This is a genomic window from Variovorax sp. BGA-UO-ETr-C22 (assembly GCF_059567965.1).
Genome location: NZ_JCAQPA010000010.1, coordinates 793,983 through 905,782 on the forward strand (window position 1 = coordinate 793,983; position 111,800 = coordinate 905,782).

A 111,800-nucleotide genomic window follows, 5' to 3' on the forward strand; every position below is an offset into this window, starting at 1 on the left:
TGCTGGCTCGCGAGCACGCTGCCGGCCGCCGTGAGCGCGCGCGCGGCCGCCGGCAGCAGCTCGGCGAGCTTGCGGTACTGGCGCGCCGAGTTGGACACCGCCGCCTGCAGCAGTTCGGCCACGCCGAGCTGGTAGTGGCTGCCGCTGCCGCGCTTGCGGCGCGCGGGCGGCACCTCGCGCATCTGCGCCGTGGTGTCGTAGAGCACCTTGGCCAGCTCGGTGCCGGCCTTGCCGTCGACGCCGCTGTGGTGGGCCTTGGTGTAGAAGGCCACCTGGCCGTTCTCCAGGCCTTCGATGACGTACATCTCCCACAGCGGGCGGCTGCGGTCGAGCAGGCTGGAATGCAGGCGCGCGACCAGGTGGTGCAGCTGCTCCATGGTGCCGGGGCGGCGCAGCGTGAGGCTGCGCACGTGGTAGTCCAGGTCGATGTCGTCGTCGTCGATCCACACCGGCTCGGCCAGCTCGAAGGGCATCTGCGCGAGCTTGCGCGTGAGCACCGACGCCAGGTGCAGCCGCTTGCCCAGCATGCCCTTCACGTCTTCGTAGTAGTCGCCCCGGTAGCCCTCGGGCAGGTCCAGGAGCATGAGGCTGCCGACGTGCATCGGCGTCTCGGGGGTTTCAAGGTGCAGGAACGACGCGTCCATGCTGCTCAGGTGGTCCATGGCGTGGCCTCTTTCGTCGGTGGGATCGGTGGGAATTCGGGAATGCGCGCGCTCAGGCGGTGGCCGCGGCGACGGCCTGCTTGCGCAGCTCTTCGTCCACGAGGTCTTTCTTGGAGAGCTTGCCCACCGCCGTCTTGGGCAGCGCGGCGCGGATCTCCAGGGCCTGCACCATCTCGTGCTTGCCCACGCGCTCCTTGAGAAAAGTTTGCAGGGCCTTGATGTCGAAGGCCTCGGCGCCGGGTTTGAGCGTGACGAAGGCCTTGGGCGACTGGCCGCGGTATTCGTCGGGTACGCCGATCACCGCCACCTCATGCACCGCCGGGTGCTGGTAGATGGCCTCTTCGAGCACGCGCGGATAGACGTTGTAGCCGCTGCACAGCAGCATGTCCTTGCAGCGGTCGACGATGAAGACGAAGCCGTCCTCGTCCATGTAGCCCACGTCGCCGGTGCGAAAGAGGCCGTCGAAGGTGGTGCTGTCGGCCGTGGCCTCGGGCTTGTTCCAGTAGCCCTTCATCACGTTGGGGCCCTGGATGCACATCTCGCCCTTCTCGCCCAGCGGCACGTAGCGCGTGGGGTCTTCGAGGTCGAGCATCTTGATGACCACGCCCGGGTGCGGAATGCCGCACGAGCCCGCCTTGCGCTGGCCGTGCGCGGGCGAGAAGGTGCCGGTGGGCGAGGTCTCGGTCATGCCCCAGCCTTCGGCCAGCCAGGTGCCGGTGATGGCGCGGAAGCGCTCGCCGACCTCCATCGGCAGCGGCGCGCCGCCCGAGTTGCACAGCTTGAGCGAGTGCAGGTCGTACTGCGGCGTGTCGGGGTCGCCGATCACCGCGGTGAACATGGTGGGCACGCCGCAGAAGGTGGTGAGCTTCTTCTCGGCGATGTCGCGCAGCGCGGCCTTGGGGTCGAAGCGCAGGTGCTGCACGATCTCGGCCGCCAGGCGCACGCCCAGCAGCAGGTTGACCGTGAGCGCGTAGATGTGAAACGGCGGCAGCACCGCGAGCAGCCGCTCGGTGCCCATCTGCAGCACGGGCGGCGTGCCCGACTGCGTGATCACCACCTGCTCGCAGGCCGAGGACAGGTTGGCGTGCGTGAGCATCGCGCCCTTGGGCAGGCCGGTGGTGCCGCCCGTGTACTGCAGGATGGCCAGCGCCTCGCGCGGATCGCCGATGGGGTGCGGCGTGTAGCGGCCGTCGTTGTCGAGCAGTTCGGAAAAACGCAGGTGGTGCTCGTCGCCGGAGATCTCGACCGTCTCGTTCTTCGCCTTCATCTGCGCGGCCACCTGCTCGGGCGCGCCCGTCATCTCGGCGAGGTTGCCGACGATGAGCTTCTTGAGCCGCGTCTTGCCGAGCATGGCGGCCATCTGCGGGTACAGCGCGGCCAGGTCGAGCGTGATGAGGACATCGGTCTGGCTGTCCTCGATCTTGTGCTCGAGCACCTTCGCCGCATCGAGCGGCGAGTAGTTGACCACCGTGCCGCCCGCCTGCAGCACGCCGAACAGTGCGACCAGGTAGTGCGGCGTGTTGGGCAGGAACAGGCCCACGTGCACGCCGGGTCGCACGCCCAGAGCCTGCAGCCCCTTGGCGGCGCGGTCGACCAGTGCGCCGAGCTCGCGGTAGTTCAGCCGCTTGCCCATGAAGTCGATGGCCGGCCGGTCGGGAAAACCGGCCACGGCGTCGGCCAGGATCTGCTGGACCGAGGTGGGCGTGATCGCGTGGTCCCACGCCACGCCTTCGGGGTAGGAAGCCAGCCAGGGCTTGCTGTTCATGTGCGTCTCCAGGAAGTGAACGGGTGGGTGATGCGGCGCATCAGGCGGCCTTGCGCACGTCGCGGTGCGGATCGAGGTACAGCAGGCGGCGCAGGCCTTCGCGGCGGAACGGCTTCCACTGGCCCTCCGGCTGCGCGAGCCGGTCGGCGATGGCGTAGAGCACCACCGGGTTGTGGCCGAGGCCGCAGTGGCTGCCCTCGACCTCGATGTTTTCCGAGGTCGCGGTCTCGCGTTCGCGGCAGCCCTGCCAGGCCACGATGCCGTCGCTGCGGCTGTAGATGGCGCTGGCCGGCACGGGTGGCGGCGTGCGCATGCGTTCGCGCTCGGGCCAGTCCTCGACCTTGCGCTCGCTCACCATCTCGTACAGCCGCCACGCGTTGCTCGCGCGCGGCTCGCCGGCGAACGGGCTGCCCAGCGTGATGACGCTGCGCACCTGCGAAGGCGCCCGCCGTGCCAGCTCGCGTGCGAACACGCCGCCCAGGCTCCAGCCGACGATGCTCACCTTGCGTTGATAGCGTTCGTGCAGCTCGGCCAGGCGCTCCTGCATCTGGTCTTCCACGCCAGGGCGCGGGCCGAAGTTGGGGCCGAGCTTCCATCCGTGCGCGCGGTAGCCGCGGTCGCGCAGGAAGGCGCGCAGCGGTTGCGTCGAGGCATCGCTTGCCGAGAGGCCGGGCAGCACGAGCACCGGGTGCCCGTCGCCCGCGGGCGCCATGCGCAGCATCGGGGCCATGGTGAAGAACGCGGACAGCTCCGCCACGGCGCGCCACTCGAGCATCAGCAGGCGGCGGGACGGCGGGGCCATCGAAGAAGATTCGGTCATGGTCATCTCGGGAGTGGAGGGAAAGGGAAAAAAGAGAGGCGAAGAAAAAGCCCGACGTGCAGACGCGATGCACACGGCTACCCGGTCGGGCGGTCGTTCGAGAGAGGATCGAGATCGGGGAAAAGGGAGGAAGGCACCGCGCAACGGCGGCGTCCGGCCTGTGCGGCGGCACGCATGCATGGTGTGAACCCGCCGCGTACGTCCAGTCCGTGCCGGGCATGCCGACACGCGCGAGGTGCATCCATGTGTTGTCTCCTGTCGGCCTCGTCCGGGCCTTCAGCGAGGCTCGGATCGGGCACTTTGTTGTCGTTACTCTGGGCGCCATCTTTTCGCGGCGACGTCGACAAGAAAAGGTGCGATGCGACCACTTCGCGGTGATTTCGGGACGCGCATTTGAACGACGCGCAGGCTCGACTCACAACTGCGAACAGATGTGTGGATCGACGGCCACGCGAACGCCGCACGAGGGCGCGCGCATGCGAATCAGCGGTGGTTCACGATGCCCGTTGCGGCATCGCGCAGGCGTGGCTCAGGCCTTCGCGGCGCGGTAGTCCTGCGGGCTGCGGCCGGTCCAGCGCACGAAGGCGTGGCGGAAGTTCGAGGCGTCGCTGTAGCCCAGCCGCTCGGCGATTTCCTCGGTCGTCATGCGCGTGGTGCGCAGGTACTCGATGGCCAGCACGCGGCGCACATCGGCCAGGATGCCGCGGTAGGTCGTGCCTTCGGTCTCGAGGCGTCGGCGCAAGGTGCGTGGATGGATCGACAGCTCCGAGGCCATCGGCTCGATGGTCGGAAAGCGCCACGGCATGTGGTCGATCAGCGTGCGGCGCACCACCGACGAGACACCGCCCGAGCGCGGCAGGTCGGCCAGCACCTGCTGGCACATCTCGCTCACCATCGCATGCGTGACCGAGTCGGGCAGCCGCGAGGGATGGCCCACCCACGGCGAGCCCACATGCAGTTCGTCGCGCGGCTGGCCGAACGCCACGGGGCAGCCGAACAGCGTGCGGTAGGCGCTCAAATCTTCGGGCTCGGCAAAGCGCACGTGCAGTGCGGAAAGACCGAACGACGGACCGAAGAGATCGCGGCCCAGCCGCAGGTGCACCGCAAAGGCGAACTCGAGCGCGAAGCGGTACAGCGGGTCTTGCGGGTCGGACGACAGCAACACCTCGTAGGGCAGCACCGCGGTGCCACCGCTGCAGGTGTAAGACACCGGCCCAGCCACGGGGCCCATGACGCGGTTGTACTTGATGGTGAAGTCCATCAGGTCGGCATGCGTGGGGCTGCTCAGCAGCCCGTAGCCGTACATGCCGTAGGCCGTGAGGTGCATGCGGATGCCCGCGCGAAAGGCGATGCTGGGACCGGGCGCGAGGCGCACCGCGTTGCGGAAGACCACGGCCGCCTGCTCGTAGGAAATCCGCGTCGCCGGTGCGCGCAGCTGGTCTTCCGTCAGGCCACTTCCGCTCAGGGTTTGTTCCGGTGCGATGCCTTCTTCGACCAGGGTGGCGACGATGGCTGCGACGCGCTGGGGTCCGTAGACGCGTGACGCGAAGTCGGGTGGCGAACGATGCACGACGATTCAATCCCTTCAGAACACATGCCTTCGATGGCGGGCCGCCACTGGCCTCGCACTCCAAGGTCGTCGCAGGATATCGAAGCGTTCTGCACGCGCAGACTCGGAGTTTCCCGATAGCGCCAAATTGTCCCGAAGTCACTCCCGGTTGGTCTGAACGAACCTTTCTCGCTCCGGGGCCCCACGGAAAGATCGTCCACGAAACACCGTCCCGGCCGCAGGGCACAAAGCGCAACGCGCGACGGTTGCCTTTCGCTTCTCTTCCTTTCTCTCCCCTTCCTTTTCACCGCCACGCCCCATGCAACGCGACCCCTCTTCCCCTTCGTTCGCTTCGTCCAACGGCATCGAGCTGGCCTATGACTGCTTCGGCGATCCGGCAGCATCACCGCTGCTGCTCATCATGGGCCTGGGCACGCAGATGATTGCGTGGGACGAAGCCTTCTGCGAGCGCCTGGCCGGTCGCGGCTACCGCGTCATCCGCTTCGACAACCGCGACATCGGACAGTCCACGCGCCTGAGCGCCGCGGGTATTCCCGACGTGGCCAAGCTGCTCGGGCAGGCGCTGGCCGGCGTGCCGGTGAGCGCGAGCCAGGTGCCGTACACGCTGGCCCACATGGCCGACGATGCGGTCGGCCTGCTCGACGCGCTGAGCATCGATCGTGCCCACATCGTCGGCGCCTCGATGGGCGGCGCCATCGGCCAGGAGATCGCGCTGCGCCATCCGACGCGCGTGCGCACGCTGGTGTCGATCATGGCCACCAGCGGCGCCCCCGACCTGCCGCCGCCTCAACCGCAGGCGCTGCAGGTGCTGCTCACGCCCACGCCGCTGGACCGCGACGGCTACATCGCGCGCCAGCAGCAGGTGATGAAGGTGCTGCGCGCCGGTTCGCATCCGGACGAAGAGGCGCTCGACGCCGCGCGCGCGGAACGCAGCTTCGAACGCGGCCTGCACCCGGCCGGCTACGCGCGCCAGCTCGCGGCCATCATCGCGTCAGGCAGTCGCAGGGAGCGGCTGGCGTCGCTGAAGGCGCCGACGCTGGTGATCCACGGCGATGTCGATCCGCTGGTGCCGATCGAATGCGGGAAGGACGTGGCGCGCCACGTGCCCGGCGCGCGGATGGTGACCATCGAGGGCATGGGGCACGCGCTGCCGAAGGTGACGTGGGCGCCGGTGATCGATGCGATTGCGGGGCACGCGGTCGTGGGCCGCTGATTTCTTTCGGGCCTCTGGCGGCCCGGCCCGTCAGCGCATGCGCGCCCGATGCGCCGCGCCGGCGCGCTCGACGAGGTCGAGGTCGAACGCCGTCAGCTCGGCGATGCGCACGTCGGCCAGAGCGAGCACGTCGGGACCGAGCGGGAACTCCGGCCCGGGCGCCGCGATGATGCCCATGCCGGCCGCGCGCAGCGAGCGGATGCCGTTGCCGGAATCCTCGACGCCGACGGCATGCTCGGGCTTCACGCCGATCTTCTGCAGCACGTCGAGGTAGATGTCGGGCGCGGGTTTGCCGTGCGCGACATCGTCGCCGTACGTGGTGGCCAGAAAGACCTTGTCGAGGCCCGTCACCTTCATCACATGCGCCGCCAGTTCGTTCGGCGAGCCGGAGGCCAGCGCGACCTTGTAGCGGGTCGCCGCCAGGCGCACCGCGGCGATGGCACCTTCGCGCTCGGGCAGGTGCACCTCGTACTTCGCCAGCAGGCGCGCCTTGATCTCGCGGGCGATCGCGGCCTCGTCCATGCCGAGCCTGGCGCGCAGGTCGAGCCGCTCGACCATGAGACGCGACCACATGCGGGTGTTGCAGCCCATGGTGGATTCCTGGTCCTCGGCGCTCCAGGTCATGCCGTGGTCTGCGGCGAACTCCTCCCGGGCCTGGCGCCAGAGCACTTCGGAGTCGATGAGGATGCCGTCCATGTCGAAGACGACGGCTTGGATGGTGGTCATGAAAAGGCTTTCCTTGCGTGTGACAGTCGAATTCAGGGGGCCAGCCGGCGCTGCAGCGAAGCCGCCAGCGTCTGCAGGATCAGGCAGCACGAGGTGGCGCCGGCGTCGAGCACGCCGATCGAGCGCGGACCCAGCCGCGCCGAACGGCCGATGCGGGCCTGCAGGGCCTTGGTGGCGTCGCGCCCCTGCTGTGCAGCAGCACCCATGGCCTGCAGGCAGGCAGCGAAACCTGCGCCGTTGGCGTGTGCAGCGGCGTAGGCATCGCGCGCCGGCACGAGCGCGTCGATCAGTGTCTTGTCGCCGACCTGGGCATTGCCCATCGCCTGCACGTTGGCGACGGCCACGGCCAGCGCCTCGCCGAACAGCGCCGCATCGAGTTGTTCATGCGGCGCCAGGGTGTCGACAAAGCCGAGGAAGAAGCGGCCATAGAGCGGCCCCATCGAGCCGCCGATGTCGTCCATCAGCGCCTGCGACAGCTGCTCGAGCGCACCGGGCAGCGACGCGGCGCGCGGGCCGAGCGCGTCCAGGCGCGTGCCGCAGCCGGTGAAGCCCTTGGCCATGTTGATGCCGTGGTCGCCGTCGCCGATCAGGCCGTCGATCTCGCTCAGGTGCTGCCGGTTCGCGACGATGGTGTCGATGAGGTCGCGCACCACGGGCCCCGCCTCCGCGAGGGCCAGCGTGGCCCCGCTTACCGTGCGTGCGTGCACGCCGGCGCCCGAAGACATCGTCGCCGTGGCCACGGCAGGGTGCATGCGGGCGCTCCCGCTGTAGGTGCGGCCCTGCGCGGCGTCGCCGGGCACGCTCAGCCCGACGCTGCGGCAGGGGTGCTTGAGGCAGGTCTCGAGTTCATCGTCGAGCTTCATGAGGGTCAGCGTCACGCCCATCATCTCGAGCGAGGTGAAGAGGTTGCCGACCTGGTTGAACGCCACCGTGATGCCTTTGGCCAGCAGACGCTGCGCGATCTCTCCGTAGAGGATGTACTGCTCCATCACCGGCGTGGCGCCGAGCCCCGAGATCAGCACCGCGACCCGGTCGCCGGCGCCGAACGGCAGGTCGGGCAGCACGACGTCGAGCATGAGCTGCGCCATCTCGGCGGCGCTCGCCGTCGCCCGCACGTCGATGCCGGGTTCGCCGTGGTGTCCGATGCCGACCTCCATCGTGCCGGGCTCGATGTGGAAGTTGGCCTTGCCGACCGCGGGGATCACGCAGGCAGACAGGCCCACGCCGATGCTGCGCGTGTTCGCAATGGCCTTCTGCGCCGCGGCGATCACCTCGTCGAGCGAGGCGCCGAGCGCGGCCTTGGCGGCACCGACCTTCCACATGAAGATTTCTCCCGCGACACCGCGGCGCCGTGCCTCGTCGCCCTTCGCGGCCGAGGGCACGTCGTCGTTGGCGACCACGGTCCTGACCACGATGCCCTCGCGCTCGGCCATCTGGCGGGCCATGCCGACGTTCATGTTGTCGCCGGCGTAGTTGCCGTAGAGGCAGGCCACGCCCGCGCCGCCGTCGGCGGTGCGGATCGCGTCCAGGAAGCTCTTGGCCGTGGGCGAGGAAAAAATCTCTCCGACAGCGACGGCATCGACCATGCCGTCTCCCACGTAGCCGAGGAACGCCGGCTCGTGCCCCGACCCACCGCCGGTCACGACACCGACCTTGCCGCGCTCGGGCGCCCGGGCGCGCTTGACGACACGCGGGTTGGCCGGCAGTGCCTCGACGCTGTCGCCGTGGGCCAGCAACCAGCCTCCGAGCATGTCCTCGACGACGCGATCGGGGTGGTTGACGACACGGTTCATGGACATAAGGCAGGTCTCCTGGGTAAGGGCGGGGCCGGACGCGGCCCGCGGGGGGTGTGTGCGCGAAGGGATGGCTCTACAGGGCCGCGGCGAGCGTGGCAGGGGCCGCGGCAGGCGACGCGGCCGACGGCACGGCGGCGCCGGGGCCCAGCGCCGCACGCTCCGCCGCGATGAGTTCGCGGTAGGCCGCAAGCTGCCGGCGGGTGTCGTCGCTCGACCAGCCCAGGTACGGCGCGATGCACCCGGCCACGAACGGGGCCAGGGCCAGCCCGCCATCGGCGAGTTCGATCGACAGGTGGGTGCGGCGCGTCATCACGTCGGTCAGCGTGTGCGCACCCTCGGCGACGACGGCATGCACGAGTTCGGCGACCAGGTAGTGCGGTGCGCCAGGCAGCGTCGCGCGCAGTGCGGGCCTGGCCCGCGCGAGCGCCCGCAGGTCGCGCACCCGGTCGCCGTGCCGCTGCAGCAGGCGGCCCGCATCGCCGATGCCCATGCCGAAGTGCCGCGCCAGGTCGCCGGCGCTGTCGCGCACCGCGGCCCAGTCGCCGGCCCCGACCAGCGGCAGCGAGGCCGTGGACGATGGCGTGCCCACCCCCAAGGGCCGCACCGCGGCATCGACCGCGTCGGCCGCCATGCGGCGGTAGGTCGTGTACTTGCCGCCGACGACGGTGGTGAGGCCGGGCGGCCCGTCGATCACTGCGTGGTCGCGCAGCAGGGCCGATGTCGAATCGGTGGTGCCGACCGACTTCAGCAGCGGGCGCAGGCCGGCGAAGGTACCGAGCACATCGGCGCGGCCGACCTTGCGCTCGAGGTAGGCGTTGAGGTTGTCGAGCAGGTAGTCGACATCGGCCGCTTCGGCGACGGGCTGCGACTTGTCGCCGTGCCACGGCGTGTCGGTGGTGCCGACGAGCCAGTAGCCGTACCAGCGGCGCGCGATGATGACGGAATCGGTGGCGCGGGCGAGGATGCCGGTGTCGGATTGCAATGCCTCCGGCCGCAGCAGGATGTGCACGCCCTTCGCGGGTTGCACCCGGAAGCTGTTGGCGCCCGCGCGCTGCTGGATGTCGTCGGCCCAGATGCCGGTGGCGCTGATCACCGCGCGGGCGGCCAGGCGATGCCGTTCGCCGGTCAGGGTGTCTTGCACCACGACGCCCGCGACGCGCTCACCGTCCTTGATGAACTCGACCATGGGCGCCCGCGTGATGACCCGGGCGCCGCGACCGGCCGCCGTGCGCACGACCGCGAGCGTGTGGCGCGCATCGTCCATCAGCGCGTCGTGGAACTGGACACCGCCGACCACGCGCCGCGCATCGATCGAGGGGACGTGCCGCTTGAGCGCCGCCCGGCCGAAGTGGCGCTGGCGCGGGACGGCACCGCCCTTGAGGCCGAAGAGGTCGTAGAGCAGCACGCCGGCCGCGACATAGGGCCGCTCCCACCAGGCGCGGGTGAGCGGATAGAGAAAGGACTCCGGGCGGGCAATGTGCGGGCACAGGACCTTGACCATCAGGTCGCGCTCCTCGATCGCGTGCGCCACCAGCTTGAAGTTGAGCTGCTCGAGGTAGCGCAGGCCGCCGTGAAAGGTCTTGCCCGAACGCGACGAGGTGCCGGTGGCGATGTCACCCGCCTCGACCAGCACCACCGAGAGTCCGCGCGCGACGGCATCGAGCGCGGCGCCCGCGCCGGTCACGCCCGCGCCGATCACGAGCACGTCGGCCACGCTGCGCGAGGCTTCGGCCAGGTCGCGCCGCCGCTGCGCGGGATGGAGCCAGGTCGCGTCGGCGGGCTCGAAGGCCCGCGCCAGGACGGCGGGCGGGACGAAGTCGTTCATCGAATCTCCTGCGCGGCGGCATCGAGGTGGGCACGCCGGATGTCGGCCAGGGCCTGCCAGGGCGCCCTCGCCCGCTGTGCACCCTCGCGGTACTGCCCGTAGATCTGGTCGTAGAGCGCGGTCTGGCCCGGGTCCGGCAAGGTGACCGCCTCGTCGAGGTAGGCATCGACCCACTGGGGCAGCATCTGGTGAAGGCTGGCGTGGCTGTCGATCGACAGCGCGGCGGTGATGGCCGCGCCTGCGGCGCCGCACTCCTCGCGGTTCGACACGCGCACCGGGCGCCCGGTGACCGAGGCGATCATCTGCCGCAGCGCCAGGCTGCGTGCGGCGCCGCCGGACAGGCGGATCTCCTCGGGCAGCGTGCCGAGCGCGGTGTAGCAGTCGCGCGTGGCCATCGCGATGCCTTCGAAGACCGCCCGCGACAGGCCCGCCACGCCCAGCGTCGCGCTGAAGCCGCTGAGCTGCGCACGGGCGCTCGCATCGACAAAGGGGCCGCGCTCGCCACTTTGCGCGATGTAGGGGTGGTAGACCGCCTGTGCGGGTGCGGTGGACAGCACCAGCGCATCGAGCCGCTCCAGCATCTGCGCGTGCGGCAACGCCACGCCGCCGGCCAGTTCGGCCGCGCTGCCGAGCAGCCGGAGCAACCAGTCGATGTTCAGCGTCGCCGCCATGTGCGAGACCAGGCGGACCCGCAAACCCGGCGCAGGCATCGCGATGGTGTAGCCGGCTTCGGCGCTGGGTTCGATGGCCGCCGTGTTGTCGGTGACCCAGCCGTGCATGCCGGTGCTGCCGAGCACCGAGCAGCCGACGTGCCGCAGCCCGCCCTGCGCATCGAACGCCATGCCGCCGGCGCCGAGCACGCACAGCGGCACGTCCATGAGCGGCAGCACCACCGGCAGGCCTTCGGGCAACCCGGTTTCGGCGGCGGCGCTGCGGGACAGCGACGCATGGCTGCGGGTGCCGTCGACGATCGGCGGCAGGAGGTGCTTGATGGCGCCCAGGCCGAGCAGCGCCAGGGTCTCGTCGTCGTAAGCCAGGCTCCTGAAGTTGCCGAAGGTGTAGACGCCTTCGCAGGGGCTGGTCGCACGCACGCCCGTGGCCTTGAAGAAGAGCCAGTCCTTGCAATGCATGGCCGATGCGGCCCGTGCCAGTCGCTCGGGCTGGTGCGCCTGCAGCCACAGCAGCTGGCCGCTTTGCATCGACGGGTTGAGCGCGTTGCCGGTGCGCGCGGCGACGAGCCGCGAGGCCGGCGTCTCGCGCAGCGCCTGCACGTGACGGCCCGCGCGCGCGTCGAGCCACAGCATCGCGGGTCCGACCGGGCGGCCATCGGCATCGACGAGCCACGTTCCGTCGCCCTGGCCGGTGGCCGCCAGGGCCACCACGCGCGCCGCCAGGCCGGGGACGCGCGCGGCCAGCGCGCGCAGCGTGGCTGCGGTGTCGGTCCAGGTTCCGTCGAGGTCCTGCTCGGCCGCGCCGTCGGGGCCGAGCAGCACGCGGTTCGGCGTGCTGGCCACCGCCACCTGCCGGCCCTGCAGGTCGAAGGCCACGGCCTTGATGACCGAGGTTCCGGCGTCCACGCCGATGATGAGGTCGCGTGCCATGCGCGTCAGTGCCGGCCGCCGAACGAACGGGTTGCGTTCATGGGTGTTTCGCGTGGTACTTCTCGTCCAGCGCATCGATGGCGCGGACGTTGCGCGCCGACGTGCCGTGGGGGTCGAAGTGCGAGGACAGGTAGGCCTGCGCCACCGCCTTGGCCAGTTCGGCCCCGATCACCCGCGCCCCCATGGTGATGACCTGCGCGTTGTTGGAGAGCGCGGCGCGCTCTGCCGAGTAGGTGTCGTGCGTCTGCGCCGCGCGGATGCCGGGCACCTTGTTGGCCGAGAGGCAGACACCGATGCCGGTTCCGCAGACCAGGATCGCGCGGTCGTAGAGGCCGCTGAGGATGCCCTGGCAAACCCGGTCGGAGAGGTCGGCATAGAAGAAGTCCGCGTCCTCCTCGGGCAGGCCGATGTGGGTCACCTCGAGGCCCTCCCGGCCAGTGAAGTGCTTGGCAAGAACCTCGGCAAGGGGCGCGCCCGCGGTGTCCGCGGCAATGGCGATCTTCATGTGCTTTCCATTTCTTCGAACCGGCTGTGCAACCGGCGGCGTCGCGTGGCGAGCGCCGCCGGGACCTTGCGGTGCCGGGGTGTCGTGACGTTGCGTGGGCTTACTTGTCCAGGACGAACGGCGAGGAGTACTTGGCGGCATTGCCCTTGGTGATCAGCAGGCAGTCGAACAGCTGCTTCTCGGTCTTGGCGCCGGTCTTGCCGGTCCGGATGAAGGTGTCGGCCTGCTGCACGGCAGCGGCGGCGAACACCGCGACGGGCTGGAGCACCGTGTAGGCCAGCTCGCCGGCCTTGACCGAGGCCACCGAGTCCGGCGAACCGTCGAACCCGCCGACGACGACCCCGTTGAACTTGCCCGCCTTCTTGAGCGCGGCGATCGCGCCGAGGGCCATCTCGTCGTTGCCGCTGATGACGCCCTTGATGTCGGGGTGCGCCTGCATCAGCGACTGCATTTTGTTGTGCCCTTGCGTCCGGTTCCAGTTGGCGACTTCCGAGCCGGCCTTGGCCAGGTCCGGGTACTGGCTCAGCACGGTCTTGAAGCCGTTCGACCGGGTCGCGGCGTTGTTGTCGGAAGGGGCGCCGACGAGCTCGACGTACTTGCCCTTGCTGCCCATCAGCTCGGCCCAGTGCTGGGCCCCGAGCGCGGCGCCCTGGGCGTTGTTCGACACGAGCTGCGCCTGCGCCAGGCCCTCCTTGTTGATCTCGGCGTTGACGAGGATCACGGGAATCTTCGCGGCCACCGCCTTCTGCACGGCGCCCACCGAGCCGCTCGCGTTCGCCGGGTCGAGGATGATGGCGACCGACTTGTTGGTGATGGCCGTGTCGATCAGCCGGCTCTCGGTGTTGGTGTCGCCGGTGTGCGCGGCGACGACCGCGGTGTAGCCCAGTTTCTGCGCCGTGGCCTTGGCCACTTCGCCTTCGGTGAACCAGTAGGGGTTGGCGGGATCGTTCACGATGATCGTGATCAGCCCCTTGCCCTTGCCTTGGGCCCATGCCGGGCTGGCCATCAGGGGCGTGAGCGAGAGTGCAGCAAGCAGCGTGCGGCGGGTGGTGTTCAACATGACTTCGTCTCCTTGGTGGTTTCTTCTGGACAGATGCCGCGGCTGCGGCGGACGGGAATCTTTCAGGCCGTGGGCCGTGGCTGGGCGGGCACGGCCGGGGTCGCGGCACGCGCAGGCCGACGGCCGTACCGGATGGCGTTCAACAGCACCGCGAGCACGATCACGGCGCCCGTGAAGACGGTCTGCCAGTAGGAGGACACGCCGATGATCACGAGCCCATCGGACAGGAAGCCGATGACGAAGGCGCCGAGCAGCGTGCCGCGCACGTTGCCGCGCCCCCCGGTGAGCGCCGCGCCGCCCACCACGACGGCGGCGATCGCGGTGAGCTCGTAGGTGCCGCCCGCCGTCGGGCCGGCCGAAGTCAGTTGCGACGACAGGACCAGCCCCGCAATGGCCGCGCAGACACCGGACAGCACGTAGACGGTGACGGTCGTGAATCGCACGGGCACGCCCGACAGCTCGGCCGCCCGCGCGTTGCCGCCGCTCGCATACACCCAGCGCCCGAAGACCGTGCGGTTCAGCAGCACGGCCGCCACCACCGCGACCATGGCCAGGACCAGCACGCCGACCGGCATGCCCAGGACCTGGTCGAAGCCGAGCCAGTTGAAGCCCGTGTTGCCCAACTCGGGCCGGCCGCCGAGGTTGTTGAAGGTCAGCCCGTTGGTGATCAGCAGCGCCACGCCGCGCGCGACGTACAGCACGCCCAGCGTGGCCACGAAGGCGGGCACCTTGAAGAAGGCGATCAGCACGCCGTTGACGGCCCCGACGAAGGCCCCCAGCGCGCAGGTCAGCAGGACCACGACCCAGACCGGTGGGTAGAGCACCAGGCCGAGCGCGTCGATCGTGACGCCCTGCATCAGATAGCCCGCGACGACCCCGCACAGGCCGAGGGTCGACCCGACCGACAGGTCGATGCCACCGGTGAGGATCACGATCAGCATGCCGATGGCCAGCAGCCCGAAGATGGCGACGTGCGACGACATGATGAGGAAGTTGCCGGTCGAGAAGTACACGGGCGACAGCAACGAGAACACGGCCACGATAGCGATGAGCGCGAAGAAGGCGCGCCCTTCGAGCAGGAGGCGGACGATGTCGATGCCGCCGCCTCCCCCGTTGGCAGGACCGGAAGGCAGGGCTGGAGATGGGGCTTCGCTCATGGTGATGTCCGCTCGAAGGGCTTCATTCAGGCAACCATGGCTTCGCCCGAGGCGGCCATGATCATTTCTTTGGTGGCGTCGGCGCCGAACTGGGCCGAGATCCGCCCCCGTCGCATGACGACGATCCGGTGCGCGACGCCCAGGCATTCGCTCACCTCCGAGGTCGAGAACACGACCGCGAGGCCCTGCCGCGCGCGCTCGGCGAGCAGGCGGAACACCTCGGCCTTGGCGCCGACGTCGATGCCCCGACTCGGTTCGTCGAGCAGCAGGACCTTCGGGTGCGTGGCGAGCATCTTTCCGATGACCACCTTCTGCTGGTTGCCGCCCGACAGCGATCCGATGGCCGCCTGGCCGCCGCTGGTCTTGACGGTGACGCGCCGGATCGATTCGTCGACGCATGCACGTTCCCGGGCCGGCGATGTGAAGCACCCGCGAACGAAGGCGCCGATGCTGGCCAGCGAGAGGTTCTGGCCCACGCTCATCGTCTGCACGAGGCCGTCGCGCTGGCGGTCTTCGGGCACCAGCGCGAGGCCCTTGGCGATGCGCTGCGCGATGCTCAGCCTCGACACGTCCTGTCCTTCGAGCAGCACGCGCCCGCCGTCGAGTGCGCACCGACCGGCCACGGCCTCCAGCAGTTCGGTGCGCCCCGCGCCCATCAACCCGTAGATGCAGACGATTTCGCCCGCCCGCACGTCGAGCGACACGTGGTCGACGACGTCGGCGCCGGAGCTTTCGGTGAGGACGGCGTCCTCGATGGCCAGCGCGACTTCGCCGAAGTCGTAGCCGCCGGGCGGGCTGCCGAGATCGAAGTTCTCGCCGACCATGTGGCGCACGATCCATTCGAGATCGATCTCGGCGCGCGGCGCCCTGGCGGTCATGGCACCGTCGCGCAGCACCACCGCATGGTCGGTGATCTGCAGCGCCTCCTCCAGGTGGTGCGAGATGTAGACGATCGACACCCCTCGCGCCGTGAGGTCGCGGATCACCTTGAACAGCGCCTCCACCTCCGTCGCCGAGAGCGCCGACGTGGGCTCGTCCATGATCAGGATGCGGCTGTTGACCGACAGCGCACGCGCGATCTCGACGATCTGCTGCTGCCCGAGGCGCAGGTCTTCGACCAAGGTCAACGGATCGATCGCTTCCTCGAGCTCTGCCATCAGCGCCCGCGTGCGCCTCGCCTCTTCGGCAAAGTCGACGCCGGTGGCGCCGCGCAATTCGCGGCCCATGAAGACGTTGTCGCGCACCGAGAGGTTCGGTGCCAGGCTCAGCTCCTGGTGGATGATCGAGATGCCGCGTTCGCGTGCATCCGCGGCCGACGCCAGGACCACCGGCACGCCGTCGAGCACGATGTCGCCCGACGTGGGCGTGACCACGCCCGAGAGGATCTTCATCAGCGTGGACTTGCCGGCGCCGTTTTCACCGAACAGCGTCGTGACCTGTCCGCGGTGGATGTCGAAGTTCACGCCCTTGAGCGCCTGCACGCTGCCGTACGACTTGGCGATGTTCCGCGCCGACAGCACGATCGCGCTGTCGGGATGACGGGCGATGCCAGCGGCGCTCATTGCACGCCCAGCCGCACGGGCGTGACGAGCCAGCTCGACGGATTGATGAGCTGGAACACACCGACGACGTCGACCTTCTTGCCGCTGAGCGTGTCGCGGTCGAGCGTGCCGAGCACCTGCGCCTTGACCTCGTTGTTCAGTGCCGAGCCCGCGTCCTGGTAGTCGATCTGGTTGGTGAACTGGCCGAAGGCCACGGTGCCCGTCGCGTCCCGCACCTCGGTGCCGTTGAGGGCCGGCCCCGTTTGTACGCGAAGCTGCAGCCCCTGCGGCAGGCCGTCGACCGCCACCGTGAAGATGCCCGCCCGGCCCTCGCCGATGATCCCGGTGAACCGGACCGGGAAGATCGGTCCGACGCTCCCGGGCTTGCCGTACGTCTCGCCCGCGGCCGCCTTGTCCGCCGCGAGGGCCTGCGCCAGCACCGGGGCGTCGACGGCCGCCTTTTCGATCAGGGCCCGAATGGGTGCGAATGCCTTCTTGCCGTAGGCCTCGGCCGAGAACGCGTCGACCCGCGCGTCTTCGCTGGAGCCGATGCGGACCGCCTTGGTGTCCAGCGCCATCGCCACGAACAGCAGCAGGAGCACCGCGGTCCACACGCAGGCCGACGTCCGCAGACGGAACGGTCTGCGCGCGGAAATTTCGAGCTGGGCGCCCATGCGAACCTCCTCCCTGTTGATCTTCTTGAACCTGTCTGCTCCGGTCGACGTTGGCGCTCTACGGGCACCGATTCCGACGGCCGGAAGATGGCGGCCCGGTCAGCGGCGCTGACCGGCCTGGTGGCGCAGGCACAGCTGCGCGGTCGCCTCGTCGACGATCAGCTCGGTGATCAGGCCGGTGTTGAGCACCGCGCAGATCGCCTCGGCCTTGTACGTGCCGCCGGCCACCGCGAGCACGTCGCGCCCGCGCAGGTCGTCCAGCGACGCACCGACCGCGCGTTCGTTCATCTCGCACTTCACCGGTTCGCCGTTCGACGCCACGAAACAGCCGGCGAGTTCGCCGACCGCCCCCGCCTTGCGCAGCGCCGCCAGCTCCTTGGCCGTGACCGACTGGGTGCGCAGCAGATGGGTGTCCGGCCCCAGGTCGCCGACACCGACGACGCAGAGCTGGCACTCGCGCACGAGCTCGAGCACGTGCTGCACTCCACGCTGGGCGCGCAGCACCTGCGCGTCGGCCCGGCTGTCGGCCAGGAACGGCACCGGCATGAAGTAGCACTCGCCGCCCGTGCGCTCGGCCAGCTTGGCAATCAGGTCGAACGGGTTGGCGGCGGAGCGGCGCGTGAGGCTGCCCAGGAGCGAGATGAAGCGCGTGTCCTTGCGATTCGCCGCGGGCATCCGCTCGACCATCGCGGCCAGCGTGCGACCGTGGCCCACGCCGATGGTGCGCACCTCGCCGGCGTCGAGCACACGGGTCAGCTGGCGTGCGGCAGCCACCGCCAGCGCGGGGATCGCATCGGTCGCATCGTCCAGGTCGGCCTGGGTGGTCGGGACGACCACGCAGCGCTTCAGGCCGAAGGCTTCCACCAGCTTGTCTTCGAGCGCCATGCACTCGGCAGGCACACCTTCCACGAAGAACTTGATCAACCCGCTCTGCATGGCCGAGGCGATCAGCCGCTGCACCTTGACGCGCGACACGCCGAGCCGCTCGGCGATCTGCTCCTGGGTATGGCCGCCCACATAGGCCAGCCATGCGGCGCGGATGGAAAGACTCAGTTCGGGGTCCATGTCGTGTATTTTGTGAACATTTGATCTTCATCTGCTCAATTGATCAGATGGATGAACTTTAGGGATTGCGACTGCCCCAGTCAACGAACGCGCCCTCGGTGTTTTCCCGCGCCATCACACACGCGGCGCCCTGACCAGGCGGGGCAATGGACGGGGAGGATGAGACCCGGCGCGAAGCGAGTCGCCCGGGGCTTTCAGCTACTCGCTCGAGACGCCAGTCCGCCTCCAGGCCTGCGCATGGCCCAGGAAAGCGCGAAGCTGCGAGGGCCGCACCGGCTTGACGAGCACCGGCAGGCCGGCCTCGCGTGCCGCCGCCAGCGAGTCGCCGCCGACGTCGCCGGTCACGATCAACGCGGGCAGGTCGGCTTCGTTCAACGCAAGGCGCAGGTCGGCGATGGCCTGGAGGCCGCTCGCCTGCAGGCCGAGCCGCAGGTCCACCACCAGCGCATCGGGCCGGAAGCCCGCCTGCAGGCCAGCCAGCGCGCCCGCCATGTCGCTCGCAGCGCGGACCTCCGCGCCCCAGGAGGCCAGCAGCCCTTGCAGCGCCTGCAACGAACTCTGGTCGTCGTCGAGCACGAGCACGCGCGCGGCCAACGCGGCAGTCGATGACGCGGCGAGCCGTTCGGCATCGTCTGCCCGGTCGCTCTCGGCCGCATCGGCCAACGGCACCCGCACGTCGAACACGCTGCCCTGCCCCGGCTGCGAGCGCACGGTCATGCGCAGGTCGAGCAGCTCGCTCAATCGCTTGACCGTCGCAAGGCCCAGGCCGTAGCCAAGGCGGCGGTCGCGCGCAGGGTTATCGATTTGATAGAACTCGTCGAAGACGTGCGGCAGGTGCTCGGGCGCGATGCCGATGCCCGTGTCTTCGATGGCGAGCCGCAGTCGGCCGTTGTCGACCCGGCCGCCGATCCGCACCGTGCCCTTGTGCGTGTAGCGGATGGCGTTCGCCAGCAGGTTGGTGACGACGCGCGTGAGCAAGGCGCGGTCGCTGCGGACGGTGGCGGGGTCGATGGCCAGCTCGAACGTCAGCCCCTTGGCCGCGGCCACGGCCTGGTGCGGCCGGCAGCAGTCGCGCAGCAGCTCGTCGATGGCGAAGAGCGACAACTCGGGGCTGATCGATCCGGCATCGGCGCGCGTGATGTCCAGCAGGTCGTCCACCACGTCGGTCATGCCGTCGGCGCAGGCCACCAGCTGCTCGGAGAGCGCCTGCACCTGCGGCTGCGTGCTGACCGTGTGCAGGGTCTGCGCCAGCAGCGCCATCGCGTTGAGCGGCTGGCGCAGGTCGTGGTTGGCCGAGGCAAAGAAACGCATGCGCGCCGCCACGGCTTCCTCGGCGGTCTGTCGGGCCGAGCGGCTGCGCTCGTTCTCGGCGCTCAGCGCGGTCACCAGTTCGGCATTGCGCCGGCGCTGCGCCTGGATCTCGTGCAGCGCACGAGAGAGCTCGCGGGAACTCAGCAGCGTGTAGACGCCGATGAGCGTCACGATCAGCGCCATGGCCAGGTGGTAGCTGCCGCCAAACCAGATGTCGCGCAGCACCAGCGGGCCGAGGATGAGCACCACATAGGCCATGGCCGCCCGCCCGATCGTCGAGAGGCGGATCGCGCCACCGAGCGACACCGTCACCATCGCGATGTGAAGAATGGCCTCGGCCTGCGCCGGCCCCTCGTGCCACAGCAGCGCACTGAGCACGCCCCAGAGCAAGGCCAGCAACTGGTTGCTGGCCATGACGGGCCACACCATCGCCGCCAGGTTCGCGCGCAGCCCGGGGCGCACCGCCCAGGCCAGCCAGAGGCCCATCCGCGCAGCGATGACCAGGCCATAGACGACGACCCACGCCCGCACCCGCGGGCCATCGGGCCCCGCTGCGTATTCGAGGTAGCAGAGCAAGCCGCCGACCGCGGCCAGCATCCACGACCACGGCGTGGAGCGGATCATCTGCGTCAGCTGCTCGAGTTGCAGGTCCGACAGGGTCGACCACGCGCGGAGGCGTGCGTGCGGGGCGGGCGCCACGGCCTCGTCCACCACCACGTCGGCGTTGGACGGCGCCTGCACCGGGGACGACGCGCTCATCTCATTCCTGCGCCAGCCACAGCCCCGCGCGCCGCGCCTGGACCAGCAGGTGGGTGCGGTTGCGCGCGTCCATCGTGTCGAGCAGCGCCGTGATGTGGAGCTTGACCGTGCGCTCCGCGATCGCCAGCTCGGCAGCGATCTGCTTGTTCTGGCGGCCTTGCGCCACCAGCAGCAGCACTTCGAGTTGGCGCGGCGTGAGGCTCGCGACCGGCAGGCCGGTGCGCGAGATCAGCACGTCGAAAGACTCGCCACCCGCGGCCACCTCGTCCAGCGCCGCCGCGATGTGTGCCACCGAGCGCGACTTGCCGATGAAGCCGGCCGCTCCCGCAGCGCGTGCGCGGGCGGCGAGTGCGGGTTCTTCGTCGCCCGAGATCATCAGGCGCGACACGAGGGGATGCCGGGCACCGAAGAGGCGCAGGCCCTCGAGGCCGTCTTCACCGCCCAGGCGGTAGTCGATCAGCACGATGTCGGGCGCGCATTGCGAGGCCCGCGCCACGCCCTCGGCCAGCGAGAGCGCGGTCTGCACTTCGAAGTCGGGGCGGGCGTGCGTCAGCGCATGCGCAAAGCCGACACCGAACAGCGGGTGATCGTCGACAAGCAGGAGTTTCATGGTGCCGTGATCCTCGGGCGCGGGCCCGGCCCGCGCCCTCTCCTCGTAGGGCGCCATTGTTGTCTACACCGGCGCATCGGTGCCGCGCCGGCCTTCGCGAAGCCTCAGTTGCAACGGCCGGCCGCGCGCAGCAGCGCATTGCAGGCCGGTGCGGGGGCGGTCGTCGGCCGCGTGGCGGAGCGGCGCGCGGACGCGGGGGCGTCGCTCTGGCGCATCTCCTGGCAGATGGCATCGCTGACCACCCGACCCACCACCGACACCGAACCCTCCACGTAGCAGCTGTAGACCCGTCCACCGTTGGTGCGGGCCTGGAAGGTCGTCTGCACGCCGCTGTCGGCCCGGTTCGAGATCGTGAACGCCTGCGGCGGCAGGCCCAGCGCCCGCGAGGTGTTTGTGACGATGGCGTCGTCGGTCACGGCATGCGAAGCGCAGCCACCCGCCAAAACAGCAGCGATGAGAAGCCAGGGCAGGCCGAAGAGCGTGCGTGAAGAGGTCATGCAGCGAGCCTAGCGGGACACCTTGCAGCGGCCCATAGCACCTTCGGGCAGGTGCCCGAAGGTGCTATGGGCCGCACGCGCAGCCGTCCCTACGATCCGCCCCTCTTGAACGAACAAGCAAACACAGAAGGCGCCGGGCCCCGGCGCCAGCGAACGAGGAGGAACACGGACATGACGAAGACGAGCAGCTACGGACGGTGGATGGTGTGCGCAGGGGTGCTGGCCCTGCTGGCGGCCTGCGGAGGTAGTGGCGGGGGATCGGGCGGCGGCACGTTGCCGCCCCTGGGCATCTTCCCGCCCGCGCCCCCGCCGGCGGCAGTGACGCATCGCCTGGAGGTCGGCATCACCGGCAACGGCCGCGTCGGATCGCAGCCCGCGGGCATCGACTGCACCGATCGCTGCAGTGCGGATTTCAGCGCGGGCACCGAGGTCGTCCTCGCGGCCACGCCGGCCGCAGGACAGGTGCTCGGCAACTGGGGCGGCGCATGCAGCGGCAACGCCAGCACCTGCACCGTGCGGATGGACGCAGCGCTCGACGTGACGGCCACCTTCGTGGCCGCACCGCCCGTGATCGGCTGGGGCGATGCGTCGGCGCTGTCGGCCGGCGGCGCCAGCCTGCCGAAGACCGCGATCGATGCGCAAGGGCGCGCGCTGGTCGTGTGGCGCCAGATCGAAGGCAACCCGCAGGTGGACCGCCTGTGGGGCAGCCGCTACCTGCCCGGCAGCGGCTGGACCGCGCCGCAGCGCCTCGAGGCCAACGCCGGCGGCGTGCGTGACATCCGCGTCGCCATCGACAAGCCCAGCGGCCGCGCCGTCGTGCTGTGGACCCAGCTCAGTTCCGTGACCGGCTACGACCTGTGGGCGCTGCCCGTCGACCCTGCGGGCGGCTGGGGCAGCCCCGCGCTGCTGGAAACCGGCACCGGCATCGTCGGCAACGCCAGCGTGGGCATCGACGCGAATGGCAACGCCGTCGCCGTGTGGTCGCAGATCGGCCCGGCCACGCGCTTCAGCATCTACGCCAACCGCTACACCCCGGCCGGCGGCTGGGGCACCGCCGCGCTCATCGAGACCAACGAGGTCGTGGGCAGCGTCGACGGCGACCCGGCCGTCGTGGTCGCGGGGTCTGGCGAATCCGTCGCCGTGTGGAAGCGCTCCGACGGCAGCAGCGCCTCGCTCTGGACCAACCGCGCCAACGCAAGCGGCACCTGGTCCACGGCCACCGAACTCGTGCCCGACACCGGCACCGGCCACTCCATCGGCGCCCACGACCTGGCGATCGACGCCGCTGGCAACGCCCTGCTCGCCTGGGGCCAGGCCGACCTGCCCGGCGGCAGCAACCAGTGGGAGAGCGCCGTGTGGTTCAAGCGCTTCTCGGCGGGGGCATGGCAGAGCAGCACCGCGCGCGCGGGCGCACCGTTCGTCGCCACGCAGGCGTTGCTGAGCACGCCCGTGCTGCGCATGAATGCAGCGGGTGCGGCGGTCGTGAGCTGGGGGCGGCTGGACAACGCGCTCATGGCGGCGACGGCGGCACCGGGGGCTGCGTTCGGCGCGGACCGTGTGGTGAGGGCGGCGGCTTCACAGGCGTTGGCGAGCTTGCCTGCATTGGGTGTGGACGATGCGACCAATGCGTTGGTGGCGTGGGCGCAGGGCAATGGGGTGGGGACGAGCGATCTCTATGCGACTCGGCACACGCCGGCCGGTGGTTGGGAGACGCCGGTGGCTCAGGAGGGCACTGACGAGATTGCGGCTTCGCCGGATCTGGCGATGAATGAAGTGGGGAATGCGGTGCTGGCTTGGCAGCAGTTTGAGGCGGCGAGTGGGACGCGGATTCTGGTGCGGCAGTACGGGTCGGAGAGGTAGGGGGCGTGCGCAAGCAATACGCCGCCCGTGATCGGGAACAGGCCGCAAGCGACCCCTTTGCCTGCCAGCGTGTTGCAAGTCGATTCGCGATCCTCGCAGCCATGGCTGCACGAAGTCGAGAGCTGCTTGAACGAGGCCGGCTCATTGTTGGGGGACGAGACGACGAAGTGCGGCTTCTGCTCAGCACCATGAAGAACAACCGCGCGCTGCTTCAGACGCGTGGTGTACACGACGCGATGCAAGGGCTCAGCGTCCTCGAACACGAATGGGGCGTCATCTCCGGCCGAATCCGGCAGCAGGCGCCGACGCCAACGGCCGCGGGCGGAAGAACTCAGCCTGGTTCATGGTTTGCTTTCTTGGCTTTCTCGAAAGGTTGCATCGAAAGGGACAGGGGCAGGTCCGGCGTCTCGCGGTACCAGATCTGGTCGCCCCATCGCGAAGAAGAGCTGAGCTTCGCGATCCTGATGTTGAACGCGGACGCCCCCATGTTCAGCCCAATGCACAAGCCGGATCGGCTGAGGCTGCCAGACCAGCAGGACAAGCGTATGGTCGTGCTCCTGCCGTCGGGCTGTACGAGGAATGGCTGGACGCTCCATTCGAGTCCTCGATGAACTTCATGAGGCAGTACCCCGCCGACAAGCTGCGCATGGTGGGCGAGCCGATCCCGAAGGTGCAGATGCGCCTCTTCTGAGCGGTCGCGACGAGTTCAGCCAACTCTAGGTTCGCAGGCTTAGAAGTCGGACGGTTCGAACTCCAAGTTCTTTAACCTGGGCTTTAACTTAAGGCCGCTTCCATAAGCGTTTCCTCAGCAGGTGGTGGCGTGCTAATTTTTTCAATCGCAACACGCCTTGCGATGGCCCGATCTCACAGCGCTAGAACTCAGTGGGTGAGATTGAAAGAGCCAGTATTCATGCGGGCTTCAGGCCCAAATCGAGCCGCAAGGCGCACCCCGTCTGGGGTTTCGGCCCATGAACCAACGCCGGCGCGCCTTAACTGGCGAAGGCCGTGTTTCCTGGCGAAGTTCCTAGGGGTTGTTTTCGTAGGAAAACACTACCGGTAGTGGCTTGTCCACCCTCCACACCCTAGATACAGTGTTGCCTTGGGAATAGCAAAAGCCCAGGCACCCTTTGGCGAGGGAACCTGGGCCTATGCACCCAAACGGTGTAACGGTTCGGGGTAGCGAATCGTGTGAACAATCCGACTTCGACAATCGTATGTTCGCATGATCCGCATCTAAAGCCGTTGCGTTTTCGCTATCGACTTAACTGGCGTTAATAACGAAAGTTAAAGACGCGGATTTTGATGAACATACTTATCTCCCATATTTCTGCACACGAAAACCAGCTCACTGAAGTGGGGGCCATGTCGAATGGCCACGTAGTTTGGCGCTCTTCGATCGCCGAAGCTGTCGCCCGTATCCGTACTGGCGTTCGCTTTTTCATTGAGCACGAAGGCAAGAACGTCCAAGTTGAGGTGGTTTCGGCCACCGCACTGCGCGACGCTTCTTTGCGTACTGAGGCTGACAAGGTCACATTCGAACTGCTGAAGGCATTGCCCCAGCTGCCGAAGGTGAGCAAGTCCGCCTGGTGATCTAACCGCGGCCAAGTCGGCCGCTCTACAACCTGCACCCCGGACGCAAGCTCGGGGTGCAGCCTCACGTCTACAGCTACATCGCGCGCGCAAGCATGCGCGCATTCATGTTCAGCGCTCATAGCCGAACGTCGACCCGTCGCGTCCGAAGCATCAGCGGGAAAGTCGATGCATCGGTTGGCGCAGTGCTTACTGATGCGAAGTGAAGAGTTCACGCAGCCAAGCAGGGCGGCACTCCAGCCAACACGCCGGGGGGTTCAAATCCCCCGTCCTGAGCACTGCATTTGGTAAGGGATTTTGAGTCCCCCACTCACTTCGTGCGACACGAGCCTTGGAGAGGACCTTCTGTCGTTGGCGGGCATAGGAATGCCGGTCATCCCCAAGGGGAAAAAGTCCCGTCGCGGGGACCGCACGGGACTTTCAAGAACTGCCAAAAACTGATTCTGGCGGAGAGTGTGACCACTCGGCGAATACCAGCAGAGAGTGTCACGTCAGATCACAGCGCGACGCCCGTAGATGGTCCGCAAAGCAGTCCAACTATCACAGCGTCTCAGGCCGCCCCAAAAGGTCGCACGGCAGCAGATGGGGCGAGGGATGGGGAGGACCGCAACGGGCCTACTGTCTCAGCAAAGGTGGACGCACACGATGGCTACGCGCTCTTGAACTCCTCCGCTCGATGGTGCGCCATGTATTTCTCGTGCTCGGGCTTTAGCGAAATCTTCATCGAAGGTGTGATCCCAAGTTTGGCAGCCTCGGTGAAGAGGGGAGAGAGGCGAATAGACCCGCCAGTCTCGAACGTGATAAAGCCCTTGTCGAACGCCTTGTCCAGGTTTGGCGAAAGCAGGAGCCCGTTCCACTGGTCCAGTCGCTCACTGTTCGTCGACTTCTTCCATGGCTTGATATGAGACGCAACAAGGAGGCTGGTGTCGCTGAACCCCGTAACAGCACAGCCGGTCCAGTGCAGCAGCACCTTGTCTCGGAACGTGCCCTGACCGATCCTGGACTTGATCAGTGCCGTCTTCTCAGTCGTCGTCGTAGTCGGATCGCCAATGATCTGTTCGAGGTCGGCTTGCACGTCGTCGCTACCGTTACCCGCAAGGTATGCGGCAAACTGCGCCAACGTGGCGCTGTACATGTGATGCCCACGCGCGTTTCGCTCTTTGAAGACGGGCAGTTCCTGGATGCTAGGGAAAAGGGCGCCAAAGGCCGAAGAACTGGTCAATGCGATCAACGGACCTGAGATCAGCCCGTTATCCATTGCCCATTCGGACAGTGAGCCGCGGAGCGCTCCGTCGTAGCTCCTCGCTGAGGACTTCGACAGCCCTTTGTGAATCATCCAGTCGTAGAAGTTCATGCAGTAAAAATCGCGCCAAGTCCGGCTATTCTCGCGCAGCGCTGGGCTGACAAGCGTTTTCAGAGCTACGACCGCCAACCGGCTGACACGCGAGGGGCAGCTTGTGGCCGGCTATCTGCTTATCGAGGCACAGCCCTGACAGGAGTCATGCGAGCCGCCACTGGGCGAACGTCGGGGTCCGGATGTACCGGTCGCTCGGAGCGCTGCCGGCGAATGACTCTGACCAGTCTGAAGCGCGCAGTTGGATAGCGAGGCATTCGCCCGCTTTGGGCCGACATCTTTCATCTGGCCAACGAGGCCATGGCGCCAACTTGGCCGACGGCGTCTAGGGCAAAGTGTCGCGCTTGGCGACGATGCCTGCCACTTCCGCCCTGTGCTCGGCTTGCCACGTGCACAGCGGGACGATCGCGTCAGCCAAGCTGCGACCGAGCGGGGTCAGCGCGTAGTCCACGCGCGGCGGCACTTCCTTGTAGTCGGTGCGCGTCAGCACGTGATTGGCCTCCAGATCCTTCAATTGCTGGATCAGCACCTTGTCGCTGACGCCCCGGACCAAGCGCTTGAGCTCGCTGTAGCGCTTCGGGCCGTCGCGCAGGAAAAACAGGACCAGCGGCTTCCACTTGCCCGAGATGATGCGGAGCGCGGTGTCGGACCCGTAGGAGAAGTCGGTACCGAGAGTTTGAGAAGGCGTCGTCATTTTTTATACTTACCAAAAGGTGCATACTTGTCTTCAGGTTATCAGAACTACATACTTGTCCGCAAGTAAGCAATTCCTGCTTCCTTGCAACCCAAACCAAGGATCCTGACATGACCAGACTGAATGGAAAGACCGCCGTGATCACCGGTGGCGCTACCGGCATCGGCCGCGCCGCAGCAAAGCGCTTCATCGAGGAGGGCGCCTTCGTCTTCATCTTCGGCCGCCGGCAAGAAGCGCTCGACACCGCTGTGGCCGACCTCGGGCCCAATGCTCGCGCGGTGAAGGGCTCGGTCTCCGATCTGGCCGACCTCGACCGACTCTACGCGGCGGTGAAGGCCGAGCGCGGAACCCTCGACATCGTCTTCGCCAATGCAGGGGTGGGAAGCCAGCTTCCGCTCGGCAAGATCACCGCCGAGCACATTGACGAAGTCTTCGACACCAATGTGAGGGGTTCGATCTTCACGGTCCAGAAGGCGCTGCCGCTGATGGGCGCGGGCGGTTCGATAATCCTGACCGCATCGAGCGCCGCTACCACGGGCGCTCCGGCGTACAGCGCCTACAGTGCAAGCAAGGCGGCAGTGCGCAACCTCGCGCGGTCCTGGGCAGAGGACCTGAAGGGCACCGGCATCCGAGTAAACGTGCTGTCGCCCGGGCTGACGGCGACCGAACACGCGGTGGAAGTGTTAGACGAGGAAGGCATGCAGGCCATCAAGGCCTTCGCCTCGATGACTCCGCTCCAGCGCATGGGCGATCCGGCGGAGCTCGGGGCGGCAGCAGCCTTTCTCGCATCGCAAGACAGCAGCTTCATGACCGGCAGCGAGGTATCCGTCGACGGCGGCCTAGCGCAAATCTGACGCGCTACGCCCGGCCGGTCGCTCCATTCGATATTTGGAGCCCGTAGGGCGTGGTAAACCGTCCGGGAAACTGGGGGAGCCAGTTTGCCTGTTTCCTAGTGGTCCGAGATCGTGCGCGACCGCTGGGTCGCGTGATCAACGCCGATGTGCTTGTGCGGCCGCTCGAGCAGTTCTTCTGATGAAGACTGAATGGGGAATCCGCTCAGGCCCTAGACCTGCTCCGCGCCGGAGATCAAATCTGAAGACATGCCATGAACGTCTACAACTCTGAGCCGCATGCCGTTGCGAGCGTCTCGTCCGAGTTCCTGCTCAGCATGACCTGGATGAAGGCGCTGCCTCCGTCGGTCAGCGATCGCATTCTTGCGGACGCCTACGCCACCCTCCACGACGCGCATGCGGTGGTGGCCCGCCGAGGCCAGCCCGTCGACTCATGGATCGGTGTCGCGAGCGGCTTGTTGAAGGTGGTCGTCGACTTCGAAAGCGGCAAGTCAGTGCTGTTCACCGGCATCCCGGAAGGGAGCTGGGTTGGCGAGGGCTCCGTGCTCAAACGCGAGATTCGGCATTACGACCTCGTCGCGATGCGGCCGAGCCGTGTGGTGCACATCCCACGCGCCACCTTTCATTGGCTGTTGACGGTCAGCTTCGACTTCAACCGCTTCATCATCGACCACCTCAATGAGCGCCTCGCCCAATTCATGGCCACGGTGCAGACGGACCGGATGATCGACCCAGTCTCGCGTCTGTGTCGTTCCATAGTCGGTCTGTACAACCCAGTGCTGTATCCGACCCGGACTCCCGTGCTGAACATGTCGCAAGAGGAACTCGGTGAACTGGCCGGGCTCACGCGACAGCGCACCAACTACGCCATCCAATCGCTCGCCGCGGAAGGTCTGGTTCAAACGCAATATGGCGCGCTGCTGGTCCGCGACCTGGAAGGCCTTCGCCGCCGCAGCGCGAACGGGGTGTGAGGGGCTCGGAGCTACAGGGCAAGAACAGAAAGCCCGCGAAGGCCGGCCTTCGTGAGCAAGACGCACCCGCCCGTGATCATGCGGGCGCGGTCCAAGGCCACACGCCCCCGAACAATGCGCTACTTCGGTCGCGAGATCGGCGCCACCGGCAATTCAATGAACGACAACTGCGTCGGTCCGTGCAGCAATGTCTGGTTCGCCACGACGAAGTCACTGGTGGTGTTGTTGTCCGCACCGGTGTTCAGGTTCTTGCCGTAGAGCGGGAAGTTCGACGACGAGACCTGCACCCGGATGCGGTGCCCTTTGGGCAGGACCATGGCCGTGTTCCCCACTTCAAGATCGAACTGGTAAGGCACGTTCGGATCAATCAGCGAAGGCTTCAACTTCGATCCAGCCCGATAGCGCGAGCGGACGATCCGATCGACGATGTTGTGGGTCTGCCCGTCGGGGCGCACATCGACCAGCTTGACCGTGAAGTCGGTGTCTTTCGCCGAGGTCATCGCCCAGAAAGAGGCTTTCACCATGCCCACCACCGGCAGGTCGGCATCCAGCGGCGCGCTGGTGTAGACCAGGACGTCCTGCCGCGCCTCGACCGTGGCTTGTTCACGCGCGCCGCCGGGGTCCGCCTCCGGGTTGCAGCACAGGTTTCCACCGACAGTCGGAACAGGATTCGCGGGATCGTAGACAAAACGGTCGCGGTCTGCCATTCCGAGCTTGGATGCATCGGTTGTCAGAAAGCCGTTCCCCGATCGGGTGTTGGCGCTTCCGTTGCTCGACATGAAGTACTTCACCTGTTGGCTGCCGGGCAGCGGGAAATCGTCTCCGCTGACCCAGAAGCCACTTCCAGTCGCACCGCTGTCGGGTGGCACCATCACGTAGATTCGAGCGTTGGGCTCCTTGTCTGCCCCGCTGTCGAGCCCCTTGAGGTGGAGGTCGAAGAAGCGCTTCTCGATCAACGCATCAGGCTGTGCGTCCGATCCGAACGATGGCGTCTTCGTGTCGGGTGAGTGCCCATAGGCCATCCAGACGAACTTGGAGCCGTTTCTGGCCGCGGTCGTGCCGGCGCCTGCACGCATGCCCTGGTAGTTCCGAACCGAACCTACGTTGAAAAGATCGTACGAGGCCCCCGTCACCAAGGCCGGAACCTTGACGTTCGCATAGTTGGCCTCGACGTCCATCTTTTCCCAGTAGTCGTCGTAGTCGGGATGCGCCAACCAATCGTAGAAGTAGGGGTGGCGTGCCCTGAACTGCGGGATGTCGGTCAGGGGAAGTGTCGCCGCCGAAAGTGCGGTGCTGTCCAGCGTTGAAGTCCACGCCGACACCTGCGCATCGATCTCTGCTTGTGGCGTTCCTGCTGCCTGGCCGGCGCGAATGATCTGGTCCGGTCCAAATGACACGGTAAGCCAGCTGATGTTGAACCAAGGGCTGAAGACCCCGTTCACATACGTCCAGTTGTCGTGATAGTCGGACCCCGTGATCGTGGGAGCTATCGCCGCGAGGTGGGGTGGGCTCTTGATTGCTGTCTGCCATTGCGTGAGCCCCAGGTAGGAAGCGCCGGTCATGCCGACCTTGCCTGTAGACCACGGCTGCGTCCCCGCCCACTCCACGGCGTCGTACCCATCGTCCGATTCCTGCGTCATCAGGCCGAACTTCCCCTCCGAGGTGAAGGTGCCTCGCACGGATTGTGAGACCACTGCGTACCCATACGGCACCAGGCTCAAACTGCCAAGAGCCACCCCCGCGAAACAGCGACCGCCGTCCAAAAGGCGTTCATAGGGGTTGCGCGTCAGGACCACCGGCAGCTTGCCGATCTCGCCTTGCGGTCTGTAGATCTGCGTCGTGAGTTTGACGCCATCGCGCATCGGGACCATCACCTCTTCGCAGGTGATATCCGGATACTGTTCCGACGTGAGCAGTGTGGGAGGCAGGTCGGAAGACGGAGTGGAAGGTGGAGGGAGAAGCAGGGTAGCAGGCGCGGTGGAGCCGCTGTCCCCACCACACCCCCAGAGGACCAGGGAAGCGCATGCCGCGAGAAGGCCGCGTGTCGTGCGCGATCTGATGCATTTCATCATGTCTCCTAAGTTTTTTCTGAACGATCCATCTGAAACTCAACATCCCCCGCTCCAGGCGTGAACACACGATGGAGGCAGCGCAAAGACGCTGTAACGGCGCTTTGCGAAGGGCTCGGAGAAGCGTAATCAGGGTCCGCAAATGCAACTATCCGCATGAGGACAATGTGCGGTTTGCCTTCGCGGCGTTTTTCCTAAGGATGGTGTCCAAAACCAGCGTGGCAAGGTAACGCCCACCGCGGTTCCACGGAGCGCGCCCCATCTCATGCCTGCTCCCCGATGAGCCGGCCCTCCTGAACTCCCTTGTCGATTGCCTGCAACAGTTAGAGTTCGACGGATAGTCGAACGTCGACTCATGCCAAGTCACGCGCGTGACTGCTCCTGTACTTAGCCCGGAAACCTGGTGAAACTCGCTGGATCTAAGGCAGTTTTCATTGATGGGGGCGTAGATGGGTAAGGCTAAAGAGATGGGTGCGCTGGAGGTATCTCGGATCACCCGGCGCGGGATGAACTTCGTGGGCGGCGTGGCCGGCCTCGGCATGAACGTGAACGCTGGCGGCTCGCGCAGTTGGGTCCTGCGGGCCCGGGTCGGAGGTATCCGGCGGGACATGGGGCTAGGCGGCTACCCCGACGTGCCGCTGGCACAGGCGCGCGAACTTGCCCGCGAGGCCCGAGCGCAGATGCGGCTGGGGCTGGACCCCATCGAGGAGGGCAAGAAGCTGCGCAGCGCGCTCATCGCGTCGCGCGCCGCGGCCATCACCTTCTCCAAGGCCGCAACCCTCTACATCGAGGCGCACGAGGCCTCCTGGAAGAACGCGAAGCACCGCCAGCAATGGGAGAACACCCTGAACACCTACGCGAAGCCGGAGATCGGCTCGCTGCTGGTGCGCGACGTGGAGCTACCGCAGGTGCTGAAGGTGTTGGAGCCGATCTGGAAGGAGAAAACGGAGACGGCATCGCGGCTGCGCGGGCGGGTCGAGTCGGTGCTGGACTGGGCGACGGCGCGGGGCTACCGCACGGGGCCGAACCCGGCGCGCTGGAAGGGGCACCTCGACAAGCTGTTGCCGGCACCGGGGAAGATCGCGAAGACGGATCACCACCGCGCCCTGCCCTACCGGCAGATCGGCGAGTTCATGACTCGGCTGCGGCAGGCGGAGGGTGTCGGGGCCCGGGCGCTGGAGTTCACGATCCTGACCGCGGCGCGCTCGGGCGAGGTGCGCGGAGCGACGTGGAGCGAGTTCGACCTGGACGGCGCGCTGTGGGTCGTGCCGGCCGAGCGGATGAAGGCGAAGAAGGAACACCGCGTGCCGCTGTCGGATCGAGCGGTGGAACTGCTGCAGGCCCAACTGAAGATCAGCCACAGCGACTTCGCATTCCCGGCGCCCAAGGGTGGGATGCTCAGCGACATGACGTTGACGGCGGTGCTGCGCCGAATGGAGGTGGACGCCGTGCCGCACGGGTTCCGCTCGACCTTCCGGGACTGGTGCGCCGAGCAGACGGAGTACCCGAACGAGGTCGCGGAAATGGCACTCGCCCACGCAGTAGGGAACAAGGTTGAGGCCGCCTACCGGCGCGGTGACCTGCTGGAGAAGCGCGTGCAGTTAATGAGGGACTGGGCTGCTAACTTGGAGGCTGCAGTCTGAACTCAACGGGGTAGTTGGCCAACCTCAACCCTCCAGAAGCCACGCAGAGATTCCACGCACCGGGTGTATCTATCTCAAATCGGAGCGCATGAACAACAATCACTCGCGGGGTTAAGTCTCCCGCCTTTGGTACCGCGACATCGTAGAAGTCGTCAGCCACGATGACATCGCTTGGATTCAGAACCTGAAGTTGAAGTCGGATCAGCGACTCAGGAGCGAGAGCGCCGAGTTCTACGACACAGACCAAATGAACGACACAGCTTGTCGGTACGCTAGGCACCGGACAAAACGACCATCCGCCGCCAAGAACGTTGAATAGTCCGGAGAGCGAAACCGCATTCGCCGCGAAGATGCTGGAGACGCGAAGGCCAACCAATGCGTCTTCCGGTGTTGCGGGCCTCCCAACGTACTGAATCACGCCCGCGCCACCTCCCCCAGCGCCGTAGCTTCGCCCATCTTCGCCATTCGGGTCGACAGAGGCCCCCTCTGGCGGCCGTGTCCAACCCACTATGGTGATAACACCACCATGTCCGCCTCCGCCCCCAAAGCCTCCACCTTCGCCACCAGCTCGGAACACCGAATGGCGGAAATCCATGTGCACAGCGTTGCTCTCGTACACCGTGCTTCGTTCCCTGAGTTCACGTAGAAGACTCGGTGTTAGCGTTGGAAGCGAAGTCGTAGATTGCCGTGCAGCCCGCTCGTGATCGGCCTTCAGCTTCATGAGGTAGCTTGGCGTATAGGTCGCACTGTTCTCAGGAGCGTCTATCACTTTGTGATGACCACCGCACATGAGAATCAAGTTCTCTAGGCCGTGGCGCTGCTCTGCACTTTGCGAACGCTCGAAACGCGGGCCACCCGAATTCTGAGCATGGATATGGCAGACCTCGGCAAGGATCGTGTTTGTGCTGACGTCGACAACAGGCGTAGAGCACCCGGGAAACGCGCACCGATTCATCGACACCGCGAATAGCTTGCGGATCGTCGTGTCTTTTGGCCGAGACGAGCGACCCGAAGAAGTACCCACAGGGAGGGCGACTACCAGAACAGCTCTGTCTTACGCGGCTGCACCACTGGCAAATCCTGCAACCACCCCATGACATATCTGATCACGGGTTCGCTGAACTCGCGGCTATCCGTGGTCATCGTGGCCACGCTAAGTAGCGACCAGCCCGCCTTGATGTAGGCGTTGACTTGGTCCTTGTTCCGCGCCTCGGCGACTTCCTTGGTCTTGCTGTATTCCATGCTGCCCTCCTATTGGAAGGCGAAGTCTAGCGGCATCAGTCAATCCGCGCCCCTCCAGTCGAGCCACTCGCATGCCGTAGGCCCTACCCGCGCTGCACATGCCAAACGGGGCTACGAGCAGGTGTTTTCCCGAGTTTTCGCGAAATTCCGCGAGTTCCGATGTGGGGATCCCCCTCGCCGTGCGTTCTTACGACCAGCCCGGAAAACACCGTCACATTCATCTTCAACCGACTGGGCTGGTTGAAAGGTACGAATGAAAAGCGAGAAGCGCGAGCCGAGTACGGCCCAAGCACGACCCAATGGCTACATGCGCCAGCGAGAACTGCTGACGATCCTTCCCTTCAGTGCTGCGACCCTGTGGCGCAAGGTCCGTGCGGGGACCTTCGTGCGCCCGGTGCGGTTGTCCGCTAGGGTAACGGCGTGGAGCAGGGCCGGAGTCCAGGAGTGGCTGGACGCGCAGGAGGGGGTGTGACCATGGACACGAGCGACGAACTGCGTGAAGCCAGCACCCCGGAGATTAACGAGCGCGAGCCCCTTCACACCCCCGGCCTCGACCTGCAGGACGTTCTGCCCGCGGGCTCTCCGCCCGGACAGCTACACCGCTACTACCCCTACTCGACCACCGAGTTCGGCCTTCTGCCGTATCAGGACTGGCTCGTAGAGGGCGTGGTGCCGGCGCAGGGTCTGGGCGTCTTCTACGGTGGCCCGGGGACCGGCAAGTCCGCGCTCGTCATCGACATGGTCCGCTGCATCTCCGACGGCCTGCCGTGGTTCGGTCGCGAAGTCTCGCAGCAGCGGGTCTGGTACATCGCCTTGGAAGGCGCCGCCGGCGTGCGGATGCGCGTCTTGGCGGCAGAGACGCGCTACGGCCGGCGCGTCCAAGCGAAGTTCGTCTTCGACAACTTCAGCTTCCTGAGGGAGGATGACCTGAAGGAACTGCTCAGTCTCATCGACGCGTACGACGGCGTCGGTCTGATCGTCATCGACACGCTGGCCTGCGCTATGCCCGGAGGCGACGAGAACAGCTCGCGTGACCTCGGGACGGTGGTGGCCGGCGCCAAAGCCCTGCAGGAGAAGACGGGCGGCGCCGTGCTGATGGTGCACCACACCGGCAAGGACCCCAAGCGGGGCATGCGCGGGCACTCCCTGTTGCACGGTGCTATCGACACCGCGATCGAAGTGACCCGCCACGACGACGACCACCGCGAGTGGCGCGTCGCGAAGCAGCGTGACGCGGAGGACGGCATCCGCGGCGGCTTCGCGCTAGTGCGCGTGGAACTGCCGGACGACCACCGCGGCCGTGCGGTGCACTCCGTGGCCATCGAGGAAATCGAACTGCCCGAGCGCGATGACGACGCGCCGGCGCGGGCCCCGATGGGCAAGAACCAGCGCCTGGCCCTCGACGTGCTGACCGACCACCTCGCAGAACGACAGGAGGCCGGCGAGGAGTCCCCGGGCATCACGACGGACGCTGCCATCAAGCTGGTCATGGAGCAGATCGAGGCGGGCCCGAAGCATAAGAAGCTGCGGGCGAAGGAAGCCGTCGAGGGTCTCGTCGCCATGGGGGCCATCGTGGAGCAGGACGCCCGCCTCATGAGGCTCGAAGACGCCGACGCAGTCGGCGACTGACGACCGCAGGAACTCCCTCCCGCTCCATCCCCCCAGGGGTTCCGGGCGGGACGGGAGTAGCCATCCATTCCCTCCCGGTTCCGCCTCCTATGCCGCGAAGCGGGAACGGGAGTCGGGAATCTCATCCGAGTCATCCAGAGCACCGGGGCAATGCACGCCCCGCGCCTCAACCCAACAAAGAGATAGCCATGAACACCGCCAACAGATCCTTCCAGCGTCTGGCATGCAGCCAGCGGCGCTACGCCACCGAAACCGCCCTGCCGGACGGGCGGATCGAGGTCAACAGTGCCCGCTCGCGCCGCAAGGTGCTGATCGAACCTGGCTCGACCTACTCCCCGCAAGGGCCTCTGCTGCGCGTCAGCGGGCACTCCCGCGCGATGAACACGACCATCAGCAAGAGGTTCGCCGGCCGGTGGGACCCGGTCACGCGCGTGTGGACCGTACCGGCATCCAACGGGCTCGCGCTGCGCGCCTATCTGGCCGAACACTTCTGACGCCGCAGGTCGGTGGTGATGCCATCCGGCACGCCGCGGTGCAACCTGCCACACCGGCGTGCCGGCGGCGCGAAGCCCGACCTTCCGAATCGATAACACAGCATCAACATCAAGGAACGCAACATGACTAAGGTGACCCAAGGCGTTATCTCGCGCAGCTTCAACCGCAACGTGGGCAAGCCCCCCTTCCCGCTGCAACTCTACGTCTCGGCAGAGTACAGACGGGCCCGCAACCTCAATCACATCCTCGTCTCGGACCGGTACTGGAATGCCGTAATCTTTTGGTACGTAGACATCATCGAACTGGCCGCGACCGAGCAGTTGGCGGAACAGGCGCCGAAGTAGACATACCGGAGGCGCGGCCGACGGGCTGCGCCCTCAAAGACCCTGACACCTGACCAGCCGCCTCGCAGCGCACGACGCCTAAGGGCGTGACAACGCAAGCGAGGAACGGCTGGCGCCAGTCCGTGATCCTTGACGGTGCAGCAAGTCGGTAAGGTCAACTACGCCGACGAAACCCGACGCCCCGTCGAAGTAAGGGAGAGGGGTACCCCTCCCGGTTCCCGCTCCCGGTCGTCAACCTAGGGGAGCGGTCTGGGTGGGAAGCCATGCATCAGCAACGGAATCGCCTGCAGGCCGATCCGCCGGCCGTACCCGCCACGGGCGCCACCTTCCTCCGCGCAGCCTCGCCAGCACAAGACGCCGATACGCAGCGGGGTCGGGAGCCACAGCGCGCCGCGCGTGTCGGCGGTGATTACACAGAGCACAGGCCGCCGCGATGTTCTGCCGGCCGTCGCGTCCACCATCGCAGCGAGCGTGCAAGTGCTCCGCGGTGCAGCGGTGGGCCGCTGCCTGCCGTCGCGTGAGGCCATACCGTGCCGCGAAGGTGGCAGGCTCGGCGAGCCACATGGGCTCGTCGCAGTAGCAGCAAAGGCCACCCTGACGGATGAAGGCCGAAGTACGAGAAGAGATGAGAGTGCTGGGCACGCGGGACTCCAAGGTGAAAGTTGGATCCCCGATGGCCTTGGGCTCAGAGCGGGCGCCGGCGGCTCGACCTTCCGGCGGTGCGCAGCGTAGCGCTGGCGCGGTCGGGCGAAGGTGCCCGAGCGAGCGCCACTCTAGGTAAGAATCGGGCAAAGCACAAGCCCCCTTCCCCATGCGCCTCCTGCTCACCCTCCCCCTACTGCTGACCGCCTTCTCCGCATCGGCGACCCCACCTGTGTACCGATGCGAGACCGCCGGCAAGGTCAGCTACTCGGACTCGCCGTGCGTGGGCGCGAAGGTGATCGACGCCACGCCGAACCAAGGCGTCGACCAAATGTCGGGCAAGTCGCGGAAGGGCCGCGACGTGCAGCGCACGGAGCTTAACCACGCATTCGACGACGCGCTGCGCCCGCTGACCGGAAAGTCTCGCGATGAAATGGACGTGATGCGCCGGAGGGTCAGGCTGCCAGCGCGCGATCAAGGGGAGTGCCGGCAACTGGATGCCCGCTTGCCCGAACTGGAGACGGCGACGCGACGTGACACAGGTGCGTCGAAGGCGAGGACGGACGTAGACCTGTACCAAGCGCGCAAGCGCTACTTCGACCTCAAGTGCTAACGGCTTGCCGGGCAGACAGTCGCCCAACTCCCGGTTCCCGCTCCCGGTGCGGTGCCTAGGACGGTCCACGGGGACGGGAATCACGCAGCAGGATCAATCCTCGAAGTCGTAAGGGGCGAAGGTCCAGCCGTAGTCCAGGCGGCTCGCGTGTCGCGGGTGCCCCGTCGCCGTCAGTTCGCCGAATCGCAGCCACCGCGGCTCGAATCGGGCGAGGCGCCGATACAGCTCATCGCGCGCCCGTAGGAAGTAGGCGTGGTGCACGACCGGCGCACCCCACGCAGCCCAGATCACGGGCTCGGCCTGCGCCGCCACCACCTCCTCGATGGCGGCGAGGTTCCGGTCGAAGGCCACCCTGTTCACCTTGGCCGGCAGGGTGCGGTAGTCCGTCGCCCTGACCGGGTAGAGGTTCGTCATCGCGAATCCGTCGAAGCCGTTCCGCCGCGCGACCTCGTCCACGCGCGCCACCGTCGGGTCGCTACGCTCCTGAGTGGCGGTCGAAGGGTTCAGGCCGACCGTCACCAGCGTGCGCCGGCCAGCGCGGCCCAGCAGGTAGCGCCACTGGTCGTTCTCGTCATTCGAATAGAGGTCATACAGCATCGGGCAACTCCTGTCAGCCCTTGGCCACAAGCTGCTTCGCGCGGGCCTCTGTGAGCTTCGCCTTGCAACTGGCGACTTCGAGCACCATGGCGGAACCGCCGGCCACGTCGCCCCCGCTCTCGGCGGCGATCTTGGCCTCGCTGCAACTCGTGTCGCGGGTCTTGATCCACGCGCGCTGCTCGTCGCGCAGGGCCGTCTTGCCTGCGTCGTCCAGTCGGACGCGCACGGCAGCGTAGGCAGCGTTCAGCGCCTTGTCAGCCGCGGCGTATCGGTCCTCGGTGCCGGCCTGCTGCTCGGCGGCCGTCGTACCTGCCGGCGCGCCAGTGTCGGACAGTGCTGGGACGGCGATAGGCTCCGCCACGCCGCTCGCCTTCGCCGCCTTCTCGGCCTCGCGTCGGGCGTATAGCTCGCTGTTGCTGAACCCGACGCTGAAGCCGGCGAGCGCGAGGGCGAAGGGGTCGATGCCAGCGACCGACACGCGGACGCTCTGCCCATCGTCCGAGGGCTGCACGGTGTACTGCAGGCTGCCCTGCAGGTTCGGCCCTTGCACCCTGACGCTCGCGTCCGTCCGGGCCGCGCTCTGCAGCCATCCGTCGTTCGGGTCGAGGTCGTGCGCATCGGTGGCCACGATGGTCGCCTCGCAGGTCGGGCGGGCGCCGTTCTGGCCGGGGATGGCGGCAACACCCTGCAGGGTGATCCTGAAATGAGCCTTGCCCGCGGCGGTCACGTCGGGCACGCGGTCTGGGAAGACCTTCCAAGCGACGGTCTTTCCAACCCCCTCCCACACGAGCTGTTCGATGAGTTCCTTCGCGTCGGGGGAGGAACAGCTGGAGCGGTCGCTCGGAGAGGCTGATGCTGCCGATATCGGGGCCGGGGGAGAACCGGATGCAGCCCCTCCGGTGAACAGGCGCCGAGCGCCAAAACTGCGACGGCGCCGAGGCACCCTGCCATTGCTCGAATCATCTTTTCCCCGCTCCACTCGTCGCCGCCGCATAACCTCGGCGATCAAAATATACGAATTAGTGTTTATGCGAAATAAAGCATAACACCGAGAGTCAGCCGGGTGAAAACCTTGGCTCAGAAGTTCGGTGAGTGCGTGCGCGAGATGCGGCTAGAGATGGGCCTGAGCCAAGTCGAGTTCGGCGAGCGCTGCGGGTTCTATCAGACCTACCTGAGCCGAATCGAGAATGGTCAAGCGAACCCCACGCTGAACGCCGTTGAAGTGATCGCGAACGCGTTGGGCCTAACTGTGTTCGAACTTTTCGATAGGATTCGGCAAACGTCACGAAGCCGACCACGCGCATCCAAGAGTGAATAGCGTGATCCGAAATGCCTAGCTAGGAGTACGAATGAAGGTTCATGAAGTTTTCGGAATCAAGCCAGAAGTCAGCGAACATTCATACATAGACCGCGGCTCACTTGATCGCGAGTTCAAGAAGCTCCTCGCACGGCAACAGACGCATATCGCCATTCGCGGCGCGTCGAAATCCGGGAAGTCCTGGCTCCGTCAGAAGGTGCTCGTCGAGCCTCTCATCGTCCAGTGCCGACTTTCATACTCCACTTTGGACATCTACCGCGACGCCCTGGCGCGGCTAGAAATTCGGCTAGAAGTTGACAAGACGATCACGAATTCCTTTGGTGGAAAGATCTCAGCTGCAGGTGAAGCCGGCTTCAAGCTGCTTGCAAAAGTGGAGGGATCCGTAGAGGGGACGTACGATCGTGAATCGGCGGTCACAGATCGACCAGTCGGGAAAGATATTACCGACTTAGAGTTCATCGCCGCCCTCATCCGCGAGTCGGGCAGAACACTGGTAATCGAGGACTTCCACTACCTACCCGTCGAGGAACAGCGCAAGTTTTCCTTCGATCTCAAGACACTCTGGGACTACAAGACCTTTGTTGTGGTGGTGGGTGTTTGGATCAGCGAGAACATGTTGATCACATTGAATCCTGACCTGTCAGATCGCATCGAAGAGCTATCGGTGACATGGACCTCCGTTGAACTGAAACAGGTCTTCAACAAGGGATGCCAAAAACTCAATCTTCGCCCTACTGACGCCGTCGCTACCGAACTGGCCTCCATCTCGTACGAAAGCGTTGGCCTTCTGCAAAAACTAGCGCTGCGATTCCTCGATGATGAACTAGGGATTGAGGAGTCGCCTCCAGACGGATCAGAGCTAGTCGTCGATTCAACGGCGCAGATATCTGACGCGGCAATGCATGTCGCGGAACAGTTAAACCAGCTATATCAAACCTTTGGCAAACGCGTGTCTGAGGGGATTCGGACTAGGAGAAATTCGACCGGCATCTACGCGCATGCCATGGCGTCAATCATGGCCACGCCCGACGCACAACTCTCGACCGGCGTTGATGCGAAGGTGATCTTCGCAGATGCTCACAAGCGCGAGCCCCGCATATTGCTAAACAACCTCAAACTGGTCTTGAGCAAGTTTGCCGATCTCCAGGTGGATGCGGAGGGGCGAGGACTCGTTCTTGCCTACGACTCCCAAGGCGAGGTCGTCAGCGTTGTAGATCGCCAACTGCTGCTGTACAGGCGCTTCGCGACGATCAAATGGCCTTGGGAAGACTTGATCGCTGAAGTCTCGCAGGCTCAGGGCGCGTTCGATTAGCTGCGCTTGGGATCGCCGCAGCCCGCCTCACCCAGTCGCACTGTCGACAGATGGGTGAACGGATGGGTAAGGATATCGAACTGGCCGAGCGTCGATGAGAGACATCGATGGCTGGCGGAGAGTGTGTCCCTAGAATTCTTGTCCAATGGAATCCCATAGAACATCTAACCCATTGAATTTAAAAGACTTTATTAATCCAACACTCCGATCAGGTTGAACTGATTCCGATGACAGCCGATGCTTTATGTGGGCACAATGTGGGACAAGATAGTTCAACGGAACCACCCCCTTGCCCAAGATCGCTCCAGAGCTCTCAGCTCGTGCCGTAGCCGCCATCAAGACCGAAGGTCGCCATGCCGTTGGTGGCGCAGCGGGTCTCCATCTTCGCGTCACCGCCGGGCATCGTGGCTGGGTGCTACGCATCATGGTCGGCGAACAGCGCCGCGATATCGGCCTGGGGCCCTTCCCTGAGATCGGCCTGGCTGAGGCACGCGAAAAAGCCAGGGGGATGCACAAGCTCGTACGCCAGGGTACCGATCCGTTGACCTCCAAGCGTGCGCAGCGAAGCGCCTTGCTTGCTCGGCATGCAGCAGAGAAAAATTTCGACTGGTGCGTTACGGAGTTCATCAAGTCCAAAGCGGACGAATGGAAAAACCCCAAGCATCGACAACAGTGGGAGAACACCCTCAAGACCTATGCGTCGCCACACGTCGGAAACATGTTGGTGCAGGACATTGACCTGCAGCACGTTCTGCTTTGTCTGGAGCCCATCTGGAGAACCAAAAACGAGACGGCCTCGCGTCTCCGCGGTCGTATCGAGTCGGTACTTGACTGGGCCACAGTGCGCAAGTACCGCAGCGGTGAGAATCCGGCCCGCTGGAAAGGGCACTTGGACAAGGTGCTGGCCGCACCGATGAAGATCCAGAAGGTGCAACATCACCGGGCGATGCCGATCGACGAGATGTCCGCCTTCATGAGCAACTTGAAGCAACGTGCCGGAGTGGCGGCTCGGGCATTGGAGCTCGCCATCCTGACGGCAGCGCGGTCAGGCGAGGTGCGTGGAGCAACCTGGAGCGAGTTGGACATGGACGCGAAGATCTGGACGATCCCCGCAGGACGAATGAAGGCCGGTCGTGAGCATCGAGTACCTCTGGGTGAGGCAGCGATGAAGTTGCTCAAGGAACTGCCCAAGGGAGGGCCAACGGCTCTTGTGTTTCTCGGCACCAAGGACAAGGCGCTGTCGGACATGAGCTTGACCGCGGTAATGCGGCGCATGGGCGTCGACGCCGTGCCCCACGGATTCCGGTCCACGTTCCGGGACTGGGCAGGAGATCGAACCACTTTTCCTCGGGATCTGGCCGAAATGGCCCTGGCTCACGTCATCGAAAACAAGACCGGGGAAGCCTATCGTCGCCTTGATGCCCTGGAGCGCCGCCGCGAAATGATGGATGCATGGGCGCGATTCATCGAGGGCCCGATCGCTTGAAATGAATACGGTGAGCACGGTAGCTGTGGTCGCGAACTTCTCGCCGTGGACCAAATAGCACCGGCAGGCGGAAAGGCTCGCTCCTCAACCAACCCGGTTTCTCTGACAGCACGAAACCGTCCGTCAGAGCCAACGACCAATTGAGTGCGCACACCACCTCGATGACCTTCAAGCGTTGATCGCTCGCGAGAGATCTCGACCTTCGCCGCGTGGTGGAACAGGGGGCTTTTATTGCTTCAGCGCGGACGACCGGCGACGCCAAGGGCATTTGAAGTACGAAGAAGCCGGCAGAATACCTTTCGCACCTTGAGGCAGTTTCCCCACCTTTATAGATTCATGCACTCACCTAGCCCGCCGCCGGATCTCGTCGAGTACAACACGCTCCTGCATGCCATTGCCAGGTACCTTCACCCGGATCCGGTCGACCTCCCTGATCTGCCGGGTGTCGTGGGCAAGCGCTTGGTCGAACGCAAGACGAAAGTCTGGCAGAACACGACAGCACTCACCGAGAGCGATCAAGAGTGCCTGCGAGAACTGGTGATCAAGCATGCGGGCGCCTTGCCTCCACTGCGGGCCGTGATGAGCCGCAGGGAGATGCTCACGTTCCGCCGCGCATTTCGGAGAATCGAAGTTCGTCCTGAATGGGAGCCAGTCCTTCGCATCGAATGGGATATCGAACAGATTCGCAACAGCCGCAGAGAAGCACGACGGCTGCACGACGCGGCCTTGAAGAACGAGATCGCCCAAGGGCGTATTCGACACTTCGATCGAGACAGAGTGCCGGTGGCGCCGCACTTTGAGCGCATCACGTACTTGCCGTGGGAAGACGCCCAAACCTATCTCAAGCCGAGCAAGCTGGATCTGCAACGCCTGATGTACGGTCCGCCCGAGACCCCCATCCCCACCGTCCTCCCGCGAGAAGCTCCCGTGCTGGTCTCTCCTAGCGACGGCGATGTACTCCGGGCCGAAAAGCGTAAATACCGCGACTGGTCTCCTGAGGTTCGACGTCGACTTACCGAGTTGGTGAGATCGGGTCAAACGGAGATCGCCGCCACTGAGTTCAACATCTCGGAGACGTATGCCAAGCAACAGGCAACTCGCTTTGAGCGCGAGGCGGCAATCGAGGGACTCCCCGCCACGGCGAGGGCCTCGTCCAGCCCCTACGATGCCCGCGACTCCACCCCCGGCGATTTCTCCGCTGCGTCGTACGTAAGCCCCGACAACAAGAGCCAGTCACGAGGCGCACAGAACCCTGCGCTGCCACCAGAGAAAAAAGTGCTTCGCATGCAGGAGCTTGAGCAACTCCTCAGCATAAGCAGATCGATGATCTATGAGTACCTGAATCCCAAGAGCAAGTACTACGACTCCACTTTCCCGAAGCGGGTAGCACTCAATGGCCAACCTGTTTCAAGCGAAAAAAAAGGAAGCTCTGGGGGCGCCGTCCGATTCTATACCTCAGAGATTTTGGAATGGCTTGAGAAACGCCCGAGGCGTTGACATCCAGGAACGTAGAGCTAACTCATTCCCAATCCAGACTCACGTTCTGCCTTGCCCCAATTAAGTATTCTGGCGCACCGAACCTTCGATTTTGAAAGACAGACCCCGTCCTGATCGGACACCGAATGGTCGCTTTCCTTGAATACTGGCGAAGTACGAATCGGATTTCACTGCCTCGTACGCATAGGCCAGTGCTTTTGCTTCTTCATTATCGCGACGAGTGCAGGAGCAGCCGTTCTGGACACAACCCAAGGACTCCGGTTGGGTCAATGTCTTCTGCTCGCTCGGACCAGCGGAGTGGTCTTTCGAGCCTTCGCCTCACAGGCGCCTCCTTGTTCTGGTCGGGCATGCCGGAACCCTCACTGTCACCTGCACGATGCGGTGCTCGACCAGCGACAGCGTTTCAGCCCTTCATGAGTGCCGATTTTTCATGTACAGCAATTGAAGAATTCCTTTCAAATCAATAGCTTGCTGAAAATCACTCTTAGCCTTGACGGATCATGAATAGCCTGGTGCTGCGCTCCCGCCGATCCGCTCATCGGCTCCGCCGACAGGCACTTCTGATGACGCCCGTACCCCGAGGGCCTGGATCCCTCTGCCCAGAGGCCACATGGCGACACGCGACCTTGATCGGACTAATCGTTGAGCCAAAAGCAAGGGCTTCCAACACCGTTGGACATGAATCGGAGGTCGTCAGACAGTTACTTTTAATATCCTGCATTCATCTATTTGATGAGGCGGCAGGAACTCTCAACTAGCCTAGACTTCGCTCTTCCTCTGCCATTTTTCGGAAGGACTTTGCAAATAACCATCTCTGCCAGACCTGCTGGCAGAGATGATTTTCTGCTGGCCCAAGAGCATTAAATCTGTACAAGAGAAAAATTGAAAAAGCCAACGATCCCTCGTGTCGGTTGGCATCTTTTCCCGTATTGATCGGGAGTATTTTTCCTGCTGAATTTAGGTTATTAATACAATAAATAGAGTACGAGCACCCAAGATCTGAACTGCACCCCGCCCATCTCAAATACCTTTCAACTCCAAGACCCTCTGTAATAGAAAAGTCTGGAGCCCGCCCGGCACGCAACGGAAATCGACTCATCACCCACAAGTTTGTCCATGAAAAGAATATCAACCCATCCACTGGGCCCCCTGAGCTGTCTGCACGGCGCGACCGGCACCGGTGGCTATCTCGCCATTGGCGACCCACGCGAGGTACCGAAACGCGCCAGTGACGACAAGCATTCGCACGTGGCTGCCAGCACGAAGCGCACGGTTGCCGATGCCCGTGAGAAACGCACGCACGGGTTGCGCCGCCAGAAGGCGGTGCGCAGTCTCTATCTGGAGCGCTTCTCGGCCCTCAGGCACAGCGAGATCGTCGATGGCGAGACCCCGGAGTTCAAGGTCCTGATCCAAGAACCTGCCTTCGACTGGCAAGTCGCCCACGGCCACGAATTCGTCACGGAAGTGCTCGCGACCGATGAGCCGGGCTTTGATCTCAGCAAGGGCTCGGCGTCCCCCAAGAAGACTTCGCTGTCCAAGTGGTTGCGGACTTTCAGCAAATGGGTGAAATCGCTCGACCAAGAGGACTGGATCTTCTCGCCCGAGATCGAACTCCTGCGCGCAGTCTGGTCTCGTCGAGGGTGGCCCCACAACCTCTTCATTGGCGATCCTCGCGCGATTTCGACGCTGATCGGTATGGCCACCGAGGCCGAGCTCTTCAACGACCTCATCGAGTCCATCCGCGCCGAGGCGCGCACCGAGAACTACCGCGCCTTCTGGAAGACCCGTGAGCAAACCGCCAACCGTCACCGCAGGCGCATCAAGCGCGTCACGGACACTTTGTTCGCCCGACACTGCAAGCTGTGCGTCGTGCGCATCGACCTGAGCTACCGCAAGGATGTCGCTGTTTCCGTGACGCTTGCTCAGGCTAAGAAGGACATGCAGCACATGCACAACAACCGCCGTCACAACGCGCTGTTCGAGCACTTGGTGGGCTACGCCTGGCGCCTGGAATATACCCAGGAGAAGGGCTATCACTACCACGTGGTCCTGTTCTTTGATGGTTCCAAGGTCGGCAAGGAAGCTTTCTATGCCCAGAAGGCGATCGATTACTGGGCAACCACGGTTACCCGCGGTGCCGGAATCGGCCATAACTGCCATATCGACAAGGCAGGCTACCCTTACATCGGCATCGGACTGATCCGCCACGATGACCGACAGATGCGTGCCAACCTGATCAAGGCGCTGGACTACCTTGCCGAAGAGGGCCAGTTCCTCGTGGCAAAGCGTCTTGCCAAGGAACGCATCTTCCTGGCCAGGGTGCTGTCCAAGCCCAAGACGAACGCCGGTCGCCCGCGCAGCACGCGCATCGATCAAGACAGGAGCGGCGATGCATGAGCGCCGGAACTGCGACTTCACGATCCCCTTCGCGCCGGACGAGAACCACCACGTGACCCTCATGTGAGGAGCAACCACCATGCTGAATATCACCCTCCAGCAGATCGATCAGTACTTGGCCGGCACCGCCCACAAAGGCAGCCACCACGCGCCCAAGGCATACACCTACCGCTCTCCCACCAAAGCCCAGCAGTTGGCACTGGCCATGGAGGAGCGAATGGTGTTCATCAATGCCGAAGTGCGCCCCTCGCCGCGCTCGCGCGACGTGGTCCCGGTCTACGGGGAGCCACCCGATACCTTGCCCACGATCTTGACGAGTCTCGATTTCAGCGACGCCGATCGTGGCATCCAGTTGCGGAAAGTTCGCGCCTTCGCGGGCCTCACACGCTCGTCGCGCGGTCAAGGCATGCGAGCATTTCTTCCCCAACAAGGGCATTGGAAGCCCACCAAAGTGGGCAAGGCGTTGTTACCGCTGATCGGCACGCTCTACGGGCTCGCCTGCCGCGTGTCTGCAAGCCTCCACGTGGACCCCTACGTGAAACTGGCCATCGATGCGTACCGGAGCTGCGGGCTGCATCAACTGGTGCAGCATCGCGTGCAAATGGCCCCGAAACCCAAAATGTGGATGGGCAACCACGTTGATTCGATCACGGCGAACCTCTGCAACAACTTCGTGCAGGTATTGAGCCAGAGCGCCAACCACAACAGCGCGGGCAAGTCGGAGCTGATGCACCAGGCCATGCACGACAAGCGCGGCTGCGAATTGCGCGAGTACCTGGCGGGCGTGCCCAAACATCACCCCGGCGCCCGCGTCTTGCGCGTCGAGTTGTCCCACTTGAAGGTGTCGTGGGCAACAGGACACGAGGACTTCGAGTCGATGATCGCCGCAAGCACACAGGTGCTGCGGGAGTTGAAGCAGCGCTATGGCGATGCCATCGTGGCGGACGTTCGCAAGCTTGACTTCGGCCCCACCGGCAGCCCCATCGTCCACCTGTTGCTGGCGATCGATGGGCCGACGGACTCGGAGCTGAAGGGATTGATCCGGACGCTCCTGGAGCTGTGGGACGGCCTGTTTCCCAATCAGGGCGCGGTGGTGAACTGCAACGACTTCGATCATTTCGCGTACCGTGGCTGCGGCTCGCTGATTCGCCAGCATGAATCGCTTGCCGATCAGTTGGACAAAGCGGTGATCTACTTGGCCGAAACTGACCGCCTGATCCGCTACGGCTTCGGCACGGGCACCGACAACCTGTTGATCGGCACGGTATCGGAGCATCCGCAGCCGTAGCGAAGCCCTGGGCAACGTGCATCGAGGCGCACCAAGCGATCCACGGCGCACAAGCTCGGGCACACGACCAACTTCCATTTCGGCGCGGACAATCGGCAGGCACGGACAAAAAAAAAGAGGACCCTGAGGTCCCCGTTCTTTTATTTCGCCTTGACCGCGCAACCGGTGGACGGGTCGGACCAGCGGTAGTAGCACTTGATCGGGAAGATCTCCTGGTACCTGTCCTGGGACTTGAATGACGCCTTATCCTTGAAGATATCCCGAAGCGAAGCTTCCATCGTCTTCGGGTCATAGAGAAACGACGGCATCAGGATGCTGGCGGCAACGGGCCGATCGTCCAGAAGCCACTCGATCGCCGACGGTGTGATGGCCGACTTGTTCGTGACGGCAAACTGGATCCTCAACTTGAACGGGTGAGCCCGGCCGTAGTGGTCGCTGATCTCCTTCTCGACGCTGTCCCTGGTCGTCTTCACGGCGTCGGCGTACTTCTTTTCCCAGGAGACGGCGTTATCCAGTTCCTGTTGGGCTTTCGCGATCGCGCCTTCGGCCTCCAGCTTGTTGGCTGGTGCTTCTTTGTCGATCTGGACTTTCAGGTCCTCGTACCGCTGCTGCATTTGCGCCAGTTGCTGCTGCGCCATTCGTTTCCATTCCGGGTTGTTGATGGGGCTTTTCATCACCGCATCGACCTCCGCCTGGTAGCCCTGCAAGGCCTTGGCCGCCGCCTCAAGCTTTTGCTTCTGCTCCAGACTCACGCCATCGCCCGAAGCCTTGGCGGCACTCAGCTTTTGCTGAAGTGCATTGATCATTTCCGGGTACGCGCTTGCCTTTTCCCTGGTAACGATCTCCAGGTCGGCCAAGCTCTTCTTCCTGGCTTCCTGCGCGATGTCGTCGAAGGCTTGCGCCGTGCAGATGTAGGTCACCACGGGGCGGCCATTCCCGTCGTCGTGGCGCTCCCACGCGGTGTCCTTGCAGCCCTTTGCATTGTCCAGCGCTTCACCGAAAGTGAAGTCGCTGCGCCCCAGTGAGGCCTTCTTGACTGCCGTGATACTGGAGTCGGTGCAAGCCGACAGTGCAGCGCAAAGGCCGCCGAGAAGGACGAGCGTTGTTGCTCTGGTCGATTTCATGTGAGTTAAAAAAGATGTGGGTGTCGTTGATATGAGTCCAGGCGCTCGTGGGGCTGCGGCTCCTCGGTGCGCCTAGCAGCGGTGCTTCGGATTCCGAGGCCGGCGGGGATCGGTGCCGAGCACGGCACCCTCCTTGGTCATGCACACGCCGTCGGCGCAGGCGTAGCCAGGCGTCTTCAGCACGGCTCGATCGGCATCACCGATCTCGCAGCGCAGTTCGTCGAAGTCGAACTCCTTGTAGGACTTCACGCGTTCGGTGGTCGTGTAGTACACGCCGTTGCCACCAGCCTGCACCTGGATCGGGTAGACCGGGTACTTGAGGTCACGGCTCCAGCCCTGCAGCTGGATCTCCATGGCCGAACGGTCGATCTGATGCTTCACGGCATCGGGGTTGATGAGCGGGTCGATGCCCTTGGCCAGAGCCAAGGGGGTCAAGACGATCGCGGTGAGCACCGCGAAAACGGCGCCGAGCATGCTTTTCATGAGTGACCTCGAAGGAGATGGGACGCTCAGCCGAGCTTTGTGTCGGCCGCCTTGGGCGCGATCAACTGCGGCACGTTCCAGTCGGCCGGAAAGGTGTCGACCGGCACCCAGCCGTCCTTCACGTAACTGCGCGCGGAAAACCGGTTGCCGAAGTAGCCCACCAGGCTGCACGCAGCGGCGATGCCAAGGAAGCGCGCCGGCTCCACGTCGAGGTCGAAGACCATGATCGTGATGAAGCCGGTGGCCAGGAAGGCGGCATACATCGCCCCCGCGCAGGCGGCGGCCAGCAGGAACTGGCTGCGCATGGCGAAGGCGATCGGCCCGAAAAAGAAGATCTGCCACGAGAAGCCGTGCTTGACGAAGCGGGTCTGGTTGTTCTTGGAGAAGTGGACGTTCATGGTTTGGGTTCCGGAAAGACAAAGGGCACCTTGCCCCTGTACGTTGTGGGATGACGCTGTGCCTGCTCGGGCCAGGCCGGGCGGCTCTGCCGGTCGTTCAGGACGCGATTTCTCTTGTCCTGCGTCTTCGAGATAAAGATGTATTTGAGCCTCCTTTGAAGTTAAAAAAATGCACCCCATGCGTGCCTGATGGCGTGACTGCGGGGCGCGAATAGATCGTCGTTGTCGTTGGGTCCGGATGTTAAAGGGTTCCAAACACCGTGGTTTCAAACACCTCATTTACGGAGCATCAATCACATGCCCAGAGGTGTTCCAGCCCTTTCCCTTCGCGAAGTTTTCGCGCGCAATGTCCGTCTGGTGCGCGTGAACGCGGGCGTGTCCCAGGAGCGCCTGGCGAACGATGCGGGTGTGGACAGGGCCTTTGTAGGTTCCGTGGAGCGAGGCCTACGCAACATTTCCATCGACTACGTCGAGATGCTTGCCCAAGCTATCGGTGCACCAGCTCATGAATTGATGAACCCGGACATGCCGCAACAGCGCGGTTTGGACGTTACGTTGAGGCGAGCGCCCCGCACTGCCAGGCCCTACCCGACCCAGAAGCGAAGTACCCGGCGCTAGGGTCCGGCCGGTGCGCTGCGCCTGAGGATGATCAGGCCACGCAAGCGAACGGCACAGGCGCCTCCCCAGAGGTCGCGGCAATTGAGCGTGAACCCGGCGCTTGCGCGGACCGACTTGCCCGCCACCGCCTGCAATTCGATGCGCACGTTGTGTGCGCAGGCCCAAGGCTCACTCGCACCCGAATCCAGCAGGAGCAGCGCCTGGGCGTCGCCGCTCCTGCTGTCCCGTTCCACGCCAATGACCGTGGCCCAGCGGCAAAATTGTTTGGACTCGAACTGCAGCACGCACAGATGACCAGCACGCAGCGCGTCCAGAGCCGCGTTGCCGATCTCCTGTACTTCGGTCGAGGGGAACCGTTCGGCGGTGACCGCTGCATCGAACGCCCGGATGCCGAGCAATAGGCTGTCGCTGTCAATAGCCTCCCCTGCGGTGGGGGTCACACGTCTGAGTCGTTGGGCCGCTGGCTTGAGCGGCATCTGAAGCAGGATGGCGACACACTGCAACGTGCTGCTCAGCGTGCAAGCCCGCGCCGAGGACAACTGGCGCACGGGCAGCTTCTCGTACTTCCTCCGGCCGGCGTTCTGTACGAGATACTGGACCTCTGTGTCGAAGCGCACGCCAGCGGCGAATAGGTGCTCAAGATGGACCATGGCCGTTGACATCTCCATGCGGCCTCCTTTCCATTGCCCGAGATTCCGCCGTACTGCCGTGCCCGCCGGCTGCTGTGGTCAGCCTCGCCAGCTTGCCGGCGAGATCGATCCTGTTGCCCGTGTTGTCGGAAGTGGACGCATCGCTGCGCTCGTCGTGGGGCTCGGACGGGTAAAACTCCTCCACGACCGCGGCCCCTTCTTCCTCGGATTCCTCGAAGGCCCCCTGTGCAAAGCCCTGCCGTGCAGCTTCGTCCAGAGCTGCCTGGTCGAAGCCCAATGCCTTCCGGGCGTCGTGCTCCGTCCGCGCAGCATTCACGGCTTCTGCCAGCGACATTCCCTCGCGCACGGTGAGATCCACGTAGTAGATCGGCGCGCGATGCGACTGCGTCGTCGACTTCCCGCGCAGCCGAAGCTCCAGCGGCAGGGTCGACAGCAGCCCCGCGGATACCGCATGAAAGTAGTTGAGTCGGGCCGACAGCGTCCGGATGCTGTTGAAGCCTGTCGTGCGGAACAGGAAGCTGCCGAGTTCGTCGCCCGCTCCCACGCCTGTTCCGGCCGCCTCGATCCGCACGTTCAGGCGGCCACACGGCTTGCACAGCCCACCTCGGGCCAGCTCGCACCCCTCCGGGGCGGGACAGGGCAGCGTCTGCATGCCCGAAGGCGTTGAGCGTCGGCATGTTTCGCCATTGCCCACGCACAGCGGCCGGCCGGTTTTGCGGTCGAACAGGCTGTAGTTGGCCCTGAGGCTCAGAGCGGGCGCGTCGAAGAGCAACCGCACAGGGATGTTGCGCAGCTTGGCGCCGGGTGCCTTGCGCAGTGTTTCGTCCAGCGGATGGGTGATCCAGCCGTCGCGCCCCTGCACTTGGCTGGTGACGGTGAACCCGTCGTCCTTCTCCGGAAGGCGCCGGCCGTCCTTGACGACGACCTTGCCGATGGCGATGCGGCCGATGACGGGTGGCGTCAGGGCCAGTCCTTTGAGCATGTGGCTCTCCTGTAAAAATGAATGAATGAACAGATGCATGCGCGGGCGTCAGCCGAGCCTTTGCGCGAGCTTGTGCCGGACCTCGACGGCACAGCCGTGCCACGCATGGCCGCTGACAAGGCCGGTGTCCAGGTCTTCCGGCAGGGCAGCTGCGACCCTCCGGGCGTACTGGTCGATGGCGTGGATCACGAAGGCCTGAATCAACGCGCCGTGGCGCGAGTGCTCCATCAGGTCCGTGATGAACTCGACGTTGGTCTGATGGCCGCTCTTGGCGTCTGCCCTGGAACGATCGGTGAAATCTCCGCGCCATAGGCCAGTGCCGCGTTCTCCGCGCTTGCGGGGCCGTTTTGACGAACCCACCATGCGGGCGGGCTATGCGGCACGCACATCACGCCCAGGTAGCCGCCGTGCGTGGCGTAGCCAACGACCTTGGCGCGGCCGATGCCGTTGAGCCGGATCACGATCTCGTCGCCGATGGCAGGGACCTCGAAATCCGCAGACCACTTGAACTGGTCCTTGGACGTGAGATCACGGGTGTAGGGCGGCACGATGGCGTGCCGTTGGAAATGAAGGTCCATGAAAAAGTGGTTTCTGAGAAATCTGTGATCAGTGATCAGCCCGCCCCTTCAATCCGCATGGGGCGGGCCGCTGTGAAACCTCTGCGGAATGAGGTGGGCCATCGAGCTGGCCGACGCGATGGCGATGTGGGGACCTGGCGGCGTCGAGGTCGACCGGCCTCAGTAGCGCTCGCGCAGGGGGTGCGCGCGGAAGTGGCCGCAGAAATGCCACCCCAGCCCGAAGCCGAAGAGGATTCCCGTGGCGAGCACCATCGCGAAGGCCGTCAGGTACTCGATGGGGCCGAAGAAGATGTTCATGGCATCCCCTTTCATTCATCGGCCGCTGGCGACGGAGCCGCCAGAGTCAGCGACTCGTGCACCTTGACGGTGAACCGCCGCGATCCAGGTCGTGGCACGCTGTACGTGCTCGCGAGCTCGGGCTGATCCACCAGCAGGCGATCGACATCCACGGCCGTCGAATCCTTGCTGCGCTTCCAGCGCACTTCGCCCGCGTCGAAACATGCCGTGGTGGCCTCGCCCATGCGCTGCTGGATGCGTTGTTTGACCTGCGCCTCTCGGGCGATGGCGTCAGCCAGGACCTGGCGCAGCGCGAGCAGATCGGAAAATGCCGACGACATCTCCATGTCGCCCGTCAAATCCACCGTCTTCCCATTGTCCCGGGGCCAGAGCGCTCGCAAGGCCACGTCTGCCGACTCCGAGCCATCGGCAGGCGGTGCGGTGTCCGTCTCCACGAAGTGCCAGAACCGCCTTTCCAACGCGATGAGCTGGGCGATCATGGTCTCGTCGCGCTCGATGCGATGGATGCGCAGTTCCTGCCCGCAGATCAGCACGGCCACGTCGGCCGCCGGCTTGCCGGTCACGGCGAGCTGGTGCAGTACCTGCAGCTGGACGTACTCGGGCACACCGTCTTCCCACAGCCGGGCACCGTGGTAGCCCGCCGTCTTGCACTCCAGGATCTGCACGTCCGACGCGCCGATGACCTCGCGGTCGATGTTCGCCAGCATCCAGGGATGCACGGGATGCTGGAGCACCGCATTGATCCGGCGCACCCGCAGCCCGGTGCGCCGGGTGTAGTGCGCCGCCACGATGGGTTCTAGCAGCGTGCCCCAATACATCGGGCTGGTGGCGTCGTCGGGATCGACCTTGGGCAGCAAGGCATCCCGTCCGGTCTTTTCCATCCAGAGTTGCAGGGGCGATTTGTAGGGATGGAGACCGACGGCTGCGGCAGCGTCGGAGCTGCCGATGCCGCCCTTGCGGACGTCGAGCCATTGGTCGCGGCTCAGCGCCTGTGTGTTGACCAGCTTCAGGGCTGGCCGGCGTTTGGCGGGCGAGGTGCCCGCCACTTGAAGTTCCGCCATGGCGGTGTCCTTTCTTCGTGGTTGATCAGTCATGTCCTTGGCGCACCCCAAAAGCACAAAGCCCCGGCCCCTTGAAGGGAGCCGGGGCTTGTGCCGTCGGGGTTCGGAGGAGTCGGTGGTGCTGGAGGAGATGTCACGACGCCAGTTGGAGGGCCGCATCCAATGCACGTTGCTTGAGGCCCGCGCCCTGCCCGAACCACGCGCTGTCCAGGCGGTATTCCTGGCTGCGAGCACGGCGCTCGTGATCGACGAATTCGGTCACGGCGCACAGCAGGCCCCAGGCCGTGCCCTTGGCCGCGCTGAGTTCCGCGCCGCGGCCGCGCCCCTCGTAGAGCTCCTGCACCTTCTTCAGGGCGCGCTCGTTGGTGAGGGTCTGGCTGTCGGCATGGCCGTCCGTCTGGCACATCACACGCAGGAAGTAGTTCAAGGACTCGTGCGTCTTGACCTTCCGTTCCGACAAAGTTCGCATCCTGTACATGAAGGTGTCCCAGCCGGAGACGGCGATGCCGAGCTGCCGCTTGACTGCCTGCGCATCGAACGTCGTGCTGTGCGGCACACGCACGGCACTGCTCGCGCCGTTCAGTGCGATCGACAGGGTGTTGTTGCACACGACCCGCACCGTCGTCGGCGTGGCGGTGGTGGCCAAGGTGCCGTCGCAGGAGGTCGCGAGCAGGATGTAGCCCTTGACGGTGTCGTTGCCCTTGAGCGCCGCTTCCTTGCCGGTGCGTGCCAGGGCCCAGAACTTGCGCCCGGCCTTGAGCACCCCGGCGGTCTCCAGCTCGAAGCCGGAGACCTCGGTCAAGTCGCGGTAGAACTCCAGCACGTCCCGGGGCTGCACGATCTGGTAGCGACCGCCGACGACCGACAGCGGCGCCTTGGTGTCGCTGCGATAGAGCACCTTCTGGTCCTCGAAGGTCATGATGGAACCGAGCGCCCCGGCCTGCTCGGCCATGTAGCGCACGGGCGTTTCGCAGATGCGCCAGTCCATGCCTGCCTGTCGGGCCCAGACCTCGAGGGGTTGCTTGGGAGGCAACTGATTGCCCAGTTCGTGCCACGGGGTTTGGCCGACGTAGGCCATTTGCTGGAGGAGGTGTGCCATGGGAATGGTCCTTGTGGAAATGGAGAGATGAAGGAACGCGGGAGCGGAAAAGACGAAGCCCGCACGAGGCGGGCTTCAGGAGGAGTTGCCGGTGTGCGGCGGGAGGGCGAGGTCGGTGGGGTCAACTGACGATGCGTCCGGCAGACCGGGCCAGTCGCAAGTAGGCGCTCAGGGGTTTGTCGGCGCGCCAGTGCAAGTCGCGTTCGATGCCCAGCGCACCGCGCATCAGGCGGATGGAGGACAGTTCGCGCACAGACACGTGACCCGTCTCGGGGCTGCCCAAGCCCAGGTCCGCGAGGCCATAGGCGAGGTCTTCGTCGTCGGGATCGAGTTCGGTGATCAACCAGGTAGCCGAGCCGCACGGGTTGAACCACTTGAGCACGGGCCAGGGGTCGAAGTGCGGGTTGTCGCGCGAAGTGTGGCCGTTGGCCAGCAGCAGGATGCGCAGCTCGGGAGTGATGAGGTTCAAGACGATTCCTAGAAGAAAGGAATTGGGGGAGAAGAAGCGACGCCAAGACGATCAGCGGCGCGAGACGGCGAAGGTGTGGCCGCAGCCCAGGCAACGACGGTTGCGCAGAATCGCGTCGTCGACGGCCTCACCCAGCGCAGCGCCGACGGCGCAGCCGGCAATGCCTCCGCTTAAGGCCCCGAGGATCGCGCCGGCCACGATGCCCAACGGCGTCGTGACTGGAGCGGCAGAAGCAGCCATGGCCATGCCGATCTCGGCGCCCGTGATGGCACCGGACAGCGCACCGGAGATGCCACCGGCCGCGCCAGCGACAGTGCCGATCGCTGCACCGGCCTTCTTGCCGGTGTCGCGCGGAACGGTTCGGCGTGACTGGCAAGCCGGGCAAGTGAGGTTTGGTGACCGTGAGAGCGGCTCGTGGTCAGGAACGGGTTCATCGTCGAAAGTAGTGGATGTGAAGTCGTGGTCCATGAGGTGCGGGGATGCGAAGCACCCCCTGGATGAAGGAGAGAAACACGTCTGGCAAAGCCAGACGGCACAAAGCCCAGCACGGCGGTGAGGCCGGACTGGGCTTTGTTGGGCGAGGATGGACGTTCTACCGTCTATCCAATGCGGTCATATGTGGCTGAGAATTTCTGGACTCACCGCGGTCGTTAGCTCTTGCGATCCGTGAGCGCAGAGGCGAATCAAAAAGGAATGCACACACGCCCACCAGCAACCTCGCGTGCGGCTACGTCCGGGCGATAGGAGGTTTGGAAATGTCGCTTTCGGGCGCTAACCGGCATTCGAGCGGAGCCAACGATTGAGCAAGCCTGCAGTTATCGCTACGCCGCCGAGTAGAAGCACCATCCCTGACAGTCGAATGGTGCTGAAGCTTTCGCCATAGACCAGCGAGGACATGCTCAGGCCCACGGCGGGTGCCAGCAGTGCAAAAGGGGCGACGGTACCGGCGGGATAGCGCTGCAGCAGATTTCCCCAGATCGCGTACGCCAGCACGGTTGCCAGTAGCCCGAGGTAGACCGGTGCCAAGAGGCCCCACATCGATGCGTGCGTCACTGCCCACAGGAGCGCCCCCGGTCCATCCTGCACGAACGAGAGCGCCAATGCGGGAACAGGGGGAACCAGACTGGCCCACACCATCAGGTGCAGCATGTTGACTTTGGACAGCCGCTTGATCACCAGGTTGCCAGTGGCCCAGCTCAGCGCCGATGCGAGCGTCAACGCGAAGGCCAATACAGGCACGTTGCCGTTGAGCGTCAGACCGATCACGAACAAGCCGGCCAGAGCAACAGCCATGCCGATGGCCTGCTGGGTGCTGGGCCGCTCTCCAAACATCAGGGCCGCGAAGACGACCGTGAAGAGCGCTTGGGTCTGCACCACGAAGGCGGTGAGTCCGGCGGGCATTCCAAATGCGATCCCGAAAAACTGCAGGAGGAATTGCCCGGTGAAGACGGTGAGGCCAATAAACACCACCGCCTTCCACGAAATCGAGGGCCGCGGCAGCCAAAGCACCCCCACGGCTGCCACCAGAAACCGCAGCGCGGTCAATTGCGGCGGTGTGAAGCTCTCCAGGCCGATCTTGCTGACGACAAACGCCACCCCCCAGATCACGGCGACCAGGACGGCGAGAAGCATGTGGAACGGTCGCATTTGTGGATCTCCTGTTGCCGGCCCCGCTTGGGACTCGTGCACTTGCATAGATTCAATGATTCGACGATACTTGAATTATGGAAGAAAATACTGTTGTCCGTTCTTTGATGGCACTTGCGCAGTCGGTTCGCCTTCGGGTGTTTCGTGCCTTGGTCGTTGCAGGTCCTGAGGGCATGACCCCAGGCGCGTTGACAGAAGCCCTGGCGGTTCCAGCGACCAGTCTCTCGTTCCACCTCAAGGAATTGACGAATGCCGGTCTCGTCTCGCAAGAGCGGCAGGGTCGGCACCTGATCTACCGGGCGTCGTTCGACCAGATGAATGACTTGCTGGCCTACCTCACCGAGAACTGCTGCCAAGGGCAGGCATGTCTCGTAGAGGCCGACACGTCGTGTGCTTGCTGACATTCGCGCCCACCGCCGAGCCATGAACCCCGAACTGGCCAGCACAGCTGACTTTGCGCAAGTGCGCGCGCTGCTGCTCACGTGCGGATTGCCCGAGAGCGATCTGAGCCCGGGTCACCTGGACAATTTCCTGGTGCTTCGATCCGTCGACGGTTTGGCGGGCTGCGTCGGGCTTGAGCGTGCGGGAAACGCAGGCCTGTTGCGCTCCTTGGCAATAGCCCCAGAGAGTCGGAGCGTGGGCCTTGGCGATGTGCTCCTGCGCGCGATTGAAGCCAGGGCTGCAACTGCGGGCATTCAGCGGCTCTTCTTGCTCACGACAACCGCTTCCGACTTCTTCGCGGTGCGCGGCTACCTTCCCTGCCCGAGATCCGACGCGCCCGAGACGATCCGGTCCACCACTGAATTCGCCAGCATCTGCCCCGCCTCGGCAACCTGCATGACCCGTCCGCTCGGATCGACGACTTCGAGCTAAGCGGATCACCGGAACAACACGACCACTTCCCAACGCCCATCTAGGAGAACCTGTCATGAAGCGTTTCCACGTTCACCTGCACGTCGATGACCTGAGCAAGAGCATCGCCTTCTACTCCCATCTCTTTGCGGCAGAGCCTGCGCGCGTCGAGCGCGACTACGCGAAATGGATGCTGGACGACCCGCGGGTCAATTTCGCAATTTCCACGGTGGGTCACGGCGTCGGCATCGATCACCTCGGCATCCAGGCCGATGACGAAAGCGAGCTTGCTGAACTGAAGGTTCGCGCCCAGGCCGCAGACCGGACGCTGCTCGATGAAGGCGAAACCGTGTGCTGCTATGCCAAGAGCGAAAAGCACTGGGTCACGGATCCGCAGGGCATCGCCTGGGAACACTACCGGACGCTCGAGGCGGCCGTTGTGTATGGCCAGAGCCGCGCCACGGACGCCCCAGCGGATGCTGCCAGCGCCTGCTGCGCCGGACCCGTCGGCTTGAAAGCCATCCCAGTGGTGGCCGCCCCCAGCAAAGCCTGCTGCTGAAAGCACCCCATGACCGAACGCAAACACAACGTCCTCTTCATCTGCACGGGAAACTCTGCCCGCTCCATCCTGGCCGAGGGGATCCTCGACCACCTGGGTTCGGACCGCTTCACCGCCTTCTCGGCGGGAAGTCACCCCAAAGGAGCTGTGCATCCGCTCGCGCTGGCCACATTGCGCAACCTGCACTTCAGGGACTCCGGCTACCGAAGCAAGAGTTGGGGTGAGTACGCGAAGGACGGCGCACCGCACATGGACTTCGTGATCACCGTGTGTGACCAGGCCGCCGGCGAGGTGTGCCCAATCTGGCCAGGCCAACCTATCACCGCGCACTGGGGCCTCACCGATCCGGCGGCCGCCGAAGGATCGGACGACGCTCGGCAACGTGCATTCACCGACGCGGCTGTCACGCTCAAGCGCCGCATCGAATTCTTGCTCTCGCTCCCACTCGCCAAGCTCGAAACCTTGGCCATTCAACGCGAAGTTCGCGACATCGGAATCCGCTGACATGACGACCAACATCCTGATCCTCTGCACCCACAACTCGGCGCGCAGCGTACTGGCAGAGGGCATGTTCAACCATTGGGCACAAGAACTCGGCGTCGACGCGCGCGCGTACAGCGCCGGTAGCGCACCCAGCGGTCGTATCAATCCGGTGGCAATCGAAGTACTCGAGAAAGCCGGCATCGACACTTCCAGTTATCGCAGCAAGAGCTGGGATGAATTCACGGCGCCTGACGCGCCCACCATGCGCGTGGTGATCACCGTTTGCGACAGCGCGGCCCAGGAAACCTGTCCCTACTGGCCCGGCTCGCCCGTGAAGATCCACTGGGGTTACCCGGATCCGTCGAATGTCGGGGCGAATGCGGATGAAAAGCGGGAGGCCTTCGAGTCCACCCGCCAAGTTATCGGCGAGCGCATGCGCAAGCTGGCTCAAATTCCCTTCGATGCCCTGAACGACGCGCAGTTGCGCGCGACCCTCGAAAGCATCTGATCCGGGTCTGGGGGAGATTCCCGACCCCACGCAGCGGGCCGGGATCGCCCGTTTGCACATCTCAACTACCAACCAAGAAAAAATCTCAAATGCTCGCGGCCATCCTGATCTTCGTCTTCACGCTCGTGCTAGTCATCTGGCAGCCACGCGGCCTGGGCATCGGCTGGAGCGCTTCGCTCGGCGCCATCATCGCGTTGCTCTTCGGCGTGGTCCATCTCGCCGACATCCCGGTCGTCTGGGGCATCGTGTGGAACGCGACCGCGACCTTCGTTGCCGTCATCATCATCAGTCTGCTGCTCGACGAAGCCGGTTTCTTCGAATGGGCCGCACTGCACGTGGCGCGCTGGGGTAACGGGCGTGGCCGGCTTCTCTTCGCATTCATCGTGCTGCTGGGCGCAGCGGTCTCGGCACTCTTTGCGAACGACGGCGCCGCACTGATCCTCACGCCCATCGTGATGGCGATGCTTGTCGCGCTGGGCTTCACGCCAGCCGCCACCCTGGCCTTCGTGATGGCGGCTGGGTTCATCGCGGACACGGCCAGCCTGCCGCTGATCGTTTCGAACTTGGTGAACATCGTCTCTGCCGACTTCTTCAAGATCGGCTTCAACACGTATGCGTCGGTCATGATCCCGGTGAACATCGCGGCCGTGCTCGCGAGCCTGCTGGTGCTGATGCTCTACTTTCGCCGCGGCATCCCGACGAGCTACGACGTGACCCAGCTCAAGGCGCCGGTCGCCGCGATCCGCGATCCGGCAACATTCCGGGCAGGCTGGATCGTGCTGATCCTTTTGCTCGTCGGCTTCTTCGGCCTGGAGCCGCTGGGCGTTCCGGTCAGCGCGGTGGCGGCCGTGGGCGCCGCTATCCTGCTCGCCGTGGCGGCGCGCGGACATGTCATCAGCACGCGCAAGGTGCTGCATGGTGCACCTTGGCAGATCGTGATCTTCTCGCTGGGCATGTACCTGGTGGTCTACGGCCTGCGCAACGCGGGTTTGACCGGCCAGATTGCCTCGCTGCTGAACGTCTTCGCGGAAAACGGTGTCTGGGGCGCGGCCATGGGCACGGGCTTTCTCACCGCCGCGCTTTCATCGGTCATGAACAACATGCCGACCGTGCTGATCGGCGCGCTTTCCATCGACGCGTCGAGCGCGAGCGGCATCGTCAAGGAAGCAATGATCTATGCCAACGTGATCGGCTGCGACCTCGGCCCCAAGATCACGCCCATCGGCAGCTTGGCCACACTGCTCTGGCTGCACGTGCTCGAGAAGAAGGGTACGACCATCGCCTGGGGCTACTACTTCAAGGTTGGCATCGTGATGACCATCCCTGTGCTCGCGGTCACGCTGGCCGCGCTCGCGCTGCGCTTGAGCCTCGGCTGAAACCTCTCCACACCTACTGCTTCAAATCTCATGAGCGACGTCACCATCTATCACAACCCCGACTGCGGCACGTCCAGGAACGTGCTCGCATTGATCCGCAACACGGGCGAGGAGCCCACTGTCATCGAGTACCTGAAGACCCCACCCGACCGCGCCACGCTGAAGCAGCTAATCGCAGCCATGGGCGTGCCGGTGCGCGATGTGCTGCGCCGCAGGGGAACGCCTTACGACGAACTCGGCCTCGACGATCCGAAGTGGACCGACGAACAGCTGATCGACTTCATGGGACAGCATCCGATCCTCATCAACCGGCCGATCGTGGTGACGCCGCTCGCCACGCGGCTGTGCCGGCCTTCCGAGGCCGTGCTCGACATCTTGCCGCGTCCGCAGCTGGGTGCGTTCACCAAGGAAGACGGCGAAGCTGTGATCGACGCGAAAGGCCAGCGTGTCGCAAAGCCTTGATCTCCCCAACGTCGATCCGGACGTCTTTCGCCGCCCTGATCTACAGAACCTCCTACCGGCAACGCGCGCTGCACATGCACCGCGCATCCTGCTGCTCTATGGATCGGTGCGCGAGCGCTCCTACAGCCGGCTGCTGACCGAAGAGGCCGCGCGCCTGCTTCGCGCCATGGGTGCGGAGACTCGCATCTACGATCCTCGCGGCCTTCCGCTGCCGGACGGCGCGCCCGAAGATCACCCGAAGGTGCAGGAGCTGCGCGACTTGGCGCAGTGGGCCGAAGGCATGGTGTGGTGCTCACCTGAGCGCCATGGCGCGATGACCGGCATCATGAAAGCGCAGATCGACTGGATTCCGCTGGCCGTCGGCTCGGTGCGGCCCACGCAGGGCAAGACGCTCGCGGTGATGGAGGTGTCGGGCGGCTCGCAGTCCTTCAACGCTGTGAATCAGCTGCGCGTGCTCGGCCGCTGGATGCGCATGATCACGATCCCCAACCAGTCGTCGGTGGCCAAGGCCTTCCTCGAGTTCGAAGAGAACGGTCGCATGAAGCCTTCGCCGTACTACGAACGCGTGGTCGACGTGATGGAAGAGCTGGTGAAGTTCACGCTTCTCACGCGCGACTGCGCTGACTATCTGGTCGACCGCTACAGCGAGCGGCGCGAGAGCGCCGAGGCGCTGTCGAAGCGGGTCAATCTACGCAGCATCTGAGCGAGGCGAATCCAACGTGCAAAGCAGGACCACGACGACTGTGATGCTAGGAGTGGCTCAGACCCTGGCGTGGGCCTCGTCGTACTACCTCCCCGCGGTGCTGGCCGGCGCCATTAGCAGAGACATCGGCATCTCCACATCCACGGTCTTCGGTGCTTTCTCGGTGGCGCTGCTCGTTGCCGCCGGCATTGGGCCCGTCGCCGGCCGGCTCATCGACCGTCTGGGCGGACGCCCGGTGCTCATCGCCAGCAACGTGGTGTTTGCCGCAGGGCTCGCCGCACTGAGTCAGGCCACGCACGCCAGCCATGTGTTTGCCGCCTGGGCGCTGATGGGCCTGGCCATGGGCAGCGGCCTCTACGAAGCGGCGTTTGCCACTGTCGTGCGACTGCACGGCCAAGAAGCGAGAAGAGCCATCACCGGGATCACACTGTTCGCAGGTTTTGCAAGCACCGCGGGGTGGCCGCTGTCGGCCTACCTGGAGAGCACGGTTGGCTGGCGCGGGGCGTGCCTTGCGTGGGCGGCGTTGCACCTGGTGATCGGTCTCCCACTCAATGTGCTGCTGCCACGGGCATCTCGTACCGATCAGGCGTCGAAGGATGCAGCCGTCTTCGAACAAGAGGTTGGCCCTGGACTTGCGCCAGCGCAGCAGCGCCGCGCCGTCGTCCTGATGGCCTACGTCTTTGCCGTGACATGGTTCATCAGTACGGCGATGGCTGCTCACCTACCGGAATTGCTGCTGGCCAGCGGCGCCACGCTGGCCGCTGCGGTGGGCATCGCCGCCTTGGTCGGACCGGCCCAGGTGGTGGGGCGAGTGATCGAGTTCACCTTTCTCAAGCGCGCGCACCCGCTGCTGTCGGCCCGGTTGGCCACACTGGCTCACCCGCTGGGCGCGCTCTGCCTTGGCCTGCTCGGTACTTCGGCTGCTGCAGCCTTCGCAGTGCTGCACGGCCTGGGAAACGGCATCCTGACCATCGCCATCGGGACGCTTCCTTTGATGATCTTCGGTGCCAAGGGCTACGGGCAGCGCCAGGGCTTCCTCATGGTGCCGGCGCGCATCGTGCAAGCCGGCGCGCCCTTCCTGTTCGGCATGGCCGTGGAACGATGGGGGGATGGTGCGTTATGGTTCTCTACCATGCTGGGACTGTCCGCATGCCTTGCGCTGGTGGTCATGACGGCCGACATGAGGAAGGCACCACTTGTTGCTGCGGCGCATTGAAATCAGAACTCTGATCGTCGTATGACCTACGACGTGATCATCGTCGGTGGTGGCCAGGCGGCGCTTTCGGTGGCGTACTTCCTGCGGCGGACACAGCGCTCATTCCTGATGCTTGATGCCGAAGAGGCCGGCGGAGGTGCCTGGCAGCATGGTTGGGATTCGTTGAGGCTTTTCTCGCCGGCCGCGTGGAGTTCAATCGCTGGCTGGCCGATGCCGAGCGCCGGTACAACCTATCCCGGCCGCGATCATGTGGTGAGCTATCTGCGGGACTACGAAAAGCGCTACGCGCTCCCGATTGAGCGACCCGTCTTCGTGTCCTCTGTCACACGAGATGCGCAAGGCTTCCAGGTGCGGGCCGGCGACAGGACCTGGACGGCGCGAACGGTCGTCAGCGCAACCGGCACGTGGCGCAAGCCTTTCACGCCCGACTACCCGGGGATGCAGGATTTCGCCGGCCGCCAGCTCCACTCGGCGCACTACCGGAGTCCGGACGAATTCAGGGGTCAGCGGGTGATGATCGTGGGCGGCGGAAACTCCGGCGCACAGATCCTGGCCGAAGTGTCGCTCTCGGCAGACGAGACCGTGTGGGTCACGGAAGGCGAGCCCACCTTTCTGCCGGACGACGTGGACGGCCGTGTGCTGTTCGAGCGTGCGACGGCGCGGTGGCGTGCGCTGCAGGAAGGGCGAAGCATCGATGCGCTTCCTGGCGGATTCGGCGACATCGTCATGGTGCCGCCGGTGATGGACGCCCGTGCCCGAGCGGTGCTGTCGTCGGTCAGACCTTTCCGTCGGATGACGCCCGAGGGCGCACTCTGGGACGACGGCACCGTTCGCGAATTCGACGCGGTGATCTGGTGCACAGGCTTTCGCGCGGCCCTGGACCATCTCATATCGCTCCACGCTGTCGAGGACGGAAAGGTCCGAGTCGCAGGAACTCGCTCGCGCGACGTGCCCGGCCTCTGGCTGGTGGGCTATGGAGAATGGACGGGTCCTGCATCGGCAACGCTCATCGGGGTGATGCGCACGGCAAGAAGTGCCGCTGGCGAGATCGATGCGTTTCTGGATCATGCGTGAGGCCTGGGCGACACCTGCAGGTTCTCACTTCAAGCAGGTGCCTTTCCAGTCACGAACTGCATCGTGGCCAGACTCTGCTCGCCACCCAGAACAACAACCGGTTCACCGGTGACTATCGACAGGTGCGCCATCCGCGCATCCTGAAGCTAGGTCAAGAATGCCAACGATACCGACGGCTTGTCCCTGATCGACCACGGCATCCAGAATCGCGCGTCGCCAAAAGGATGATTCACCGTCACAGACTTCACGCTCATGTAGAGCACGGTGTGAATTGCCGAATAGGAGCCGCTGTTGAGGATCGGCATCATGAGGTGAGCCGTCATCTCCGGGGCCAGCGCATGATTGCCGTCGTTGACCAGAATCAGCAATCCCTTCGCAGTCGGTTGTTTCAGGTCCAGGCGGGTCTGCGGCGCTGGAACGCTGCCGAACAGGCCGGGCTGGACGGTCAGTCGGTGCGGATTGCTTCGCTTCATCGACGCCTCCGGGCGATGTAGAACACGAAAGCGAAGATAAGACGACGTCGAGTTCGCGCCGCAAAAGCGATGCCACGCATCGGAATGCGCGGCAGTGGCGGCTCAGCAGGCAGTTTGCCATACGTCGAGGTTGTTCGAGCCAAGATGATCCTGATGACCGCCGACGGCTTGGACAACGGCGAGATCGCCGCGCGACTGGACACTCGGCGCTAGGTGGTCAGTCAGTGGCGCCAGCGCTTCTTCAAGGATCGATTAGTGGGCCTCGAAGAGCGAGCCCGCCCGGGACGCCCTTGGGTCTTTCCCCCCAGAGCTCACGGTCGAGATCAAGGCGCTCGCCTGCGAGTTGCCGGCCACCTTGGGCTTGCCACTGTCGCGCTTGAGCGTTGCGGATGTGGCGCGACACGCGCAGCGCTCGGGCCTGGTGGCGCGCATCAGCGACAGCACGGTCTGGCGTTGGTTGGACGAGGACGCGATTCGCCCGTGGCAGCACAGTTGCTGGATCGTCCCGCGCGATCCACATTTCCAGGCCAAGGCCGGGCGCATCCTGGATCTTTACGAGCGGCGCTGGCAAGGGCAGTCGCTGCGCAAGGACGAGTTCGTCATCTCGACCGATGAGAGGACCAGTATCCAGGCGCGGCTTCGCACGCATCCGGGCCTGCCCACGGAACCGGGCAAGCTAATGCGCGTGGAGCACGAGTACGAGCGCGGTGGCGCCTGGGCGTATATGGCGGCGTTGGCGGTCCATGCCAGCTGGCTCAACCAGATCGAAGACGCGGTGACCGTGAACATCCGCGGCAACTCCTACCGCCTCAAAGAGCAGCTCAAGGCCGGATTGATCCGGTCAGACAACGACGATAATTCTCAACCGAGTGGGGAAATTTCAGTTACCCCACCGGCGGAATTCGGTTGCCCTTGACACGCCTTTTCAGGGGCGCGAATATCGGACCGATGGCACGCTGGCCGAAGAAGGCCGCTACGAGAACGGCAAGCTGTCGGTGGGCACGACAAGCTTCGACTAATCTAGGTCAGAAGACGGTTTTGAGACCGACGTCAAATCCCCGGGATGTTGTGGGCCGGACTGTGCCCGTTCTGATGAAATTCGGAGAACCGCCGATACCTAGGTCGTAGCCATTCTTGTTGTTGATCTGAGCAAAGGTGCTATACAGGGCGGTGCGTTTCGACAGGTTGTAGACATATCCAATAGCCCATTTGTGGGCCTTTGGATCACCAATACTGGGGAACGAGGACTTTTTCTTGTCTACGTCCACTTGGGAATAGGATAAACGAATGAGTGACGCGTCGATTGGAACTGTCAGCCCGATAAGAAATCCCGACGCCTCGGGCGACGGATAGAACACGCCTGCCGGAACGATGCCACTGCTTTGTGTTTTTAGATCAACTTTTGAATACTCTCCAAACAATTTTGCGACATCGAAATCGTAAGAGCTACCGATGTTAAAAGTCCTCAGCTTGCTCGTCAGGCCGGCAAAAAACGCATCGCCGACGGTAGTTTCGCCGGATGCAACGGCGACATTCAAAGGACCGTTTGCGTACCCGAATCGACCTCCAACATACCTGCCGGTGCGCGAATTGTCCGGTGCCTTCGGCGTCAGCGCTCCGGGGGCGTACTTTTCCTTCTCATTGAAGGTATACATCACTTGACCATAAAAGCCGCCGAGGTTTGGCGGCAAAAAATAGCCGACCGAGTTACTGGCGCGAGCATACATATTGTTGACCTGGAAACCATTGACCGCCGCGCTGCTGTTACTGAAACCATTGGCCGTTGAGATCAAGTTGGTGCCAATTCCAGATGTAGCGAACGGATCGAAGATTGAGTCGCTCCAGAATGTAGGAGTGTAGTCACGGCCAAGGCGTACTTCACCGAAAGCTCCGCTCAGGCTCAATGTTGAGCGACGGTTGAAGAACCCGCTGACGCTCGACCCTGAATTCGCCACATTACCTCCTGTCGTACCATCATCGACTAGCAATGCGCTTTCGAGCCAGAAGCTTGCCGCCAGGCCCCCGCCAAGGTCTTCTTGGCCCCTGAAACCAATACGGGACGTGGTATGACCACCACTTGTCACTGCGGACTTACTGGTCTTGGTGGTATTGCCGAAGATATCTTTCGACTTGCTCTCAAACTGGCTAACGCCGACGTCAATTACGCCAAAGAGCGTGACTGACGACTGGGCAGACGCAACGCCGGCGACGGCCAAGGTGGACAGCACGAAAAGGTTTTTTTTCATTACATTTATCTCCATTTACAACACAAAACACCGATACAAACAAAACACCGGCGCGGACGCTCTTCATGCCCGCGCGCCACTGAGTGCATGAATGAAGCGACAACGACCTTGACGTGCGCCACAAGAGCCGGCAATGCATTGGTCGAATATTTCAGACGAGCTTCAGTACATCTTCTAGACTGGATTCTTGTTACTAGCATATTCAATGCACGCTTCACGAAATTTGTCGAAAATGGCATGACTGTCAGGGTTGGAAACGCAGTCCCATTCTGGGTGCCATTGAACGCCAAAGGCGAAGGTCGAGGCGTTCCTTACCCTGACTGCTTCAATAGTTCCGTCAGGCGCGTAAGCCTCGACCACAAGGTTCGAAGCAGGTGTCGCTATTGCTTGTTGATGAATCGAATTCACTTGGATCTTCTCATTTGCCACGATTGCTCTTAGCTGACCGGATAAGGTAACCTCGTGGCGAGGACCATAACGAACGTCGAGTGTTTCACCTTGGCCTCGATGATCAAGTCTTCCCGGTAGGTCCTGCACCTTTTGATGAAGAGTGCCACCGTAAGCGACATTCAGTTCTTGAAGCCCTCGACAGATAGCGAGTACGGGAATCCCCCGCTCTATTGCAGCTCTCAGCAATCCCAACGTCGTTTCATCCCTTTCCAGGTCATGAAGATCGGGAGTCAAATCTTCCAAAACGCCATATCGAGCCGGCGATACATTGCTCCGACTTCCCGTCAAAAGCAATCCATCGATATGATCAATCAATAGCGTGGCATGCTTTCCAATGGGAGGGACGATGACAGGCAGAAAATTGGGTACCATCGCAAGCGCGATGGAATAGCGTGCCGGCGTCGCATGATAAACATGATCGCCGACGATACGATTGCACCCGGTAACGCCAATAACAATCGTGCCTGCTTTTGTGTCCGCGTCTTTGGCTACGTGAAGGGTCATAAAATTTTCCGTTGAACAAAGGATCGCACCAAATGAACTCACAATGGCGAGACTCATTTCCAGGCGCGGTCTTAAAAAGCAACGCCCCTAACTAGGCGTCAAGAAAAAATCCAACACTGTCAGCAATGCTTATCTATTTCTCCGCCTTAACAAATCCAGAAAAATCGGCGCGCGACAATATCGAATATTTTCCGATTAAGTTTTGATGGAGATAAAAAATAGCATTTTGTCTTTTTATTCTATTTTTTACCCGGGCAGATTAGCCCCTGCACACTAAAGCGACGTGGAAGACAATCTGAAATGTTCGCCACCCAAATCAGGCTACATCTAATGCGCCCCCCTTCGGTGCTTTGCTGAACTCAAATAACTCGCTGATTATTTTCGTTGCCTGATATTTTTAAAGCCCGTAGTCTTTCGGAAACCTCGTTCGCTGCCTCCACGATCTTTCCAGCAAAAGAGGCAATGCTATTCTCCTCTGGCAAACGAGCTGTCGGCACCGTGATGCAAATGGCCGCTATAACTCTTTCCGATGCATCATGGATGGAGGCCGCTATTGCCGAGACGCCCATTACATGTTCCTCATAGTTAATCGAATAGCCGCTTTTCTGTATCTCCTCGAACTGCTGTACAAGCGTTGGTAGATTTTTAATTGTGAAATCAGTCAATGGATCAAGATCAATTCGCGCCAGAAGGCGCTCTCGTTCTTCGGCATTCATCCCGGCTAAGATAGCCTTTCCCGATGCCGCGCAATGGATAGGATAAGTATCACCAGGGCGAGTTCTAATAGTTAGATAATTTCGACCCTGCTCAATCGCCAGCATTACCAACACCGTTCCATCTCGTCGCGACAACGTCGCGGTTTCGCCAGTCTCCTCGGCCAATCGCTGAAGTACGGAATGGGCGGCCTCGATCAAAGCAGAATTTGAGCGAGTGGATGGATCAAGGCGCCGCAAGCCCCTGCCGGGTTGAAATTTTTTGCTATTTGAATCACGCTCAACGTAGCCGTGCTTTTCCAAAGTCGCCAGCAGTCGATGCGTTGTGCTGTAGTCAATTCCAGTGCGCTCTGAAATAAGTGAAACGGTTGCTTCCTTATTAATGGCAACAATTTCCTCGAGTACCGCCAAACCCTTTTCAAGGGATGCGTTGATATAACGACCGGAATTCATGTTTCTCGCATGCCTTCACTATTTGGCGGGACTATAGAAAATTGAGGCCTGGGAGTACCTCTAAAAATTGACTTAATTTGACACAGGGAGGCTGAGCTCTCCCGGAAAATGGCACGCGACACTACGACCGCGAACTTCAGTTGGATTCAACAATGGCTCCTCCTCTATACATCTTGGAAAACGGGCAATAGGGCAGCGCGTATGAAAGCGGCAACCTCTTGGAGGCGAAATCGGGGAAGGCATTTCACCATTGATCGGTATGCATTTACGTTGACGCTCTATTTTTGGATTTGGTATAGGACTAGCGCTCAACAGCGCAGCCGTGTACGGATGCTGCGGGGTGGCACAAATATCTATTGAAGGCCCGAGTTCGACCAACTTACCTAGATACATGACAGCAATTCGGTCACTAATGTAACGCACCGCCGCTAAATCATGTGAAATGAAAATTAGCGTCAAATTCAATCTTCGTCGAAGATCGACGAAAAGGTTTAATATCTGAGCTTGAATCGAGACGTCTAGTGCAGAAATTGGTTCATCTGCTATGACGAGCTTCGGCTCGAGAATAAGTGCACGGGCAATACCGACTCGCTGCCGCTGCCCTCCAGAGAGTTGATGTGGAAATCGATCGCAGAAGGCTGTTGGCAGCCCACAAATTTCCATAATTTCTTGACGGCGGGATGCTATCTCAGATGCCGAGCCCATCTGAAAATTTCGCAATGGCTCCTCAATGATCTCACCAATCCGCATACGAGGATTTAGCGATGCAAAGGGGTCTTGCAATATAAATTGAATTTCCTTGCGAAAATGCCTCAGTTTTCTGGCCGTCAGAGCCGTCAAATTCTTCCCAAGAAAATTGACCTGACCGGAAGTTGGCGCCTGAAGTTGGGCCAAAATTCGCCCCAATGTCGACTTACCACAACCAGACTCGCCCACCAAACCAAGTGTTTCTCCTCGTCGAATCACCAAGGAAACGCCGTCGACTGCCTTTACGCTTTTCTTGCTTAGCCACCCACCAATTTGGATGTGTCTTTTAACATCCTGGAGAGTCATAATCTCCATTTCGCTAATGACCTGTGTCACAGTGTTGCCCCTTCGGCAGTAAACGCCTCAATTGCATTTTCCATCCTCACCCAGCACCGAACACTTCGCCCTGAATCAAGTCTCTCTAACTCCGGCTCTTCAACGGTGCATTTTTCCAAACAATATGGGCATCGTGGTGCAAACTTGCACCCGGACGGCATGTGAGAATGCATTGGCGGAGAACCTGGAATATTGGCGAGTGGCTCAAACCTGTCTCCGTCTAAACGCGGAATTGCACGCAGCAAGAGATGAGTATAGGGATGCTGCGGGTTCTCGAAAATATCATCTACTCCGCCCTCCTCAACAATTCGACCCATATACATCACAATAATACGTGAGCACAATTGAGCAACGATCGCCAAATTGTGGGTAATTAACAGCGTACCGGTGTCGTTCTGCTTAGCCAGATCATCAATCAGTTTCAGGATTTGAGCCTGTACCGTTACGTCAAGTGCAGTCGTTGGTTCGTCAGCGATGATTACCGCCGGATCATTTGCCAACCCCATGGCAACCATAATCCGTTGTCGCATTCCACCACTGAACTGGTGTGGATAATCATTGGCTCGCTCCGCAGGGGCGGGAATCCCAACTCGTGCCAGCAGAGATTGCACTTGCTCACGGATTTTTCCCGCCAATTGATGGCCGTGAGCAATAATGCCTTCCGCCAACTGAAACCCAACCGACAGGATCGGATTAAGTGAGGTCATCGGATCTTGAAAGATCATGGCAATTTGGTTGCCACGAATCGTCCGCATCTTTGCGGGCGGCACGCGCACAAGATCAACCACCTCTCCACGTGAACGGAGGGTAATTTCGCCTGCCTCTATTTCAAGGGGGGCGGAGATGAGCCGCATGATGCTCAGCGCGGTCAGTGTTTTCCCGGAGCCTGACTCCCCAACAATCCCAAGGGTTTCACCGCGATGAAGTACGAAACTTACCCCGTCGACCAGTGGAGTCGAACCTTTCGGTGTCCTGAGAACGGTACGCAAACCTTCGACAACAAGAACGGGGGCAGCGCCGATGCTCTCCGCGTTCTCATTGAGGATAGACTGCTTTTTCTTCATACTTATTTCCACACTTCTTGAAAAAGCCGAAGAAAATTTTCGCCCAAAACTTTGTGAACGTCGGTCTCACTCCATCCCCTCTTGACTAGACTCTCGGTCAATACCTCGAGGTGACGAGCATCGCGAATTGGATAACTCCACGGTGGCGGCGGGAGAGTCGCTGCAGTCCACACCTCATTCTTAATCATGCGCTGATAGCGCTCAGCCGACATTTGCTCCCCCGGCGGCTGGGAAAAATCGAGCCCAATGCCGACATGGTCAATCCCCGCTTTTTCGACCATATAGTCAAGATGGGCTAGATAATCGTCGATCGAAGGCGCGGCGCTATTGGCCTTGACAAACGCTGGATGACCATTCAAGCCAATAACTCCACCAGCGGCAGCACATTTAATAATTTGATCATCCCGTAAGTTTCGGGGATGGTCATAAATGGCTTTCGCATTCGAATGGGTAAAGACAACCGGTGAAGCGGACAGTTCCATCGCCTCCATCGTGCTGCGATAACCAGTATGCGAAAGATCCAACAGCATACCGACCCGATTCATCTCTGCAATGACCTGCCGACCAAAACGGGACAATCCGCCATCACGAGGTTCCATGCAGCCATCTGCAGCGGCTTCTGTCTGATTGTAAGCAAGATTTATAGACCGAACACCAAGCTGATAATAGATGTCGATCATATTCGTATCCCCATCAAGCGCCGCACTGCTCTGGAACATGATGACAATAACGAATTTTCCATTCGCCTTAGCAGAGCGGATATCAGATACGCTGCGACCAAGGAAAAGGTCATTACGCTGACGAATTTGTTTCTGTAGTTGACCTATTGAACTCAAAGTCGATGCACGCGTGTCGTCGTGAAGCGCAAGCGTCGCAAGTGCGCATGTTGCACCACCTTCAATCCACAAGTCAGCGAAATCACAATTCCGAAGAATAGGGGCGCAGGCGTCGACGATGAGAGAAGACTTATGCAAATCACAAGGATTCATATACACATTTATATTTGGTTGATGTTAAGGCTATGTGCTTAACTACTGCGTGGATCCAATTTATCTCGGACTAAATCACCAAGTAGATTGAGCGACACCACAACAAGCAGGATTGCTACACCCGGAAATGTTGCGAGCCACCAAGCCGACTGGAGGTAAGTTCGTCCATCTGCCAACATAGCGCCCCAAGACGGAATATCAGGTGGAACACCCAGGCCAAGGAAATCCAGTCCCGCCGATACGATAATCATCCTGGCAGCCTCAAAACTTCCAAGTACGATTATGGGAGCCGCACAATTTGGAAAAATATGACGGAACATAATCTTGGCGTTACTTGCACCAGTGGCTCGGGCAGCCTCGATATAGTCACGTTCGCGGACAGATAACACTTCGCCCCGTAACACCTTCGCATAGTCAGCCCAACTTACAATTCCAAGAAGAGCGATCAACTGGAATATTCCTGTACCAAAAATTCCAACAACTGTGATTACGAGGAGTATGAAGGGGAAAGCGAGAAACACGTTTGTCAGCCATCGAATGACGTCGTCGACGAATCCGCCAAAATATCCTGCCAGCAGACCTAGAGTAATGCCGATGGATCCACCTACGCATACAGAGACAATTCCGATGGCCAAAGAAATACGAGCGCCATAGATTATTCGACTTAAGATGTCACGACCCAGTTGATCTGTTCCCAAGAAGTGAGTTTCTGTTAGCGGAGGCAATAGGCGCTGAGTAATGTCTTGCGCGTTCGGATCATAAGAGGTAACCCAGGGAGCGCAGGCGGCCAAAAAGACTAAACCAATGAGGAAAAATGCAGCCCCAAATATAAACACCGAAGACTCACTCCACCCCCGGGGCAAAAGTAATATGCGCCTCGATAGCTTTTCCGTAATTTTCATTGTCATGGCAGCCAATTCTTCAGGAGAGACGTATTCTTGGGTCTATGAGCTGATAAGCGATGTCAACCAGCGTATTCACCACGACATAAATCGTCGCCAGCAATATTACGCTCGCCTGCACAACCGGAAAATCTCTGCGACTGATAGCTTCAACTGTCAAGCGTCCCACGCCGGGCCAGCTAAAGATAGTTTCAGTGATGACGGCCCCTCCGAGCAGAGCAGCGAAATCTAGACCTAGCACCGTCACAATCGGGAGCATTGCATTGCGGAGGACGTAACGTGCAATCACGTGTCGAGTCTGAAGTCCTTTGGCATATCCGGTGCGCACAAAATCCTGGGCGACAGTCTCAATCACGCCAGAACGGACCAAGCGCGCTATTCGCGCGGCGGTATATAGCCCCAAAGTACAAGCGGGCAAAATTAGATGTGAGAGTGTGCCGTAGCCCGCCGTTGGAAGAAGGTGAAATTGAATACAGAAAATCTGGACAAGCAACAGGCTTAGCCAAAAAACTGGCATGCCCTGCCCGATGACGGAAAAACCCATGACAATCCGGTCAATGGCTTTGTTCTTATTCAGGCCAGCGACGATACCAGCCGGAAACGCCACTGCACAGGCGATGCCCATGGCCGTGAAAGTGAGCAAAATGGTCGCGGGAAGTCGCTCCAATACCAGGTCAATTGCTGGCTCAAAACTTCGGATCGACACGCCAAAATCACCATGCAGTATGTTCGATGCGAATGTTAGATACTGCTGCAGTATTGGCCTGTCAATTCCCATATGGTGGCGTAACTCAAGGTATTGAGCTTGAGATGCGTCCAATGGGAGCATGAGTGCGGCTGGATCGCCACTCAGTCGTAGCAGAGCGAATACGACAACTGAGATTCCAAAAAGTATTGCTACGGCCTCTATCACTCGCCGCAGGACAATTGCGATCATGATTTCGCAAGCCCGATATCCGACAACGTGACCCGTTCGTCCGAACGCGGGTTCCACATTAAACGATTGGCGATGCCATAGATCGCTTTCTGTTGATACAGATAGACAAACGCGTCTTGATCATAGAGTCGTTTATTTATATTTCTCAAAGCCTCACTACGCTTAGCTTCATCACTAATAATCACGGCCTCTTTGATTTCGGCCTCAAGGGATGCATCTCTGAAATATGATTGAGGAAAATCAGTCGTGAAATAGCTTTGCAGTGCGCGACCGGAATCCCAGGTGGGCAATGAGTAGCCGATAAAATAAGCGGGACTGAGTTGATGGGCACGGAATCGGGTCATCATGGTTCCGAATTCCTGCAGTTGCAGCTTCACTCGGATTCCCACCTTCGCCCATTGACCAACGAGCGCCTCCGCTACTTCCCGATCCTTCACGTAGCGACCCGAAGGCGCATTCAACGTAAATTCCACCCCGGTTGGATATCCCGCCTCAGTCAACAGCTGCCGAGCCAATTGCGGATTAAAAACTGGCTTCAGATCCGGGTTATAGCCACGATACATCGGCCCGACCTGGTTTGCGACGGGCGTTGCATTGCCGAGCATGATGTCTTTCGCAATCGAGGTCCTATCAATGGCAATGTTGATCGCGCGCCGGACCCGTGCATCATCCAGAGGCTTAACGGCGTTGTCCAGGATGATGTAGACACTTCTATCCGTAGCGATTGACCTGACAGTGAAAGTATTACCTCCGTCAAGTCCAGCAGCGACGTCAGGCTGCAAATTGATGGCGATATCAACTTCGCTTGCGCGGAGCGCTGCTACTAGACTGCTCGCCTCTGGAAAGGAGCGGAAAACCGCATTTTTTACAGCCGGGGAAACGCCCCAATAACCTTCTGCCGCCTTCATCGTCAACCGATCCGCCGGCGTCCATCCAACGAGGCTGTACGGCCCCGTGCCATTCGCGCTGCGAGCAAGGCTACCCGCTGCTGTGCTTCTCGAAATGATCGGAGCCAGCAGCAATCCTTGAAGAAACGCGGGATCCGCATACTTCAGAGTTATTTTAAGCCCTCCCCCGATCGCTTCGACCTTATCTATGGAACTCAGATATGGACGCTGAGGAATACTATTTTTTGGGTCAAGAATACGTTGATAGGTAAAAACCACATCTTCGGCTCCGAAATCTTGGCCTTGATGAAATTTGACCCCTTCTCGAATTGAGAATTCCCATACCTTGGAATCAATCTGGCGCCAGCTGGTTGCAAGGCCGGCGGACAAGTTGCCGTCCGCACCGCGAATTACGAGCGTCTCGTACATATTTAGCAGCAGCCCAAGCCAGTCTGTTGCTGTTGTCAGATTTGGATCAAGACCTGCATCCTCAGATACACCCCCAATAACAATTCCGCTCCCGTGATTCTCGCGAGCGCCACACCCCCACAAACCACTTGCTAAGGCACTGGCGATGAGTCCACCGCCCGATGTCTGGATAAAACCGCGCCGTGTCCATGAACTCATCTTTCACTCCTAGTTGATCCAGTCCGCCTCCAAGAGGAAGGCTGGCCGATGGTAGGCGTCGCCCCGCAGCCAGTCAAGCACTATGTGAATAATCGTTATTCACATAGTGATCATCTCGAGTTTCATTGCGAACCCGTCATTGCGCATGGTTGCCAACAACAGCGTCGTGCCGGCCCCGATTCGACCTTGGCGACCGAGCTTCTCGACTCCGAGACCAAGATCGTGTTCAAGGAAGGTCAGGATCTGTGCATCGAGGTGACGGCGAGTCGCAAGACCTTGCGGCATGTGAAGCGCCCCCCCGGTTAGCGCCCGGGTGAACCTGCCCCCGTGTGATCCGGGGAGACGATAAACAGGACGCCGAGGACAACGCTATTTGCGGGGCCACCTTGGAAAAATGGACTTGGAAGGCGCGGCTATGCAAGCGCATCCGTCCGGCCTACGCCTGCAAGATGGGGCTCCCAGTTCCACCTCTAGGTGTGAAGCAATGGGATGGACGCCCCCACCCCTTAGAGCGGCTAACAAAACGTGGCAAGAGTGCGAACACAGATGACGCAACACGCCAGGGAAAGCAGCGCGACATGAACGTCGATGCGACGCTCGAAGCGGGTGCGCAGCTTGCCGAAGGCAGCCAGCCAGGAGTGAGTGCGCTCGACCACCCAGCGGTGGCGCCCGAGCCGATCATTGCGTTCGATGCCTCTGCGGGCGATGCGATCCTTGATCCCGCGGCGTTTGAGATGGGCACGGCATCGCGCGTAGTCGTAACCCTTGTCCGCATGCAATTTCCCGGGCCTTCGACGCGGCCTGCCCCGCTTGCCACCCACCTGCGGCAGGGCGTCGACCAACTCCTCGAAGACCACCGAATCGTGGCGAATGGCCCCGGTGACGCAGAAGATCAGTGGGATGCCCTGGCGGTCCGTGATGAGGTGGCGCTTGCTGCCGAGCTTGCCCCGGTCCGTGGGGTTGGGCCCCGTGTGCGGGCCCCCCGGGGGCTGGGCACGCTGGCCCCGTCCATGCTGACGCGACTGAAGTCGAGCTTGTCGGCGCTGCGCAGTTCCCCCAGAAGTGCCAGATGCAGGCCATGCCACACCCCTGCAGCTTGCCAGTCGCGAAGTCGCCGCCAGCAGGTCATACCACTGCCAAAGCCCAACTCTTGGGGGAGGTCTTCCCAGGGAATGCCTGTGCGCAGCACGAAGAGGATGCCGTTGAGAGCTTGCGCGTCGCTCAGGCGGGCCGCCCGCCCTTGGCTGAAGGTGTCACCACGGGCAGCAATGGCGCAATCTTCTTGTACAGCGCCGCGCTGATTTCTTTGTTTCTGATTCGTCCCATCGCTCGTCAAACGCATGCCCCGCGCTTGGCGATGACAGGGTTTTGTTAGCCGCTCTTAATGGCATTTCAGGCCAGAGTGGAAGTGTCAGCCACCCCTCGATCCGGAAGGGGCGTCCATCATGCAGATTACGACGATCGGCCTCGACTTGGCCAAGAACGTATTTCAGGTCCACGGTGTCAACGAGCACGGCAGGGATGTGCTTCGTAAACAGTTGAGACGCGACCAGGTGGCGGCGTTCTTCGCCAATTTACCGGCATGCTTGGCAGGCATCGAGGCGTGTGCCAGCGCTCATCACTGGGCGCGGAAGTTGCAGACCATGGGGCACGCTGTCAGATTGATGGCACCGCAGTTCGTTAAGCCATACGTAAAGAGCAACAAGAACGATGTGGCTGACGCAGAGGCTATCTGCGAGGCGGTCACACGTCCGTCGATGCGCTTCGTGCCGATCAAGAACATCGAGCAGCAGGCAGTTCTCTCGTTGCATCGCGTTCGTCAAGGTTTCGTCAAGGCGCGCACGGCTCAGGCGAATCAGATCCGTGGCCTGCTCGGAGAATACGGTCTCATCGTGCCGCAAGCCATCGCCTACTTGGCGCAGCTGTCCCGCCCCTGATCGAGGATGCCTGCAACGAGCTGCCAAGCTCGTTTCGGCTCCTCATTCAACGCCTGCCCGAGCACCTCAAGCTACTGCAGCAGCAAGGTAAGCGCGGCCTCTAGGCCCTCTTGACTTCGACTGGTTGACGGAGTCGACGATGCTCAGACGTCGAGCACCTGGCGCAGCGCATGGAACGGAACCCGCCAGGTGCCGCCATCGCCGGTGCCGAGGGTGGCCGTGCGCTGGTTGATGCGCACGATCACGCCGGTAATGTTGCGACCATCCCGGTCATCGAACGTGACGGTGTCTCCGCGTTGGAACTCGCGCGCATGGGTTGTCGCGCTGGCAGGTTCCGGCGGTGGCTCATAGGCAGCGTGCTCGTCGCGACGTTCTGCACCGTGATAGCCCTGCATCGCCAGACACGGGATCTTCCAGGTCCGCTTGGTGCCTTCCTCCAGCACCGTCGCCTGCGTGTCCCATCATGGCGATGATGGTGCGGAGCCAAGGCTTCCCGAATGACTCCGTACATCCAGAACAGCTTCGGAAAACTAACTTGTTCATTGGAGCTGGGAGCGCTGCCCAAGCCGGCATTCGGGCATTCGGGCATTCGGGCATTCGGGCATTCGGGCATTCGGGCATTCGGAACGATCGAATGGGACTGGTTGAACAGATGGACCCTCCAGATTTGAAACAGGCTTTCCTAAAATCCCGCTTCTGATTTTGACTTTCCGCTCGAATTTGCGTCGCTCAGCTCGGCTTCAGACGCTCTAATCTTCAAGCGCTTCATCTTTTCCCACAGAGTCTTGCGGCTGATGCCCAGCAAGTCAGCGGACCCAGAGACACTGCCGTCGGCACGTTCCAATGCACGCTGTATGTGCCGCCTTTCCGCTTCCTCGACCATCGCCTGAAGCGGTACGAAGACCTCGCTCTCGTCGCGCTGCTCGGAGTGAAGTCCTAGCCTTTCATATTCACCTGATGGCAAGTCGATCACGCACTGGTCGCTGAGCACGACAGCTTGCTCTAGGTAGGAACGCAACTGCCTGGCATTTCCATTCCATGTGCGCCCGAGTACATCCCGCATGAACGGCTCCGAGACTGCGATGGGCCTGCCATGCTCCTGCGTCAACTGCGACAGCATCCGCTCCGCAAGCCAGCGGATGTCCTCCGGTCGCTCGCGCAGCGGGGGCAGCCACAGGTTGATCACGGCCAGTCGGTAAAAGAGATCTTCGCGAAACGAGCCTGCCAGCATGTCGGCATAGAGATCCCTATTGGTCGCGGCAATCACCCGGAAATCGCTACGCGTCGTGCGCTCTGATCCAAGGCGGAAAAAGCACCGCTCTTGCAGCGCACGCAGAAGCTTCGCCTGCATCTGGTGCGGAAGGTCACCGACCTCGTCGAGAAACAGCGTTCCGCCATGAGCTCTCTCGAGGTAGCCCTTGTGGGCCCGTTGTGCCCCCGTGAAGGCGCCTTTCTCATAGCCGAAGAACTCGGCCTCCATCATGTTTTCGGGAACGGCAGCGCAGTTGACGGCGATGAAATCGCCCTGGGCACCGCGTGGGTCGAGACTGTGAACAAACTGCGCCGCTACTTCCTTGCCGACCCCGGATTCGCCGGTCAGCAGCACGGATGATCGCTGACCCGCCACCTTGCGGATCATCTCTTCGATCTTGCGCATGGCGCTCGAAACGCCGAGCACTGCCTCGTCATTCGATGCGCGGCTTGACGACGTTGCGGCGTGGATGAGCGCGACCAGGCGCTCGATCTCGAAGGGTTTGGTCAGGTACTCACGCGCTCCCGAGCGAATCGCCGCGACGGCATCGTTGACGCTGCCGTAACCCGTCAGGAAAAACCATGGCACGGAACGAATCTGTGACGACAGACCCGCGAACCATTCGGTGGCCAATCCATCCGGCAGGCGCACGTCACTGATGATCGCGGCCCACGGATCGTCCATGCGTCCGGCGGCTTCGGCCAGCCGGCGGCACCAGACCACCTGGAAGCCCTCCAGCTCGAAGCGCTGCTGTAGGGACTCGCCCATGATCGGATCGTCTTCAACGAGTAGGAGTGACTTGCTCATTTGCTTCCAGGTTGGGGATCCAAAAACACAATTCAGTTGCCGCGGTGGGAGAGTGCAGCAGGCCAAAGTCACCGCCGAAGCGGTTCGCGATTTCACGGCAGATCCAGAGGCCGAAGCCGCGCGGGTCATTGCCGCCTTCCGACGCCAGTCGGGCTTCGAGCGCATCGGCCGTCAGTTGCGCGCCGCTGTTGCTGACGGTGACTTTCACGGTGTGGGCATCGGCGTGCACTGCGGCATGCGCCAAGCCGCCACTGCCGGCGGCCTTGATGGCGTTCAGCAGCAGGTTGAGCAGCACCTGTCGCACCACGGCCGAGGGAACGCGAAAGGCAGACGCGATCTCCATCTCGAGAGTCAGGTGGACGCCCAGCCGGACGGCTTCGGGCTGCACCAGCGTGATGACATCATTCACGTCCCCCGGTTGCAGCGCCCGATCCTCGACACGGGCCTGAGGCAGCAGCGCGGCCGTCATCGTCTGGATCTGCTTCAGGCCACGATCAATGAGATCGATGCTTCGCAAGCGTGCGTCCTCAGACGCGCCATGAATGCGCAGCGTCTGGGCTGCCGTGAGCAGGCCGGCCAGCGGATTGTTGATCTCGTGCGCGACCGCTGCGGTGATTCGACCGACAGCGGCAAGACGTTCCGCCGACAGCGCGCGCTGCTCCGCCGCTTGCCTGACCTCGAGTTCCGAGAGCAGGCGTCGCACTGCGTTGCCGATCCGGTTGAGCTCCGGGTCCTTGGCTTCGGGCACCTCAGTCTGCAGTTGCGCGGCGCTCGTGTTGCCGATCCGGGCAATGCAATCGGCGATGCGAGCGATTGGGCGCCCCATGCGCTCTCCGAGCCACCAGCCGGCTGGCACGAGCAGCGCGGCCGCGAGCATGGCGCCGATGAGCGCTGGCTGGGCGACCGCAACCCAATCGGGCGCAAACACTGGTGCGTCGACCTCCACGTAGACGAATCCGAGCACCTCGCCGTCTTCGCTCTGGATAGGCTCGATCAGCGTCAGATCTCCGGCCTGGTCCGGCAACTCCACGTGACCTCGAATGTCTTGGGCGGAGGGCGTGACCCTGGCTCCGGTCTGAAGACCAAGGGCCTGTTCACCGGTGGCAAGCCGTGAGGGATCGGAACCTGCCAAGAAGCGGCCCTTTGCATCCAGGATCGCACCCCGTGTCTGTCCATGCTCGGCACCCGGAAGCAAGGCCGCCGTATCGCGCAGTAGCGTGAAGGCGCGCCAGGTGTCCTCGGATGCCAGCAACGGCCGCGCCTGCGCACTCAGCAGGACCATGGACTGCCTGACCGTCGACAGAATTTCCTGCCGCACCGAACGTGCTGAGATCTGGGCCGCAACGGCCGATACCAGCAGGGCCGACACCACAACGGCCAGCACCAGCCCGAAGGGAATCTGGAAGCGGTAGGGCAAGCGGCCGAGCATAGCTTCAGCTCACGCGTTCCTGCTCGGCCGCCAGCTTCTCGATCGAAGCGAAGACGCTGCCCGACTCTTGCGCGAAACCATCAAGGTTGAGCGCCTGCAGCAAAGCCCGGCCCTCTGCATCTTGGCCCATGGCAAGCAGTGAAGATCGCAACTGCTGGGTCAGATCGCCAAGCGCTCCCTTGCGCACCACCAGCGGCGGAAAGCCATACGGTTCGGACCGCCAGACAACCTCGGTTCGCTCGGCAGCGAGCATCCTCTGGCGCCGCATCGTCTCCCACACGTAGCCGTCGATGCACCCGGCGTCGGCCAATCGGGCGGCCACGGCTTCCGCAACGTTGCGGTGGCCGTGGGCGAAGAAACCGCGACGCAAATCACGGGGGAGAAGACCCACGCTGCGCAGTTGCGCCTGAGGGACCAACCACCCTGAGTTGGACAGAGGGTCCGAGTACGCGAGCACACGGCCCTTCAAATCGGACCAGCCCTCGATGCCATTGCTCTTGCCAGCGGGCCGGATGAGGTAGGAGCGGTAGAGAGGCTTGTCCTCGTAGATTGGCACGGCCAGCAGTTCGAGGCGCGCCTGCTGAAGCACGTAGGGATAGCCGCAGATCCAGGCAGCGTCGAGCTGGCCGCCGAACAGCAGGTCCAGGATCTCTTGGTAGGACTCGCGTGCGGAGAAGGTCACGGACACCCCGGTCCGGCTGGACAGGTAGCTGCCCCAGCGCGAAAGAAACGCGACCTGGTCAGCCAGGATCACCGCAGTCAAGCCGATGCGGATACGCGGCCGATCGGCGGCGTTGGCGGCGCTCCAACCGGCCAACGCCGGCAGCGCCTGAAGCAGCGTTCTTCGTTGCATGTCTGGGATCGTGGACGTTACGAGTTCGTAACTTACTCGCCGAAAAGACGTTACGTGATCCGGACATTCCCGAGGCGACCTCGTTCTAAGTCGTTGAAAACATTGGAAAGCTCCGTTGGCACCTGTCTTGCGCACAGAGAGCGCTTGCCCCAAACAACGGAGACACAATGGAAAACCCGAAAGTCAGTCGACGGATCTTCATGCTGACCAGCGGCGGGGGCGCGGCCGCGCTGGCAACCTCGACCTTGACGCCAGCACATGGCGCGCCGCCCACAGCACAGCCCGCGCCAGGCGCCACGACCCTCAACTATCCGCGCCGCGCGGTCGGCAAGGCCGGCGCGATGCCGGTCAATCAGGCCGTCAGCTTCAGCTACCCGGACGCCAGCTCGCCCTGCTACGCCATCCGCATGGGTTCGCCGGTGCCGGGCGGCGTCGGCCCCAACAAGGACATCGTGGCGTACAGCGGCATGTGCACGCACATGGGTTGCCCGGTCGCGTACGACGCCGGCACCCGCACGTTCAAGTGCGGTTGCCACTTTTCGGTGTTCGACCCCGAGAACAGCGGCCAGATGGTCTGCGGGCAGGCAACCGAGGATCTGCCGCAAGTGCTGCTGGAGTACGACGCGCGCAGCGACAGCCTGCAGGCCGTCGCCATCAACGGGCTGCTGTACGGCCGCCAGTCCAACGTGCTGTAAGGGAGCAAGGCCATGACCACCGACATTCGGGACCGCATCGCGCTGCCCACCAAGGATGCCCAGAAGACCAACATGACGTGCCACTTCTGCATCGTCGGTTGCGGGTATCACGTCTACAAGTGGGATGCGAACCGCGAAGGCGGCCGCGCTCCTGGCGACAACGCGCTGGGAATGGACTTCCGCAAACAGTTGCCGCCGCTGGCGATCACGATGACGCCGGCCATGACGAACACCATCACCGATCGCTCAGGCAAGCGGTGGAACATCATGGTGGTGCCGGACAAGGAGTGCGTGGTCAACAGCGGCCTGTCTTCGACGCGCGGCGGGAAGATGGGTTCGTATATGTATTCGGCCGACGGCATCGGCAAGGAGCGCCTGAAGACGCCGCGCATCTTCCGGGGCAGCGAGTGGCTCGACACGAACTGGAGCGAAGCACTGGCCATCTACGCCGGCGTGACGAAGAAAATCCTCGACACCGACGGTCCCTCCGGCGTGATGTTCGACTGCTTCGACCACGGAGGTGCTGGCGGTGGTTTCGAGAATACCTGGGGCACCGGCAAGCTGATGTTCTCGGCGTTGAAGACGCCCATGGTGCGCATCCACAACCGCCCGGCCTACAACTCCGAATGCCACGCCACGCGCGAGATGGGCATTGGCGAGCTCAACAACAGCTATGAGGATGCCGAGGTTGCGGATTGCATCCTGGCCACGGGTTGCAACCCCTACGAGACCCAGACGAACTACTTCCTGAATCACTGGGTGCCCAATCTCTCGGGTGGAACCACCGACAAGAAGAAAAAGTGGTTCCCGGGAGAGACCACGGCCGCCGCCAAGCTCATCGTGGTGGACCCGCGCCGCTCGTCCACGATTGCCATCGCGGAACAGGTTGCAGGCAAAGAGAACGTGCTGCACCTGGACCTGCAGCCAGGAACAGACACGGCGCTGTTCAACACGCTGTTCACCTACGTCGTTGACCAGGGCTGGCACGACAAGACCTTCATCGCCCAGCACACGTCGGGCTTCGACGACGCGGTGAAGACCAACCGCATGTCCCTCGAAGACGGCGCCAAGATCACCGGCTTGTCCGTCGACAAGATCAAGCAGGCGGCCGAATGGGCCTACAAGCCAAAGGCGTCGGGGCATCGCCCGCGCACCATGCATCCCTACGAGAAAGGGATCATCTGGGGCAACGACAACTACGTCATCCAAAGCGCGCTGGTGAGCCTCGTCATCTCCACGCAGAACGTGGGGCGCCGCGGCACTGGAGTGGTCCGCATGGGTGGTCACCAGGAGGGCTACACACGTCCGCCGTACCCCGGTGACAAGAAGATCTACATCGATCAGGAGGTCATCCAGGGTCGCGGTCTGATGTACACGATCTGGGGCACCAACCCGTTCCAGACGACCAACAACGCGGAGCAACACCGCGCGGTCCTGACGCGGCGGGCCAACATCGTGCGCGAGGCGATGGTCAAGGCGCGCGGTGCCGATGTGGCCGCCATGGTCGACGTCATCTACGACGCTTGCAAGAACAAGGGCGGGTTGTTCGTCGTCGGCATCAACCTGTACCCCACCAAGCTGGCCGAAGCGGCCCAGTTGCTGTTGCCGGCCGCCCATCCGGGCGAGATGAACCTGACATCGATGAACGGGGAGCGTCGGCTGCGTCTGTCCGAACGATTCATGGACCCGCCCGGATCCGCCCGGCCGGACTGCCTGATCGCCGCCGACATCGCCAACACGCTGAAGACGCTCTACACGCGGGCCGGCAACACGAAGATGGCCGCGCAGTTCGACGGTTTCGATTGGAAGACTGAGGAAGATGCCTTCAACGACGGCTTCAGGCAGGCCGGTAGGCCTGGCGTGGGCCCCATCGACAGTCAGGGCGGTGACACGGGTTACCTGGCCACCTATGAATTGCTTCGGAAAGCGGGCAATAACGGTGTGCAGCTTCCGATCAAGGAGGTCAAGGACGGCAAGCTGATCGGCACGGAAATGATCTACGCCGATGGCAAGTTCGACACCAAGGACAGCAAGGCCGCCTTCAAACCGGCTCCGTGGAACGGCCTTCCCAAACCGGTGGCGGCCCAGAAGGAGAAGCACAAGTTCTGGATCAACAACGGCCGAGCCAACGAAGTCTGGCAGACCGCGTACCACGACCAGTACAACGAGCAGGTCAAGGGGCGCTATCCGATGGCGTACCTTGAGATGAATCCTGACGACGCCAAGGCGTCGGGTGTCGCCGCCGGCGACGTGGTCGAGGTCTTCAACGACTACGGCAGCACCTACGCGATGGTCTATCCGACGAAGTCCATCAAGCAAGGGCAGACGTTCATGCTCTTCGGGTACTTCAACGGGACGGCCGGCCACATCACCAGCGACTGGACCGACCGCAATGTGATCCCGTACTACAAGGGGGCATGGGCCAGCATCCGCCGCGTCGGGACTTTGGCCGATTACAAGGCGACGGTCTCGTTCAAGGACCGGCATTTCGCATGACAACCCCGCATGGCCAGCGCGTCAAGGCAGGCGACGCCCCTCCGCCCACGATGCTGCCCTGGCACGCCAGCGACGTCCGCGCCGAGTTGGCGTCGGTCCTTGCTGCACGGCACAACGTCTCTGCAAGGCGCCTGGTCGAACCAGGGCCCGATCCCGCCGCCTTGGAGCGGCTGATGGAAGCGGCCGTTACCGCTCCGGACCATGGGCTCCTGACGCCGTGGCACTTTGTTCTGATTCCGGCGTCGCAACGGTCGCTGCTTGGAAAGGCATTCGTCAGCGCGTTGCTCGAACGCGATCCTGGCGCAACGCAAGCGCAACTTGCCACGGCGGCAGAGAAGGCAGATCGCGCACCGTGCCTGCTGCTTGCCGTCGCCCATGTCGACACCGGCACTAGCGGCATTCCAACGCACGAGCGTCTCATCTCGCTGGGTTGCGCCATCCAGAACGTCTTGCTCAGTGCGACGGCGTTGGGGTACGAGAGCGGTCTGGCCAGTGGCCGTTCACTCGATGCCCCCGCGGTGCGATCCCTCTTCGGTCTGGAACCGCATGAGCAAGCGATTTGCTTCATCGCGATCGGCACTGAAAGCCAGGCCAAACCCCCACGCCAGCGTCCAGCAGCAGGCTCTGTGCTGCGCGTCCTCGGCGCATGACATCACCTCACTTCACAACAGGAGATTCCTTTGTTTCGCTCAGCCATTTCTTTCGCATCTGCCGCCGCGGCGTTGATTCTTGTCTCCCCATTGGCACAGGCGAGTGACGCGCTCGCGGCCAAGAACAGTTGCACGGCGTGCCATGCCAAGGACCACAAAGTCGTAGGCCCAGCTTTCAAGGACATCGCTGCGAAATACGCAGGCGACAAAGACGCGACCGACAAGCTCATTGCCAAGGTCAAAAAAGGTGGCTCCGGCGTTTGGGGTTCAGTCCCCATGCCACCGAATTCCCAAGTGTCGGATGCCGACGTGAAAGCACTCGTGACGTGGATTCTCAAGATGAAGTAGCCTTCGGAATCGATTCCATGAATCCGGAGATGTCGAAATATGCTTGATAGGCTCTTCGCTCTTTCGCTCTACTTCGGATGCATTTGTGCGGGAGTGCTCGCCATGTGGCTGGTCAGCCGCAGCAGCGGCCGGGAATGGCTGCTGTGGGTGAGCTTTCTGGCCGTTACCGGCGTCCTGATGGGGGTGCTGTCGTACTCCGGCGTGGAGTTCCCTGGCTGACAGGGCCCGCGGTGCGACTGCGACAAGGCCCCCCGATCAGCTTCCCTCTGCGGCTTCTGCGCTCTTGACCGAACTGCTCTGATCGAGCCGGCGGCGTTCCGCTTCAGGGCGGTGGCCCGTCACTGTGACGTATGCGGCTTCGGCGATATGGGTTGCGTGATCACCGATGCGCTCGATGTTCTTTGCGCAGAACAGCAGATGCACGAAGCCGATCACTTGCGACGGGTCGGCGCCCATGCGCGAGACCAGATCGCGGAACACCACCGTGTGCAGCTCGTCGATTGCCTCATCCTGCTCGCGCACCACCATCGCCTGTTCGGCATCCCGCGCCAGAAACGTCTTCAGTGCGTTGCTCAGCTGCTGCGAAGCGAGTTCGGAAAGCCGCTCCAGACTTTGCACCAGATCTTCGGGAAACTGAGTGCCGGTGATCGCGATGGCGCGCTTGGCGATGTTCTTCGCAAGATCGCCAATGCGCTCCAGGTCTTCGACGATCCTGAAGTCCGCCAGCACTTCGTCCAAATCGCCGGCGAGCGGCTGTCGCTTGGCAATCACCATGGCCGCTGAAGCAGACAGGTCGCGACGAAGCGCATCGACCTGTCGGTCCTGCTCGATCACGCGCTCGGCCAGCACCCGGTCGCCGTGCAACAGAGCCTGAACTGCATCGGTGAACTGACTGCCCGCGAAGTCGCCCATTGCCCCGATGCTGCTGGTCAGAGTGTTGAGCTCGAGATCGAATGCTTTGACAATGTGAGGGGTGTTCATGTTGACTCTGAAGGTGAGTGCATCAACCGAAGCGGCCGGTGACATAGTCCTCGGTCTGCTTCTTTGCCGGCTTGAAGAACAGTTCGTCGGTGGCGCCGTACTCGACCATCTCGCCGAGGAACATGAAGCCGGTGAAGTCCGAAACCCGCGCGGCCTGTTGCATGTTGTGCGTCACGATGAGCAGCGTGTACCGGGTCTTGAGTTCATCGATCAGCTGCTCGATCTTGGCGGTCGACAACGGGTCGAGTGCCGACGTTGGTTCGTCGAGCAGCAGCACTTCCGGCTTCAACGCGACAGCGCGAGCGATGCAAAGCCGTTGTTGCTGGCCGCCGGACAGGCCGAGGGCACTTTGCTTGAGCTTGTCCTTCACCTCATCCCAGATCGCGCCTGCGCGCAGCGCTTCTTCCACTCGCTGATCCATGTCCACACGCGACAGGTTCTCGTAGTGGCGGATGGCATAGGCAACGTTGTCGTAGATCGACATCGGAAAAGGCACGGGCTTCTGGAAGACCATGCCGACTTTCGTGCGAAGCCGGTTGATCGAATAGTCCTTCGACAGGATGTTTTTCCCGTCGAGAAGCACCTCGCCCTCGGCACGTTGCTTGGGGTAGACCGCATAGATACGGTTGAAGATTCTGAGCAGCGTGGACTTGCCGCAACCCGAAGGCCCGATCAGCGCGGTGACGCGCTTTTCACGAAGCGTCAGATTGACGTCTTTGACGGCATGCGAGTCGCCGTAGAAGAAATTCAGATTGCGCGTCTCGATCTTCGCTGGCGAGGTCGGCTGCTGGAAGGTCGGTCGATGCGCGCTCACGCGCGTCGCGGTGGTTTCAATCATGGGTTTTCCTGGAAAGCAGAAGGCCGCGCGACACCAGTCCCAGCACGAGGACCAGGATCGTCACCACGAAGGCGCCGGCCCAGGCGAGCGAATGCCAGAACTCGTAGGGACTGAGTGCGTATTGGAAGATCACGACCGGCACGTTGGCCATAGGCTGCGTCAAGTCGTTCGTCCAGTACTGGTTGTTCAGCGCCGTGAAGAGCAGCGGCGCGGTCTCACCGGAGATGCGCGCGATCGCGAGCAGCACGCCCGTGATGATCCCGGACAAGGCCGCTCGGTACAGTACTTGGCGGATGACCTTCCACTGCGGGATACCCAATGCCAGCGCCGCCTCACGCATCGTGGATGGCACCAGCTGCAGCATCTCGTCGGTAGTTCTCACCACCACGGGCAAGACGATGAACGAGAGTGCCACGGCACCAGCCAACGCGGAGAAATGCCCCATCTGTCGAACCATCAACTCGTAGACAAAGAGGCCGATCACGATCGATGGCGCCGACAGCAGAATGTCGTTGACGAAGCGGATGGTTGCGCCCAGTTTGGTGTGACGGGCGTATTCGGCGAGGTAGGTGCCTGCTGCAATGCCGATCGGTGTCGCAATCAGAACGGCCAGGCCGCTCATGATGATGCTGCCGGCGAAAGCGTTAAGCAGTCCGCCATCCTGGCCTGGTGGCGGAGTCATCTGAGTGAACAGCTCCCACTTCAGCGCAGGCAGACCGTTGCTCACCGTGGTCCAGAGGATCCATGCGAGCCAGAATAGACCGAAGAGCGTCGCGCCGACGGCGAGCGCCTTGGCGACGTAGTCCATGAGTTGTCGGCGAGCCCAGCTGCTCATGACGATGTCCCTCCGCGCCGGGCGAGCTGGCTGAGCATCAGGCGCGCGATCGCCAGCACGATGAATGTGACAATGAAGAGCAGGAAGCCCAGTGCAATCAGCGACGACAGGTAGACGGACGAATCCGCCTCGGTGAACTCGTTGGCGATGGTGGCGGCGATTGAATTGCCCGGTTCGAGAAGAGAGGCGGACAACAGGTGGGCATTGCCCAGCACGAAAGTCACCGCCATCGTCTCGCCCAGTGCACGCCCCAGGCCCAGGAAGATGCCACCGACGACCGCAGAGCGCGTGTACGGCAGGACGATGTCCCACACCACTTCCCACGTCGTGTTGCCGACGGCGTATGCCGATTCCTTCAGCTGTGCTGGGACGGTCATGAACACCTCCCGCATCACTGACGAGACGAACGGGATGACCATGATGCTCAGCACGATGCCGGCGGTGAGCATGCCCAGGCCGATCGGAGGTCCCTGGAACAGCGGTCCGATGAGGGGCAGTGGCCCGACGTGTTCGTCCAGCCACGGGCTGACATGGTTGGCCATGAAGGGAACGAACACAAAGAGCCCCCACATGCCGTAGATGATTGAGGGGATGCCAGCAAGCAGTTCGACCGCTGCGGCCACGGGCTGGCGGATGCGGGTGGGCGCGATCTCGGTGAGGAACAGCGCGATGCCGAAGCTCACCGGCACCGCGATCAGCATCGCGATGGCTGCCGTCACCAGCGTGCCGTAGATGGGCACCAGGGCGCCGAACTTCTTCTGCACGGCGTCCCAGTCGGAGCTCCAGATGAAGGACCATCCGAAGGTGGCGAAGGCTTCTTTGCCGCCCCACAGCATCGACAACGCCGCGCCGAGGAGCGCGACCAGAACGAACATCGCGCAGCCGAACACGCCATAGCGGAAGAGACGATCATTGCGTGCGTCACGCTGTTCATCGCGCGCGGTTCGCACTCTAGGCACGGTGGTGCTCACAGGCAAAGTCTGGGTTTGAGACATACAAGAACTCCGGAGGGGGAGATCAGGCGGTGGCTGCAATGCCACCTCTGACCTCTCGGACTGTCGTTACTTGATGTTCTTGGCCCAGTACGCCTCGATCTGTTTGACCAGCGTGGCTGGCAGCGAGACGTAGTCCAGCGATTTCGCGTCGGCCTGGCCGTCCTGCAGTGCCCACTTGAAGAATTCGAGCGCCTCCTTCGACTGCGCTGCGTCCTTCGGCTGCTTGTACATCATCACGAAAACCGACGCGGTGATGGGCCAGGAGTCCTTGCCGGCGGCGTCGGTGATGACTTCGAAGAAGTCAGGTGCCGACCAGTCCGCGCCAGCCGCTGCGGCCTGGAAGGTTTCGAGGGTGGGGTCGACGAACACGCCAGCCTTGTTCTTCACCTCGGTGTACTTCATCTTGTTCTGCATCGCGTAGGCCAGCTCGACGTAGCCGATCGAACCCTTGATCTGGTTCACATACGCCGCCACGCCTTCGTTGCCCTTGCCACCGACGCCGGCCGGCCAGTTCACCGATGTGCCTTCACCGACTTTGGTCTTCCACTCATCGCTGACCTTCGAGAGATAGTTCACCCAGTTGAAGGTCGTACCCGAGCCGTCCGAGCGGTGCACCACCGTGATCTTCTGGTCCGGCAACTTCATCTTGGGATTCAGGGCGGCGATCGCAGGGTCGTTCCACTTGGTGACCTTGCCGAGAAAGATGTCGGCCAGCAGCGGGCCCGTGAAGCGCATGTCGCCAGGTTTGGCATCCTCGATGTTCACGACGGGCACGACGCCGCCGATGACCACGGGGAACTGCGCGAGGCCTGCGGCCGCGAGCTCCTCAGGGGGCAGCGGCTTGTCCGAGGCGCCGAAGGTCACGGTCCCCGCCTTGATCTGGGCAATGCCGCCACCAGACCCGATCGACTGGTAGTTGATCTTGGTGCCCTTCTTGGCGTTGTAGCTCGCCGACCATTTGGACAGAATCGGATACACGAACGTGGATCCGGCGCCGGTGATTTCAGCGGCATGCGAGGCGACCGAGGCGAGTGCAATGATGACGCAAGCGGCTGCGGCCCGGATCGGAGAGCGGAAAGGTGTGGGAGTGGTCATGGTCGAGAGGCTCCTGATAGAAAGACAACGGTGACTTGGCGTTCGGCTCGCAGGGTCGCCCGTCGCGCGCCGAAACGTTGGTGAAGTGGCGCGCCGTTCAAAGCACCACTTAAGCCCACATCACTAGATTCCTATGTTTCTAGATTTGTAGAACTGTTGGCTGCATTTTGTTGAGCGTTTATGACAACGAAGTGACAACTCGAGGGGTTTGCGGCGGCGTTGAAAAAATCAACTCTCACGCCCCAGACAGATACCCCTTCGCCTGAAAACAGTTTGATGGAATCAATACGGAGTTCAGTGTTTTTGACGAATCACGGCATCGCCGCGAAGGGGTGAATATCGGGCCAGGAGGCCCTCGCCTGCCCGGAGCACCGCGCGCTGTCACGGATATGTCATGGTCGATGGACAAACTTGGATTCCACATAACCAGCAATATAGAAATAAGGAGAGGCAGCCATGCCTGACTTTCAACAACCGCGTTGGACCCCCGTCGGATCGAGAACTTTGTGCAGCGGCGGCAAGAAGGGGCGGATCGCGTCCGACCTGATGCGCACCGCGGCCGGCGTGCTGGCTTTCGCGGCAGTGACCGCGCACGCCGCAGACGTCATGGGGGCGGGATCGACGTTCGTCTTCCCGATCCTTTCCAAATGGGCGGCCACGTACCACGACCAGACCGGCGCGAGGGTGAACTATCAGTCGATCGGGTCCGGCGGCGGTATCGCGCAGATCAAGGCCGGCATGGTCACCTTCGGCGCTTCGGACAAACCACTTCCGCCGGATGAACTGAGCAAGAGCGGCCTGGCCCAGTTCCCGCTGGTTGTTGGCGGAGTGGTGCCGGTGGTCAACGTCGACGTCGCAACACCCACGCCGCTGAAATTCACCGGTGCAGTCCTCGCCGACATCTACCTCGGAAAGGTCGCCAAGTGGAATGATCCGTCGATTGCCGCGCTCAATCCAGGGGTAGTGCTGCCGGATCAAAAGATCACCGTCGTCCACCGCTCGGACAGTTCGGGCACGACTTTCAACTGGGTGAACTACCTGGCGAAGGCCAGCGAGGAATGGAAGACGAAGGTCGGCAGTGACACCGTTGTCCAGTGGCCAGTCGGGATGGCTGGCAAGGGGAATGAGGGCGTGGCCACCTACGTCAACGCCACGAAGGGCGCCATCGGGTACGTTGAACTGTCGTACGCCGTGAAGCACAAGATGAAATACGCCCAGGTCAAAAACAAGGCTGGCGCGTTCGTGGATCCGAGCGCGGCATCGTTCCAGGCTGCTGCAGCGAGCGCCGAATGGAAGGCTGAGGACTTCTACGAGGTCATCACCGACGCTCCCGGCAAAGACTCGTGGCCCATCGCGGCGACCACCTTCGTGCTGATGTACAAAGACCCGAAGAGTGCGCCTGCCAGCAAGGAAGCCCTGAGCTTCTTCAAGTGGGCTCTTGAAAGCGGCCAAGCCGACGCACAGAAGTTTGACTATGTCCCGCTGCCAAACACGCTGGTCCAGCAGATCGAGGCGTACTGGGCGAAGCAAATCAAGTAACCGTCAGAGCGGCCTGCGCGGCGCCCTCGCTTGCGAAGGCGCTGATGCTGCGGTCACGCGCTGTAGCGTTGGCGCGAGTCCGCCGGTGTTGCGCTCCTCTGCAAGGTGAATCGGTAACCGCTCTTCAGGACGGTTTCAACGACATCTCGCAGCCCGAATGGTGCCAAGGAGTCACGCAGACGCCGGATGTGAACGTCAACCGTCCGTGCAGCGATGCGTGCGCCGGACGGCCACAGCCGATCCAGGAGTTCAGTGCGGGAGTGCACCGTCTCGGGGTGAGTGACCAGGAAGTAGAGCAGCCGGTACTCGGTTGGGCCGACAGGTACTTTCTTTGCGCGCCCCTCCACGACTGCCAGCACTTCACGGTGTACCGAACGAAAGCTCAGCGGGCCCGAGACCACATCCTCTTCCAACAACTCAGGGGCGCGGCACCTAATAACAGCTCGGATGCGCGCGAGCAGCTCGTGAGAAGAGAATGGTCGCGAGACATAGTCGTCCATCCCGGCGTCGAGCGCAGTCACGGCCATATCGGCATCGCCATGCATGCATGTCGCCAGGATGGGAAGGTGGGCTGTTCGAGGGTGATCACGCAACTTCCGTCCCCACTCCAACATGGCATGCCTGCCGCGTGGCACGTCAATGATGACGAGCTTGGGTAAGCCGAGTCCAAGTAACCGGGTCGCGTCCACGTCGTTGCGAGCTCGGACTACGTCGAAGCCGCCGCGTCGGCATGTCAGGCTGATCGACTCCAGAGCTTCGGAGTCATTCGCAACGATGAGCGCGCTTTTGGGGATGTCGTAGGAGAACACTGCGTAAGGGGATGAGCCCGATGAGAGGCAATTAATCTACAAATCTAGATTTCTAGAGTCATTGCATCTTTGCGCGGAACCATGACAGACGGATGACGTTTTTGAAACAGGACTGTCATATGCTCAGGACATACTCATCAAATCACCCTGTCATATGGGAAAGTCTGCCTCGTCCAACCGCTCCATGAACTCAGAAAAAGCCGTAGTCGCCCTGGCTGCCTTGGCGCAGCCTTCTCGACTGGCCATCTTCCGCTTGCTGGTGGTCGCGGGCAGCGACGGTATGTCCGTCGGAAAAATCGGTGAAGAGCTCGCTTTGGCCGGTGCGACGCTGTCGTTCCATATGAAAGAGTTGACTCACGCCGGCCTCATCCAGGGCACGCAGGAAGGCAAGTTCGTTTACTACCGTGCGCAGTTTGCGCCAATGAACGAGCTGCTCGCCTTCCTCGTGGAGCACTGCTGCGATGGCTCTGGGGGAGACTGCGAAGTGGAACTGCCGCAGTGCGTGGAAGAAGTCGTCCAGCGACGCCGTGCGCCCGCCCGCAAGCGCGTCGCGCGGGCCTGAATCACCTTGTCCGGCAGCGCATGCGCGCCGTCATTGCCGCATTGCCGATAAGTTAAGGGGCGCTCGACATTTCGCCGGCGCCCCCTTGGCATTGAGCGGCACAGTGAAGTGCCGCGCGGAATCACTCAACTGCCGATGCGGCCACCATCGTTCTTTGTGATCACGATCGTTGCCGAGCGCGGCCGCGAACCGGCGCCATAGCCGGCGTTGCTGGGCCAACGGCTCGTGTATTTCGACGGATCGGCAAGATTAGCCTGGCTCGTCGTTTCACCGGGATGCTGGATGTTCACGAAGATGGCCTTGCCGTCGGGCGTCTCGCAAAAACCGGTAAGTTCGCACCCGACCGGTCCGACCAGGAAGCGCTTCAGCGTATCGGGCGTCGGAGCCTTGCCGACCTGGGTCAGCACATCGAGCTTGCTGGTGTCCGCCTTCGTGTAGCTCAAGGTCTTTGCGGCACCATCACCGACCTTACCGGGCAAAGCGGCCAGCATCATGCAGTTCGTGACGTCCGTGTAGGCGCCATCGTCCGTCTGGATCCAGCAGATACCGGTCGCAGGGCTGAACACCAGGCCGTCCGGGCTCGAGAAATCCTGATCGGCCGTCAGGCTGGAGATGTTGACCAGACCATTGTCCGCGCCGGCTTCTGCGCCGAAGAGATAGATGTCCCAGGTGAAAGTTGTGGCCGAGCCGCCGGCGCTGCCTTCCTTCATGCGCAACAGGTGGCCGTTCGGGTTGCCAGGCTGCGAGGTCGCGCCCTTCATGTCCGTGTAGGCTCGCGGGTTCGCCGCGTCAAGTGCCACTTGCGATGAGCCGCTCGGCTCGAGTCGGCGGTTGCTGTTGTTGGTCAGCGTCTGATATATCTCGCCGTTGGCGGGGTTCACGCCACCCCATTCGGGGCGGTCCATCTTGGTCGCGCCCACTGCGTCGCCTGCGATGCGCGAATGAACGGCGACATCAGCCTGGTTGGCGAAGGCATAGCCGGCGTAGCCGGAAACCGCTGCGTTTGCGAAGCTGAGTTCCAACCAGATGCCGGTTCCATCGGCACTGAACTTTGCGGCATACAGCTTGCCGTCGTTCAGGTACTTGTCGCCAACGGCCAAGCGATCGGTCGCATCCGCATCGGCCGCAACCCAGAGCGCTGTCGACACGAACTTGTACATGTACTCGTTGCGCGCGTCGTCGCCCATGTAGACGACCAGCGGCTGCCCAACTGTCGGTTTGCCGAAGGCGGCGCTCTCGTGGGCGAATCGACCCAATGCGGTACGTTTGCGGGCGGTCTTTGTCTTGTCGAGCGGATTCACCTCGACGATGTAGCCCATGCCGTTGAGCTCGTTGCGGTAGTCATCGCTACCATCGGTCGAAGCACCGGTCTTGCTGATGTTCCAACGCGCATATCGGTCCTCAGGGCCTGCGCTCTCCCAGCCGTGCCGTGACGCGCCGCCTTGAGAGCTGCCGTATCGCTTGAGTGCCACAACACTCTTGTCTGCGCGAGCTGCATCGTCTGCAGCGCCGCGCGTGAAGTAGCCGAACCAGTTCTCTTCACCGGTGAGGAAGGTGCCCCACGGCGTCTTGCCGGTGCCGCAGTTGTTCAATGTGCCGCGCGTGCGCGTGCCGTCTGTCGAATACTTGGTGACCAGCAGGCTGCTTCCGCGAGCGGGGCCTGTGATCTCGATGTCGCTCAGCGGGGTCAACCGGAAATTGAAGTTGGACCCGGCGACGGTTGCCCATTTACCCGATGTCTTAACGACTTCCACGACCGAGATGCCATGGATGGCGATTTCTTTGTCCACTTCCGCGGCAGGTCGCGGCATCGTAGAGGTTCCCCCATTCGCGTGCAGGAAGAACGAGCTCAGCGATTCATTGGTCGTTGCTTCGTGATTGACGGCCAGCACGCCACGATCGGTGGCCGTGAGCGAGAGCTTCCCGTTGGCATCCAGGCCGAACCATTCCATGCCGTCGTGGTGATCACCGGCACGGCTTTCGAAAGCCGTGTCCGTGCCGTCGTTCTTGTACGCAGGCGTGCCGCTCGTCAGCGGGTCACCCAAGGCGTAGATGACGCTGAAGGAGTAGCCAGCGGGAACCGAAACGACGTCGGCCAAGCTCTTTGCGACTGCGCCGAACCCAAGGAGCTTCTCCGTTGGGGGTTGCGGAGCGGGGGCGGGTCCTGGAGCGGGCGCCGGTGCGGGAGGAAGCACGGGGAAGCTGACGCCGTCGCTTCCGCCGCCACAGCCCACGACGGCCAAGCCGCCCAGCAGGGCCGTACCGGCCGTGCCGACGCCACCGCGCAGAAGGCCTCGACGGCTCAGCCGCGCAGCGAGCACCGAGTCGAATGTAGGGTTGGGCGACGTGTTGGAGTCTTCGTCGTTGAAGTCGATCTGTTTGGAATCGGCTGGGCTTTTCATTTAGAGCTTTCTAGATACGTGGAAACGTTTAATCTAGAGAGCCCCAGTGACAGTTTCGTGACTTGGTCAGGCCCTGGTCAGTGGATTGATGTGCCTCAACGGCAGATCTGAAAACTTCCACACGCATGAGCTTTGCGAGGGAGAACGCAGTGCTGCAGCGAAACTCGGCCTCCTCTTTCACTTGGACCAAGTGCCGATTGCCAGCTCGCGTCAGCTTCATCCAGGGCCAGTTGTGAAACTTCGCCGACTTCCTTACAACCCTCTCTCTCGTTCAAATCAGAGCCATCTCCAGACCAAAAGCTCTCAATCGGTCATACGTCGGTTAAAAGCAAGGTCGTTGGCCCTGACACTCCAAAACGAAAGGTATGAACCCTTTTCACATGCTGGGAAATCATGACAGCCCGCGGGGATCCCGAAAGTGTGAGTCGCCCCTTGTCAAGATTGATCGTGAGGGCGACACCCTTTGAGTCGAAGTATTTAATGGTGGAATTTGCTGCATCCTCGTCTAACTGACCGCCGTGTTCTTCTTCAAAGCCCTCAAAGATTTCCACATAGTCATCGTAGAAATTCGGATCCGGTTTAAATCTCACCACGACGCGCTCGAATCTCGAGCCGAACACGTCATCAAACGCAGGGATGTGGTTTTCCCAGCCCTCTCGCAAATAGAGGCGGCGTTGAATGTAGTAGTTCGCCGGCTCCTTCGAGCTATGACCAGGTGTCACGGAGTACCTGAAGAAATCACAGTCAAGGCCCCCCACCCCGTCAGCAGTCGACTGCGTGAAGTCTCTTGCCCGCAGACTGAAAGCTTGCTTTGCCATCTGATATGTTTGTTTGATTTCCTCGTCAACAAAGCTTTGCAAGCTGGATCGGACCCAGGTGATTGTGGAATCCGTAACCACCTTTGGGACGAAGCGAGAGCCCCCAGGAAGTGCCGTGTACTTGTGCGTCTCTAAGCTTTCCAGAAAATCGTCCGTTGCTTCAAGGCGGATTGCTGAATAGTCACCGGCCTCTGAGATCGGGCTTCGGGTAGTCGGCACTTCGCGCAACGCAAATGTGTGCTGTGAATCAACTACCGCCATAGGCGTCTGCTTGCCGGAACCGACCCGCTTCTCGGTAACGTATTGCGGAACGGCTGTGGCCAGATAGTCGCGCAAGCTGACGTCTGTGAGATACCTTCCCGGTCCGAGGGCAGATGGTGCATCGCCACGCAACGCACGCAAGAGAAAGTAGGTCCACACACCGTGTTGGTACTCTACTGACGGATATGACTTTTGTCCCGGACTGCAGGAAAGGAAGGTCGCGCAGTATTGCGCGGAGCCTAGAAATTTCTCAAGTTCATTTGCGTTCAAACTGGAGATGACATCCCGGGATTTCACCAGAGCCTGCACGGCGGTTGCACAAGCGTCGATGAAAATCAGAGCCCGTTGGCATTTGCTGGCACGCAGCGGCTCAATGAGGATTTCGTTTATCAGGAGCGTGGTTTGCTGCGGATGAAAGCTACTTGAATCCCATGCTGTAATTCGGTTGCCTCCGCTGTCGTGGTAGCCATGTCCCGCGTAGTAGAAGACAAAGAGATCATCCTCTTTGAGACCAGCGATCGTCTGCTGCAACCCATATCTGAGATTCCCCTGCGTTGCCGCGGAATCGAGGCATATTTCAACATCGACCTCGGCATCTTCGTAGATTTCTTCAATCGTCGACTTAAATGCTTCAGCGTCATTGCGAGCGTAGTCGACCTTCTGCAGTTCTTGGCCCTTCGGGCGCGATTGATAGTCCTCAATCCCGACCACGAATCCAATTACGCGGACTACTTCGAGTAGCTGGACTTGCGTGCTCACTGGCTTCTTTGCGGCGTTCTTCATTTTCAAGGGTGATGCAGACGTGTGAAAGGCAATGGCTCAGCCATGGCAACCTTCCCAGCGATAGCTGGTTTCTACCACCCTTTTTCGCAGGGTCCGGCACCCTTGCAGTGCCTCCCGCAGATACTAGCCACAGTGATCGCACTGCTGGCCTGCTTATGCATCCGAAGCCCGCAGATGGCTTTCGTCAACGATTCGTCTCAGCGTGACATCGCCCTGCGGCGAGCAGGGTTTGTATGCCGAAACCGCGCCCAACCCGAGCCACAAGAAAAAGCCGCTGCTCGGAAGAGCAGCGGCTTTATGTGGGCTTTTATGTGGGACAGATTCAAAAAATCAATCTAAGTTATTGATTTTCCAAGAGAATCGGCGGAGAGTGTGAGATTCGAACTCACGGACGCTTTCACGTCGGCAGTTTTCAAGACTGCTGGTTTAAACCACTCACCCAACTCTCCGGAATCGTCGATTTTATGCCGACGGCACAGCCTTACTCGTCATCGGGCAGGAACAGCGTCTGCAGGTCGCTCAGGAAGTCGAGTCCGCGCTCGGTGGGCCACACGCGGAACAGGTCGCGTGCAACGAGCCCCTTGCGCTCGGCCTCTTCCAAGCCACGCTGGATCGACGTCATCGCCAGGCCCGTGCGTTCGCTGAACTGGGGCAGCGTGAAGCCCTGCTTCAGTCGCAAGGCATTGAGCATGAACTCGAACGGCAGGTCGGCCAGCGCCACTTCGTCGCTCTGCGACACGGCCATGCCGGCGCGCGCGTTCTCCATGTACAGGCGCGGTTCGCGATAACGCACCTGCCGCACGATGCGGTGCGCGAAGCTCAGCTTGCTGTGCGCGCCGGCGCCGATGCCGAGGTAGTCGCCGAACTGCCAGTAGTTGAGGTTGTGCGCGCACTGGTGCCCGTCGCGCGCATAGGCCGAAACCTCGTAGCGCGACATGCCGTTCGCGCCCGTGCGCTCGGTGATGCGGTCGAGCATCGCGTAGGCGATGTCGTCCTCGGGCAGCGTGGGCGGGAACTTGGCGAACCAGGTGTTGGGCTCGATGGTGAGGTGGTAGATCGAAATGTGCGGCGGCGCAAGCGCCAAAGCCTGGGTCAGGTCGGCGTCGAGGCCTTCCATGGTCTGGCCCGGCAGGGCGTACATCAGGTCCAAATTGAAGGTATCGAAGGCGCTCGCGGCCTCTTCCACCGCAGCGATGGCCTGCGCGCGGTCGTGCACGCGGCCCAGCGCCGTCAGGTGCTCGTCGTTGAAGCTCTGCACGCCCACCGACAGACGCGTGACGCCGGCTGCGCGGTAGGCGCGGAAGCGGTTGCGCTCGAAGGTGCCGGGGTTGGCCTCAAGCGTGATCTCGCACTCGGGCGCGAGCTTGAGGCGCGCGCGCACGTCACCCAGCAGCCGGTCGATGGCCTGCGGCGAGAACAGGCTGGGCGTGCCGCCGCCGATGAAGATGGTGTGGACGGTGCGACCCCAGATCAACGGCAGCGCGGCGTCGAGGTCGGCGATCAGCGCGTCGATGTAGGCGGCTTCGGGAAGGCCGTCGATGTCGGCCTCGCTGGTGGCGCGCCACTCGTGCGAGTTGAAGTCGCAGTAAGGGCACTTGCGCAGGCACCACGGCAGGTGGATGTACAGCGACAGCGGCGGCAGCGCGGCGAGTTGCAGCGGGCCGGGGCGCATCCAGTGCAGCACGTCATTGGCCTGGGGAGCACCGCCGGCTTGGGCGGGCTGGATCGGGAAGACGGTGGCCATGGGTCAGAACCAGCGCTCGCGCATCAGGGCGAGCATGGCCTGCGCGGCACGGCCGCGGTGGCTGTTGGCGTTCTTCACGTCGGGCGGCAGCTGGGCGAAGGTCTTGCCGAAGGTCGGCAGGTACATGACGGGGTCGAAGCCGAAGCCGTTGTCGCCGATGGGCGCAGGCGCGATCTCGCCGACCACGCGGCCGACGGCAATGAGCGGCTCGGGATCGTCGTGGCGGCGCAGCGCGACCAGCGTGCTGACGAGCGCGGCGCGGCGGTTGACCACGCCGTCGAGCTGTTCGAGCAGCGCCTTCACGTTGTTGGCGTCGCCCTTGGCGTAGCCGAACTGCGTGGCGTAGTAGGCGGTGTCGACACCCGGCAGGCCGCCGAAAGCATCGACGCACAGGCCGGCGTCGTCGGCAATGGCCGGCAGGCCGGTGGCGGCGCTGGCGTGGCGCGCCTTGGTGAGCGCGTTCTCGACGAAGGTGCGGAAGGGTTCTTCAGCCTCGCCCACGCCGAGTGCCGACTGCGGCACCAGGGTGACGGACAGCTCGGCAAACAGCTGCTGGAGTTCGGCGAGCTTGCCCGCGTTGTTGGAAGCCAGAACCAGTTTCATGGAAAGTCAAAGATGGCTGTGATGCCCGATGAATGAACGGGCGCCAGTAGCTAGTGGTTGTGGTCGTCGGTCGTTCAATTCGAAAGCAGGGCCTGCTGCTGCAGGCTCACGAGTTCGCCGATGCCCTTCTCGGCCAGGCCGAGCAGGAGGTTCATTTCTTCGCGCGTGAAGGCCACGCCTTCGGCCGTGCCCTGCACTTCGACGAAGTGGCCGGCGCCGGTCATGACGACGTTCATGTCGGTGTCGCAGGCCGAGTCTTCGGTGTACTCGAGGTCGAGCAGCGGCGTGCCTTCGACGATGCCCACCGAGATGGCGGCCACGTGGCCCTTGATGGGCGAGGTCTTGAGCGCGCCGGAGGCCAGCAGCTTGTCGACAGCGTCCTGTGCGGCCACGAAGGCGCCGGTGATGGCCGCGGTGCGCGTGCCGCCGTCGGCCTGCAGCACGTCGCAGTCGAGGTGGATGGTGCGTTCGCCCAGAGCGGCGAGGTCGAACACGGCGCGCATCGAGCGGCCGATGAGGCGCTGGATTTCCTGCGTACGGCCGGTCTGCTTGCCCTTGGCGGCTTCACGGCTGCTGCGGGTGTGGGTGGCGCGCGGCAGCATGCCGTATTCAGCGGTCACCCAGCCTTCGCCGCTGCCCTTCTTGTGTGGCGGCACTTTTTCTTCGACCGAGGCGGTGCACAGCACGCGGGTCTGGCCGAACTCGATGAGCACGGAGCCTTCGGCGTGGATGGTGAAGCCGCGGGTGATGCGCACGGGGCGCAGCTGGTCGGCGGCGCGGCCGCCGCTTCGTGTGAAAGCAGTCATGTGTCTGGAGGAAACCGAAAAAGAAAAAGAAAAACCGCGAGACCCGATCAAGAGATCAGGTCTTGCGGGCGGCGGAGCGGCGGATGGCTTCGTTGATCTCGGCGATGGAGCGCTCGATGGCGTCTTCGTCGAGGTCGTCGATCTCGCTGTCGGACGGCATGCCGGCCTGGATGGTCGAGGCGAACACGCCGTCGTCGATGGTTTCGGTGGATACGCCGCGGTCATCGCCGGGCGTCTCGGGCATTTCCCATTCGAGCGCGATCAGCGTCACGTTGTCGCTGTGGGCGCCGCCCTTGCGCAGCGCCATTTCGGCCAGGTCGGGCGCGGCATCGGACACGGGCTTGCCGGACGACAGGGTGTGCACGATGACGGCGTCGTCGAGCACGCCCCAGACGCCGTCGGAGCACAGCATGAGGCGGTCGCCGCGCTGCAGCGGCAGCGGTGCCGACACGTCGAACAGCGGCGTGGTGGGCGAGCCCAGGCAGGTCAGCAGCAGGTTGCGGTTGACGGGCGCATCGGTGGCACCGTGGGGCTTGGGGCGCTCGGCGTGCGAGTGGTCGCGCGTGCGGGTCAGCAGGCGGCCGTCGCGCACGACGTACAGGCGCGAGTCACCGCAATGCAGCCAGGTGGCGGTGGCGTTCTGCAGCACGGCCGCGACCACGGTGGTGCGGGGCGTGTCGAGCATCGCCTTGTGGCTGGCGTACCGCATGATCTGCTGGTGCGCCGACATGGCCGACTCGGCCAGGAAGGCCTTCACGTCCTTCACGGTGGGGCGGGCCTCGCGCTGGTACAGCGCGGCGATGGTCTGCAGCGCCAGCTGGGCCGCCACCTCGCCTTCAGGGTGGCCGCCCATGCCGTCGGCGAGCACGAACAGACCCGACTCCCGCGTGTAGCAGTAGCCCATGCGGTCTTCGTTCTTGAGACGGCCGCCCTTGCGGCTGACCTGGAACACGGAGAACTTCATGTCGATCAGGCCGGACGGGTGGTGGGCGCGGCGGCGCGCGGCAGGCTCTTCTTGTCGAAGGAGCGGATGTTGTCGATCGACAGGCGCACTTTTTCGCCGACCGTGAGCTTGGTGTAGCGGCGCTCGCCTTCGCGGCTGAGTTCTTTTTGCAGCGCGAACACCGACTGCGGGCGCGAGAGCGGGTCGAGCGACATGCACCACTCGACCACCTCGATGAGGTTGTCGGAGTACACGCCGCGCAGGCGCGAGAGCGACAGGCTCAGGCGGTCTTTCTCGATGCGCCGGGGCGCGTCGTTGGGCGGGTAGCCCTGCATGCAGGCGTAGATGCAGGCGCCGATGGCGTAGATGTCGGTCCAGGGGCCCATCGACGAGTCGCGCCGGTACATCTCGGGCGCGGCGAAGCCGGGCGTGTACATGGGGCGGATGAAGATGCCCTCTTTGCTGAGCACTTCGCGGGCGGCGCCGAAGTCGATCAGCACGGCGCGGTCGTCGTCGGTGACGAAGATGTTGGCGGGCTTGATGTCCAGGTGCAGCATCTTGTACTGGTGGACGATGCGCAGGCCGCGCAGGATTTCGTCGAACAGCGAACGGATGGTCGATTCGCGGAACACCTTCTGCCGCTTCAGGTCGCGCGCCGTGACCACGAAATCCTGCAGGGTCGCGCCCTCCAGGTAGTTCATGACCATGTAGACGGTCTCGTTCTCGCGGAAGAAATTGAGCACGCTGACCACCGACGCATGCGAAATCTGCGCGAGCGAGCGGCCTTCCTCGAAGAAACTCTTGAGCCCCAGGCGGTACAGCGACAGCTTCTCGGGCGGCACCTGCGGCGCCAGCTCGCCGGGGCCCCGCGTGGCGAGCGACGAAGGCAGGTATTCCTTGACGGCGACCTGCTGGCCGTTCGGGTCGATCGCGAGGTAGACCACGCCGAAACCGCCCGCGGAAAGCCGGCGAACAACGCGATATCCGCCAATGACCGTATCGGGCAACAGGGGCGTAGGCTTGACCTTTGACATAATCCGGGAGTTTCGCCCGAAGGCGATGGTGCGGCAAGCGAACGCTGTACCGACGCCTCGGTGCTTGCAAGCAAAACCACAGTGAGGCGCAATGCCAGTTTACAGCATGACCGGCTACGCCAGCGGCCAGAACGGCCCCGCAGGCAGCCACTCCGAAGCCGATGCACGGCCCTCCGCCGCGGGCCGACTCGGGGTCGAAATCCGCTCGGTCAACAGCCGCTTTCTCGACCTCACCTTCAAGCTCCCCGAGGAGCTGCGCCAGCATGAGACCGCGCTGCGCGAGCTGCTCACGGCCAAGCTCAAGCGCGGCAAGGTCGAGGTGCGCGCGGCCATCGAGAACACGGCCCAGGCGGGCGTGGTCGAGCCCTCCGTCAAGCTGCTCCAGCGGCTGAACGGCGTGCAGGACGGCATCCGTGCCTGGCTGCCCGGCGCCCGCGAGCTCAGCGTGGCCGACGTGCTGCGGCTGGCCGGCGGCGACGGCGCCACGCGCGGCGACTGGGGCCCCGACCTGCTCGACGTGGCAGGCAAGGCGCTCGAGGCGCTGATGTCGGCCCGCCAACGCGAAGGCGCGCGGCTGGCCAAGATGCTCGAGGCCCACCTGGCCCAGCTGCGCACCCTGGTGCAGCAGGCCGGCCCGCTGGTGCCCCAGCTGGTCGAACAGCAGCGCAACCGCTTCCTGGAGCGCTGGCAGGAGGCCATGGGCCTGACCGCCGGCACGGGTGGCACGCTGCCCGAAGCCGCCCAAGACCGCGCCCTGACCGAAGCGACCGCCTTCGCGATCCGCATCGACGTGGCGGAAGAGCTGACCCGGCTGAATTCGCACCTCGACGAGATCGAGCGGCTGCTCAAGAAGGGCGGCGAGATCGGCAAGCGGCTGGATTTCCTGATCCAGGAACTGCACCGCGAAGCCAACACCCTGGGCTCCAAGTCGGCAGCCCTGGAACTCACGCGCATCGGCGTGGACATGAAGGTCCTCATCGAGCAGATGCGCGAGCAGGTGCAGAACATCGAATGACGACGAGCCTCCCCATGGACTACCCCGGCAATATCTTCGTGGTCGCCGCGCCCAGCGGTGCTGGCAAATCGAGCCTGGTCAAGGCGCTCATGGAGCTCGACTCGGCCGTTCAGCCCTCGGTCTCCCACACCACGCGCCCCCCGCGTGGGCAGGAAAAACACGGTCGGGAGTACTTTTTCGCCTCGCCGAGCGAGTTCGACGCCCTCATCGCGGCCGACGGCTTCGTCGAATGGGCCCATGTGCACGGCCACCGCTACGGCACGTCGAAGAAAGCGGTCGAGGAACGGGTGGCCCTGGGCACCGACGTGATCCTCGAAATCGACTTCCAGGGCGCACTGCAGATCCGCAAGACCTTTGCGAACGCGGTCATGATCTTCATCCTCCCGCCCAGCTGGGAAGAGCTGCGCTCCCGCCTCGAGCGGCGCGGCGAGGACAGTGCGGCGGTGATCGAATTGCGCCTGAAGAATGCGGCCGAAGAGATGGCCCAGGCCGGAAAATTCGATTTCGTTATAATCAACGAGTTATTTGAGCGCGCACTTTTCGATCTCAAGGCGATCGTCCACGCGCAGAGGCTCCGGTATTCCGCACAGCGCAGAGCACGTGCCGATACGTTCGCCGCACTGAACATCCCTTGAAATCCCCGCTCACCGACCGAAAGAATTCATCATGGCCCGCATCACCGTCGAAGATTGTCTCGTTCAGATTCCGAACCGCTTCCAGCTCGTTCTCGCCGCCACGTACCGTGCGCGCATGCTGAGCCAAGGCCACGCGCCCAAGATCGAGAGCAAGAACAAGCCCGCCGTCACGGCCCTGCGCGAAATCGCCGAAGGCAAGATCGGCATCGAGATGCTCAAGAAAGTGCCGGGCTGATCTTCTGACGCAGCCCTGCAACGAAAAGGCACCGCATTGCGGTGCTTTTTTTACGTCTGGACGCGCCCACAGAGCGGTCACGCTAAAGTGGTAGCCATGAGCGCGGTCGCCAAACCTACGTCCCCCACGCCGAAACCGAGTCCGGCGGCGCTGAACGCGGCCGCCGCGAGTTTTGCTGCGCTGACGGCCCGCCTCGACTACCTCAGCCCCGAAGACACCGAGCTGGTGCGCCGGGCCTACCGCTTCGCCGACGAAGCCCACCTCGGGCAGCTGCGCAACAGCGGCGAGCCGTACATCACCCACCCCATCGCCGTGGCGGCGCAGTGCGCCGAATGGAAGCTCGACGCCCAGGCGCTCATGGCCGCGTTGCTGCACGATGCCATCGAAGATTGCGGCGTCACCAAGCCGGAGCTCATCGAGCGCTTCGGCGCCCCGGTTGCCGAGCTGGTCGACGGGCTCACCAAGCTCGACAAGCTGCAGTTCAACACGCGCGAAGAGAACCAGGCCGAGTCCTTCCGCAAGATGCTGCTGGCCATGGCGCGCGATGTGCGCGTCATCCTGGTCAAGCTGGCCGACCGCACGCACAACATGCGCACGCTGGCCGATGCGCCGCGTGAAAAGTGGGCCCGCATCTCGCGTGAAACGCTCGAGATCTACGCCCCTATCGCGCACCGGCTGGGCCTGAACCAGACTTACCGCGAGCTGCAGGACCTGTCGTTCCGCCACCTCAAGCCCTGGCGCTACGCCACGCTGGCCAAGGCCGTCGCCAAGGCCCGCGGACGACGACGCGACCTGATCCAGAAGGTGCAGAAAGAGGTCGAGACGGCCTTCTCCGCCGCCGGCATGACGCTGCGCATCGCGGGCCGCGAGAAAACGCTCTATTCCATCTACCGCAAGATGGAAGAAAAACACCTGAGCTTCGCGCAGGTCACCGACATCTACGGCTTCCGGCTCATCGTGCCGAACGTGATCGCCTGCTACACCGGCTTGGGCATCCTGCACCAGATGTACAAGCCGCTGCCGGGCAAGTTCAAGGACCACATCGCGATCGCCAAGCTCAACGGCTACCAGTCGCTGCACACCACGCTGGTGGGCCCTGCCGGCGTGAGCGTGGAGTTCCAGCTGCGCACCGAGGCCATGCACGTCGTGGCCGAATCGGGCGTGGCGGCGCACTGGCTCTACAAGGCCGCCGAGCCCAATTCCGCGAGCAACGACCGGCTGGGCACCAAGTGGCTGCAGTCACTGCTCGACATCCAGGACGAAACACGCGACGCCGCCGAGTTCTGGGACCACGTCAAGGTCGACCTGTTCCCCGACGCTGTCTACGTCTTCACGCCCAAGAGCCAGATCATGGCGCTGCCGCGTGGCGCCACGGTGGTCGACTTCGCGTACGCCATCCACAGCAACATCGGCGACCACACCTCGGCCGCGCGCATCAACGGCGACCAGGTCCCGCTGCGCACCGAGCTGAAGAATGGCGACGTGGTCGAAGTGATCACGGCGCCGGTGTCGACGCCCAACCCCGCGTGGCTGGGCTTCGTGCGCACCGGCCGGGCACGCTCCAAGATCCGCCACTACCTGAAGACCTTGGCGCATGCCGAGTCCGAAGGCCTGGGCGAGAAGCTGCTGGCGCAGGCGCTGCGCGCCGAGGGCCTGGGCAAGCTGCCCGAGGAAGACGACGAACACCAGGCACTGTGGGAGAAGCTGCTGCGCTTCACCGGCAACCGCACCCGCGCCGAGCTGCTGACCGACATCGGCCTGGGCAAACGCATCGCGAGCATCGTCGCCAAGCGGCTCATGGCGCTGCTGGCCGAGATCGGCGAGCGCCCCGACGCCCTATTGCTCAGCCGCGAGCGCTTCACGTCGCACGAGGCCGTGTCGCAAGGCGCGGTGACGCTCGACGGCAGCGAGAACTCTTCCGTGCGCTTCGCGCAGTGCTGCCGCCCCATTCCCGGTGACCAGATCGTCGGGTACCTCGGGCACGGCGAGGGGCTGGTGGTGCACACCGACGACTGTGGCGTGGGCCAGCGCCTGCGCAACAAGGACAGCGAGCGCTTCTTCGCGGTCGAATGGGCCGACGAGCCCACGCGTGCCTTCGAGACCGGCGTGGTCATCACCGTGCGCAACGACAAGGGCGTGCTCGCCCGCGTGGCGGCCACGCTGGCCGATGCCGAGGCCGACATCACGCACGTGGAAATGGCCGACGAGACCCCGCAGGATTCGACCGACCTGCGCTTCGTGATCGCAGTGCGCGACCGCACGCACCTCGATGCCGTGCTGCGCGCCGCGCGCCGGACCGCGTCGGTGCTGACCGCGGCGCGGACGATTCCTGCGCCCTGACCTTCTTCGTCAGTTCGCCGGCGTGTGCGGCGCCGGGTAGCTCACCGACAGGATCTCCACCTCGTGCGCCCCGCCGGGTGTCACGAGCTTCACCACGTCGCCTTCGCGCGCCTTGAGCAGCGCACGCGCGATCGGGGAGATCCAGCTGACTTCCGACTTGGCGCTCTCGGCCTCGTCGATGCCGAGGATCGTGACGCTGCGCTCCTCGCCGGTCTCGTCGACATAGCGGACGGTGGCGCCGAAGAAGACCTGGTCGCGCCCGTGGTGCACCGACGGGTCGGTGATCTCCGCGATCTCGAGCCGCTTGCCGAGGAAGCGGATGCGCCGGTCGATCTCGCGCAGGCGCTTCTTGCCGTAGAGGTAGTCGCCGTTCTCGGAGCGGTCGCCGTTCTTCGCGGCCCAGTGCACGGCCTCGACGACCTTGGGGCGCTCCTCGTCCATCAGCTGCAGCAGCTCGTCGCGCCGGCGCGCGTAGCCCTCGGGCGTGATGTAGTTCTTGCTGCCCGCTGGCAGCGGGGGCGCGGCGCCACCTGCGCCGTCATCGTCGTCGTCCGCATCGGCGTCCGACTCCTTGGTGAATGCCTTGTTCAATGCAGAGTCCTTCAAATCGGAAATACTGGGCGCCCTTGCCGCGCCGTACAAGCCGGTGAGTTTGCCGCAACCGCCATGCCCAGGAGACAGGAGCCCCCGTGATCGCCATCGGACATTTCCCTTGCCGTCGCCATGCCTCGGCGGGGCTTCATTTGTACGCTCTCGCGGTCCTTGCTGCCGTCCTGGGCTTTCTTCCCTTCGACACCCACGCCAGGACGCAGACCTGCTTCGTCGTGAGCATCCACAGCGGCGACACCCTCACCGCCCGCTGCGGCGACGCGGCCAGCGCCAGTGCGTGGCGCCGCGTGCGCCTGCAGGGCATCGAGGCGCCAAAGCCGGGGCAGCCCTTCGCCGAGCAGGCCCGGCAGAAGATGCACGACATGGTTCGCCTGAAGCCTGCGGACGTCGACTGCGACGCGTCCACATCCCATGCCCGCGAACGCATCTGCCTCGTGATGGTGACGCCGGATTCGGCACCCCATGGACCGCGAACGCTCGACGCAGGCCTAGCATTGCTGACCGTCGGATTGGCACGCTGGCAGCCCGCGCAGGCGCAGCGCCTGTCACCCCAGGAGCGCGGGCAGTATGAATTCGCGGAGGAAGAAGCCAAAGCCAAGCGGGCCGGCCTCTGGAAGGACGTGCGACCGGCGCGTCCTTGATGCGGGCACGGTGCAATGACCGGCCAAAGAAAAAGGGTTAGCTCGAAAAACGAGCTAACCCTTGAAGAGTGGTGCGGCTGGCAGGAATTGAACCCACGACCCCTTGGTTCGTAGCCAAGTACTCTATCCAACTGAGCTACAGCCGCACAGCTTTCGATTATAGCGTGTTTTTTCGCCCATCCCAACCTTTGTGATCGAAAGCTGAAAATACGGACGACGGCAGCCCGCAATGGGGCCTATTGCAACGCATCCGGCCCGTGCCGTTCCAAAGAGGCCCTTCCGACCCGGTACACTCCGCCCCGCCCGGAATAAGCCTGGGCCGCCGTAGGCAACACGGCGCCATACCATCCAAGGAATACTGAATGAACCGCATCGAACTGGTCGAGAAGATCGCCACCACCCACAACCTGAGCAAGGCCGAGGCCGCACGCGTCCTCGAAACGATCACCAGCAGCGTCGTCGCTGCCGTGAAGAAGGGCGATTCGGTCCAGCTGGTCGGCTTCGGTACTTTCAAGCAAGTCGCACGCGCTGCACGCTCGGGCTTCAACCCCCAGGCCGGCACCAAGATCAAGATCGCCGCCACCAAGGTGCCGAAGTTCGTCGCCGGCGCTGCCTTCAAGGCCGCCATCGACCCCAAGGCCGCCAAGCGCAAGGCTGAAAAGGCCGCTGCTGCACCCGCTGCCAAGAAGGCCGCCGCTCCGAAGAAGGCAGCTGTCACCAAGGCTGCTGTCACGAAGGCAGTCGTCGCCAAGGCTCCCGCCAAGAAGGCCGTCGCCAAGAAGAAGTAAGACGCATGGTGCGACGCTGCACAGGCCCGGCCTGGCAGCTGTCCGTATCGACGTCAAAAAGCCGCCCTCGGGCGGCTTTTTTGTGGGCGCCTGCCGCGCAGCGAATGCGGGCAGCGAAACCCTCTGTGCGAGGGCCCCAAACGAAAATAGCCTGGAAGAGAAACTCTTCCAGGCTATTCGAGAGATGGTGCGGCTGGCAGGAATTGAACCCACGACCCCTTGGTTCGTAGCCAAGTACTCTATCCAACTGAGCTACAGCCGCGCAGCCTTGAATTCTACCCCGCCGAAAGCGCTGTTCCGGCGAGGCCTTCAAAAAAGCTTCACGGCCTTGTGATGCGACGGCCTCAGGCCACCTGTTCGCCGCCCTCCTGCGCCTTGCGCCCCATCAGCCGTGCGGCCACGCGCTTCACCAGCAGGTAGAACAGCGGCACGAAGAAGATGCCCAGCGCCGTCGCCGCAAGCACGCCGCCGAACACCCCGGTGCCGATCGCGACCTGGCTGCCCGAGCCCGCACCCGTGGCCACCGCCAGCGGGATCACGCCCGCCAGGAAGGCCAGCGAGGTCATCAGGATCGGCCGCAGCCGCAGGCGCGCGCCTTCGGCCACCGCTTCGAGCAGCGGCACACCACGGCGCAGCGCCGCCTCCGCGAACTCGATGATCAGGATCGCGTTCTTGGCCGACAGCCCGATGGTCGCGAGCAGCCCGACCTGGAAGTAGATGTCGTTCGACAACCCGCGCAGCGCCGCCGCGATCACCGCGCCGAGCACGCCCAGCGGAATCACCAGCATCACCGACACCGGCACCGACCAGCTCTCGTACAGCGCCGCCAGGCACAGGAAGACCACGAGGATCGACAGCGCGAACAGCAGCGGCGCCTGCCCGCCCGACAGCCGCTCCTGGTACGACAGGCCGCTCCAGGCCTGGCCCGTGCCGCTCTGCTGCTTCGCGAGAGTCTCGATGGCCGCCATGGCCGTGCCCGAGCTGATGCCCTGCGCAGCCGCGCCCTGGATCTGCACCGCGGGCAGGCCGTTGTAACGCTCCAGCTGCGACGCGCCCTGCGACCAGTGCGTGGTGGCAAAGGCAGAGAACGGCGTCATCGCGCCCGTGCTGCCGCGCACGAACCACTGACTGATGTCGTCCGGTGCCGAGCGGTACGGCGCATCGGCCTGCACGTACACGCGCTTCACGCGGCCGCGATCGATGAAGTCATTCACGTAGCTGCCGCCCCAGGCGATGCCCAGCGTGGTGTTCACGTCGTCCAGCGACAGCCGCAGGGCCGAGGCCTTCAGCTGGTCGATGTCGACCTGCAGCTGCGGCGTGCCGGCCACGCTGTTGGCGCGCACCGATTGCAGGCGCTTGTCCTTGTTGGCCTCGCGCACCAGTTTTTCGCGCGCCTGCAACAGCCGCTCTGCGCCCATGCCCGAGGTGTCCTGCAGCCAGAACTCGAAGCCGTTCGATTCACCCAGCCCTTCGATGGGCGGCGGCACCATGCCGAAGACCTCGGCGTCGCGCTGCTGCTTGGCCAGCGCCTTGCCGGCACGCTCGACGATGGCGTGCGCGCGCTTGTCGGCGCTGGCGCGCTCGGACCAGTCCTTCAGCGAGACAAACGCCATGCCCATGTTCTGCCCCGAGCCGCTGTAGCTCCAGCCGGTGAGCGTGAAGATGGTGTCGGTCGTGTCCTTCTCGGTCTCGAGAAAATGCTTTTCGATGGCGCGGTTCACTTCGTCGGTGCGGCCCGAGGTGGCGCCGGCCGGCAGCGTCGCGATCACCATCACGCTGCCCTGGTCCTCTTCCGGCAGGAAGCCGCCGGGCAGGCTCAGGTACAGCAGGCCCATGCCGGCCACGATGGCGACATACACCGCCGTGAAGCGCAGCGGCTTGCGCAGGATGCGGCCCAGCACGCCCACGTAGCGGCCCTGCGCGGCGTCGAAGCGGCGGTTGAAGGCGCCCAGGAAGCCGCGCGTGCGCGGCGGCACGCCGGCCTTCAGGAAGCGCGCGCACAGCGCCGGGATGAGCACGATGGCCACCACCACCGACAGCACCATCGACGCGATGATGGTCACCGAGAACTGCCGGTAGATCACGCCCACCGAGCCGCCGAAGAAGGCCATGGGCAGGAACACCGCCGACACCACCACCGCGATGCCGACCAGCGCGCCGGTGATTTCCTTCATCGATTTGATCGTGGCCGCCTTCGCATCGAGCCCCTCTTCGTGCATGACGCGCTCGACGTTCTCCACCACCACGATGGCGTCGTCCACCAGCAGGCCGATGGCCAGCACCATGCCGAACAGCGTGAGCACGTTGATCGAATAGCCGAAGGCCGCCAGCACGCCGAAGGTGCCCAGCAGCACCACCGGCACGGTGATCGCGGGGATCACCGTGGCGCGCCAGTTCTGCAGGAAGAGGAACATCACGACCACCACCAGCGCGATGGCCTCCAGCAGCGTCCGGATGACCGACTGGATCGAGATCTTGACGAAGCGGGTCGTGTCTTCCGCGTAGGCCACGCGCAGGCCCGCAGGCAGCGAGCGCTCAAGCTCGGCGATGCGCGCCTTCACCGCGCGGGCGGTGGTCAGCGCGTTGGCGCCGGGCGCCAGCATCACGGCCGAGCCCGCGGCCGGGTGGCCGTTCAGGCGCGTGGTCTCGGCATACGACTCGCTGCCGATTTCCACCCGCGCCACGTCGCCCAGCCGCACCACGGCACCGTCGGCCTGCGTCTTGAGCACGATGGCCTTGAACTGGTCGGGCGTCTGCAGCCGCGACATCGCGGTGACGGTGGCGTTCAGGTGCTGCGTCGGCGCCGACGGCCGCGCGCCGATCTCGCCCACCGACACTTGCGTGTTCTGCGCGGTGATGGCGGCCGTGACGTCGGACGGCATCAGCTGGTAGCTGGCCAGCCGGTGCGGGTCGAGCCAGATGCGCATGGCGTACGCCGCGCCGAAGGCCTGCACCGAACCCACGCCGTCGACGCGGCTGATCGGGTCGCGCAGGTTGCTGGCCATC

The 111,800-nt window shown here is 63.2% G+C and carries 109 protein-coding genes, 3 tRNA genes and 2 pseudogenes (2 of these 114 cut by a window edge); 44 read left to right on the forward strand and 70 right to left on the reverse strand.

The genetic code is table 11. From position 1 onward, the window contains the following. The 4 genes from AC57B8_RS17095 to AC57B8_RS17110 form a co-directional block, all read right to left on the reverse strand. Positions 1-662, reverse strand: partial view of a wax ester/triacylglycerol synthase family O-acyltransferase gene (locus AC57B8_RS17095; RefSeq protein WP_496480200.1) — the 5' end (the start) only. It extends 955 nt beyond the left edge of the window; only the first 662 of its 1,617 coding nucleotides appear in the window; it begins with the start codon at positions 660-662; the stop codon falls past the left edge of the window. Positions 663-714: 52 nt separating this feature from the next. Beyond that, on the reverse strand, positions 715-2,427 hold the full coding sequence (locus AC57B8_RS17100) for a long-chain-fatty-acid--CoA ligase (RefSeq protein ID WP_496480201.1): 1,713 nt from the start codon (positions 2,425-2,427) through the stop codon (positions 715-717). 40 nt (positions 2,428-2,467) lie between these two features. After that, positions 2,468-3,247, reverse strand: coding sequence for an esterase/lipase family protein (locus AC57B8_RS17105; protein ID WP_095948796.1), 780 nt, complete (start codon positions 3,245-3,247; stop codon positions 2,468-2,470). A 529-nt stretch (positions 3,248-3,776) separates the two neighbouring features. Then, positions 3,777-4,817, reverse strand: a complete 1,041-nt coding sequence (locus AC57B8_RS17110; RefSeq protein WP_095746631.1) for an AraC family transcriptional regulator — start codon at positions 4,815-4,817, stop codon at positions 3,777-3,779. A 298-nt stretch (positions 4,818-5,115) separates the two neighbouring features. Between AC57B8_RS17110 and AC57B8_RS17115 the strand changes: the two genes are divergently transcribed. Continuing rightward, positions 5,116-6,030: an alpha/beta fold hydrolase gene (locus tag AC57B8_RS17115; RefSeq protein WP_496480202.1), complete on the forward strand. Its 915-nt coding sequence runs from the start codon at positions 5,116-5,118 to the stop codon at positions 6,028-6,030. 30 nt (positions 6,031-6,060) lie between these two features. Here AC57B8_RS17115 and AC57B8_RS17120 read toward each other — a convergent pair whose 3' ends face one another. From AC57B8_RS17120 to AC57B8_RS17180, 13 genes are all read right to left on the reverse strand, one after another. After that, positions 6,061-6,756: an HAD family hydrolase gene (locus tag AC57B8_RS17120; protein WP_496480203.1), complete on the reverse strand. Its 696-nt coding sequence runs from the start codon at positions 6,754-6,756 to the stop codon at positions 6,061-6,063. A gap of 32 nt (positions 6,757-6,788) precedes the next feature. Continuing rightward, the gene (gene dhaL / locus AC57B8_RS17125) at positions 6,789-8,555 is read right to left on the reverse strand and encodes a dihydroxyacetone kinase subunit DhaL (protein WP_496480204.1); all 1,767 of its coding nucleotides are present in this window, start codon (positions 8,553-8,555) and stop codon (positions 6,789-6,791) included. Between the two features lie 70 nt (positions 8,556-8,625). Further along, on the reverse strand, positions 8,626-10,377 hold the full coding sequence (locus AC57B8_RS17130; protein WP_496480205.1) for a glycerol-3-phosphate dehydrogenase/oxidase: 1,752 nt from the start codon (positions 10,375-10,377) through the stop codon (positions 8,626-8,628). Beyond that, a complete protein-coding gene (locus AC57B8_RS17135) occupies positions 10,374-11,978 on the reverse strand; it encodes an FGGY family carbohydrate kinase (RefSeq protein WP_496480206.1) in 1,605 nt (534 codons plus the stop codon). The genes AC57B8_RS17130 and AC57B8_RS17135 overlap by 4 nt, the downstream gene beginning before the upstream one ends. A gap of 37 nt (positions 11,979-12,015) precedes the next feature. Next, positions 12,016-12,483 carry a D-erythrulose-4-phosphate isomerase gene (gene derI, locus AC57B8_RS17140; protein ID WP_496480207.1) on the reverse strand — a complete coding sequence of 156 codons (468 nt, stop codon included), beginning with the start codon at positions 12,481-12,483 and terminating at the stop codon, positions 12,016-12,018. Positions 12,484-12,583: 100 nt separating this feature from the next. Next, positions 12,584-13,543 (reverse strand): D-ribose ABC transporter substrate-binding protein, encoded by a 960-nt coding sequence (locus AC57B8_RS17145; protein ID WP_496480208.1) that lies wholly within the window; start codon positions 13,541-13,543, stop codon positions 12,584-12,586. A 62-nt stretch (positions 13,544-13,605) separates the two neighbouring features. After that, positions 13,606-14,700, reverse strand: a complete 1,095-nt coding sequence (locus AC57B8_RS17150) for an ABC transporter permease (RefSeq protein WP_496480209.1) — start codon at positions 14,698-14,700, stop codon at positions 13,606-13,608. Between the two features lie 26 nt (positions 14,701-14,726). Further along, positions 14,727-16,262: an ATP-binding cassette domain-containing protein gene (locus AC57B8_RS17155; RefSeq protein ID WP_495274618.1), complete on the reverse strand. Its 1,536-nt coding sequence runs from the start codon at positions 16,260-16,262 to the stop codon at positions 14,727-14,729. Then, on the reverse strand, positions 16,259-16,915 hold the full coding sequence (locus AC57B8_RS17160; protein WP_496480210.1) for a DUF2291 family protein: 657 nt from the start codon (positions 16,913-16,915) through the stop codon (positions 16,259-16,261). Before AC57B8_RS17160 ends, AC57B8_RS17155 begins: the two co-directional genes overlap by 4 nt. Positions 16,916-17,014: 99 nt before the next feature. After that, a complete protein-coding gene (locus tag AC57B8_RS17165) occupies positions 17,015-17,980 on the reverse strand; it encodes a sugar-binding transcriptional regulator (protein WP_070062041.1) in 966 nt (321 codons plus the stop codon). A gap of 198 nt (positions 17,981-18,178) precedes the next feature. After that, positions 18,179-20,050 carry an ATP-binding response regulator gene (locus AC57B8_RS17170; protein ID WP_496480211.1) on the reverse strand — a complete coding sequence of 624 codons (1,872 nt, stop codon included), beginning with the start codon at positions 20,048-20,050 and terminating at the stop codon, positions 18,179-18,181. A 1-nt stretch (position 20,051) separates the two neighbouring features. After that, positions 20,052-20,660: a response regulator transcription factor gene (locus AC57B8_RS17175; protein ID WP_496480212.1), complete on the reverse strand. Its 609-nt coding sequence runs from the start codon at positions 20,658-20,660 to the stop codon at positions 20,052-20,054. A 104-nt stretch (positions 20,661-20,764) separates the two neighbouring features. Further along, positions 20,765-21,157, reverse strand: coding sequence for a hypothetical protein (locus AC57B8_RS17180; RefSeq protein ID WP_496480213.1), 393 nt, complete (start codon positions 21,155-21,157; stop codon positions 20,765-20,767). A 171-nt stretch (positions 21,158-21,328) separates the two neighbouring features. Here AC57B8_RS17180 and AC57B8_RS17185 point away from each other — a divergent pair, with 171 nt between their 5' ends. From AC57B8_RS17185 to AC57B8_RS17195, 3 genes are all read left to right on the forward strand, one after another. Beyond that, positions 21,329-23,017: an InlB B-repeat-containing protein gene (locus tag AC57B8_RS17185; protein ID WP_496480214.1), complete on the forward strand. Its 1,689-nt coding sequence runs from the start codon at positions 21,329-21,331 to the stop codon at positions 23,015-23,017. A gap of 5 nt (positions 23,018-23,022) precedes the next feature. Further along, positions 23,023-23,628: a hypothetical protein gene (locus tag AC57B8_RS17190; protein WP_496480215.1), complete on the forward strand. Its 606-nt coding sequence runs from the start codon at positions 23,023-23,025 to the stop codon at positions 23,626-23,628. A 691-nt stretch (positions 23,629-24,319) separates the two neighbouring features. Next, complete coding sequence (locus AC57B8_RS17195) at positions 24,320-24,607, forward strand: hypothetical protein (protein ID WP_496480216.1); 288 nt, start codon at positions 24,320-24,322, stop codon at positions 24,605-24,607. Between the two features lie 649 nt (positions 24,608-25,256). Here the strand turns inward: AC57B8_RS17195 and AC57B8_RS17200 are convergent. Both AC57B8_RS17200 and AC57B8_RS17205 read right to left on the reverse strand, forming a co-directional pair. After that, a complete protein-coding gene (locus AC57B8_RS17200) occupies positions 25,257-25,961 on the reverse strand; it encodes an HNH endonuclease (protein ID WP_496480217.1) in 705 nt (234 codons plus the stop codon). Positions 25,962-26,286: 325 nt separating this feature from the next. Next, positions 26,287-26,655, reverse strand: a complete 369-nt coding sequence (locus AC57B8_RS17205) for a winged helix-turn-helix transcriptional regulator (protein ID WP_496480218.1) — start codon at positions 26,653-26,655, stop codon at positions 26,287-26,289. Positions 26,656-26,765: 110 nt separating this feature from the next. Between AC57B8_RS17205 and AC57B8_RS17210 the strand changes: the two genes are divergently transcribed. Then, positions 26,766-27,509: an SDR family NAD(P)-dependent oxidoreductase gene (locus tag AC57B8_RS17210; RefSeq protein ID WP_496480219.1), complete on the forward strand. Its 744-nt coding sequence runs from the start codon at positions 26,766-26,768 to the stop codon at positions 27,507-27,509. Positions 27,510-27,760: 251 nt separating this feature from the next. Next, the gene (locus AC57B8_RS17215; protein WP_496480220.1) at positions 27,761-28,477 is read left to right on the forward strand and encodes a Crp/Fnr family transcriptional regulator; all 717 of its coding nucleotides are present in this window, start codon (positions 27,761-27,763) and stop codon (positions 28,475-28,477) included. A 119-nt stretch (positions 28,478-28,596) separates the two neighbouring features. Here AC57B8_RS17215 and AC57B8_RS17220 read toward each other — a convergent pair whose 3' ends face one another. Continuing rightward, on the reverse strand, positions 28,597-30,339 hold the full coding sequence (locus AC57B8_RS17220) for a CocE/NonD family hydrolase (protein WP_496480221.1): 1,743 nt from the start codon (positions 30,337-30,339) through the stop codon (positions 28,597-28,599). 674 nt (positions 30,340-31,013) lie between these two features. Here AC57B8_RS17220 and AC57B8_RS17225 point away from each other — a divergent pair. Further along, positions 31,014-32,189, forward strand: a complete 1,176-nt coding sequence (locus AC57B8_RS17225; protein ID WP_496480222.1) for a tyrosine-type recombinase/integrase — start codon at positions 31,014-31,016, stop codon at positions 32,187-32,189. A 1,035-nt stretch (positions 32,190-33,224) separates the two neighbouring features. Here the strand turns inward: AC57B8_RS17225 and AC57B8_RS17230 are convergent. Further along, positions 33,225-33,431 (reverse strand): hypothetical protein, encoded by a 207-nt coding sequence (locus AC57B8_RS17230; RefSeq protein WP_496480223.1) that lies wholly within the window; start codon positions 33,429-33,431, stop codon positions 33,225-33,227. 307 nt (positions 33,432-33,738) lie between these two features. On the opposite strand from AC57B8_RS17230, the gene AC57B8_RS17235 reads away from it, so the two are divergent. The 4 genes from AC57B8_RS17235 (at position 33,739) to AC57B8_RS17250 (ending at position 35,899) form a co-directional block, all read left to right on the forward strand. Further along, a complete protein-coding gene (locus AC57B8_RS17235; RefSeq protein WP_496480534.1) occupies positions 33,739-33,903 on the forward strand; it encodes a helix-turn-helix transcriptional regulator in 165 nt (54 codons plus the stop codon). Positions 33,904-33,905: 2 nt separating this feature from the next. Further along, positions 33,906-35,060, forward strand: a complete 1,155-nt coding sequence (locus tag AC57B8_RS17240) for an AAA family ATPase (protein ID WP_496480224.1) — start codon at positions 33,906-33,908, stop codon at positions 35,058-35,060. A 188-nt stretch (positions 35,061-35,248) separates the two neighbouring features. After that, positions 35,249-35,554, forward strand: a complete 306-nt coding sequence (locus AC57B8_RS17245; protein ID WP_496480225.1) for a hypothetical protein — start codon at positions 35,249-35,251, stop codon at positions 35,552-35,554. A gap of 123 nt (positions 35,555-35,677) precedes the next feature. Further along, positions 35,678-35,899: a hypothetical protein gene (locus tag AC57B8_RS17250; RefSeq protein WP_496480226.1), complete on the forward strand. Its 222-nt coding sequence runs from the start codon at positions 35,678-35,680 to the stop codon at positions 35,897-35,899. 231 nt (positions 35,900-36,130) lie between these two features. Here AC57B8_RS17250 and AC57B8_RS17255 read toward each other — a convergent pair whose 3' ends face one another. Next, entirely contained in the window at positions 36,131-36,712 is a 582-nt protein-coding gene (locus AC57B8_RS17255; protein WP_496480227.1) for an HNH endonuclease, read from the reverse strand. On the opposite strand from AC57B8_RS17255, the gene AC57B8_RS17260 reads away from it, so the two are divergent. Then, positions 36,711-37,154 carry a DUF4124 domain-containing protein gene (locus AC57B8_RS17260; RefSeq protein WP_496480228.1) on the forward strand — a complete coding sequence of 148 codons (444 nt, stop codon included), beginning with the start codon at positions 36,711-36,713 and terminating at the stop codon, positions 37,152-37,154. The genes AC57B8_RS17255 and AC57B8_RS17260 overlap by 2 nt on opposite strands. 93 nt (positions 37,155-37,247) lie before the next feature. Here AC57B8_RS17260 and AC57B8_RS17265 read toward each other — a convergent pair whose 3' ends face one another. After that, positions 37,248-37,751, reverse strand: coding sequence for a DUF1643 domain-containing protein (locus AC57B8_RS17265; protein WP_496480229.1), 504 nt, complete (start codon positions 37,749-37,751; stop codon positions 37,248-37,250). Positions 37,752-37,764: 13 nt separating this feature from the next. Next, positions 37,765-38,487 carry a lysozyme inhibitor LprI family protein gene (locus AC57B8_RS17270; RefSeq protein WP_496480230.1) on the reverse strand — a complete coding sequence of 241 codons (723 nt, stop codon included), beginning with the start codon at positions 38,485-38,487 and terminating at the stop codon, positions 37,765-37,767. Between the two features lie 360 nt (positions 38,488-38,847). On the opposite strand from AC57B8_RS17270, the gene AC57B8_RS17275 reads away from it, so the two are divergent. The 6 genes from AC57B8_RS17275 to AC57B8_RS17300 all read left to right on the forward strand — a co-directional run bounded on the left by AC57B8_RS17275 (position 38,848) and on the right by AC57B8_RS17300 (position 47,049). Further along, a complete protein-coding gene (locus AC57B8_RS17275; RefSeq protein ID WP_496480535.1) occupies positions 38,848-39,069 on the forward strand; it encodes a helix-turn-helix domain-containing protein in 222 nt (73 codons plus the stop codon). 31 nt (positions 39,070-39,100) lie between these two features. Further along, positions 39,101-40,381: a hypothetical protein gene (locus AC57B8_RS17280; RefSeq protein ID WP_496480231.1), complete on the forward strand. Its 1,281-nt coding sequence runs from the start codon at positions 39,101-39,103 to the stop codon at positions 40,379-40,381. A 289-nt stretch (positions 40,382-40,670) separates the two neighbouring features. Continuing rightward, positions 40,671-41,867 carry a tyrosine-type recombinase/integrase gene (locus AC57B8_RS17285; protein ID WP_496480232.1) on the forward strand — a complete coding sequence of 399 codons (1,197 nt, stop codon included), beginning with the start codon at positions 40,671-40,673 and terminating at the stop codon, positions 41,865-41,867. A gap of 336 nt (positions 41,868-42,203) precedes the next feature. Then, positions 42,204-43,364, forward strand: coding sequence for a helix-turn-helix transcriptional regulator (locus tag AC57B8_RS17290; protein ID WP_496480233.1), 1,161 nt, complete (start codon positions 42,204-42,206; stop codon positions 43,362-43,364). A gap of 1,116 nt (positions 43,365-44,480) precedes the next feature. After that, a complete protein-coding gene (locus tag AC57B8_RS17295; RefSeq protein ID WP_496480234.1) occupies positions 44,481-45,761 on the forward strand; it encodes a YagK/YfjJ domain-containing protein in 1,281 nt (426 codons plus the stop codon). A gap of 79 nt (positions 45,762-45,840) precedes the next feature. Next, positions 45,841-47,049, forward strand: coding sequence for a hypothetical protein (locus AC57B8_RS17300; protein WP_496480235.1), 1,209 nt, complete (start codon positions 45,841-45,843; stop codon positions 47,047-47,049). Positions 47,050-47,189: 140 nt separating this feature from the next. On the opposite strand, the gene AC57B8_RS17305 is transcribed toward AC57B8_RS17300, so the two are convergent. The 3 genes from AC57B8_RS17305 to AC57B8_RS17315 all read right to left on the reverse strand — a co-directional run bounded on the left by AC57B8_RS17305 (position 47,190) and on the right by AC57B8_RS17315 (position 49,054). Further along, the gene (locus AC57B8_RS17305; protein ID WP_496480236.1) at positions 47,190-48,173 is read right to left on the reverse strand and encodes a hypothetical protein; all 984 of its coding nucleotides are present in this window, start codon (positions 48,171-48,173) and stop codon (positions 47,190-47,192) included. Positions 48,174-48,245: 72 nt separating this feature from the next. Continuing rightward, positions 48,246-48,656: a hypothetical protein gene (locus AC57B8_RS17310; protein WP_496480237.1), complete on the reverse strand. Its 411-nt coding sequence runs from the start codon at positions 48,654-48,656 to the stop codon at positions 48,246-48,248. Between the two features lie 26 nt (positions 48,657-48,682). Then, positions 48,683-49,054, reverse strand: a complete 372-nt coding sequence (locus tag AC57B8_RS17315; RefSeq protein WP_496480238.1) for a hypothetical protein — start codon at positions 49,052-49,054, stop codon at positions 48,683-48,685. A 297-nt stretch (positions 49,055-49,351) separates the two neighbouring features. Here AC57B8_RS17315 and AC57B8_RS17320 point away from each other — a divergent pair, with 297 nt between their 5' ends. Beyond that, positions 49,352-49,672: a helix-turn-helix domain-containing protein gene (locus AC57B8_RS17320; RefSeq protein ID WP_496480239.1), complete on the forward strand. Its 321-nt coding sequence runs from the start codon at positions 49,352-49,354 to the stop codon at positions 49,670-49,672. Here AC57B8_RS17320 and AC57B8_RS17325 read toward each other — a convergent pair. The 10 genes from AC57B8_RS17325 to AC57B8_RS17370 form a co-directional block, all read right to left on the reverse strand. Continuing rightward, a complete protein-coding gene (locus AC57B8_RS17325; RefSeq protein ID WP_496480240.1) occupies positions 49,669-50,340 on the reverse strand; it encodes a hypothetical protein in 672 nt (223 codons plus the stop codon). The two genes, AC57B8_RS17320 and AC57B8_RS17325, sit on opposite strands and share 4 nt — an antisense overlap. Further along, a complete protein-coding gene (locus tag AC57B8_RS17330) occupies positions 50,309-51,304 on the reverse strand; it encodes a recombination directionality factor (protein WP_496480536.1) in 996 nt (331 codons plus the stop codon). The genes AC57B8_RS17325 and AC57B8_RS17330 overlap by 32 nt, the downstream gene beginning before the upstream one ends. Before the next feature lie 48 nt (positions 51,305-51,352). After that, entirely contained in the window at positions 51,353-51,532 is a 180-nt protein-coding gene (locus tag AC57B8_RS17335; protein WP_496480241.1) for a hypothetical protein, read from the reverse strand. Further along, the gene (locus AC57B8_RS17340; RefSeq protein WP_496480242.1) at positions 51,532-51,882 is read right to left on the reverse strand and encodes a hypothetical protein; all 351 of its coding nucleotides are present in this window, start codon (positions 51,880-51,882) and stop codon (positions 51,532-51,534) included. Before AC57B8_RS17340 ends, AC57B8_RS17335 begins: the two co-directional genes overlap by 1 nt. Positions 51,883-52,041: 159 nt before the next feature. Further along, on the reverse strand, positions 52,042-52,179 hold the full coding sequence (locus AC57B8_RS17345) for a hypothetical protein (RefSeq protein ID WP_496480243.1): 138 nt from the start codon (positions 52,177-52,179) through the stop codon (positions 52,042-52,044). Positions 52,180-52,190: 11 nt separating this feature from the next. After that, a complete protein-coding gene (locus AC57B8_RS17350; RefSeq protein WP_496480244.1) occupies positions 52,191-53,240 on the reverse strand; it encodes a YqaJ viral recombinase family nuclease in 1,050 nt (349 codons plus the stop codon). 133 nt (positions 53,241-53,373) lie between these two features. Continuing rightward, positions 53,374-54,339 carry a DUF932 domain-containing protein gene (locus AC57B8_RS17355; protein WP_496480245.1) on the reverse strand — a complete coding sequence of 322 codons (966 nt, stop codon included), beginning with the start codon at positions 54,337-54,339 and terminating at the stop codon, positions 53,374-53,376. A gap of 121 nt (positions 54,340-54,460) precedes the next feature. Beyond that, positions 54,461-54,808 (reverse strand): DUF2958 domain-containing protein, encoded by a 348-nt coding sequence (locus tag AC57B8_RS17360; protein WP_496480246.1) that lies wholly within the window; start codon positions 54,806-54,808, stop codon positions 54,461-54,463. A gap of 51 nt (positions 54,809-54,859) precedes the next feature. Next, positions 54,860-55,276, reverse strand: coding sequence for a hypothetical protein (locus AC57B8_RS17365; protein ID WP_496480247.1), 417 nt, complete (start codon positions 55,274-55,276; stop codon positions 54,860-54,862). Between the two features lie 303 nt (positions 55,277-55,579). Next, positions 55,580-56,455, reverse strand: coding sequence for an EamA family transporter (locus AC57B8_RS17370; RefSeq protein ID WP_496480248.1), 876 nt, complete (start codon positions 56,453-56,455; stop codon positions 55,580-55,582). A 77-nt stretch (positions 56,456-56,532) separates the two neighbouring features. Between AC57B8_RS17370 and AC57B8_RS17375 the strand changes: the two genes are divergently transcribed. The 10 genes from AC57B8_RS17375 to AC57B8_RS17420 all read left to right on the forward strand — a co-directional run bounded on the left by AC57B8_RS17375 (position 56,533) and on the right by AC57B8_RS17420 (position 63,688). After that, positions 56,533-56,856 carry an ArsR/SmtB family transcription factor gene (locus tag AC57B8_RS17375; protein WP_496480249.1) on the forward strand — a complete coding sequence of 108 codons (324 nt, stop codon included), beginning with the start codon at positions 56,533-56,535 and terminating at the stop codon, positions 56,854-56,856. Between the two features lie 22 nt (positions 56,857-56,878). Further along, on the forward strand, positions 56,879-57,328 hold the full coding sequence (arsN2, locus tag AC57B8_RS17380; RefSeq protein ID WP_496480250.1) for an arsenic resistance N-acetyltransferase ArsN2: 450 nt from the start codon (positions 56,879-56,881) through the stop codon (positions 57,326-57,328). Between the two features lie 55 nt (positions 57,329-57,383). Next, complete coding sequence (locus AC57B8_RS17385; protein ID WP_496480251.1) at positions 57,384-57,866, forward strand: ArsI/CadI family heavy metal resistance metalloenzyme; 483 nt, start codon at positions 57,384-57,386, stop codon at positions 57,864-57,866. 9 nt (positions 57,867-57,875) lie between these two features. Further along, on the forward strand, positions 57,876-58,370 hold the full coding sequence (locus tag AC57B8_RS17390) for an arsenate reductase ArsC (protein ID WP_496480252.1): 495 nt from the start codon (positions 57,876-57,878) through the stop codon (positions 58,368-58,370). Position 58,371: 1 nt separating this feature from the next. After that, positions 58,372-58,857 (forward strand): arsenate reductase ArsC, encoded by a 486-nt coding sequence (locus AC57B8_RS17395; RefSeq protein ID WP_496480253.1) that lies wholly within the window; start codon positions 58,372-58,374, stop codon positions 58,855-58,857. Between the two features lie 89 nt (positions 58,858-58,946). Continuing rightward, positions 58,947-60,233: an arsenic transporter gene (locus AC57B8_RS17400; RefSeq protein WP_496480254.1), complete on the forward strand. Its 1,287-nt coding sequence runs from the start codon at positions 58,947-58,949 to the stop codon at positions 60,231-60,233. A gap of 30 nt (positions 60,234-60,263) precedes the next feature. Beyond that, positions 60,264-60,695, forward strand: a complete 432-nt coding sequence (gene arsC / locus AC57B8_RS17405; RefSeq protein ID WP_496480255.1) for an arsenate reductase (glutaredoxin) — start codon at positions 60,264-60,266, stop codon at positions 60,693-60,695. Further along, positions 60,679-61,398, forward strand: a complete 720-nt coding sequence (gene arsH, locus AC57B8_RS17410) for an arsenical resistance protein ArsH (protein WP_496480256.1) — start codon at positions 60,679-60,681, stop codon at positions 61,396-61,398. The genes arsC and arsH overlap by 17 nt, the downstream gene beginning before the upstream one ends. A 43-nt stretch (positions 61,399-61,441) precedes the next feature. Continuing rightward, on the forward strand, positions 61,442-62,614 hold the full coding sequence (locus tag AC57B8_RS17415) for an MFS transporter (RefSeq protein WP_496480537.1): 1,173 nt from the start codon (positions 61,442-61,444) through the stop codon (positions 62,612-62,614). 21 nt (positions 62,615-62,635) lie between these two features. Continuing rightward, the gene (locus AC57B8_RS17420; RefSeq protein ID WP_496480257.1) at positions 62,636-63,688 is read left to right on the forward strand and encodes an ArsO family NAD(P)H-dependent flavin-containing monooxygenase; all 1,053 of its coding nucleotides are present in this window, start codon (positions 62,636-62,638) and stop codon (positions 63,686-63,688) included. 146 nt (positions 63,689-63,834) lie between these two features. Here AC57B8_RS17420 and AC57B8_RS17425 read toward each other — a convergent pair whose 3' ends face one another. Continuing rightward, on the reverse strand, positions 63,835-64,161 hold the full coding sequence (locus AC57B8_RS17425; protein ID WP_496480258.1) for a hypothetical protein: 327 nt from the start codon (positions 64,159-64,161) through the stop codon (positions 63,835-63,837). A 355-nt stretch (positions 64,162-64,516) separates the two neighbouring features. Here AC57B8_RS17425 and AC57B8_RS17430 point away from each other — a divergent pair, with 355 nt between their 5' ends. Continuing rightward, positions 64,517-65,077 (forward strand): transposase, encoded by a 561-nt coding sequence (locus AC57B8_RS17430; protein ID WP_496480259.1) that lies wholly within the window; start codon positions 64,517-64,519, stop codon positions 65,075-65,077. Positions 65,078-65,186: 109 nt separating this feature from the next. Here AC57B8_RS17430 and AC57B8_RS17435 read toward each other — a convergent pair whose 3' ends face one another. From AC57B8_RS17435 to AC57B8_RS17475, 9 genes are all read right to left on the reverse strand, one after another. Then, complete coding sequence (locus tag AC57B8_RS17435) at positions 65,187-66,407, reverse strand: porin (RefSeq protein ID WP_496480260.1); 1,221 nt, start codon at positions 66,405-66,407, stop codon at positions 65,187-65,189. A 174-nt stretch (positions 66,408-66,581) separates the two neighbouring features. Further along, the gene (locus tag AC57B8_RS17440; protein WP_496480261.1) at positions 66,582-67,418 is read right to left on the reverse strand and encodes a gamma-glutamyl-gamma-aminobutyrate hydrolase family protein; all 837 of its coding nucleotides are present in this window, start codon (positions 67,416-67,418) and stop codon (positions 66,582-66,584) included. A 302-nt stretch (positions 67,419-67,720) separates the two neighbouring features. Beyond that, a complete protein-coding gene (locus tag AC57B8_RS17445) occupies positions 67,721-68,527 on the reverse strand; it encodes an IclR family transcriptional regulator (protein WP_496480262.1) in 807 nt (268 codons plus the stop codon). A gap of 72 nt (positions 68,528-68,599) precedes the next feature. Beyond that, positions 68,600-69,610 (reverse strand): ABC transporter ATP-binding protein, encoded by a 1,011-nt coding sequence (locus AC57B8_RS17450; RefSeq protein WP_496480263.1) that lies wholly within the window; start codon positions 69,608-69,610, stop codon positions 68,600-68,602. Next, the gene (locus AC57B8_RS17455; protein WP_496480264.1) at positions 69,607-70,674 is read right to left on the reverse strand and encodes an ABC transporter ATP-binding protein; all 1,068 of its coding nucleotides are present in this window, start codon (positions 70,672-70,674) and stop codon (positions 69,607-69,609) included. The genes AC57B8_RS17450 and AC57B8_RS17455 overlap by 4 nt, the downstream gene beginning before the upstream one ends. Before the next feature lie 2 nt (positions 70,675-70,676). Then, positions 70,677-71,663: a dipeptidase gene (locus AC57B8_RS17460; RefSeq protein WP_496480265.1), complete on the reverse strand. Its 987-nt coding sequence runs from the start codon at positions 71,661-71,663 to the stop codon at positions 70,677-70,679. 38 nt (positions 71,664-71,701) lie between these two features. Then, the gene (locus AC57B8_RS17465; protein ID WP_496480266.1) at positions 71,702-72,571 is read right to left on the reverse strand and encodes an ABC transporter permease; all 870 of its coding nucleotides are present in this window, start codon (positions 72,569-72,571) and stop codon (positions 71,702-71,704) included. A 13-nt stretch (positions 72,572-72,584) separates the two neighbouring features. Further along, complete coding sequence (locus AC57B8_RS17470; RefSeq protein WP_496480267.1) at positions 72,585-73,502, reverse strand: ABC transporter permease; 918 nt, start codon at positions 73,500-73,502, stop codon at positions 72,585-72,587. After that, entirely contained in the window at positions 73,499-75,016 is a 1,518-nt protein-coding gene (locus AC57B8_RS17475) for an ABC transporter substrate-binding protein (RefSeq protein WP_496480268.1), read from the reverse strand. Before AC57B8_RS17475 ends, AC57B8_RS17470 begins: the two co-directional genes overlap by 4 nt. Before the next feature lie 48 nt (positions 75,017-75,064). Between AC57B8_RS17475 and AC57B8_RS17480 the strand changes: the two genes are divergently transcribed. Then, positions 75,065-75,322, forward strand: a complete 258-nt coding sequence (locus AC57B8_RS17480) for a hypothetical protein (RefSeq protein ID WP_496480269.1) — start codon at positions 75,065-75,067, stop codon at positions 75,320-75,322. A gap of 209 nt (positions 75,323-75,531) precedes the next feature. Here the strand turns inward: AC57B8_RS17480 and AC57B8_RS17485 are convergent. Beyond that, positions 75,532-76,342: pseudogene (locus AC57B8_RS17485) on the reverse strand (IS5 family transposase). A gap of 119 nt (positions 76,343-76,461) precedes the next feature. On the opposite strand from AC57B8_RS17485, the pseudogene AC57B8_RS17490 reads away from it, so the two are divergent. Then, positions 76,462-77,039 (forward strand): annotated as a pseudogene (locus AC57B8_RS17490) (IS110 family RNA-guided transposase); the annotation flags it as partial. 57 nt (positions 77,040-77,096) lie between these two features. Here the strand turns inward: AC57B8_RS17490 and AC57B8_RS17495 are convergent. From AC57B8_RS17495 to AC57B8_RS17510, 4 genes are all read right to left on the reverse strand, one after another. After that, a complete protein-coding gene (locus tag AC57B8_RS17495) occupies positions 77,097-77,396 on the reverse strand; it encodes a hypothetical protein (RefSeq protein ID WP_496480270.1) in 300 nt (99 codons plus the stop codon). Between the two features lie 239 nt (positions 77,397-77,635). Beyond that, positions 77,636-79,012, reverse strand: a complete 1,377-nt coding sequence (locus AC57B8_RS17500; RefSeq protein ID WP_496480271.1) for a sigma-54-dependent transcriptional regulator — start codon at positions 79,010-79,012, stop codon at positions 77,636-77,638. Further along, positions 78,987-80,429 carry a sensor histidine kinase gene (locus AC57B8_RS17505; protein WP_496480272.1) on the reverse strand — a complete coding sequence of 481 codons (1,443 nt, stop codon included), beginning with the start codon at positions 80,427-80,429 and terminating at the stop codon, positions 78,987-78,989. Before AC57B8_RS17505 ends, AC57B8_RS17500 begins: the two co-directional genes overlap by 26 nt. 16 nt (positions 80,430-80,445) lie before the next feature. Beyond that, positions 80,446-81,294, reverse strand: coding sequence for a substrate-binding domain-containing protein (locus AC57B8_RS17510; protein ID WP_496480273.1), 849 nt, complete (start codon positions 81,292-81,294; stop codon positions 80,446-80,448). Positions 81,295-81,461: 167 nt separating this feature from the next. Between AC57B8_RS17510 and AC57B8_RS17515 the strand changes: the two genes are divergently transcribed. The 4 genes from AC57B8_RS17515 to AC57B8_RS17530 are packed head-to-tail and all read left to right on the forward strand — an operon-like array spanning position 81,462 to position 85,483. Further along, the gene (locus tag AC57B8_RS17515; RefSeq protein ID WP_496480274.1) at positions 81,462-81,989 is read left to right on the forward strand and encodes an arsenate reductase (azurin) small subunit; all 528 of its coding nucleotides are present in this window, start codon (positions 81,462-81,464) and stop codon (positions 81,987-81,989) included. A 12-nt stretch (positions 81,990-82,001) separates the two neighbouring features. Further along, positions 82,002-84,485 (forward strand): arsenate reductase (azurin) large subunit, encoded by a 2,484-nt coding sequence (locus AC57B8_RS17520; RefSeq protein ID WP_496480275.1) that lies wholly within the window; start codon positions 82,002-82,004, stop codon positions 84,483-84,485. Further along, the gene (locus AC57B8_RS17525) at positions 84,482-85,135 is read left to right on the forward strand and encodes a nitroreductase family protein (protein ID WP_496480276.1); all 654 of its coding nucleotides are present in this window, start codon (positions 84,482-84,484) and stop codon (positions 85,133-85,135) included. Before AC57B8_RS17520 ends, AC57B8_RS17525 begins: the two co-directional genes overlap by 4 nt. A 30-nt stretch (positions 85,136-85,165) precedes the next feature. After that, a complete protein-coding gene (locus AC57B8_RS17530; protein WP_472120322.1) occupies positions 85,166-85,483 on the forward strand; it encodes a c-type cytochrome in 318 nt (105 codons plus the stop codon). Positions 85,484-85,738: 255 nt separating this feature from the next. Here the strand turns inward: AC57B8_RS17530 and phoU are convergent, their stop codons facing one another. The 5 genes from phoU to pstS (AC57B8_RS17555) form a co-directional block, all read right to left on the reverse strand. Next, positions 85,739-86,464: a phosphate signaling complex protein PhoU gene (gene phoU, locus AC57B8_RS17535; RefSeq protein ID WP_496480277.1), complete on the reverse strand. Its 726-nt coding sequence runs from the start codon at positions 86,462-86,464 to the stop codon at positions 85,739-85,741. Positions 86,465-86,486: 22 nt separating this feature from the next. Beyond that, positions 86,487-87,302, reverse strand: coding sequence for a phosphate ABC transporter ATP-binding protein PstB (gene pstB, locus AC57B8_RS17540; protein ID WP_496480278.1), 816 nt, complete (start codon positions 87,300-87,302; stop codon positions 86,487-86,489). Further along, positions 87,295-88,110: a phosphate ABC transporter permease PstA gene (pstA, locus tag AC57B8_RS17545; RefSeq protein WP_496480279.1), complete on the reverse strand. Its 816-nt coding sequence runs from the start codon at positions 88,108-88,110 to the stop codon at positions 87,295-87,297. Before pstA ends, pstB begins: the two co-directional genes overlap by 8 nt. A gap of 23 nt (positions 88,111-88,133) precedes the next feature. Next, positions 88,134-89,132, reverse strand: a complete 999-nt coding sequence (gene pstC / locus AC57B8_RS17550) for a phosphate ABC transporter permease subunit PstC (RefSeq protein WP_472120315.1) — start codon at positions 89,130-89,132, stop codon at positions 88,134-88,136. A 66-nt stretch (positions 89,133-89,198) separates the two neighbouring features. After that, complete coding sequence (gene pstS, locus AC57B8_RS17555; protein ID WP_496480280.1) at positions 89,199-90,227, reverse strand: phosphate ABC transporter substrate-binding protein PstS; 1,029 nt, start codon at positions 90,225-90,227, stop codon at positions 89,199-89,201. Between the two features lie 546 nt (positions 90,228-90,773). Between pstS (AC57B8_RS17555) and pstS (AC57B8_RS17560) the strand changes: the two genes are divergently transcribed. Further along, entirely contained in the window at positions 90,774-91,766 is a 993-nt protein-coding gene (gene pstS / locus AC57B8_RS17560) for a phosphate ABC transporter substrate-binding protein PstS (RefSeq protein WP_496480538.1), read from the forward strand. A gap of 53 nt (positions 91,767-91,819) precedes the next feature. On the opposite strand, the gene AC57B8_RS17565 is transcribed toward pstS (AC57B8_RS17560), so the two are convergent. Then, positions 91,820-92,575, reverse strand: coding sequence for a winged helix-turn-helix domain-containing protein (locus AC57B8_RS17565; protein WP_496480281.1), 756 nt, complete (start codon positions 92,573-92,575; stop codon positions 91,820-91,822). A 184-nt stretch (positions 92,576-92,759) separates the two neighbouring features. Here AC57B8_RS17565 and AC57B8_RS17570 point away from each other — a divergent pair, with 184 nt between their 5' ends. Beyond that, positions 92,760-93,137 (forward strand): ArsR/SmtB family transcription factor, encoded by a 378-nt coding sequence (locus AC57B8_RS17570; RefSeq protein ID WP_496480282.1) that lies wholly within the window; start codon positions 92,760-92,762, stop codon positions 93,135-93,137. A gap of 125 nt (positions 93,138-93,262) precedes the next feature. Here AC57B8_RS17570 and AC57B8_RS17575 read toward each other — a convergent pair whose 3' ends face one another. The 8 genes from AC57B8_RS17575 to AC57B8_RS17610 form a co-directional block, all read right to left on the reverse strand. Continuing rightward, positions 93,263-95,539 carry a PhoX family protein gene (locus tag AC57B8_RS17575; protein WP_496480283.1) on the reverse strand — a complete coding sequence of 759 codons (2,277 nt, stop codon included), beginning with the start codon at positions 95,537-95,539 and terminating at the stop codon, positions 93,263-93,265. 311 nt (positions 95,540-95,850) lie between these two features. Beyond that, a complete protein-coding gene (locus tag AC57B8_RS17580) occupies positions 95,851-97,401 on the reverse strand; it encodes a caspase family protein (RefSeq protein ID WP_496480284.1) in 1,551 nt (516 codons plus the stop codon). A 364-nt stretch (positions 97,402-97,765) separates the two neighbouring features. Next, positions 97,766-97,850, reverse strand: a tRNA-Ser gene (locus AC57B8_RS17585). A gap of 32 nt (positions 97,851-97,882) precedes the next feature. After that, positions 97,883-99,145 (reverse strand): radical SAM family heme chaperone HemW, encoded by a 1,263-nt coding sequence (gene hemW, locus AC57B8_RS17590; protein ID WP_492731106.1) that lies wholly within the window; start codon positions 99,143-99,145, stop codon positions 97,883-97,885. A 3-nt stretch (positions 99,146-99,148) separates the two neighbouring features. Continuing rightward, positions 99,149-99,748, reverse strand: coding sequence for a non-canonical purine NTP pyrophosphatase (locus tag AC57B8_RS17595; RefSeq protein ID WP_070062009.1), 600 nt, complete (start codon positions 99,746-99,748; stop codon positions 99,149-99,151). 74 nt (positions 99,749-99,822) lie between these two features. Continuing rightward, the gene (gene rph, locus AC57B8_RS17600; RefSeq protein ID WP_390349347.1) at positions 99,823-100,554 is read right to left on the reverse strand and encodes a ribonuclease PH; all 732 of its coding nucleotides are present in this window, start codon (positions 100,552-100,554) and stop codon (positions 99,823-99,825) included. A 55-nt stretch (positions 100,555-100,609) separates the two neighbouring features. Further along, positions 100,610-101,518: a PP2C family protein-serine/threonine phosphatase gene (locus tag AC57B8_RS17605; RefSeq protein ID WP_062476311.1), complete on the reverse strand. Its 909-nt coding sequence runs from the start codon at positions 101,516-101,518 to the stop codon at positions 100,610-100,612. Positions 101,519-101,523: 5 nt separating this feature from the next. Continuing rightward, positions 101,524-102,531, reverse strand: coding sequence for a serine/threonine protein kinase (locus tag AC57B8_RS17610; protein WP_056573330.1), 1,008 nt, complete (start codon positions 102,529-102,531; stop codon positions 101,524-101,526). Positions 102,532-102,622: 91 nt separating this feature from the next. On the opposite strand from AC57B8_RS17610, the gene AC57B8_RS17615 reads away from it, so the two are divergent. The 4 genes from AC57B8_RS17615 (at position 102,623) to AC57B8_RS17630 (ending at position 106,756) form a co-directional block, all read left to right on the forward strand. Next, positions 102,623-103,546, forward strand: a complete 924-nt coding sequence (locus AC57B8_RS17615) for a YicC/YloC family endoribonuclease (protein ID WP_496480285.1) — start codon at positions 102,623-102,625, stop codon at positions 103,544-103,546. A gap of 14 nt (positions 103,547-103,560) precedes the next feature. Continuing rightward, positions 103,561-104,181 (forward strand): guanylate kinase, encoded by a 621-nt coding sequence (gene gmk / locus AC57B8_RS17620; protein WP_062476362.1) that lies wholly within the window; start codon positions 103,561-103,563, stop codon positions 104,179-104,181. Between the two features lie 31 nt (positions 104,182-104,212). Next, the gene (gene rpoZ, locus AC57B8_RS17625) at positions 104,213-104,416 is read left to right on the forward strand and encodes a DNA-directed RNA polymerase subunit omega (RefSeq protein ID WP_013543330.1); all 204 of its coding nucleotides are present in this window, start codon (positions 104,213-104,215) and stop codon (positions 104,414-104,416) included. Positions 104,417-104,512: 96 nt separating this feature from the next. After that, complete coding sequence (locus tag AC57B8_RS17630; protein ID WP_496480286.1) at positions 104,513-106,756, forward strand: RelA/SpoT family protein; 2,244 nt, start codon at positions 104,513-104,515, stop codon at positions 106,754-106,756. Between the two features lie 9 nt (positions 106,757-106,765). Here the strand turns inward: AC57B8_RS17630 and greB are convergent, their stop codons facing one another. After that, positions 106,766-107,347, reverse strand: a complete 582-nt coding sequence (gene greB, locus AC57B8_RS17635) for a transcription elongation factor GreB (RefSeq protein ID WP_496480287.1) — start codon at positions 107,345-107,347, stop codon at positions 106,766-106,768. A 98-nt stretch (positions 107,348-107,445) separates the two neighbouring features. Between greB and AC57B8_RS17640 the strand changes: the two genes are divergently transcribed. Beyond that, on the forward strand, positions 107,446-108,006 hold the full coding sequence (locus tag AC57B8_RS17640) for a thermonuclease family protein (RefSeq protein ID WP_496480288.1): 561 nt from the start codon (positions 107,446-107,448) through the stop codon (positions 108,004-108,006). 69 nt (positions 108,007-108,075) lie between these two features. Here the strand turns inward: AC57B8_RS17640 and AC57B8_RS17645 are convergent. Then, positions 108,076-108,152 (reverse strand) — tRNA-Arg (locus AC57B8_RS17645). Between the two features lie 216 nt (positions 108,153-108,368). Here AC57B8_RS17645 and AC57B8_RS17650 point away from each other — a divergent pair. Further along, on the forward strand, positions 108,369-108,794 hold the full coding sequence (locus AC57B8_RS17650) for an HU family DNA-binding protein (RefSeq protein ID WP_062476298.1): 426 nt from the start codon (positions 108,369-108,371) through the stop codon (positions 108,792-108,794). A gap of 185 nt (positions 108,795-108,979) precedes the next feature. On the opposite strand, the gene AC57B8_RS17655 is transcribed toward AC57B8_RS17650, so the two are convergent. Beyond that, positions 108,980-109,056: transfer RNA gene (locus AC57B8_RS17655), tRNA-Arg, on the reverse strand. An 82-nt stretch (positions 109,057-109,138) separates the two neighbouring features. Continuing rightward, positions 109,139-111,800: the 3' portion of an efflux RND transporter permease subunit gene (locus AC57B8_RS17660; protein ID WP_496480289.1), read on the reverse strand. 473 nt of this gene lie beyond the right edge of the window; only the last 2,662 of its 3,135 coding nucleotides appear in the window; its start codon lies off the right edge, out of view; its stop codon occupies positions 109,139-109,141.

What these genes read in the sequence shown, in the direction of transcription:
- AC57B8_RS17100 (WP_496480201.1), bottom strand. Translation starts at nt 2,427, where the DNA reads ATGAACAGCAAGCCCTGGCTGGCTTCCTACCCCGAAGGCGTGGCGTGG.
- AC57B8_RS17105 (WP_095948796.1), bottom strand. Translation starts at nt 3,247, where the DNA reads ATGACCGAATCTTCTTCGATGGCCCCGCCGTCCCGCCGCCTGCTGATG.
- AC57B8_RS17115 (WP_496480202.1), top strand. Translation starts at nt 5,116, where the DNA reads ATGCAACGCGACCCCTCTTCCCCTTCGTTCGCTTCGTCCAACGGCATC.
- AC57B8_RS17120 (WP_496480203.1), bottom strand. Translation starts at nt 6,756, where the DNA reads ATGACCACCATCCAAGCCGTCGTCTTCGACATGGACGGCATCCTCATC.
- dhaL (WP_496480204.1), bottom strand. Translation starts at nt 8,555, where the DNA reads ATGTCCATGAACCGTGTCGTCAACCACCCCGATCGCGTCGTCGAGGAC.
- AC57B8_RS17130 (WP_496480205.1), bottom strand. Translation starts at nt 10,377, where the DNA reads ATGAACGACTTCGTCCCGCCCGCCGTCCTGGCGCGGGCCTTCGAGCCC.
- AC57B8_RS17135 (WP_496480206.1), bottom strand. Translation starts at nt 11,978, where the DNA reads ATGGCACGCGACCTCATCATCGGCGTGGACGCCGGAACCTCGGTCATC.
- derI (WP_496480207.1), bottom strand. Translation starts at nt 12,483, where the DNA reads ATGAAGATCGCCATTGCCGCGGACACCGCGGGCGCGCCCCTTGCCGAG.
- AC57B8_RS17145 (WP_496480208.1), bottom strand. Translation starts at nt 13,543, where the DNA reads ATGTTGAACACCACCCGCCGCACGCTGCTTGCTGCACTCTCGCTCACG.
- AC57B8_RS17150 (WP_496480209.1), bottom strand. Translation starts at nt 14,700, where the DNA reads ATGAGCGAAGCCCCATCTCCAGCCCTGCCTTCCGGTCCTGCCAACGGG.
- AC57B8_RS17155 (WP_495274618.1), bottom strand. Translation starts at nt 16,262, where the DNA reads ATGAGCGCCGCTGGCATCGCCCGTCATCCCGACAGCGCGATCGTGCTG.
- AC57B8_RS17160 (WP_496480210.1), bottom strand. Translation starts at nt 16,915, where the DNA reads ATGGGCGCCCAGCTCGAAATTTCCGCGCGCAGACCGTTCCGTCTGCGG.
- AC57B8_RS17165 (WP_070062041.1), bottom strand. Translation starts at nt 17,980, where the DNA reads ATGGACCCCGAACTGAGTCTTTCCATCCGCGCCGCATGGCTGGCCTAT.
- AC57B8_RS17170 (WP_496480211.1), bottom strand. Translation starts at nt 20,050, where the DNA reads ATGAGCGCGTCGTCCCCGGTGCAGGCGCCGTCCAACGCCGACGTGGTG.
- AC57B8_RS17175 (WP_496480212.1), bottom strand. Translation starts at nt 20,660, where the DNA reads ATGAAACTCCTGCTTGTCGACGATCACCCGCTGTTCGGTGTCGGCTTT.
- AC57B8_RS17180 (WP_496480213.1), bottom strand. Translation starts at nt 21,157, where the DNA reads ATGACCTCTTCACGCACGCTCTTCGGCCTGCCCTGGCTTCTCATCGCT.
- AC57B8_RS17185 (WP_496480214.1), top strand. Translation starts at nt 21,329, where the DNA reads ATGACGAAGACGAGCAGCTACGGACGGTGGATGGTGTGCGCAGGGGTG.
- AC57B8_RS17195 (WP_496480216.1), top strand. Translation starts at nt 24,320, where the DNA reads ATGAACATACTTATCTCCCATATTTCTGCACACGAAAACCAGCTCACT.
- AC57B8_RS17200 (WP_496480217.1), bottom strand. Translation starts at nt 25,961, where the DNA reads ATGAACTTCTACGACTGGATGATTCACAAAGGGCTGTCGAAGTCCTCA.
- AC57B8_RS17205 (WP_496480218.1), bottom strand. Translation starts at nt 26,655, where the DNA reads ATGACGACGCCTTCTCAAACTCTCGGTACCGACTTCTCCTACGGGTCC.
- AC57B8_RS17210 (WP_496480219.1), top strand. Translation starts at nt 26,766, where the DNA reads ATGACCAGACTGAATGGAAAGACCGCCGTGATCACCGGTGGCGCTACC.
- AC57B8_RS17215 (WP_496480220.1), top strand. Translation starts at nt 27,761, where the DNA reads ATGAACGTCTACAACTCTGAGCCGCATGCCGTTGCGAGCGTCTCGTCC.
- AC57B8_RS17220 (WP_496480221.1), bottom strand. Translation starts at nt 30,339, where the DNA reads ATGCGCGATGGCGTCAAACTCACGACGCAGATCTACAGACCGCAAGGC.
- AC57B8_RS17225 (WP_496480222.1), top strand. Translation starts at nt 31,014, where the DNA reads ATGGGTGCGCTGGAGGTATCTCGGATCACCCGGCGCGGGATGAACTTC.
- AC57B8_RS17230 (WP_496480223.1), bottom strand. Translation starts at nt 33,431, where the DNA reads ATGGAATACAGCAAGACCAAGGAAGTCGCCGAGGCGCGGAACAAGGAC.
- AC57B8_RS17235 (WP_496480534.1), top strand. Translation starts at nt 33,739, where the DNA reads ATGCGCCAGCGAGAACTGCTGACGATCCTTCCCTTCAGTGCTGCGACC.
- AC57B8_RS17240 (WP_496480224.1), top strand. Translation starts at nt 33,906, where the DNA reads ATGGACACGAGCGACGAACTGCGTGAAGCCAGCACCCCGGAGATTAAC.
- AC57B8_RS17245 (WP_496480225.1), top strand. Translation starts at nt 35,249, where the DNA reads ATGAACACCGCCAACAGATCCTTCCAGCGTCTGGCATGCAGCCAGCGG.
- AC57B8_RS17250 (WP_496480226.1), top strand. Translation starts at nt 35,678, where the DNA reads ATGACTAAGGTGACCCAAGGCGTTATCTCGCGCAGCTTCAACCGCAAC.
- AC57B8_RS17260 (WP_496480228.1), top strand. Translation starts at nt 36,711, where the DNA reads ATGCGCCTCCTGCTCACCCTCCCCCTACTGCTGACCGCCTTCTCCGCA.
- AC57B8_RS17255 (WP_496480227.1), bottom strand. Translation starts at nt 36,712, where the DNA reads ATGGGGAAGGGGGCTTGTGCTTTGCCCGATTCTTACCTAGAGTGGCGC.
- AC57B8_RS17265 (WP_496480229.1), bottom strand. Translation starts at nt 37,751, where the DNA reads ATGCTGTATGACCTCTATTCGAATGACGAGAACGACCAGTGGCGCTAC.
- AC57B8_RS17280 (WP_496480231.1), top strand. Translation starts at nt 39,101, where the DNA reads ATGAAGGTTCATGAAGTTTTCGGAATCAAGCCAGAAGTCAGCGAACAT.
- AC57B8_RS17290 (WP_496480233.1), top strand. Translation starts at nt 42,204, where the DNA reads ATGCACTCACCTAGCCCGCCGCCGGATCTCGTCGAGTACAACACGCTC.
- AC57B8_RS17295 (WP_496480234.1), top strand. Translation starts at nt 44,481, where the DNA reads ATGAAAAGAATATCAACCCATCCACTGGGCCCCCTGAGCTGTCTGCAC.
- AC57B8_RS17300 (WP_496480235.1), top strand. Translation starts at nt 45,841, where the DNA reads ATGCTGAATATCACCCTCCAGCAGATCGATCAGTACTTGGCCGGCACC.
- AC57B8_RS17305 (WP_496480236.1), bottom strand. Translation starts at nt 48,173, where the DNA reads ATGAAATCGACCAGAGCAACAACGCTCGTCCTTCTCGGCGGCCTTTGC.
- AC57B8_RS17310 (WP_496480237.1), bottom strand. Translation starts at nt 48,656, where the DNA reads ATGAAAAGCATGCTCGGCGCCGTTTTCGCGGTGCTCACCGCGATCGTC.
- AC57B8_RS17315 (WP_496480238.1), bottom strand. Translation starts at nt 49,054, where the DNA reads ATGAACGTCCACTTCTCCAAGAACAACCAGACCCGCTTCGTCAAGCAC.
- AC57B8_RS17320 (WP_496480239.1), top strand. Translation starts at nt 49,352, where the DNA reads ATGCCCAGAGGTGTTCCAGCCCTTTCCCTTCGCGAAGTTTTCGCGCGC.
- AC57B8_RS17325 (WP_496480240.1), bottom strand. Translation starts at nt 50,340, where the DNA reads ATGGAGATGTCAACGGCCATGGTCCATCTTGAGCACCTATTCGCCGCT.
- AC57B8_RS17330 (WP_496480536.1), bottom strand. Translation starts at nt 51,304, where the DNA reads ATGCTCAAAGGACTGGCCCTGACGCCACCCGTCATCGGCCGCATCGCC.
- AC57B8_RS17335 (WP_496480241.1), bottom strand. Translation starts at nt 51,532, where the DNA reads ATGGAGCACTCGCGCCACGGCGCGTTGATTCAGGCCTTCGTGATCCAC.
- AC57B8_RS17340 (WP_496480242.1), bottom strand. Translation starts at nt 51,882, where the DNA reads ATGGACCTTCATTTCCAACGGCACGCCATCGTGCCGCCCTACACCCGT.
- AC57B8_RS17345 (WP_496480243.1), bottom strand. Translation starts at nt 52,179, where the DNA reads ATGAACATCTTCTTCGGCCCCATCGAGTACCTGACGGCCTTCGCGATG.
- AC57B8_RS17350 (WP_496480244.1), bottom strand. Translation starts at nt 53,240, where the DNA reads ATGGCGGAACTTCAAGTGGCGGGCACCTCGCCCGCCAAACGCCGGCCA.
- AC57B8_RS17355 (WP_496480245.1), bottom strand. Translation starts at nt 54,339, where the DNA reads ATGGCACACCTCCTCCAGCAAATGGCCTACGTCGGCCAAACCCCGTGG.
- AC57B8_RS17365 (WP_496480247.1), bottom strand. Translation starts at nt 55,276, where the DNA reads ATGGACCACGACTTCACATCCACTACTTTCGACGATGAACCCGTTCCT.
- AC57B8_RS17370 (WP_496480248.1), bottom strand. Translation starts at nt 56,455, where the DNA reads ATGCGACCGTTCCACATGCTTCTCGCCGTCCTGGTCGCCGTGATCTGG.
- AC57B8_RS17375 (WP_496480249.1), top strand. Translation starts at nt 56,533, where the DNA reads ATGGAAGAAAATACTGTTGTCCGTTCTTTGATGGCACTTGCGCAGTCG.
- arsN2 (WP_496480250.1), top strand. Translation starts at nt 56,879, where the DNA reads ATGAACCCCGAACTGGCCAGCACAGCTGACTTTGCGCAAGTGCGCGCG.
- AC57B8_RS17385 (WP_496480251.1), top strand. Translation starts at nt 57,384, where the DNA reads ATGAAGCGTTTCCACGTTCACCTGCACGTCGATGACCTGAGCAAGAGC.
- AC57B8_RS17390 (WP_496480252.1), top strand. Translation starts at nt 57,876, where the DNA reads ATGACCGAACGCAAACACAACGTCCTCTTCATCTGCACGGGAAACTCT.
- AC57B8_RS17395 (WP_496480253.1), top strand. Translation starts at nt 58,372, where the DNA reads ATGACGACCAACATCCTGATCCTCTGCACCCACAACTCGGCGCGCAGC.
- AC57B8_RS17400 (WP_496480254.1), top strand. Translation starts at nt 58,947, where the DNA reads ATGCTCGCGGCCATCCTGATCTTCGTCTTCACGCTCGTGCTAGTCATC.
- arsC (WP_496480255.1), top strand. Translation starts at nt 60,264, where the DNA reads ATGAGCGACGTCACCATCTATCACAACCCCGACTGCGGCACGTCCAGG.
- AC57B8_RS17415 (WP_496480537.1), top strand. Translation starts at nt 61,442, where the DNA reads ATGCTAGGAGTGGCTCAGACCCTGGCGTGGGCCTCGTCGTACTACCTC.
- AC57B8_RS17420 (WP_496480257.1), top strand. Translation starts at nt 62,636, where the DNA reads ATGACCTACGACGTGATCATCGTCGGTGGTGGCCAGGCGGCGCTTTCG.
- AC57B8_RS17425 (WP_496480258.1), bottom strand. Translation starts at nt 64,161, where the DNA reads ATGAAGCGAAGCAATCCGCACCGACTGACCGTCCAGCCCGGCCTGTTC.
- AC57B8_RS17435 (WP_496480260.1), bottom strand. Translation starts at nt 66,407, where the DNA reads ATGAAAAAAAACCTTTTCGTGCTGTCCACCTTGGCCGTCGCCGGCGTT.
- AC57B8_RS17440 (WP_496480261.1), bottom strand. Translation starts at nt 67,418, where the DNA reads ATGAGTCTCGCCATTGTGAGTTCATTTGGTGCGATCCTTTGTTCAACG.
- AC57B8_RS17445 (WP_496480262.1), bottom strand. Translation starts at nt 68,527, where the DNA reads ATGAATTCCGGTCGTTATATCAACGCATCCCTTGAAAAGGGTTTGGCG.
- AC57B8_RS17455 (WP_496480264.1), bottom strand. Translation starts at nt 70,674, where the DNA reads ATGAAGAAAAAGCAGTCTATCCTCAATGAGAACGCGGAGAGCATCGGC.
- AC57B8_RS17460 (WP_496480265.1), bottom strand. Translation starts at nt 71,663, where the DNA reads ATGAATCCTTGTGATTTGCATAAGTCTTCTCTCATCGTCGACGCCTGC.
- AC57B8_RS17465 (WP_496480266.1), bottom strand. Translation starts at nt 72,571, where the DNA reads ATGACAATGAAAATTACGGAAAAGCTATCGAGGCGCATATTACTTTTG.
- AC57B8_RS17470 (WP_496480267.1), bottom strand. Translation starts at nt 73,502, where the DNA reads ATGATCGCAATTGTCCTGCGGCGAGTGATAGAGGCCGTAGCAATACTT.
- AC57B8_RS17475 (WP_496480268.1), bottom strand. Translation starts at nt 75,016, where the DNA reads ATGAGTTCATGGACACGGCGCGGTTTTATCCAGACATCGGGCGGTGGA.
- AC57B8_RS17480 (WP_496480269.1), top strand. Translation starts at nt 75,065, where the DNA reads ATGGTAGGCGTCGCCCCGCAGCCAGTCAAGCACTATGTGAATAATCGT.
- AC57B8_RS17500 (WP_496480271.1), bottom strand. Translation starts at nt 79,012, where the DNA reads ATGAGCAAGTCACTCCTACTCGTTGAAGACGATCCGATCATGGGCGAG.
- AC57B8_RS17510 (WP_496480273.1), bottom strand. Translation starts at nt 81,294, where the DNA reads ATGCAACGAAGAACGCTGCTTCAGGCGCTGCCGGCGTTGGCCGGTTGG.
- AC57B8_RS17515 (WP_496480274.1), top strand. Translation starts at nt 81,462, where the DNA reads ATGGAAAACCCGAAAGTCAGTCGACGGATCTTCATGCTGACCAGCGGC.
- AC57B8_RS17520 (WP_496480275.1), top strand. Translation starts at nt 82,002, where the DNA reads ATGACCACCGACATTCGGGACCGCATCGCGCTGCCCACCAAGGATGCC.
- AC57B8_RS17525 (WP_496480276.1), top strand. Translation starts at nt 84,482, where the DNA reads ATGACAACCCCGCATGGCCAGCGCGTCAAGGCAGGCGACGCCCCTCCG.
- phoU (WP_496480277.1), bottom strand. Translation starts at nt 86,464, where the DNA reads ATGAACACCCCTCACATTGTCAAAGCATTCGATCTCGAGCTCAACACT.
- pstB (WP_496480278.1), bottom strand. Translation starts at nt 87,302, where the DNA reads ATGATTGAAACCACCGCGACGCGCGTGAGCGCGCATCGACCGACCTTC.
- pstA (WP_496480279.1), bottom strand. Translation starts at nt 88,110, where the DNA reads ATGGACTACGTCGCCAAGGCGCTCGCCGTCGGCGCGACGCTCTTCGGT.
- pstC (WP_472120315.1), bottom strand. Translation starts at nt 89,132, where the DNA reads ATGTCTCAAACCCAGACTTTGCCTGTGAGCACCACCGTGCCTAGAGTG.
- pstS (WP_496480280.1), bottom strand. Translation starts at nt 90,227, where the DNA reads ATGACCACTCCCACACCTTTCCGCTCTCCGATCCGGGCCGCAGCCGCT.
- pstS (WP_496480538.1), top strand. Translation starts at nt 90,774, where the DNA reads ATGCGCACCGCGGCCGGCGTGCTGGCTTTCGCGGCAGTGACCGCGCAC.
- AC57B8_RS17570 (WP_496480282.1), top strand. Translation starts at nt 92,760, where the DNA reads ATGAACTCAGAAAAAGCCGTAGTCGCCCTGGCTGCCTTGGCGCAGCCT.
- AC57B8_RS17575 (WP_496480283.1), bottom strand. Translation starts at nt 95,539, where the DNA reads ATGAAAAGCCCAGCCGATTCCAAACAGATCGACTTCAACGACGAAGAC.
- AC57B8_RS17580 (WP_496480284.1), bottom strand. Translation starts at nt 97,401, where the DNA reads ATGAAGAACGCCGCAAAGAAGCCAGTGAGCACGCAAGTCCAGCTACTC.
- hemW (WP_492731106.1), bottom strand. Translation starts at nt 99,145, where the DNA reads ATGGCCACCGTCTTCCCGATCCAGCCCGCCCAAGCCGGCGGTGCTCCC.
- AC57B8_RS17595 (WP_070062009.1), bottom strand. Translation starts at nt 99,748, where the DNA reads ATGAAACTGGTTCTGGCTTCCAACAACGCGGGCAAGCTCGCCGAACTC.
- rph (WP_390349347.1), bottom strand. Translation starts at nt 100,554, where the DNA reads ATGACTGCTTTCACACGAAGCGGCGGCCGCGCCGCCGACCAGCTGCGC.
- AC57B8_RS17605 (WP_062476311.1), bottom strand. Translation starts at nt 101,518, where the DNA reads ATGAAGTTCTCCGTGTTCCAGGTCAGCCGCAAGGGCGGCCGTCTCAAG.
- AC57B8_RS17610 (WP_056573330.1), bottom strand. Translation starts at nt 102,531, where the DNA reads ATGTCAAAGGTCAAGCCTACGCCCCTGTTGCCCGATACGGTCATTGGC.
- AC57B8_RS17615 (WP_496480285.1), top strand. Translation starts at nt 102,623, where the DNA reads ATGCCAGTTTACAGCATGACCGGCTACGCCAGCGGCCAGAACGGCCCC.
- gmk (WP_062476362.1), top strand. Translation starts at nt 103,561, where the DNA reads ATGGACTACCCCGGCAATATCTTCGTGGTCGCCGCGCCCAGCGGTGCT.
- rpoZ (WP_013543330.1), top strand. Translation starts at nt 104,213, where the DNA reads ATGGCCCGCATCACCGTCGAAGATTGTCTCGTTCAGATTCCGAACCGC.
- AC57B8_RS17630 (WP_496480286.1), top strand. Translation starts at nt 104,513, where the DNA reads ATGAGCGCGGTCGCCAAACCTACGTCCCCCACGCCGAAACCGAGTCCG.
- AC57B8_RS17650 (WP_062476298.1), top strand. Translation starts at nt 108,369, where the DNA reads ATGAACCGCATCGAACTGGTCGAGAAGATCGCCACCACCCACAACCTG.